108 protein-coding genes (1 of these 108 only partly in view) are annotated in these 111,390 nt (G+C 70.7%); 52 read left to right on the top strand and 56 right to left on the bottom strand.

All coding sequences use genetic code 11. From position 1 onward, the window contains the following. From IE246_RS14185 to IE246_RS14170, 4 genes are all read right to left on the bottom strand, one after another. Window positions 1-1,182, bottom strand: the start of a protein-coding gene (locus IE246_RS14185; RefSeq protein WP_189990717.1) for a sensor histidine kinase. The gene continues 1,554 nt to the left of window position 1, outside the view; the window shows 1,182 of its 2,736 coding nt (coding positions 1-1,182); the start codon lies at window positions 1,180-1,182; the stop codon falls past the left edge of the window. Then, entirely contained in the window at window positions 1,182-1,460 is a 279-nt protein-coding gene (locus IE246_RS14180; protein ID WP_189990715.1) for a hypothetical protein, read from the bottom strand. The genes IE246_RS14185 and IE246_RS14180 overlap by 1 nt, the downstream gene beginning before the upstream one ends. Before the next feature lie 18 nt (window positions 1,461-1,478). After that, complete coding sequence (locus tag IE246_RS14175) at window positions 1,479-1,847, bottom strand: response regulator transcription factor (RefSeq protein WP_229837129.1); 369 nt, start codon at window positions 1,845-1,847, stop codon at window positions 1,479-1,481. A 124-nt stretch (window positions 1,848-1,971) separates the two neighbouring features. Beyond that, a complete protein-coding gene (locus IE246_RS14170) occupies window positions 1,972-3,024 on the bottom strand; it encodes a helix-turn-helix domain-containing protein (protein ID WP_189990713.1) in 1,053 nt (350 codons plus the stop codon). 267 nt (window positions 3,025-3,291) lie between these two features. Here IE246_RS14170 and IE246_RS14165 point away from each other — a divergent pair, with 267 nt between their 5' ends. Beyond that, window positions 3,292-6,381, top strand: a complete 3,090-nt coding sequence (locus IE246_RS14165) for a DUF4347 domain-containing protein (RefSeq protein ID WP_189990710.1) — start codon at window positions 3,292-3,294, stop codon at window positions 6,379-6,381. A 131-nt stretch (window positions 6,382-6,512) separates the two neighbouring features. After that, entirely contained in the window at window positions 6,513-7,316 is an 804-nt protein-coding gene (locus IE246_RS14160; RefSeq protein WP_189990708.1) for a putative hydro-lyase, read from the top strand. A 21-nt stretch (window positions 7,317-7,337) separates the two neighbouring features. Here the strand turns inward: IE246_RS14160 and IE246_RS14155 are convergent, their stop codons facing one another. The 4 genes from IE246_RS14155 to eutB all read right to left on the bottom strand — a co-directional run bounded on the left by IE246_RS14155 (window position 7,338) and on the right by eutB (window position 11,360). Then, the gene (locus tag IE246_RS14155; protein WP_189990706.1) at window positions 7,338-8,723 is read right to left on the bottom strand and encodes an aminotransferase; all 1,386 of its coding nucleotides are present in this window, start codon (window positions 8,721-8,723) and stop codon (window positions 7,338-7,340) included. 139 nt (window positions 8,724-8,862) lie between these two features. Further along, window positions 8,863-9,390, bottom strand: a complete 528-nt coding sequence (locus IE246_RS14150) for an Lrp/AsnC family transcriptional regulator (protein ID WP_189990704.1) — start codon at window positions 9,388-9,390, stop codon at window positions 8,863-8,865. Further along, entirely contained in the window at window positions 9,374-10,366 is a 993-nt protein-coding gene (locus tag IE246_RS14145) for a cyclodeaminase (RefSeq protein ID WP_189990702.1), read from the bottom strand. The genes IE246_RS14150 and IE246_RS14145 overlap by 17 nt, the downstream gene beginning before the upstream one ends. Next, window positions 10,359-11,360, bottom strand: a complete 1,002-nt coding sequence (gene eutB, locus IE246_RS14140; protein WP_189990700.1) for a hydroxyectoine utilization dehydratase EutB — start codon at window positions 11,358-11,360, stop codon at window positions 10,359-10,361. Before eutB ends, IE246_RS14145 begins: the two co-directional genes overlap by 8 nt. 355 nt (window positions 11,361-11,715) lie before the next feature. On the opposite strand from eutB, the gene IE246_RS14135 reads away from it, so the two are divergent. After that, window positions 11,716-12,777, top strand: coding sequence for an NnrS family protein (locus IE246_RS14135; protein ID WP_189990698.1), 1,062 nt, complete (start codon window positions 11,716-11,718; stop codon window positions 12,775-12,777). A 7-nt stretch (window positions 12,778-12,784) separates the two neighbouring features. On the opposite strand, the gene IE246_RS14130 is transcribed toward IE246_RS14135, so the two are convergent. Together IE246_RS14130 and IE246_RS14125 are read right to left on the bottom strand one after the other, a co-directional pair. After that, entirely contained in the window at window positions 12,785-13,375 is a 591-nt protein-coding gene (locus tag IE246_RS14130) for a UbiX family flavin prenyltransferase (protein WP_189990696.1), read from the bottom strand. Further along, a complete protein-coding gene (locus IE246_RS14125) occupies window positions 13,372-14,886 on the bottom strand; it encodes a UbiD family decarboxylase (protein ID WP_189990694.1) in 1,515 nt (504 codons plus the stop codon). Before IE246_RS14125 ends, IE246_RS14130 begins: the two co-directional genes overlap by 4 nt. 121 nt (window positions 14,887-15,007) lie before the next feature. Here IE246_RS14125 and ubiT point away from each other — a divergent pair, with 121 nt between their 5' ends. Genes ubiT through ubiV form a run of 3 tightly spaced genes read left to right on the top strand, consistent with a single transcriptional unit; the run spans window position 15,008 to window position 17,450 of the window. Beyond that, on the top strand, window positions 15,008-15,556 hold the full coding sequence (ubiT, locus tag IE246_RS14120) for a ubiquinone anaerobic biosynthesis accessory factor UbiT (RefSeq protein ID WP_189990692.1): 549 nt from the start codon (window positions 15,008-15,010) through the stop codon (window positions 15,554-15,556). After that, window positions 15,547-16,524 (top strand): ubiquinone anaerobic biosynthesis protein UbiU, encoded by a 978-nt coding sequence (gene ubiU / locus IE246_RS14115; protein ID WP_189990690.1) that lies wholly within the window; start codon window positions 15,547-15,549, stop codon window positions 16,522-16,524. The genes ubiT and ubiU overlap by 10 nt, the downstream gene beginning before the upstream one ends. Before the next feature lie 38 nt (window positions 16,525-16,562). Next, window positions 16,563-17,450, top strand: a complete 888-nt coding sequence (gene ubiV, locus IE246_RS14110; protein ID WP_189990688.1) for a ubiquinone anaerobic biosynthesis protein UbiV — start codon at window positions 16,563-16,565, stop codon at window positions 17,448-17,450. Window positions 17,451-17,472: 22 nt separating this feature from the next. On the opposite strand, the gene IE246_RS14105 is transcribed toward ubiV, so the two are convergent. From IE246_RS14105 to IE246_RS14090, 4 genes are all read right to left on the bottom strand, one after another. Then, the gene (locus IE246_RS14105) at window positions 17,473-17,988 is read right to left on the bottom strand and encodes a DUF2249 domain-containing protein (RefSeq protein WP_189990686.1); all 516 of its coding nucleotides are present in this window, start codon (window positions 17,986-17,988) and stop codon (window positions 17,473-17,475) included. Beyond that, window positions 17,985-18,596, bottom strand: a complete 612-nt coding sequence (gene mog / locus IE246_RS14100; protein WP_189990684.1) for a molybdopterin adenylyltransferase — start codon at window positions 18,594-18,596, stop codon at window positions 17,985-17,987. The genes IE246_RS14105 and mog overlap by 4 nt, the downstream gene beginning before the upstream one ends. A 95-nt stretch (window positions 18,597-18,691) precedes the next feature. Next, on the bottom strand, window positions 18,692-19,156 hold the full coding sequence (locus IE246_RS14095; protein ID WP_189990682.1) for a pseudoazurin: 465 nt from the start codon (window positions 19,154-19,156) through the stop codon (window positions 18,692-18,694). 118 nt (window positions 19,157-19,274) lie between these two features. After that, window positions 19,275-20,201, bottom strand: a complete 927-nt coding sequence (locus tag IE246_RS14090; RefSeq protein WP_189990680.1) for a ferritin family protein — start codon at window positions 20,199-20,201, stop codon at window positions 19,275-19,277. A 150-nt stretch (window positions 20,202-20,351) separates the two neighbouring features. Here IE246_RS14090 and IE246_RS14085 point away from each other — a divergent pair, with 150 nt between their 5' ends. The 10 genes from IE246_RS14085 (at window position 20,352) to IE246_RS14040 (ending at window position 32,414) form a co-directional block, all read left to right on the top strand. Then, the gene (locus tag IE246_RS14085; protein WP_189990678.1) at window positions 20,352-22,619 is read left to right on the top strand and encodes a NosR/NirI family protein; all 2,268 of its coding nucleotides are present in this window, start codon (window positions 20,352-20,354) and stop codon (window positions 22,617-22,619) included. 33 nt (window positions 22,620-22,652) lie between these two features. After that, window positions 22,653-24,569, top strand: a complete 1,917-nt coding sequence (nosZ, locus tag IE246_RS14080) for a TAT-dependent nitrous-oxide reductase (RefSeq protein ID WP_189990677.1) — start codon at window positions 22,653-22,655, stop codon at window positions 24,567-24,569. A 25-nt stretch (window positions 24,570-24,594) separates the two neighbouring features. After that, complete coding sequence (locus IE246_RS14075) at window positions 24,595-25,854, top strand: nitrous oxide reductase family maturation protein NosD (RefSeq protein ID WP_229837128.1); 1,260 nt, start codon at window positions 24,595-24,597, stop codon at window positions 25,852-25,854. Further along, the gene (locus IE246_RS14070; protein WP_189990674.1) at window positions 25,851-26,768 is read left to right on the top strand and encodes an ABC transporter ATP-binding protein; all 918 of its coding nucleotides are present in this window, start codon (window positions 25,851-25,853) and stop codon (window positions 26,766-26,768) included. Before IE246_RS14075 ends, IE246_RS14070 begins: the two co-directional genes overlap by 4 nt. Next, window positions 26,765-27,592 carry an ABC transporter permease subunit gene (locus IE246_RS14065; RefSeq protein WP_189990672.1) on the top strand — a complete coding sequence of 276 codons (828 nt, stop codon included), beginning with the start codon at window positions 26,765-26,767 and terminating at the stop codon, window positions 27,590-27,592. Before IE246_RS14070 ends, IE246_RS14065 begins: the two co-directional genes overlap by 4 nt. Continuing rightward, window positions 27,589-28,125 carry a nitrous oxide reductase accessory protein NosL gene (locus tag IE246_RS14060; RefSeq protein ID WP_189990670.1) on the top strand — a complete coding sequence of 179 codons (537 nt, stop codon included), beginning with the start codon at window positions 27,589-27,591 and terminating at the stop codon, window positions 28,123-28,125. The genes IE246_RS14065 and IE246_RS14060 overlap by 4 nt, the downstream gene beginning before the upstream one ends. 10 nt (window positions 28,126-28,135) lie before the next feature. Further along, window positions 28,136-29,146, top strand: a complete 1,011-nt coding sequence (locus tag IE246_RS14055) for an FAD:protein FMN transferase (protein ID WP_189990668.1) — start codon at window positions 28,136-28,138, stop codon at window positions 29,144-29,146. Window positions 29,147-29,246: 100 nt separating this feature from the next. Continuing rightward, the gene (locus IE246_RS14050) at window positions 29,247-30,320 is read left to right on the top strand and encodes a quinone-dependent dihydroorotate dehydrogenase (RefSeq protein ID WP_189990666.1); all 1,074 of its coding nucleotides are present in this window, start codon (window positions 29,247-29,249) and stop codon (window positions 30,318-30,320) included. After that, entirely contained in the window at window positions 30,265-31,521 is a 1,257-nt protein-coding gene (locus tag IE246_RS14045; RefSeq protein WP_189990664.1) for an EAL domain-containing protein, read from the top strand. Before IE246_RS14050 ends, IE246_RS14045 begins: the two co-directional genes overlap by 56 nt. 32 nt (window positions 31,522-31,553) lie before the next feature. Further along, window positions 31,554-32,414, top strand: a complete 861-nt coding sequence (locus tag IE246_RS14040) for a TIGR01459 family HAD-type hydrolase (RefSeq protein WP_189990663.1) — start codon at window positions 31,554-31,556, stop codon at window positions 32,412-32,414. 29 nt (window positions 32,415-32,443) lie between these two features. Here the strand turns inward: IE246_RS14040 and IE246_RS14035 are convergent, their stop codons facing one another. Next, window positions 32,444-32,797, bottom strand: coding sequence for a ribbon-helix-helix domain-containing protein (locus IE246_RS14035; protein ID WP_189990661.1), 354 nt, complete (start codon window positions 32,795-32,797; stop codon window positions 32,444-32,446). A gap of 200 nt (window positions 32,798-32,997) precedes the next feature. On the opposite strand from IE246_RS14035, the gene IE246_RS14030 reads away from it, so the two are divergent. Beyond that, entirely contained in the window at window positions 32,998-33,510 is a 513-nt protein-coding gene (locus IE246_RS14030; protein WP_189990659.1) for an Lrp/AsnC family transcriptional regulator, read from the top strand. 808 nt (window positions 33,511-34,318) lie between these two features. Here IE246_RS14030 and IE246_RS14025 read toward each other — a convergent pair. The 4 genes from IE246_RS14025 to IE246_RS14010 all read right to left on the bottom strand — a co-directional run bounded on the left by IE246_RS14025 (window position 34,319) and on the right by IE246_RS14010 (window position 38,935). Further along, window positions 34,319-36,502 (bottom strand): ATP-binding protein, encoded by a 2,184-nt coding sequence (locus tag IE246_RS14025; protein ID WP_189990657.1) that lies wholly within the window; start codon window positions 36,500-36,502, stop codon window positions 34,319-34,321. Continuing rightward, window positions 36,499-37,782 carry an SIR2 family protein gene (locus tag IE246_RS14020; protein ID WP_189990656.1) on the bottom strand — a complete coding sequence of 428 codons (1,284 nt, stop codon included), beginning with the start codon at window positions 37,780-37,782 and terminating at the stop codon, window positions 36,499-36,501. Before IE246_RS14020 ends, IE246_RS14025 begins: the two co-directional genes overlap by 4 nt. Before the next feature lie 220 nt (window positions 37,783-38,002). Continuing rightward, window positions 38,003-38,482, bottom strand: a complete 480-nt coding sequence (locus tag IE246_RS14015; protein ID WP_189990654.1) for a YbaK/EbsC family protein — start codon at window positions 38,480-38,482, stop codon at window positions 38,003-38,005. An 87-nt stretch (window positions 38,483-38,569) separates the two neighbouring features. Continuing rightward, window positions 38,570-38,935, bottom strand: coding sequence for a SpoIIAA family protein (locus IE246_RS14010; protein WP_189990652.1), 366 nt, complete (start codon window positions 38,933-38,935; stop codon window positions 38,570-38,572). Between the two features lie 158 nt (window positions 38,936-39,093). Between IE246_RS14010 and acsA the strand changes: the two genes are divergently transcribed. The 6 genes from acsA (at window position 39,094) to IE246_RS13980 (ending at window position 45,169) form a co-directional block, all read left to right on the top strand. Further along, on the top strand, window positions 39,094-40,851 hold the full coding sequence (gene acsA / locus IE246_RS14005) for an acetate--CoA ligase (RefSeq protein WP_189990649.1): 1,758 nt from the start codon (window positions 39,094-39,096) through the stop codon (window positions 40,849-40,851). Continuing rightward, on the top strand, window positions 40,848-41,858 hold the full coding sequence (gene pdhA, locus IE246_RS14000) for a pyruvate dehydrogenase (acetyl-transferring) E1 component subunit alpha (RefSeq protein WP_189990647.1): 1,011 nt from the start codon (window positions 40,848-40,850) through the stop codon (window positions 41,856-41,858). Before acsA ends, pdhA begins: the two co-directional genes overlap by 4 nt. Beyond that, window positions 41,855-42,865: an alpha-ketoacid dehydrogenase subunit beta gene (locus IE246_RS13995; RefSeq protein ID WP_229837124.1), complete on the top strand. Its 1,011-nt coding sequence runs from the start codon at window positions 41,855-41,857 to the stop codon at window positions 42,863-42,865. Before pdhA ends, IE246_RS13995 begins: the two co-directional genes overlap by 4 nt. Beyond that, entirely contained in the window at window positions 42,858-44,045 is a 1,188-nt protein-coding gene (locus tag IE246_RS13990) for a dihydrolipoamide acetyltransferase family protein (protein WP_189990645.1), read from the top strand. Before IE246_RS13995 ends, IE246_RS13990 begins: the two co-directional genes overlap by 8 nt. After that, window positions 44,042-44,293 (top strand): acyl carrier protein, encoded by a 252-nt coding sequence (locus IE246_RS13985; protein WP_189990644.1) that lies wholly within the window; start codon window positions 44,042-44,044, stop codon window positions 44,291-44,293. Before IE246_RS13990 ends, IE246_RS13985 begins: the two co-directional genes overlap by 4 nt. 156 nt (window positions 44,294-44,449) lie before the next feature. Then, window positions 44,450-45,169, top strand: a complete 720-nt coding sequence (locus tag IE246_RS13980; RefSeq protein ID WP_189990643.1) for a helix-turn-helix domain-containing protein — start codon at window positions 44,450-44,452, stop codon at window positions 45,167-45,169. Window positions 45,170-45,181: 12 nt separating this feature from the next. On the opposite strand, the gene IE246_RS13975 is transcribed toward IE246_RS13980, so the two are convergent. Both IE246_RS13975 and IE246_RS13970 read right to left on the bottom strand, forming a co-directional pair. After that, the gene (locus tag IE246_RS13975; RefSeq protein ID WP_189990641.1) at window positions 45,182-45,469 is read right to left on the bottom strand and encodes a flavin reductase family protein; all 288 of its coding nucleotides are present in this window, start codon (window positions 45,467-45,469) and stop codon (window positions 45,182-45,184) included. A 32-nt stretch (window positions 45,470-45,501) separates the two neighbouring features. Then, on the bottom strand, window positions 45,502-46,053 hold the full coding sequence (locus tag IE246_RS13970) for a hypothetical protein (protein ID WP_189990638.1): 552 nt from the start codon (window positions 46,051-46,053) through the stop codon (window positions 45,502-45,504). 182 nt (window positions 46,054-46,235) lie between these two features. Here IE246_RS13970 and IE246_RS13965 point away from each other — a divergent pair, with 182 nt between their 5' ends. Next, window positions 46,236-47,465, top strand: a complete 1,230-nt coding sequence (locus IE246_RS13965; protein ID WP_189990636.1) for an aminotransferase class V-fold PLP-dependent enzyme — start codon at window positions 46,236-46,238, stop codon at window positions 47,463-47,465. Next, on the top strand, window positions 47,462-48,238 hold the full coding sequence (locus tag IE246_RS13960; protein ID WP_189990634.1) for a bifunctional DNA primase/polymerase: 777 nt from the start codon (window positions 47,462-47,464) through the stop codon (window positions 48,236-48,238). Before IE246_RS13965 ends, IE246_RS13960 begins: the two co-directional genes overlap by 4 nt. 16 nt (window positions 48,239-48,254) lie before the next feature. Here the strand turns inward: IE246_RS13960 and IE246_RS13955 are convergent, their stop codons facing one another. The 5 genes from IE246_RS13955 to IE246_RS13940 all read right to left on the bottom strand — a co-directional run bounded on the left by IE246_RS13955 (window position 48,255) and on the right by IE246_RS13940 (window position 51,458). Beyond that, window positions 48,255-48,692: a DUF3775 domain-containing protein gene (locus IE246_RS13955; protein WP_229837121.1), complete on the bottom strand. Its 438-nt coding sequence runs from the start codon at window positions 48,690-48,692 to the stop codon at window positions 48,255-48,257. After that, a complete protein-coding gene (locus IE246_RS27905; RefSeq protein ID WP_229837119.1) occupies window positions 48,689-48,889 on the bottom strand; it encodes a hypothetical protein in 201 nt (66 codons plus the stop codon). Before IE246_RS27905 ends, IE246_RS13955 begins: the two co-directional genes overlap by 4 nt. A gap of 124 nt (window positions 48,890-49,013) precedes the next feature. Beyond that, window positions 49,014-49,634 (bottom strand): DUF2238 domain-containing protein, encoded by a 621-nt coding sequence (locus tag IE246_RS13950; protein WP_189990631.1) that lies wholly within the window; start codon window positions 49,632-49,634, stop codon window positions 49,014-49,016. Window positions 49,635-49,684: 50 nt separating this feature from the next. Continuing rightward, complete coding sequence (locus tag IE246_RS13945; RefSeq protein WP_189990630.1) at window positions 49,685-49,969, bottom strand: alanine-zipper protein; 285 nt, start codon at window positions 49,967-49,969, stop codon at window positions 49,685-49,687. A gap of 103 nt (window positions 49,970-50,072) precedes the next feature. After that, window positions 50,073-51,458, bottom strand: a complete 1,386-nt coding sequence (locus IE246_RS13940) for a nicotinate phosphoribosyltransferase (protein ID WP_189990628.1) — start codon at window positions 51,456-51,458, stop codon at window positions 50,073-50,075. A 201-nt stretch (window positions 51,459-51,659) separates the two neighbouring features. Here IE246_RS13940 and IE246_RS13935 point away from each other — a divergent pair, with 201 nt between their 5' ends. The 3 genes from IE246_RS13935 to IE246_RS13925 are packed head-to-tail and all read left to right on the top strand — an operon-like array spanning window position 51,660 to window position 55,482. Next, entirely contained in the window at window positions 51,660-52,235 is a 576-nt protein-coding gene (locus tag IE246_RS13935) for an HPF/RaiA family ribosome-associated protein (RefSeq protein WP_189990626.1), read from the top strand. Window positions 52,236-52,246: 11 nt separating this feature from the next. Next, window positions 52,247-54,667 (top strand): Lon protease family protein, encoded by a 2,421-nt coding sequence (locus IE246_RS13930; RefSeq protein WP_189990623.1) that lies wholly within the window; start codon window positions 52,247-52,249, stop codon window positions 54,665-54,667. Continuing rightward, window positions 54,664-55,482 carry a hypothetical protein gene (locus IE246_RS13925; protein WP_189990621.1) on the top strand — a complete coding sequence of 273 codons (819 nt, stop codon included), beginning with the start codon at window positions 54,664-54,666 and terminating at the stop codon, window positions 55,480-55,482. The genes IE246_RS13930 and IE246_RS13925 overlap by 4 nt, the downstream gene beginning before the upstream one ends. On the opposite strand, the gene IE246_RS13920 is transcribed toward IE246_RS13925, so the two are convergent. The 4 genes from IE246_RS13920 to IE246_RS13905 form a co-directional block, all read right to left on the bottom strand. Next, window positions 55,483-56,907, bottom strand: coding sequence for an alpha,alpha-trehalose-phosphate synthase (UDP-forming) (locus IE246_RS13920; RefSeq protein ID WP_189990618.1), 1,425 nt, complete (start codon window positions 56,905-56,907; stop codon window positions 55,483-55,485). Window positions 56,908-57,019: 112 nt separating this feature from the next. After that, window positions 57,020-58,051 carry a galactose-1-phosphate uridylyltransferase gene (locus IE246_RS13915; protein WP_189990616.1) on the bottom strand — a complete coding sequence of 344 codons (1,032 nt, stop codon included), beginning with the start codon at window positions 58,049-58,051 and terminating at the stop codon, window positions 57,020-57,022. Next, window positions 58,048-60,444: a phosphoenolpyruvate synthase gene (gene ppsA / locus IE246_RS13910; protein WP_189990614.1), complete on the bottom strand. Its 2,397-nt coding sequence runs from the start codon at window positions 60,442-60,444 to the stop codon at window positions 58,048-58,050. Before ppsA ends, IE246_RS13915 begins: the two co-directional genes overlap by 4 nt. A gap of 16 nt (window positions 60,445-60,460) precedes the next feature. Next, window positions 60,461-61,705, bottom strand: coding sequence for a glycosyltransferase (locus IE246_RS13905; RefSeq protein ID WP_189990597.1), 1,245 nt, complete (start codon window positions 61,703-61,705; stop codon window positions 60,461-60,463). A gap of 190 nt (window positions 61,706-61,895) precedes the next feature. On the opposite strand from IE246_RS13905, the gene IE246_RS13900 reads away from it, so the two are divergent. Together IE246_RS13900 and rpmB are read left to right on the top strand one after the other, a co-directional pair. Beyond that, window positions 61,896-62,546 (top strand): SagB/ThcOx family dehydrogenase, encoded by a 651-nt coding sequence (locus tag IE246_RS13900; protein ID WP_189990594.1) that lies wholly within the window; start codon window positions 61,896-61,898, stop codon window positions 62,544-62,546. Window positions 62,547-62,706: 160 nt separating this feature from the next. Next, window positions 62,707-63,000, top strand: coding sequence for a 50S ribosomal protein L28 (rpmB, locus tag IE246_RS13895; RefSeq protein WP_189990591.1), 294 nt, complete (start codon window positions 62,707-62,709; stop codon window positions 62,998-63,000). A gap of 86 nt (window positions 63,001-63,086) precedes the next feature. Here the strand turns inward: rpmB and IE246_RS13890 are convergent, their stop codons facing one another. Next, entirely contained in the window at window positions 63,087-64,169 is a 1,083-nt protein-coding gene (locus tag IE246_RS13890; protein WP_189990589.1) for a phytanoyl-CoA dioxygenase family protein, read from the bottom strand. Between the two features lie 89 nt (window positions 64,170-64,258). Continuing rightward, the gene (locus tag IE246_RS13885) at window positions 64,259-64,906 is read right to left on the bottom strand and encodes an RraA family protein (protein WP_189990587.1); all 648 of its coding nucleotides are present in this window, start codon (window positions 64,904-64,906) and stop codon (window positions 64,259-64,261) included. A 105-nt stretch (window positions 64,907-65,011) separates the two neighbouring features. On the opposite strand from IE246_RS13885, the gene IE246_RS13880 reads away from it, so the two are divergent. Then, window positions 65,012-66,379 (top strand): glutamine synthetase family protein, encoded by a 1,368-nt coding sequence (locus IE246_RS13880; protein ID WP_189990585.1) that lies wholly within the window; start codon window positions 65,012-65,014, stop codon window positions 66,377-66,379. A 24-nt stretch (window positions 66,380-66,403) separates the two neighbouring features. Here the strand turns inward: IE246_RS13880 and IE246_RS13875 are convergent, their stop codons facing one another. Next, window positions 66,404-68,932: an ABC transporter substrate-binding protein gene (locus IE246_RS13875; RefSeq protein WP_189990582.1), complete on the bottom strand. Its 2,529-nt coding sequence runs from the start codon at window positions 68,930-68,932 to the stop codon at window positions 66,404-66,406. Window positions 68,933-69,220: 288 nt separating this feature from the next. Between IE246_RS13875 and IE246_RS13870 the strand changes: the two genes are divergently transcribed. Then, window positions 69,221-69,796: a peroxidase-related enzyme gene (locus IE246_RS13870; RefSeq protein WP_189990580.1), complete on the top strand. Its 576-nt coding sequence runs from the start codon at window positions 69,221-69,223 to the stop codon at window positions 69,794-69,796. Between the two features lie 41 nt (window positions 69,797-69,837). Next, window positions 69,838-70,473 carry a flavin reductase family protein gene (locus tag IE246_RS13865; RefSeq protein WP_189990578.1) on the top strand — a complete coding sequence of 212 codons (636 nt, stop codon included), beginning with the start codon at window positions 69,838-69,840 and terminating at the stop codon, window positions 70,471-70,473. Between the two features lie 15 nt (window positions 70,474-70,488). Here the strand turns inward: IE246_RS13865 and IE246_RS13860 are convergent, their stop codons facing one another. The 5 genes from IE246_RS13860 to IE246_RS13840 all read right to left on the bottom strand — a co-directional run bounded on the left by IE246_RS13860 (window position 70,489) and on the right by IE246_RS13840 (window position 74,192). Then, entirely contained in the window at window positions 70,489-70,974 is a 486-nt protein-coding gene (locus tag IE246_RS13860; RefSeq protein ID WP_189990576.1) for a MaoC family dehydratase, read from the bottom strand. Window positions 70,975-70,996: 22 nt separating this feature from the next. Continuing rightward, complete coding sequence (locus tag IE246_RS13855) at window positions 70,997-71,758, bottom strand: aspartate/glutamate racemase family protein (RefSeq protein ID WP_189990574.1); 762 nt, start codon at window positions 71,756-71,758, stop codon at window positions 70,997-70,999. A gap of 11 nt (window positions 71,759-71,769) precedes the next feature. Next, on the bottom strand, window positions 71,770-72,528 hold the full coding sequence (locus IE246_RS13850; RefSeq protein ID WP_189990572.1) for an aspartate/glutamate racemase family protein: 759 nt from the start codon (window positions 72,526-72,528) through the stop codon (window positions 71,770-71,772). A gap of 259 nt (window positions 72,529-72,787) precedes the next feature. Next, on the bottom strand, window positions 72,788-73,417 hold the full coding sequence (locus IE246_RS13845) for a pseudaminic acid biosynthesis-associated methylase (RefSeq protein ID WP_189990569.1): 630 nt from the start codon (window positions 73,415-73,417) through the stop codon (window positions 72,788-72,790). Next, window positions 73,410-74,192, bottom strand: a complete 783-nt coding sequence (locus IE246_RS13840; protein ID WP_189990567.1) for a cytidylyltransferase domain-containing protein — start codon at window positions 74,190-74,192, stop codon at window positions 73,410-73,412. Before IE246_RS13840 ends, IE246_RS13845 begins: the two co-directional genes overlap by 8 nt. A gap of 73 nt (window positions 74,193-74,265) precedes the next feature. On the opposite strand from IE246_RS13840, the gene IE246_RS13835 reads away from it, so the two are divergent. Further along, the gene (locus IE246_RS13835) at window positions 74,266-74,730 is read left to right on the top strand and encodes a GNAT family N-acetyltransferase (RefSeq protein WP_189990565.1); all 465 of its coding nucleotides are present in this window, start codon (window positions 74,266-74,268) and stop codon (window positions 74,728-74,730) included. Here IE246_RS13835 and IE246_RS13830 read toward each other — a convergent pair. Next, window positions 74,712-75,836, bottom strand: a complete 1,125-nt coding sequence (locus IE246_RS13830; RefSeq protein WP_189990563.1) for a PseG/SpsG family protein — start codon at window positions 75,834-75,836, stop codon at window positions 74,712-74,714. The two genes, IE246_RS13835 and IE246_RS13830, sit on opposite strands and share 19 nt — an antisense overlap. A gap of 26 nt (window positions 75,837-75,862) precedes the next feature. Between IE246_RS13830 and pseI the strand changes: the two genes are divergently transcribed. After that, complete coding sequence (gene pseI / locus IE246_RS13825; protein WP_189990561.1) at window positions 75,863-76,936, top strand: pseudaminic acid synthase; 1,074 nt, start codon at window positions 75,863-75,865, stop codon at window positions 76,934-76,936. Further along, window positions 76,929-78,746, top strand: a complete 1,818-nt coding sequence (locus IE246_RS13820) for a tetratricopeptide repeat protein (RefSeq protein WP_189990559.1) — start codon at window positions 76,929-76,931, stop codon at window positions 78,744-78,746. Before pseI ends, IE246_RS13820 begins: the two co-directional genes overlap by 8 nt. 166 nt (window positions 78,747-78,912) lie before the next feature. Here IE246_RS13820 and IE246_RS13815 read toward each other — a convergent pair whose 3' ends face one another. From IE246_RS13815 to IE246_RS13790, 6 genes are all read right to left on the bottom strand, one after another. Beyond that, complete coding sequence (locus IE246_RS13815) at window positions 78,913-79,794, bottom strand: DMT family transporter (protein ID WP_189990557.1); 882 nt, start codon at window positions 79,792-79,794, stop codon at window positions 78,913-78,915. Window positions 79,795-79,935: 141 nt separating this feature from the next. After that, window positions 79,936-80,841 carry a polysaccharide deacetylase family protein gene (locus IE246_RS13810; RefSeq protein ID WP_189990555.1) on the bottom strand — a complete coding sequence of 302 codons (906 nt, stop codon included), beginning with the start codon at window positions 80,839-80,841 and terminating at the stop codon, window positions 79,936-79,938. Between the two features lie 83 nt (window positions 80,842-80,924). Beyond that, window positions 80,925-82,097: an NAD(P)/FAD-dependent oxidoreductase gene (locus IE246_RS13805; protein ID WP_189990553.1), complete on the bottom strand. Its 1,173-nt coding sequence runs from the start codon at window positions 82,095-82,097 to the stop codon at window positions 80,925-80,927. Window positions 82,098-82,112: 15 nt separating this feature from the next. Continuing rightward, on the bottom strand, window positions 82,113-82,991 hold the full coding sequence (locus tag IE246_RS13800) for a GNAT family N-acetyltransferase (protein WP_189990551.1): 879 nt from the start codon (window positions 82,989-82,991) through the stop codon (window positions 82,113-82,115). A gap of 6 nt (window positions 82,992-82,997) precedes the next feature. Continuing rightward, on the bottom strand, window positions 82,998-83,687 hold the full coding sequence (locus tag IE246_RS13795; protein ID WP_229837117.1) for a GntR family transcriptional regulator: 690 nt from the start codon (window positions 83,685-83,687) through the stop codon (window positions 82,998-83,000). A gap of 5 nt (window positions 83,688-83,692) precedes the next feature. Next, complete coding sequence (locus IE246_RS13790; protein ID WP_189990549.1) at window positions 83,693-84,361, bottom strand: haloacid dehalogenase type II; 669 nt, start codon at window positions 84,359-84,361, stop codon at window positions 83,693-83,695. Window positions 84,362-84,519: 158 nt separating this feature from the next. On the opposite strand from IE246_RS13790, the gene IE246_RS13785 reads away from it, so the two are divergent. From IE246_RS13785 to IE246_RS13775, 3 genes are all read left to right on the top strand, one after another. Beyond that, the gene (locus IE246_RS13785; protein ID WP_189990546.1) at window positions 84,520-85,188 is read left to right on the top strand and encodes a DUF2848 domain-containing protein; all 669 of its coding nucleotides are present in this window, start codon (window positions 84,520-84,522) and stop codon (window positions 85,186-85,188) included. Further along, a complete protein-coding gene (locus tag IE246_RS13780) occupies window positions 85,188-86,543 on the top strand; it encodes an amidase (protein ID WP_189990544.1) in 1,356 nt (451 codons plus the stop codon). Before IE246_RS13785 ends, IE246_RS13780 begins: the two co-directional genes overlap by 1 nt. A 146-nt stretch (window positions 86,544-86,689) precedes the next feature. Further along, window positions 86,690-86,857 carry a YdcH family protein gene (locus IE246_RS13775; RefSeq protein ID WP_189990542.1) on the top strand — a complete coding sequence of 56 codons (168 nt, stop codon included), beginning with the start codon at window positions 86,690-86,692 and terminating at the stop codon, window positions 86,855-86,857. Between the two features lie 274 nt (window positions 86,858-87,131). Here IE246_RS13775 and IE246_RS13770 read toward each other — a convergent pair whose 3' ends face one another. After that, window positions 87,132-88,751 carry an acyl-CoA synthetase gene (locus IE246_RS13770; protein ID WP_189990540.1) on the bottom strand — a complete coding sequence of 540 codons (1,620 nt, stop codon included), beginning with the start codon at window positions 88,749-88,751 and terminating at the stop codon, window positions 87,132-87,134. A 173-nt stretch (window positions 88,752-88,924) separates the two neighbouring features. On the opposite strand from IE246_RS13770, the gene IE246_RS13765 reads away from it, so the two are divergent. The 5 genes from IE246_RS13765 (at window position 88,925) to IE246_RS13745 (ending at window position 96,878) form a co-directional block, all read left to right on the top strand. Continuing rightward, entirely contained in the window at window positions 88,925-91,648 is a 2,724-nt protein-coding gene (locus IE246_RS13765; RefSeq protein ID WP_189990538.1) for an HAD-IC family P-type ATPase, read from the top strand. A 109-nt stretch (window positions 91,649-91,757) separates the two neighbouring features. Beyond that, entirely contained in the window at window positions 91,758-92,588 is an 831-nt protein-coding gene (locus IE246_RS13760; protein WP_189990536.1) for a cyclase family protein, read from the top strand. Window positions 92,589-92,710: 122 nt separating this feature from the next. Further along, the gene (locus tag IE246_RS13755) at window positions 92,711-93,883 is read left to right on the top strand and encodes an iron-containing alcohol dehydrogenase (RefSeq protein ID WP_229837114.1); all 1,173 of its coding nucleotides are present in this window, start codon (window positions 92,711-92,713) and stop codon (window positions 93,881-93,883) included. 302 nt (window positions 93,884-94,185) lie between these two features. After that, window positions 94,186-96,084 (top strand): propionyl-CoA synthetase, encoded by a 1,899-nt coding sequence (locus IE246_RS13750; protein ID WP_189990533.1) that lies wholly within the window; start codon window positions 94,186-94,188, stop codon window positions 96,082-96,084. Between the two features lie 5 nt (window positions 96,085-96,089). Further along, window positions 96,090-96,878: an SDR family NAD(P)-dependent oxidoreductase gene (locus IE246_RS13745; RefSeq protein ID WP_189990532.1), complete on the top strand. Its 789-nt coding sequence runs from the start codon at window positions 96,090-96,092 to the stop codon at window positions 96,876-96,878. Between the two features lie 8 nt (window positions 96,879-96,886). Here IE246_RS13745 and IE246_RS13740 read toward each other — a convergent pair whose 3' ends face one another. Both IE246_RS13740 and IE246_RS27900 read right to left on the bottom strand, forming a co-directional pair. Beyond that, the gene (locus tag IE246_RS13740; RefSeq protein ID WP_189990530.1) at window positions 96,887-97,951 is read right to left on the bottom strand and encodes an aspartate-semialdehyde dehydrogenase; all 1,065 of its coding nucleotides are present in this window, start codon (window positions 97,949-97,951) and stop codon (window positions 96,887-96,889) included. Between the two features lie 240 nt (window positions 97,952-98,191). Next, the gene (locus tag IE246_RS27900; RefSeq protein ID WP_268245277.1) at window positions 98,192-98,374 is read right to left on the bottom strand and encodes a GNAT family N-acetyltransferase; all 183 of its coding nucleotides are present in this window, start codon (window positions 98,372-98,374) and stop codon (window positions 98,192-98,194) included. A gap of 289 nt (window positions 98,375-98,663) precedes the next feature. Here IE246_RS27900 and IE246_RS13730 point away from each other — a divergent pair, with 289 nt between their 5' ends. Then, entirely contained in the window at window positions 98,664-99,257 is a 594-nt protein-coding gene (locus IE246_RS13730; protein ID WP_189990528.1) for a protoglobin domain-containing protein, read from the top strand. Between the two features lie 19 nt (window positions 99,258-99,276). Here the strand turns inward: IE246_RS13730 and IE246_RS13725 are convergent, their stop codons facing one another. Continuing rightward, window positions 99,277-100,152, bottom strand: coding sequence for a fumarylacetoacetate hydrolase family protein (locus IE246_RS13725; protein WP_189990527.1), 876 nt, complete (start codon window positions 100,150-100,152; stop codon window positions 99,277-99,279). 82 nt (window positions 100,153-100,234) lie between these two features. After that, window positions 100,235-100,600: a hypothetical protein gene (locus IE246_RS13720; RefSeq protein ID WP_189990524.1), complete on the bottom strand. Its 366-nt coding sequence runs from the start codon at window positions 100,598-100,600 to the stop codon at window positions 100,235-100,237. Window positions 100,601-100,813: 213 nt separating this feature from the next. Between IE246_RS13720 and IE246_RS13715 the strand changes: the two genes are divergently transcribed. After that, complete coding sequence (locus tag IE246_RS13715; protein WP_189990522.1) at window positions 100,814-101,059, top strand: hypothetical protein; 246 nt, start codon at window positions 100,814-100,816, stop codon at window positions 101,057-101,059. Between the two features lie 90 nt (window positions 101,060-101,149). Then, window positions 101,150-101,884 (top strand): GNAT family N-acetyltransferase, encoded by a 735-nt coding sequence (locus tag IE246_RS13710; protein WP_189990520.1) that lies wholly within the window; start codon window positions 101,150-101,152, stop codon window positions 101,882-101,884. Window positions 101,885-101,997: 113 nt separating this feature from the next. Here the strand turns inward: IE246_RS13710 and IE246_RS13705 are convergent, their stop codons facing one another. Beyond that, window positions 101,998-102,564, bottom strand: coding sequence for a DUF1013 domain-containing protein (locus tag IE246_RS13705; protein WP_189990518.1), 567 nt, complete (start codon window positions 102,562-102,564; stop codon window positions 101,998-102,000). A gap of 256 nt (window positions 102,565-102,820) precedes the next feature. On the opposite strand from IE246_RS13705, the gene IE246_RS13700 reads away from it, so the two are divergent. The 4 genes from IE246_RS13700 to IE246_RS13685 all read left to right on the top strand — a co-directional run bounded on the left by IE246_RS13700 (window position 102,821) and on the right by IE246_RS13685 (window position 105,860). Beyond that, window positions 102,821-103,003, top strand: a complete 183-nt coding sequence (locus tag IE246_RS13700; RefSeq protein ID WP_189990516.1) for a DUF1192 domain-containing protein — start codon at window positions 102,821-102,823, stop codon at window positions 103,001-103,003. Between the two features lie 296 nt (window positions 103,004-103,299). Further along, window positions 103,300-104,610: an O-acetylhomoserine aminocarboxypropyltransferase gene (locus IE246_RS13695; protein ID WP_189990515.1), complete on the top strand. Its 1,311-nt coding sequence runs from the start codon at window positions 103,300-103,302 to the stop codon at window positions 104,608-104,610. Window positions 104,611-104,613: 3 nt separating this feature from the next. Next, entirely contained in the window at window positions 104,614-105,417 is an 804-nt protein-coding gene (locus IE246_RS13690) for an alpha/beta fold hydrolase (RefSeq protein ID WP_189990513.1), read from the top strand. Next, a complete protein-coding gene (locus IE246_RS13685) occupies window positions 105,414-105,860 on the top strand; it encodes an acyl-CoA thioesterase (RefSeq protein WP_189990511.1) in 447 nt (148 codons plus the stop codon). Before IE246_RS13690 ends, IE246_RS13685 begins: the two co-directional genes overlap by 4 nt. A 198-nt stretch (window positions 105,861-106,058) precedes the next feature. On the opposite strand, the gene IE246_RS13680 is transcribed toward IE246_RS13685, so the two are convergent. Continuing rightward, a complete protein-coding gene (locus tag IE246_RS13680; protein WP_189990509.1) occupies window positions 106,059-106,529 on the bottom strand; it encodes an Hsp20 family protein in 471 nt (156 codons plus the stop codon). Between the two features lie 223 nt (window positions 106,530-106,752). Between IE246_RS13680 and IE246_RS13675 the strand changes: the two genes are divergently transcribed. Continuing rightward, window positions 106,753-107,202 carry a DUF1465 family protein gene (locus IE246_RS13675; protein WP_189990508.1) on the top strand — a complete coding sequence of 150 codons (450 nt, stop codon included), beginning with the start codon at window positions 106,753-106,755 and terminating at the stop codon, window positions 107,200-107,202. A gap of 73 nt (window positions 107,203-107,275) precedes the next feature. Here IE246_RS13675 and rpmE read toward each other — a convergent pair whose 3' ends face one another. The 4 genes from rpmE to IE246_RS13655 all read right to left on the bottom strand — a co-directional run. Continuing rightward, entirely contained in the window at window positions 107,276-107,494 is a 219-nt protein-coding gene (gene rpmE / locus IE246_RS13670; RefSeq protein WP_189990506.1) for a 50S ribosomal protein L31, read from the bottom strand. 125 nt (window positions 107,495-107,619) lie between these two features. Then, on the bottom strand, window positions 107,620-109,515 hold the full coding sequence (locus tag IE246_RS13665) for a peptidoglycan -binding protein (RefSeq protein WP_189990504.1): 1,896 nt from the start codon (window positions 109,513-109,515) through the stop codon (window positions 107,620-107,622). A 9-nt stretch (window positions 109,516-109,524) separates the two neighbouring features. Then, window positions 109,525-110,664: a flagellar motor protein MotA gene (locus IE246_RS13660; RefSeq protein WP_189990502.1), complete on the bottom strand. Its 1,140-nt coding sequence runs from the start codon at window positions 110,662-110,664 to the stop codon at window positions 109,525-109,527. Window positions 110,665-110,716: 52 nt separating this feature from the next. After that, window positions 110,717-111,390, bottom strand: a 674-nt coding sequence (locus tag IE246_RS13655; RefSeq protein ID WP_229837109.1) for an OmpA family protein, incomplete at its 5' end; no start/stop codon positions are given.

The raw sequence follows: 111,390 nt of genomic DNA, 5'->3' as shown, positions 1-111,390 counted from the left end.
GCCGATGCTGATGCGGCGGCTGACCAGCAGCAGGGTCTTGACGTCGCCGCTGACCCCGGCCGAGCGGCGCGGCAGGCGCAGCGCGATCGGCATCACGATGTGGTTCGAGACCATGATCGACAGCGCGATGCTGGCGACGATGACCATCGAGGTCGCCGACGAGAACCCGCCGATGAACACCAGCAGGGCCAGCGCGCTCTGGTCGTGCAGCATCGGCAGGGTCAAGACGAACATGTCCGGGTTCGATCCGGGCGGCAGGGTGGCCAGCCCGACGATCGCGATCGGCAGGGTGAACAGGCTGATCAGGAACAGGTAGAGCGGGAACAGCCAGCCGGCGGTGCGCAGGTGGTTCTCGTCGGCGTTCTCGACCACGGTGATCTGGAACTGCCGGGGCAGGCAGACGATCGCCGTGGCCGACAGGAAGGTCAGGGCCACCCAGCGGGCACCGAAGGTCTCCGAGCCCTGGAGCACGGTCGCCGCGGCCGGCAGCCGGAACACCTCGGGCACGCCGCCGGCGATCCAGAACACCACGTACAGCCCGACCGCCAGCAGGGCGACCAGCTTGACCAGGGCTTCCAGCGCGATCGCCGCGACCACCCCGTGATGGTGCTCGTTCGCGTCGATGTTGCGGGTCCCGAACAGGATCGTGAACACCGCCATGCCGGCGGCCACCCAGAAGCCGGTGCGGATGTCGATGTCGCGGGTCGGGATGCCGAGCAGCGAGGTGCCGGTCGCCTCGGCCACCACCTGGAAGCTGGCGGTCACCGCCTTCAGCTGCAGGGCGATGTACGGGGTGGTGCCGATGACCGCGATCAGCGTGACCAGGACGGCGAGCGACGTGCTCTTGCCGTAGCGCGAGGATATCAGGTCGCCGATCGACGAGGTGCGGTGGATACGGCCGATCCGGACCAGCTTGCGCAGCAGGAACCACCAGCCGACGAACACCAGAGTCGGCCCCAGATAGATGGTCGCGAACTCCAGCCCGCTGCGGGCCGCCGAGCCGACCGCGCCGTAGAACGTCCAGGACGTGCAGTACACCGAGATCGACAGGGTGTAGACCAGCGGCGAGTGGACCAGGCCGAGCCAGCCCTTGCGCGACCGCACGTCGCTGACGAACGCCACCAGGAACAGCAGCGCGACATAGGCGAGCGCGGTGAACAGGACGATGTTGGCCGAGAGCATCAGCCGGGCTCCCCGCCCGGTGGCCGGTCGCCCGACACGGCGTCCTCGTCGGCCGGGCCCAGCGTGGTCTCGCGGGCGACGTGCCGCGGCAGCCGGTTCGACAGCCAGCGCGCCAGCACGATCAGGGCCAGCCATGCCCCGAACACGTAGACCACGATCAGCGGCATGCCGAAGACGGTGACCGGACGATCGAAGAACGGCAGGACCGGCGGCAGCAGGCCGAGCGCCCCGACCACCGTCAGGACCAGGGTGGCGTCGCGTGCCTTCTTCCAGGTCATGGCTGCCGGAACCTCCGGTCAGCCGCCCGCCAATCGCTTGATACGATCGACGACGTCCTGGTTCGAGAACGGCTTGGTGACGAACGCGTCGGCCCCGAGGTCCTCGGCGGTGCGGCGGTCGCGCTCCTGGCCCTTGGCGGTCAGCACCATCACCGGGATGGCGCTGAGGCCGGGATCGGTCTTGATAAGCTTGAGGACCTCGAAGCCGGTGCGGCGCGGCAGCATGACGTCGAGCACGAGCACGTCCGGCCGCTCGGTCCGCAGCCGTTCCAGCACCGACTCGCCGTCGAACACCGCCGACACCTCGCACCCTTCCCGGCTGAGAATGAAACTCAGCGACTCCACGAGATTCGGCTCGTCTTCGGCGATCAGGACTCGTGCCGACACGCCAATCCTCCCCCTCGGGTACCCGGCCGCGGCTTGTTCCGCCGCTTGTCGCCCTCCGCGAGTGTACCCGGCCGGCCGGCCATGCGGAACGGGATTGTGGGCGGATCGCGCTGCGGGGCGGCCGCTAGACTGCCAGATGCTGCAGCCAGTCCTCGTAGCGCCGGTCGAGCGTGTGATCGGCCGGTCTGACGCGGGGGGTCACGCTGCGGGCCCGGACGTCGCGCGGGGTCACGCCGTAGCGCTGCCGGAAGGCGCGGCCGAACGCCGTCTCGCTGGAGAACCCCGCGGCCAGGGCGATGTCGTAGATCGGGCGGCTTCGGGCCTCGTCGTCGGCGAGCTCGAGCAGGGCGCGCCGCAGCCGGCGCTCGCGGATGTAGTGGGCGATCCCGCCGATCGGCTCGAACAACCGGTACAGCTTCGCACGCGACATGCCGAGCTGGCGGGTGAGCCAGGCCGGCGTCAGGTGCTCCTCGCCGAGATTGGCCTCGACCAACCGGCGGGCCAGGGTCAGGGTCGCGAACGCGACTCCGGCGTCGCCGCGCGGGGTGTCCGGGGCCGAGGCGTTCAGGCAGGTCGCCGCCAGCGCGACGGTCGCCGGCACGACGGCCTTGGCCTGGGCGTCGGTCATCCGCGGACCGAGCTTCTTGAGCGAGATCATGTGGTCGCGCAGCAGCGCCACCGTCGGGTCCGCCGCCGAGAGCGTCCGGATGTGCTGGTCGTCGGGCATCTTGAGGGACTCGGCCAGCAGGCCGCGCGGGATGATCAGCGACAGGTTCGTGAAGACGTCGGTCCGGGCGGTCACCGGACGCGCGAGGTCGTAGACCGCCAGATCGCCTGCCACTTGCTCGGCCTCGGCCCGGCCGTCCGACAGCTTCTGGCTGCCGCTCTCGTACAGCTGGATCATGTAGTGGTCCATGCCGTCGCGGGCGATGGTCGAGGCCGCGCGGCTCCAGCGTTGCCTCGGGGTCGAAGTGCGCGCCAGCATCACCGAGCCGAACATGCTGGCGTCGACCGAGGCGAAGAACCCGTCCTTGCGGGTCTCCCGATCGGCATCGACGTCGAAGATGCACGAAATGCTGTCGCTCCAGACCTCGTAGCGCTGCCGCTCCGGCAGGTCCCGCACCGTGAACACCGCTCGGGGGACCGGGACGGTTCCCGGGCCTGTCTCCTCCACCATCGGCTGCCCCTCTTGCGTATCAGGGTGTGAGACACGATAGCACGCCGCCCTGCCGCCCTTAACGCCGTGCGGCCTGACGTTTGAGACAGTCCGTCGCGAATCTGAGACGTCCGGAAGAGTGGGTGGCGGCCGGTCGCGGTATCCGGGACGGGTGATCTCGAAGCGCCGACTGCGTGGGGAAGGCCGGCCCGTGGATCGACCATCGCGATCCCGCCGGTCCGAGCTCCGGCTCTCCCCGCCGGCCGGCCCGGGCGGAAGGCCGACACGGTGACGCGTATCGACTGGCAGAGCATGGTCGCCGCCAATACGGAACGCGGCGACGAGGTCCTGATCCTGGACCCCGGCGTCGAGCATGCCGAGGTGCTGCTCGACGGCCTGCGCCCGGGGACCGAGGTGGTCCGGCTGGTGGCCGGCGGGCGCGGCATCGAGCAGGTCGCGGAAGCGCTGGCCGGGCGGTCCGGCGTCGTCCGCCTGCACATCGTCTGTCATGGCGAACCGGGTGTCCTGCATCTCGCGGGCGAGCGGGTCGACTTGCCGGCCCTGGCGGTCCGGCCGGGCGTGCTGGCCGACGTCGCCGCCGCCCTCGCCGGCCGGGCGAGGGTCCTGCTGTATGGCTGCTCGGTCGCGGCCGGTACCGACGGCCGGTCGTTCATCGACTACCTGGAAACATGGTTGCGGGTCCCGGTAGCGGCATCGTCCGGCCCGGTCGGGGCCGCCGCCCGCGGCGGTGGCTGGTTCCTGCAGGCGCGCGACGGCCGGTTGGTCGAGCCGGCATTCTCGGCGGGCGCCCGCGCGCGCTGGCCGGGCCTGCTCGCGACCCTGACCGGGACCGCCGGCGACGATACGCTCTCCGGCACCGCGAACGCCGACACCATCAGCGGCGCCGGCGGCGACGACACCCTGACCGGCGCCGGCGGTGGCGACCTGCTGTCCGGCGGCGCCGGCAACGACGTGTTCGTGTTCGGTTGCGCCTGCGACGCGTCCGGCGACACCATCGTCGGTGGCGCCGGCACCGATACGATCTCCCTGCCGGCCAACGCCAGCGTTGATTTCAGCGCGGTCGGGTCGATCACCGGCATCGAGGCGGTGTCCGTCGGCTCCGGGGCGACGGCGGTGCTGGTCGACGCGTTCAGCGGGTCGGCGGTCACCGTCACGGGCGCCGGCCAAGTCTACTTCGCGGCCTCCTCGCTGACCTTGCTGGACCTGAGCGGCGTCGTGGCATCCGGCCTGACCGGCTCGGTGACCGTCTACGGCGACCAGCTCAACGACGATGCCGAGACCATCGTCGGGCCGTCCGCTCTGGCGGTGACCGTCAGCGCCGGCGGCGGCGACGACACGGTCACCGGCGGGGCGGCCGGCGACACGCTCAGCGGCAGCGACGGCGACGACGACCTGAGTGGCGCCGGCGGCGACGACGTCCTCGAGGGCAATGTCGGCAGCGACTTCCTGACCGGCGGCAGCGGCGACGACGTGCTGCGTGGCGGATGGGACGGCGACGGGCTGTACGGCGGCGACGGCCGGGACACCCTCAGCGGCGGCGAAGGCGGCGACGTTCTGTGCGGCGAGAACGGCGACGACGTGCTGCGCGGTGGCGACGGCGCCGACGGCCTGTGTGGCGCCGCCGGGGCCGACGCCCTGTCCGGCGGTGCCGGCAACGACACGCTCTCCGGGGCCGACGGCAGCGACACCCTGTCGGGCGGGGCCGGTGTCGACCTCCTGGTAGGGGGCATGGGCAACGACGTGCTGGCTGGCGGCAGTGGCGCGGACACGCTGTCGGGCGGCGCCGGTGCCGACCTGTTCGTCGGCTCGGACGGGGTGACCCTGGCCGACTGGGCGGCCGGCGACGTTCTGCAGGTCGCCTCCACCTCGCTGACGACCGCCGACATCGTGCGGACCCGCGACGACCTGGCGATCGACACCGACGGCGACGGCACCGCCGATCTGACGGTGAAGGCCGCCGGCCTGACCTTCTGGGCGAGTTTCGCGGTGACCCTCGACGGCGGTGTCGCGCGGATCACCTACAGCGATTCCTCGGCCGGGGGCGGGGGAGACGGGGGAGGCGGTAGCTCGTCCTCCGCCACCGGTTCCGGCGGCATCGTGATCACCGACGTTCCGGCGGCGGCCGGATCGTCGGGTGCGTCCCGCACCATCAGCAACACCGGGCCGGTGTCGGGCTTCGCCGCGCTGGTGGAGAACACCGGAAACAACGGCAACGTGGTCACCGCTACCCTGCCGGCCGGCACGACGCTCACATCCGAGGGTCCGGCCGTGGCGGAATCCGGCGACCAGGCGATGGCCACGCTGATCGCGGCGATCGACGCCCGCGACACCGCCGGCGAGTCCGCTCTGATCGCCAATGCGCAGAGCTACCTCGGCGATCTGGCGTCGACCACGACCCTCGACATCCGGACAATCGTTCCGACGGCCCCGTCGGCGTCGGGCGAGCCGATCGCGATCACCGGCACCACGCCGGCCGACGGCAGTACCCAGTCCGAGGCCTTCGTGATCGACGTCGGCGGGCTCCCGGCCGGCTCGGCGATCCGGCTCGACAACATCGAGTTCGCCTCCATCCTCGGCAGTGCGACCGTCAGCGGCGGCGCCGGAAACAACTACGCGGTCGGCGACGCCGGCGCCCAGTACATCTCCCTCGGCGACGGCGACGACACCCTCTACGGCGGCGCCGGCGACGACACCGTCGGATCGGGAAGCGGCGCCGACCGGCTGTTCGGCGAGGCCGGGAGCGACAGCGTGTTCGGCGGGGCCGACGCCGACACGGTCTATGGCGGCGCCGACCAGGATGCGGTCTACGGCAACCAGTCGGGCGACGTGCTGTACGGCAACACCGGCCTCGACAGCCTGTACGGCGGCCAGGATTCCGACATCGCCTATGGCGGCCAGCACGAGGACGCCGTGTACGGCAATCTCGGCGACGACGTGCTGTACGGCAACCGGGGCGGCGACACGCTGTTCGGGGGTCAGGGAAACGACGTCCTGTACGGCGGCAGCAACCAGGGCAGTGCGCTCGACCCGTCGGCGCCCGACGTGCTGTACGGCAACCTGGGCGACGACACGCTGGTCGGCGGACAGGGGGACGACGTCCTGTCCGGCGGCGACGGCGCCGACCTGTTCGTCTTCGGCGCCGCGGCCGGCGACGACACGGTCGCCGACTTCGACGGAGCGGGGGGCGACCGGGTCGAGATCGCGTCGGATTCCGGGGTCGGCAACCTGCCGGAGCTGATCGCCACCCTCGGGACCGGCGACGACGGCAGCGTCCGCTTCGACCTCTCCGGCAACGTCCTGCTGCTGTCCGGGGTGACCGCCGACGACCTGCAGAGCGGCTGGTTCGTCTTCGCCTGACGGAGAGGGGCGGCGCCTGGCTGGTCGATTCCGATCGGCAAGGGTGAACTGGACGGCCGGAGCCGGTAGATTGGACACAGCCCCCGGCCGACTGGAGTGCTGCCGGGACGGATCGGAGGATCGACCGGACCATGAACGCACCCGCTCGCGTCCCGTCCCTCGCCACCGGAAAGGATGTCCGTCATGCCGCCCGGGCCGGGCTGCACCGTGGCCAGACCGCCGGGCTGGCCCCGGGCTACGTGCAGGGCAACCTGGTCGTCGTGCCGGCCCGCTGGGCGGACGACTTCCGCGCGTTCTGTGTCCGCAATCCCAAGCCGTGCCCGGTGATCGGCATCGCCGCGCCGGGCGACCCGGCGATCCGGTCGCTGGCCGACGACCTCGATATCCGCACCGACCTGCCGCGCTACCGGGTCTGGCGCGATGGCGAGCTGGCCGACGAGCGGTGCGACATTTCCGAGCTCTGGCGCGACGATCTGGTGGCGTTCGTCCTCGGCTGCTCGTTCTCGTTCGAGGAGGCGCTTCTGGCGGCCGGCCTGCGACTGCGCCACGTGGCACAGGGCCGCAACGTCGCGATGTACCGGACCTCGCTGCCGACCGAGCCGTCCGGCCCGTTCAGCGGTCCGACCGTGGTCAGCATGCGGCCGTTCGGAGCGGCTGACGCGGCGCGGGCGGCCGAGATCACCGCCCGGTATCCGCGGGTCCACGGCGCGCCGATCCACATCGGCGACCCGGCGGCGATCGGCATCGCCGACCTCGCGACCCCCGATTACGGCGACCCGGTCGAGATCGAGCCGGGCGAGGTGCCGGTGTTCTGGGCCTGCGGGGTGACGCCGCAGGCCGCGCTGCAGGCCGCCCGCCTCGACTTCTGCATCACCCACGCGCCCGGCTGCATGCTGGTCACCGACCGGCTGAATGCGGAGTTCGCGGACGGCTGACCGGACGGCGCGCTCCGGCGCCTACAGCGTGGCCTGCACCCGGTCGACCGCCCGTTTCGTCAGCTCGACCACCTGGTCGACCTCGGCCCGGGTGATCACCAGCGGCGGCGCGAAGCCGAGGATGTCGCCCTGCGGCATGGCGCGGGCGATCAGGCCTTCCTCCAGGCAGGCGGCGGCGACCTTCGGGCCGACCTTGAGGTCCGCCTCGAAGCGCGAGCCGCCGTGCTTCTCCGGCGCGAACTCGATGGCCGCCAGCAGGCCGACGCCGCGCACCTCGCCGACCATCGGGTGGTCGTCGAACGTCTCGTGGAGCCGGCGCTGGAAGTACGCCCCGGTGTCGCGGGCGTTGCCGGTCAGGTCCTCGCGGTCGACGATGTCCAGGTTGGCGTTGGCGGCCGCCGCGCACACCGGGTGGGCCGAGTAGGTCCAGCCGTGGCCGAACACGCCGAGCTGGTCGGCGCCCTGCTCCAGCGCCTGCCACACCCGCTCGCCGACGATCACGCCGGACAGCGGCAGGTAGGCCGAGGACAGGCCCTTGGCGATGGTGATCAGGTCCGGCTTCATGCCGTAGGTGTGCGAGCCGAAATACTGGCCGGTGCGGCCGAACCCGGTGACCACCTCGTCGGCGATCAGCAGGATGTCGTGGCGGTCGAGCACCGCCTGGATCTCCTGCCAGTAGCCTTCCGGCGGGGTGATGATGCCGCCGGTGCCCATGACCGGCTCGCCGATGAAGGCGGCGACGGTCTCCGGCCCCTCGGCCTGGATCGTCGCCTCCAGCTCGGCGGCCATCCGCTTCGAGAACTCGCGCTCGCTCTCGCCGGGCTCGGTGCCCCGCCAGTAGTGCGGGCAGGCGGTGTGCAGGATCGGTGCCCGCGGCAGGTCGAAGGCGTCGTGGAACAGCGCCAGGCCGGTCAGGCTGCCGGTCATGATCCCGGAGCCGTGGTAGCCGCGCCAGCGCGAGATGATCTTCTTCTTCTCCGGCCGGCCGAGCACGTTGTTCATGTACCAGACCAGCTTGATGTTGGTCTCGTTGGCGTCGGACCCGGACAGGCCGTAGTACACCCGGCTCATGCCCATGCCGGCGGACCGCACGATGCGGTCGGACAGCCGGATGACCTGCTCGTTCGAGTGCCCGGCATAGGCGTGGTAGTAGGCCAGCTGCGAGGCCTGGGCGTGGATCGCGTCGGCGATCTCCTGGCGGCCGTAGCCGACGTTGACGCAGTACAGCCCGCCGAAGCCGTCGATGCTCTCGCGGCCGTCGCGGTCGACGATCCTGATGCCCGAGCCGCCGGTGACGATCCGGCTCGGCGCCTCGCCGCGGGTGAACTGCGACACGTGGGTCGACGGGTGGAACACCCGGGCCCGGTCGATGGTCTCGAGATCGTTGGTGGTGAGGATGTCGTCCATGGTGCAGCCCCCGTGCCGGTCGCGGTTCGTCGGAAGCCGCAAGGCTAGGGGATCGGCCGCAGAGGGTGCCGCTGAAGTACGCGCGAGTCGCCGACGGTTCGTCTGCCGGACGGTAGCGGAGCAGACGATTCTTCTGCGGTTATGGCGTCGGTTCGGCCGCGTCGAGCAGCCGGTCGAGCGGCAGCTCGGCGGTCTCCTTCACCGACTTGGTGACGATGTAGCTGTAGTAGCGCTCGATCTCGAGGTCGCGGCCCAGCAGGTCGTCCATCAGCCGCTGATAGGCGTCGACGTCGGGGGCGACCACCTTCATGACGTAGTCGACGCCGCCGCCGGTGGCCTGGCATTCGACGATCTCCGGGATCTCGCGGACCGCCCGCTCGAAGCGCTCGAAGTCGACCGCCCGGTGCTGGCGCAGGGACAGCTCGACCATCACCACGGTCGCCGGCGCCAGCTTCTTGACGTCGACCCGGGCGGCATAGCCGGTGATGATCCGCGCGTCTTCCAGCCGCTTCAGCCGCTCCCAGCATGGGCTGGCGGTCAGGTTGACGGTCTCGGCCAGCCGCGCCTTGGTCATCCGGCCGTCGCGCATCAGCGCCTTCAGGATGCCGACGTCGTGCCGGTCCAGCCGCGGTTGCCTCGGTCCGCCGCGCTCAGTTTTCGACGACATGGCCGGCTCCGCTCGCCCGGGCGACCCGCAGGGCATGGGTGGCGATCGCGGTGTCCTGCACGCCGGTGCCGGTCAGATCGCAGACCGTGATCTCGTCGGCCGACCGCCGCCCCGGCTTGGTCCCGGCGACGATCTCGCCGAGTTCGTCGACCGGCCAGTCCTCGGGCACCGCCCCGGTGGCGATCGCCGACCGCAGCTCGCCCAGCACCGCCGACTGGCTGCGGCGGTCGCACACGAACCGGTCGGCGCGCGCCAGGACCGCCGGCGCCAGCTCGTTCTTGTCGGGCGCGTCCGAGCCCATGGCGGTGACGTGCAGCCCGGGATGCAGCCACCCGGCCTCGATCAGCGGCGTGCGCGACGGCGTGGTGGTTACCACCACGTCGCACCCGCGCACCACCGCCTCGGGGCTGTCGGCGACCCGGACCGGAATGCTGAGCGAGGCCGCCATCCTTTCGGTATAGGCCCGGGCCTTCGCCGGGTCGCGCGCCCAGACCAGTACCTCCGGCACCGTCCGCACCAGCGCCAGGGCGCGGATCTGCAGCTCGGCCTGCAGGCCGGCGCCCAGCACCCCGGCCCGGCGGACCGTCGCCGGCGCCAGGTGGCGGGCCGCGACCGCGCCGGCGGCGGCGGTCCGCACGTCGGTCAGGTAGCCGTTGTCGAGCAGGGCGGCCTGGACGATGCCGGTCTCGGCGCTGAGCACGATCATCATGCCGTTCAGGCTGGGCAGGCCGCGCTTCGGGTTGTCGAAGAAACCCGGGCTGACCTTGATCGCGAAGCCGTCGAGGCCGGGCACGTAGGCGGTCTTCACGTCGACTTCGGCATGGCGCTCCTCGATCGCCATGGACAGGATCGGCGGCATCACCACCCCGCCGGCGCCGAGCCCGGCGAAGGCGCGCTCGACGACGTCGACCGCGTCAAGGTCGAGGGACACGGCGGCGCGCAGCTCGCGCTCGGTCAGGACCAGGACATCAGTCATAGCTCGCCCCGATGGCAGTGCCGAACGGCACCTCGCCGTCGACCACGCGGCGGAACATCGCCATGTCGATGCCGCGCCCCGAGATCACCATGGCGACCCGGCGGCCGAGCCGGGCGCGATGCCGGTCCTGCAGCAGGGCCACGCCGACCGCGCCGCCGCCCTCGGCGACCCAGCTCTCCTCCAGGAACAGCCGGCGCATGGCGGCGGCGATCTCGGCCTCGGACACCAGCACGGTGTCGTCGACCAGGTCGCGGACCATCGCGAAGGTCCAGCGGTTCGCCAGCCCGATGCCGCCGCCCAGCGAGTCGGCCAGGGTCGGTTCCTCGCGCACCTCGACCGGCCTGCCGGCCTCCAGGCTGGCGTGCATGGCGGCGCCGCGCTGCGTGCTGACGCCGATCACCCTGATCGCCGGCGACGCGCTCTTCACCGCCCGGGCGATGCCGGCGATCAGCCCGCCGCCGGACAGCGGCACCACCACGGTGTCCAGGTCCGGGAAGTCCTCCAGCAGCTCCAGGCCGATGGTGCCCTGGCCGGCGATCACGTCGGGGTGGTCGAACGGCGGGATCTCGCTCAGCCCGTCCTCGGCGACCAGCCGCTCGACCTCGACCTGGGCCTCGTCCTGGCTCTCGCCGACGATCCGGGTCTCGGCGCCGAGCGCCCGGATGGCGTCGAGCTTGTTCTGCGGCACTAGGCTGGACATGCAGACCACCGCCCGCCCGCCCAGCCGCCGGGCGGCGTAGGCGACGGCCCGGCCGTGATTGCCGGTCGAGGCGCAGACCACGCCGCGCCGCAGGGCCTCGGCCGACAGCCGGGCGGCGGCGTTGGCGGCCCCGCGCAGCTTGAACGCCCCGGTCGGCTGCGCGGTCTCGAGCTTCAGCCGCAGGTCGAGCTCGTCGCCGCCGAGCCGGTGGGCCGGGACCAAAGGAGTCCGGCAGGCCACGCCCTGGATCGCCCGGCGCGCCTCGTAGATCGACTGCAGGGTGACGTCGGTCATCGGGTCCGGCCTCGACATGCACAGCGGTGGGGCGTCGGGGGAGACTACCGAACACCGGCGGGCGATTCAGCCCCGGAGTCCGCTTCGCGGCACCGGAATCACGAGAGAGGGTCGATCTTGCTCCGTCGACCGCAAAGGGGCCGAGTGGCCTGACGGGCGGGAGTGATCGGTCCTGCAGCCGTGCTCCGATCTCCAGGGCGGCATTCCGCATGCCGAAAGCCCCGACGATCCGGAAACCCGGCCGTCAACGCGGGCTGAGTTCCCCGGTCCCATTGGAAACCCGATCGAACCTTCTCCGTCCGACCTGCCCGCGCGGGTCGGCTACGATGCCGCGACCAGCGAGAGCGGAGCCTCGATGACCAGACTGTCTTCGGAGAACCTGTTCTTCCCGATGGCCGCCGTCGACGGGGCGGCAATCATCGGGATCTGGACCGTCCTGTCGCCGGGCGGCGTCACCGTGGCATGGCATGTCCACGAGCTCGCCTACGGCTATGCCGCCGCCGTGATCGCGGGATTTCTCCTGACCCGTGCCAGCCGGGTGGAACTCGCGGTCGCGGCCGTGACCTGGCTTGCGGCACGGTGCGTGTGGTTTCTGCCGGATGCGTCGGAGGCGGTGCGTGCGGCCGCCGGCCTGGCGTCCACCGGCGTGATCGTCCTGTTGGCGTCCCGCGGCTTCCTGCGTGCCGTGAAGCGCGGCCAGAATGCGGTGTTTCCGATCGTGCTGGCCGCCTTCTGGATCGGCGACGCCGCCCTGCAGGCGGCGATCCTGCTGGCGGAGCCGGCAGCCGAGCGGGCCGCCGGTCGGGCGGCGGTCATGCTGGTCGTCCTGCTCATCGTGGTGATGGGCGGGCGGATCGCCGGCGCCGCCCTGTCCGGCCTGGCGCAGCGGGCGGGCCGGTCCCGGATTGCGCCGCAGCCGCGGCTCGAGCGGGTGCTGGTCGCTGCCCTGGCCGCTGCGGGCGTCGGTCTGGCCATGGACCTGCCGTCGCTGCTGGCGCCGGCGGCGTGGATCGCGGCCGGCGCGATCGCTATTCGGCTGGCCGGCTGGGCGCCCGGCCTCGGCCTGGCCGGCTCCGATCTGCTGTCGCTGGTGGCGTCGCAGGGGTTCGTCGCCCTCGGCCTGGCCGGGATCGGCGCCGCCGCGCTCTGGGGTCCGTGGCCGGAGAGCGCGCCGCTGCATCTCCTCACCATCGGCGGCATCGGGATCGCCACGGTCGCGATGATGCTGAAGACCCGGGCGCAGCGTGCGCGGCTGCCGCTGCCGGCAAGGACCGTCGGCCTGGCGACGGTCTTGCTGGGGGTGTCCGCCGCGGTCCGGGTGCTCGGCCAGGGGGAACCGGCGGTCGCCTACCCGGTCGCCGGGATCGCCTGGATCGCCGCGATGATCCTCTGTCTCGTCGCGTTGCTGCGACGGTGATCGCACCTCACGGCCGGTCGCCGTCGCCGGCCCATTCCGGCCCGGCGAGGCCGTCGACCTGCAGGTCCAGCAGGTCGATCGCCCGGCGCGCGGTGTGCTCGACGATGTCCTCGACCGTTCGCGGCCTGCGGTAGAACGCCGGCACCGGGGGCGCGATCACGGCGCCGATCTCGCAGGCCTGGGCCATGGCCCGGATGTGCCCGAGATGGAGCGGGGTCTCGCGCACCATCAGCACCAGCCGGCGGCGCTCCTTGAGGTGCACGTCGGCGGCCCGGACCAGCAGGTTGTCCGCGGCGCTGGACGCGATCGCCGACAGGGTCCGGATCGAGCACGGCGCCACGATCATGCCCCCGGTACGGAACGATCCGGAGGCGATCGTCGCCCCGATGTCCGCCACCGGATGTACCACGGCCGCGAGGCCGGCGATCCGCGGCAGCGCGTCCGGCCCGACCTCGTGGCGCAGGGTCCGCTCGGCCGCCGTCGACACCACCAGGTGCACCGCGATGCCGGCACCGGCCAGCAGCTCGACGACCCGCACGCCGATCGCGGCGCCCGATGCGCCGCTGAGTCCCACCACGACCGGTCGCCGCGCCGTCATCCCGTCCTCCTGCCGGCCAGGCCGAGGGTCGGCCACAACGCGTCGATCCGCGTCACGACTTCGGGCGGCATCTCCACCGGCCGCCCCCATTCCCGCTCGGTCTCGGCGCCGATCTTGTTGGTCGCGTCGATCCCGAGCTTGCCGCCGAGACCGGGCTTCGGCGACGCGAAGTCCAGGTAGTCGATCGGCGTGTCCGCGAGGGTCACGAGGTCGCGCATGGCGTCGGAACGGGTCGAGACCGCCCACATGACGTCGGCCCAGTCGCGGACGTCGACGTCCGGGTCCACGACGATCAGCAGCTTGGTGTAGACGAGCTGGGGCAGCGCGGACCACAGCCCGAGCATCAGCCGCCGCGCGTGGCCGGGGTAGCGCTTGGCGATCGAGCAGACCGCGATGCGGTACGAGCAGGCCTCGGGCGGCAGCCAGAGGTCGACGATCTCGGGGAACTGGCGGCGGACCAGCGGCAGGAACAGCGGGTTCAGCGCCTCGCCGATGCGCGACGGCTCGTCCGGCGGCCGGCCGGTGTAGGTCGAGAGGTAGATCGGGTCCTGGCGCGTGGTGACCGCGGTGACCCGGACGACCGGGAACGGCTCCACCGAGTTGTAGTAGCCGGTGTGGTCGCCGTACGGGCCCTCCGGCGCGGTCTCGTCGACCGGCACGATCCCCTCGATGACGATCTCGGCATCCGCCGGCACCATCAGCGGCACCGTCGCGCACGGGGTCAGCCGCGGCCGCTCGCCCCGCAGCAGGCCTGAGAACCGAAGCTCCGACAGGTTCTCCGGCAGCGGCAGCACGGCCGCGAGGACGGTCGCCGGATCGGCGCCGACGACGATCGCCACCGGCATGTCGCGACCCTCGGCCCGCCACTGGTGGTGATGGCGGGCGCCGCCGCGATGCGGCAGCCAGCGGACCAGCGCCCGGTCCCGGCCCAGCACCTGCATCCGGTACACCCCGACATTGCCCTCGTCGACCGACGACGGGCCGGGCGGCCGGGTGACCACCAGCGGCCAGGTGATCAGCGGCGCCGGCTCGCCGGCCCAGTGGGTGGCGACCGGCAGGCGCGTGAGGTCGACCGAGGCGCCGGTCGCGGTCCGGCGCTGCACCGGTGCCGATCCGGTGCCGCGCGGCCGCATCGACAGCGCCGCGCGGGCCAGCGGCAGCTTGCGCCAGACGTCGTCCAGCCCCCGCGGCGGATGCGGCTCGCGCAGTTCCGCCAGAGCCTCGCCCAGGTCGGGCAGCGACCCGGGCGCTATCCCGAGTCCCCAGGCCACCCGCTCGACCGTGCCGAACAGGTTGACGAGCATCGGCATATCGAACGGCGAGCCGTCGGCCCGCACCGGGCGCTCGAAGACGATCGCCGGCCCGCCCTCGGCCAGGACGCGGCGGTGGATTTCGGTAGCCTCGTGCACCACCGAGACCGGCTCGCGGATGCGCGCCAGCTGGCCGCGGGCGTCGAGATGGGCGACGAAGTCGCGCAGGTCGCGGAACGGCGGCAACTCGCGACGCAGCACGGGGGTCTCCTTCGGGGCGTTCGGAGCCCGATGAGTGGCGCGGACTATCGGGGCGCTCTTTGCGCCAGCGCAAATACGAGAGACGCCGGGACCGGGTATCCGATTGCCGGGAGGTCACCGTATGCAACCCGCTGGATCGGTCGTGCCGCAGGTCCCGGCGCCAATCGCCGCCGCCCTGCGCCCCTTGCCCCTGTTGCTGCTGAGGCCGCCGCTGGCCATGCTGGCGGTCCGGATCCGGGACCGGCATCCGGAATTGTTCGAGCGCCTCGGCCCACATGCCGCCAAGCGCTTCGGCCTCGATCCGACCGACCTGCCGTTCGCCTTCGTGCTCGAGCCGCGACCGGCGGCGCCGAGCGTGACCCCGGTGCGCCAGCTGCCGCGCGACCTCGACGTGCGCATCGCCGGGCCGCTTGGGGCGCTGCTCGGCATGGTCGACGGGGCATTCGACGGCGACGCCCTGTTCTTTTCCCGAAGCCTGCAGGTGGAGGGCGACATGGAGGCGCTGCTCGCTTTGCGCAACGCCGTCGACGATGCCTGCATCGACCTGCGGCGGATCGCCCTGTCGCCGTTGGGCCCGGCCGCCGATCCGCTGGACCGGGCGTTCCGCCGGGTCCGCGCGGCGGCGGGCCGGGTCGCCGCTCACCGGACGGAGAGCCGCTCATGGAACTGATCTGCCCGGCCGGGACGCCGGCCGCCCTGAAGGCCGCGGTCGCGGCCGGCGCCGACGCGGTCTATTGCGGGTTCCGCGACGAGACCAACGCCCGGAACTTCCCCGGTCTGAACTTCAGCCGCGACGAGCTGCGCGCCGGTATCGAGCACGCCCATCGCGGCGGCGTCCGGGTGCTGGTCGCCGTCAACACCTTCCCCCGTGCCGGCGCCATCGAGGTCTGGCACCGTGCCGTCGACGACGCGGTCGCCGCCGGGGCGGACGCGCTGATCCTGGCCGATCTCGGCCTGCTGGCCTACGCGGCCAACCGGCACCCCGGTCAGCGACTGCACGTCTCGGTGCAGGCGGCGGCCGCCAACCCGGACGCCATCGGCTTCTACGTCGAGGCGTTCGGAGTCCGGCGGGTGGTGCTGCCGCGGGTGCTGAGCGTGCCCGAGATCGCCGCGATTGTCCGCGAGATCGACTGCGAGACCGAGGTGTTCGTGTTCGGCGGGCTGTGCGTGATGGCCGAGGGCCGATGCTCGCTGTCGTCCTACGCCACCGGCCAGTCGCCCAACATGCAGGGGGTGTGCTCGCCGGCCGGCCATGTGCGCTACGAGGAGCGCGACGGCCGGATGCTGTCGCGGCTCGGCCGCTTCACCATCAACGCCTTCGGTCCCGGCGAAGCCGCCGGCTACCCGACGTTGTGCAAGGGCCGGTTCGCCACCGATCTCGGGACCGGCTACCTGTTCGAGGATCCGGTCAGCCTCGACGCCGCGAGCCTGCTGCCGGCTTTGCGCGACGCCGGGGTCACCGCCCTGAAGATCGAGGGCCGGCAGCGCAGCCGCGCCTACACCGAGCGCGTCGTCGGCGGCTTTCGCGACGCCCTGGCGGCGCTGGCCGCCGGCCGCGAGATCGACACCGCGGCGCTCGCCGACCTGACCGAGGGCCAGGCGACCACCGCCGGCGCCTACCGCAAGACCTGGCGTTGACATCCCGATCCGCGATCCCGACCGGGGAGGAGACCGCAATGCAGCTCACGCTCGGACCCGTGCTGTACAACTGGCAGCCCGATGACTGGCGCGACTTCCACTTCCGGATCGCCGACGAGGCCGAGGTCGACACCGTGGTGCTCGGCGAGACCGTCTGCTCCAAGCGTGCGCCGTTCTTCGCGGAGCATCTGCCGGCGGTCGCGGAGCGGCTGAGCGCGGCCGGCAAGCGGGTGCTGCTCGGCTCGGCGATCCTGATCTCACTGCCGCGCGAGCGCCGGCAGGCGGCGGAGCTGGCCGAAAGCGGGGCGTTCATGGTCGAGGCCAACGACCTGACCTGCCTGCGATACCTGCAGGGAAAGCCGCATGCCGTCGGGCCGTTCGTCAACGTCTACAACGAGGCGACCGCGGCCTGGCTCGCCGAGCGCGGCGCCCGCCGCCTGTCGCTGCCGCCGGAGCTGCCGATGGCGTCGATCCGGACGATCGCCGGCACGCTGCCGGCCGTCACCGTCGAGGTCTTCGCCTTCGGTCGCGTGCCGCTGGCGATCTCGGCCCGCTGCTATCATGCCCGCCTGCACGGCCTGGCCAAGGACAACTGCCGGTTCGTCTGCGAGAACGATCCCGACGGGTTGCCGGTGCGCACGCTCGACGGCGACGGGTTCCTCGCGGTCAACGGCGTGCAGACGCTATCCCACACTTGCGCGGACCTGCTCGGCGAGGCGGTCGCGCTCGCCGGGGCCGGGGTCGCAGCGCTGCGCCTGTCGCCGCAGCGCTGCGACATGGTCGCGGTCGCCCGGGTGTTCCGGGACGTGCTCGATGGCCGTTGCGACGCGGCGGAGGGTCACCGGGCATTGGCTCGCCTGTATCCGGACGTGCCGTTCGCCAACGGCTTCGTTCACGGCACGGCCGGTGCCGGCATGGTGGCCTGAGCGCCGGTCGGCGGCCCGGAGGTTAGGCCGCCGGCGCCGGGCGGCGGAAGGCGACGCGCCAGTGATCCGCCGCGACCTGCCGGGCGGCGCTGTCGTAGCCGCGTCCCCCGAGCAGCCGGCGCAGCGGCACCGGGTGGAACGGTGCCTCGATCACCAGGGCGGCGCCGTCCGGCAACCTGTCGATCTCGTCCAGGATCAGGCCCAGCGGTTCGTGGCCGTCGGCGAACACCGGCCGCAGGTCGAGCCGCACCCGCTGCATCACCGCGCCGGTACTCACGGCGTCTTCCGCAGGGGACGGCGGCGCCTGGATCGGCGGTTCGACTACGGCGGCGCCGGCGGCGACCGCCAGCAAGGTGGGGGCCGGCAGGTTCAGCATATGCGCGACGTCCTGGACGGTGAGCCGGTCGGCCACCCGCTCGTCGCCCAGGACGCGGCCGAACTTCGCGATCTTCGGGTCGTGGGCCACCAGGCGCTCGAACGTCGTCTCGTGGGTCGAGACCAGCTCGAGCCAGGTCGCCTCGGGGGAAAGCGCGGTCATCGCGGAACCTCCGTCGTTCGGGTGTTCGAATTCGGCTCGCCGGGACGGAACGCCCGTACGACCGTCGGGTCGGTATCGAGCCTGGGCCCGCCGATCAGGTCGATCCCGTAGGGGATCGCGCCGAACACCGCGAGCAGGCACTCGCGGACCGCCGCCGGGCGGCCCGGAAGGTTGACGATCAGGGACGCCCCCCGGATGCCCGCCGTCTGACGCGAGAGGATCGCGGTCGGGACGTGCCGCAGGCTGATCGAGCGCATGAGTTCGCCGAAGCCGGGCAGCAGCTTGTCGCAGACCGCCTCGGTCGCCTCCGGCGTGACGTCGCGCGGGGCCGGGCCGGTGCCGCCGGTGGTGACGATCAACGGGCACCGCTCCCGGTCCGCGAGGTCGACGAGGGCCCGCTCGATGACCGGACGGTCGTCCGGCACCAGCTGGACGCAGGCCCGCCAGGGGGTGACGAGGATCTCGTCCAAGGCTTCGGCGACCGCGGCCCCGCCGGCATCGGCATAGACGCCGGCGCTGGCCCGGTCGGACACGGTCAGGATGCCGACCGGGATCGCCTTCGAGGGCGAGTCCACGGTGGCGATCGGGTCGGCATCGGCGAGCGACATCGATTGGTTCTCCCTGGCTGGCCGCCCATATCGACCGTCGGACCGGCCGGCCGGATGGTGGGGGGCCTCCGGCCGGCCGGCCGCGACCGACGGCGCTACTTGGCCGCGGTCTCGGTCGAGGCGAGCTTCTCGAACAGGCCGGCGAACACCTTCTTGGCCTTGCCGGACTGCCGGACGGCCTTGGCAGTGTCGGCGTTCACTGGGTCGCCGACCGCGACCAGCCCGACCATCCCCATGCCGTAGTGCGGCTTGCACTTGTAGCCGTAGACGCCGGGCTTCTCGAAGGTGACCGCCAGGTCGGCGTTGAACTTGCCGGCGAACGGCTGTGCGCCCTCGGGCAGCATGCCGTCGATCGACTCGGCGTTGTGACCCTTGTCGACCGCGACGAAGCGGACGGTGTCGCCGGGGGCGATCTTCACGAAGGCCGGCTCGAACACCATCATGCCGGCCGCACCTCGGTTCAGCATCTTGACCTCGACTTCGGCGGCCGATGCGGCGCCGGTGGTCGCGGCGGCTCCCACGACAGCGGCGAGAGCGCCGATCATGACGAGCTTGCGCATTGTCGAATTCCCTTCCTGAGTTTCGGATCCCGGTGAACCCGTCACACGGGCGTTGAGGCGGTCGTACCGGCAAGCGGCGACCGGCGGATTGTTCCAGGACAAACAACCGGCCGGTTCCTCATTTCCCCGGCGGTGCCGGCCGGTCGATCGCCTCGAGGCGCCGGCCGATCCTGGCAATCCGTGCGACGGTGTCGTCGAGCGCCCGCTCGGCGGCCGCCAGCATGGCCGGGTCCGGAGTGGCCAGGAGGGTCGCTTCCAGCACGTCGCACAGCCGCTCGAGCGGCCGCTGTGCCGCGTGCAGCAGGCCGACCGGCTGCCGGGTCCGGCATTCCTCGGCCTCGCAGCCGGCCGGCGGCGGCGCGGCCGTACGGGCGACCGCCTGCTCCGCGAGCTCGTCGAGCAGGGCCGCGCTCTCCGGATCGCCGGCGGCCCGCAGCCGCTCCGCCAGCAGGCGGTGACAGCCCGCGGTTTCGGCTTCGGTGGCATCGATCAGGCGGTTCAGGCCCGCGAGCGATTCGACCGGGTCGGCGTCGCCGCCGCCCTCCTGTCGCTCCTTGCGCCACGCCGCACGGCGCCAGGTCCGCAGGACTGCCGCATGCCGCAATTCCTCACGGGCGAGCGCCTCGGCCTCGCGGGCGATCGACGGATCCTCCGCCGCGGCGACGAGGTAGGCATAGAAGGCGAAAGCGCGCTGCTCGTTGTCGACCGCGATCGCGTAGGCGCGATAGGGCGTCAGGAGCGCGCTGCCGGCGATCTCGTCCCAGCTCGCGGCGAGTTCGGGCGGCAGCCCCCAGCGGAACCGGTCGTCCGCCGGCACCGATTCCCCGAGGCCCCGGGCCCAGCCCTCGACCGCGGCGATGTGGGCATCCTCCTCGCGGCCCATCGCCTCGAAGGCCGCGGCGGTTTCGGACTCGCCGCGCCGGTGCATCTCGCGGGCGAGGCGGTCGTAGCAGCGCACCGCCTCGGTCTCGATCGCGTGGGCGATGCCGACCAGTTCCGCCATGGTCGCGACGCGGGTCGGTGGCTGGACGCTGAGACGTGTCATCGGTTTCCGGAGCCTCGCATTTCCTCACCCTGCGAAGGATCGCACGACCAACGGGCCGGGAAGTTGTTCCGGCACAACATGCCGGCGGATCCGGCTCGCTAGGTTCACGCCGCCTCGGGCTTCCCCGATGCGCATGGACCTGGAGCCGTCATGCCGACCTTCCGTCCCTTCCACCTGCGGGCAGATTGCCGCCGCGTCCCGTGGCTGCGGGTTGTGCTCGCTGCGCTGGCGGTCGCGACGATCTTCCTGCCGGCCGCACCGGTACGGGCGGAGCCGCTGCTCGGCCGGTTCCTGCCGCAGGTCGACGCCGGGACGCTGGTGCCGGGCGCCGAGCGCTTCGGCGAACCGGAGGGCGCGCCGCCGCTGGCGCCGGCGCTGAGCGGCGGCAAGGTCGTCGGCTACGCCTACCTGACCTCCGACGTGGTCGGGACCGCCGGCTATTCCGGTAAGCCGATCCACACGCTGGTCGGCCTCGATCCGTCCGGCACCGTGGTGGGTGCGAAGCTGATGGAGCACCACGAGCCGATCGTGCTGATCGGCATCCCCGAGGACCGGATCGAGGACTACATCGCCGGGCTGATCGGCTTCAACCCGCTGCAGGCGGCGGCCCGCGGCGAGTCGGCGCCCGACGTCGACATCGTGTCGGGGGCGACGGTCACCGTGCTGGTGATCGGCGACACCGTCATCCGCTCGGCCGGCCGGATGGCCCAGCGGGTGCTCGGCGATCCCGGACCCGGTGCCGACGTCGGCCCGCGTCGCGTGGTCGACCCGGAAGGCGGCCAGGCCGCGGACTGGGACACCCTGCTCGGCAACGGCGCGGTGCGGCGGCTGCGCGTCTCGGTCGGCGACGTCAACGCCGCCTTCGAGCGTTCGGGCAACCGCAAGGCCGCCGACCGGCCCGAGAAGGGCGAGCCGTCCGACCGGTTCATCGACCTGTACGTCGCCCTGGTCTCGCAGCCGGCGATCGGTCGCAGCCTGCTCGGCGACGGCGGCTACGAGCGGTTGCGCAAGCGGCTGGGGCCGGACGGGGCCGCGATCCTGGTGATGGGCGAGGGCCGGTATTCCTTCAAGGGATCGGGCTACGTGCGGGGCGGCGTGTTCGACCGGATCGAGGTGACGCAGGGCACCGAGACGATCCGGTTCCGCGACAAGCAGCACGAGCGGATCGCCGACCTCGCGGCCGAGGGCGCCCCGAACTTCAAGGAGATCGCGCTGTTCCGGGTGCCGGCCGGCGTGCAGTTCGAGCCGGCCGAGACCTGGAGCCTGCAGCTGCTGGTGCAGCGCGCCACCGGGGCGCTCGACAAGGCGTTCACCAGCTTCGCGCTCGACTACCGCCTGCCCGAACCTTACGCCAGGACCGTGCAGCCGAAGGCTCCGGCCGCCGCGACGGCGGCCCCGTCGTCCCCGGCAGCGCCGGCCGCCGCAGCCGGACAGACCGCGGCGACGGAGAGCGAGCCGGCGGTTCCGCTCTGGCAGCGGATCTGGCGCAGCAAGGTCGTCTCGATCGTCGTGCTAGGCGCCATGCTGGCGGCGCTGACCGGGATCTTCTTCTTCCAGGATGTGCTGGTGAAGCACGAGAAGCTGTTCGACCGGATCCGGCTCGGCTACCTGGCGATGACGCTGTTCTGGCTGGGCTGGGTGGCGCAGGCGCAGCTCTCGATCGTCAACGTGCTGGCGTTCCTGAACTCGCTGCGCACCGACTTCCAGTGGTCGCATTTCCTGGTCGACCCGCTGATTTTCATCCTGTGGTTCTCGGTCGCGGCGGCCCTGCTGTTCTGGGGGCGGGGACCGTTCTGCGGCTGGCTGTGCCCGTTCGGCGCCCTGCAGGAGCTCGCCAACCGCGGTGCCAAGCTGCTGAAGGTGCCGCAGCTCAAGGTACCGTGGGCGGTGCACGAGCGGCTGTGGCCGATCAAGTACGTGATCTTCCTGGTGCTGTTCGGGGTGTCGCTGAGCTCGCTGGCGACGGCCGAGCAGCTGGCCGAGATCGAGCCGTTCAAGACCGCGATCGTCCTGCGGTTCATGCGCGAGTGGTGGTTCGTCGCCTTCGCCCTGGCGCTGCTCGGCGCCGGCCTGTTCGTCGAGCGGTTCTTCTGCCGCTACCTGTGTCCGCTGGGGGCCGCCCTGGCGATCCCGGGCCGGATGCGGATGTTCGACTGGCTGAAGCGCTACCGCGAGTGCGGCAACCCCTGCATGCGCTGCTTCAACGAGTGCCCGGTCGAGGCGATCCACCCGGAAGGGCACATCAACCCCAACGAATGCATCTCCTGCCTGCACTGCCAGGTCCTGTACCGACACGACCGCAAGTGCCCGGTCGTGATCCAGAAGCGACTGAAGCGGGAGAAGCGGGCGGCGATGGCATCGCCGAGCCTCGGCGCACGGCCGGCAGAACGGCCGCGCATCGCCGCGGACAAGCTCTAGTTCACGACAACGGCCACTGAAAGGGGATCCGACATGGCCAAGACGATCGATCAAGCCGCGGGCGTCAGCCGGCGCGACCTGCTGGGGACCACCGCGAAGGCGGCGACACTGGCCGGGCTCACCGGCGCCTCGGGCTTCGCGGGAGGCGCGTTGCTGGCGCCGGGTGCGGCCCACGCCGCCGCCCAGAAGGCCGAGGTCGGGCCGGGCGAACTCGACGAGTACTATGTGTTCTTCTCGAGCGGCCAGTCCGGCGAGCTCCGGATCGTCGGCCTGCCGTCGATGCGCGAGCTGATGCGGGTGCCGGTGTTCAACCGGTGCAGCGCGACCGGCTGGGGCGACACCAACGAGAGCCGGAAGATCCTGACCGAGGGCCTGCTGCCGGAAACCAGGGAGTACCTGGCCAAGCGCGGCGGCGTGTACCTGAACGGCGACCTGCACCACCCGCACATGTCGTTCACCGACGGCACCTACGACGGTCGCTACGTCTTCGTGAACGACAAGGCGAACTCGCGGGTCGCGCGGGTGCGCTGCGACGTCATGAAGTGCGACAAGATCATCGAGATCCCGAACATGGAAGCGGTGCACGGCCTGCGCGTGCAGAAGTACCCGCGCACCGGCTACGTGTTCGCCAACGGCGAGGACCGGCTGCCGCTGCCGAACGACGGCTCGGTCCTGGACGAGCCGGGCAAGTACCACGGCATCTTCACCGCCATCGACGGCGACACCATGAAGATCGCCTGGCAGGTCATGGTCGACGGCAACCTCGACAACGTCGATGCCGACTACCAGGGCAAGTACTGCTTCTCGACCAGCTACAACTCCGAGGGCGGCGTCACGCTCGCGGAGATGACCGCGGCGGAGCAGGACTGGGTGGTGGTCTTCAACATCGCCCGCATCGAGGAGGCGGTGAAGAAGGGCGACTACAAGGAGTACAACGGCGTGCCGGTGATCGACGGCCGCAAGGGCTCGCGCTACACCCGCTACGTCCCGATCCCGAACAGCCCGCACGGCATCAACACGGCGCCGGACGGCATCCACGTGGTCGCCAACGGCAAGCTGTCGCCGACCGTCAGCGTCATGGACGTGCGCCGGTTCGACGACCTGTTCGAGGACAAGATCGAGCCGCGCGGCGTCATCGTCGCCGAGCCGGAACTGGGCCTCGGCCCGCTCCACACCGCCTTCGACGGCCGCGGCAACTGCTACACGACGCTGTTCATCGACAGCCAGATCTGCAAGTGGAACCTCGAGAAGGCGATCCAGAAGTTCGCCGGCAAGGACGTCGACCCGATCGTCCAGAAGCTCGACGTCCACTACCAGCCCGGCCACAACCACACCTCCATGGGGCAGACCAAGGAGGCGGACGGCAAGTGGCTGATCTCGTTGAACAAGTTTTCCAAGGACCGGTTCCTGAACGTCGGCCCGCTGAAGCCCGAGTGCGACCAGCTGATCGACATCTCCGGCGACGAGATGAAGCTGGTGCATGACGGGCCGAGCTTCGCCGAGCCGCATGACGCCACCATCGTCCACCGCTCCAAGGTCAGCCCGGTCCACGTCTGGGACCGCAACGACCCGCTGTTCGACGACGCCAAGAAGCAGGCGGCGGCCGACGGCGTGGTGCTGGAGGAGGCGGCCGACGTGATCCGCGACGGCAACAAGGTGCGGGTCTACATGTACTCGGTGGCGCCGGCGTTCAGCCTGGAGAAGTTCACGGTCAGGCAGGGCGACGAGGTGACGGTCTACGTCACCAACATCGACGAGGTCGAGGACCTGACCCACGGCTTCACCCTGACCAACCACGGCGTCGCCATGGAGGTGCCGCCGCAGGCGACCGCGTCCATAACCTTCACCGCCGACCGGCCGGGTGTGCACTGGTTCTACTGCCAGTGGTTCTGCCACGCCCTGCACATGGAGATGAAGGGCCGCATGCTCGTCGAGCCGCGGGCGGCGTAGCCGGAGGCGTCGGTCGATGACGAGGATGCGCCAGCTACTCGTCGGCATGGCCCTGGCGGCCGTCGCGGCTTCGGCCGAGGCGGCGCCGGGGACCGCCGCCGAGCATCGGGTGCCGGCGGGCGGCGACCTGCCGGCTGCGGTCGCGGCGGCGGCACCGGGCGACGTCGTGCGCCTGGCGCCCGGCCGGCACGCCGGGCCGGTCACCGTCGACAGGCCGCTGACCCTGGTCGGCGAGCCGGGGGCGGTGCTGGAAGGCACCGGCGCCGGCAGCGTGGTCACGCTCACCGCGCCCGGCGTTCGGGTCGAAGGGCTGACCATCCGGGGCTCCGGCACCGACGTCCCGGCGATGGACTCGGCGGTCCTGGTCACCCGGACCGCGGGACGCGCCACGATCGTCGGCAACCGGCTCGACGGCAACCTGTTCGGGGTCTACCTGCACGGCGCCGCCGGCTCGCGGGTCGAGGACAACGTCATCCGCGGCCGCCGCGACCTGAGGATCTCGGAGGCCGGGAACGGGGTGTCGATCTGGAACGCGCCGGGAGCCGCCGTGGTCGGCAACGACATCCGCTACGGGCGCGACGGCATCTTCGTGAACACCAGCCGCGACAACACCTTCGAAGGCAACCGCTTCGCCGACCTGCGGTTCGCCATCCACTACATGTACACCCACGACAGCCGGATCGTCGGCAACCGCTCGACCGGCAACCATGTCGGCTGGGCGCTGATGTTCTCGGACAATCTCGAGGTCCGCGGCAACGTCAGCACCGGCGACCGCGAGCACGGGCTGCTGATGAACTACGTCAACGGCTCGCGGATCACCGGCAACGTCGTGCGCGACAGCGCCGGCAAGTGCCTGTTCATCTACAACGCGCACCGCAACCGGATCGAAGGCAACCGGTTCGAGGGCTGCCCCATCGGCATCCACTTCACCGCCGGGGCGGAGCGCAACCGGATCACCGGGAACGCCTTCGTCGGCAACCGGACGCAGGTGAAATACGTCGGAACCCGCCGGGTGGTCTGGGCGTACGAGGGGCGCGGCAACTACTGGAGCGACAACCCGGCCTTCGACCTCGACGGCGACGGCATCGCCGACCGCGAGTACCGCCCGAACGACATCGTCGACGAGCTGCTGTGGCGGCACCCACAGGCCAAGCTGCTGATCAACAGCCCGGCGGTCACCGTGCTGCGCTTCGCCCAGGCCCGCCTGCCGGCGCTGTACCCCGGCGGCGTGGTCGACACGGCGCCGCTGATGACACCGCCGGACATCGGAAGGTCCGAACCATGACACCGACGATCACCCTGGAGCACGTCTCCCGGCGCTACGGGCGCCTGTCGGCCCTCGACGACGTCAGTCTGCGGGCGGACGCCGGCGAGACCGTGGCCCTGGTCGGGCACAACGGCGCCGGCAAGACGACGCTGATGAAGCTGATCCTCGGGCTGATCCGGCCGACCGCCGGAACGGTCCGGGTGCTCGGCGAGGACCCGGCGGGCCGGCACGGCGCGCGGGTTCGCGCCCGGCTCGGCTTCCTGCCGGAAAGCGTGGCGTTTCACGCGGCGATGACCGGCACCGAGCTGTTGGCCTTCTACGCGCGGCTGAAGAACGCGCCGGTGAAGGCCAATCCGGGGATCCTGCACCGGGTCGGGCTCTCCGAGGCGGCCGATCGCCGGGTCGGCACCTACTCGAAGGGCATGCGGCAACGCCTGGGCCTGGCCCAGGCGCTGATCGGCGAGCCCGGCATCCTGCTGCTCGACGAGCCGACCTCCGGGCTCGACCCGGACTCCCGCCGGCAGGTCTACGACACCATCGCCGAGCTGCGCGACCGGGGGGCATTGGTCCTGCTCTCGACCCATGCGCTCGCGGAGGTCGAGTCCCGGGTCGACCGGGTGGCGATGCTGCATCGCGGCCGGCTGATCGCGGCCGGCGACGTGGCCGCCCTGCGGCGCCGGGCACCGATGCCCGTCCGGGTCCGCCTCACGGTGCGGCACTGCACGACGCAACGCGTGCTCGACGCCGTCGCGGCTTGGGCGACGGTGCTGGCGCGCGACCCCGAGCACCTCGACCTGGCCGTCGACCCGGCGCACCGGGCCGACGTGATCCACGCCCTCGACGGCCTGCGCGAGGTGATCGAGGACGTCGAGATCGAAAGCCCGGGCCTGGAGGCCCTGTACCGCCATCTGACCGGAGGAGACCGCCCGTGAACGCCCTCATGGTGATCGCCGGACAGGAGATCCGGGCCGGCCTGCGCAACCGCTGGGCCGCCGCGACCACGCTGATCCTGGCGGCCCTCGCGCTCAGCCTGGTGCTGCTCGGCAGTGCACCGACCGGAACCGTCGGCGCCTCGCCGGTCGCGGTGGTGGTGGTCAGCCTCGCCAGCCTGACCATCTTCCTGGTGCCGCTGCTGGCCCTGCTGCTGTCTTTCGACGCGATCGTCGGCGAGGCCGAGCGCGGCACCCTGCTGCTGCTGCTGGCGCATCCGGTGGCGCGCTGGCAGGTGGTGCTCGGGAAGTTCCTCGGTCACGGCGCGACCCTGGCGCTGGCGACGGTCGCCGGGTACGGCGCCGCCGGCGTGCTGCTGGCCGCGACGGTGCCGGCCGACGCCGAGGACTGGCGGGCCTATGCCGGGCTGATCGGGACGTCGGTCATGCTGGGTGTCGCGTTCGTCGCGCTCGGCAGCCTGGCCAGCATCGCGGTGCGCGAGCGGCCGACGGCCGCCGGCCTCGCGGTCGGGCTCTGGCTGTTCTTCGTGCTGCTCTACGATTCCGCGCTGCTCGGCGTCCTGGTGGTCGACCAGGGAACGGTGCTGAGCGGCAGCGCGCTCGACGTCCTGCTGCTCTTCAACCCGGCCGACGTGTACCGGCTGATCAACCTGACCGGCGACGGTGCGGCGGCTCTGCTCGCCGGCATGAGCGCGCCCGGCGACGCCGGCAGCATGCCGGTCGCCGTGCTGTACGGCGCGCTCGCCGGCTGGATCGTGCTGCCGCTGGCGGCCGCGGTGGCGGTCTTCAACAGGAGGCATCCATGAAGTTCATGCGGACGGCGTTGCTGGCGCTGACGGCCGTGCTGGGACTGGCAGCCTGCGGAGAGGGTGGCCAGGTCGCGACCCTGCCGACGCCGCGCGAGCCGGGACCGGACTCGGTCGGCTATTTCTGCGGCATGGCGGTGGCCGAGCACCCCGGCCCGAAGGGGCAGGTGTTCCTGCGCGGGCAGTCGGAACCGTTGTGGTTCACCTCGGTGCGCGATGCCCTGGCGTTCACCATCCTGCCGGGCGAGCCGCGGACCGTGGTGGCGCTCTACGTCAGCGACATGGGGCGCTCGACCGACGGCCGCGAGCCGTCGCCGGGCGCCTGGGTCCAGGCCCGTGACGCGGTGTTCGTCGCCGGCGGCACCGCGGTCGGCGGCATGGGTGCCCGGGAGGTGGTTCCGTTCGCCGACCGGGCCGCCGCGGAACGCTTCCGACAGGTCAACGGCGGTACGATCTACCGATTCGGCGAGGTGCCGGCGAACCTCGTCCTCGGCGCCGACGGCGGACTGGCGTCCGCCCCCACCCGTCACTAGGAACCCGACCATGACGACAGCTCAACCGACTGATACCGCCGCTGCGGCGTGCGGACGCCGACGCTTCCTGGCGATCGCCGGGGCGGCGACCGGTGTCGCGTTGTTGCCTGGTGGCCCGCAGGCACAGGCTGGGAGTGTCGAACCGTGTGTCTGGCGGGGTGTCGCCCTGGGTGCCCGGGCCTCGATCCGAGTGCTGCACCCGGACCCGGCGGAGGCACGGCGGCTGGTCGGGCTCGCGGTGCGGGAAATCGAGCGGCTGGAAGCGATCTTCAGCCTGTACCGGCCGGATTCCGCCGTCGTCGCCCTGAACAGGGCCGGCCGGCTGCCGGACCCGCCGATCGAACTGGTCGAGTTGCTGGCACGGGCAGGCGAGATCAGCCGGGCGAGCGGCGGCGCCTTCGACGTGACGGTACAGCCGCTCTGGCAGCGCTACCGCGATCACTTCGCGGAACCGGGCGCCGACCGGCTGCCCGTGGTGTCCGACCTGCTGCCGCTGGTCGACTGGCGGGGCGTCGGGGTCGAGCCGCGGGAGATCGCCTTCGCGCGCCCGGGCATGGCCGTCACTCTCAACGGCATCGCCCAGGGTTACGTGACCGACCGCGTGGCGGCGGTGCTTCGGCGCAACGGGGTGGAGCGGATGCTGCTCGATCTCGGCGAAACGCGCACGGTGGGCGACCGTGGCGCCGGCCGGCCCTGGCGGGTCGGCGTCGCCGACCCGACCGACCCGGCACGTTCGTTGGCGACCCTGGAGTGCTTCGAACGCGCGGTCGCGTCCTCCGGCGGATACGGGACGGTCTTCGATCCGGCCGGCCGGTACGGCCACCTGATCGACCCGCGTACCGGCCGGACGGCGCCGGTACTCCGGGGAACCACGGTCGCGGCGCCGGACGCGACGCTCGCCGACGCCTTGTCGACGGCGTTCTCGCTGATGGACCGGAACGAGATCCGCGCAGTGGTGCGGCAGATCGGCGGGGTCGACGTCTATCGTCTGTCGTCTGGGCAAGTCGCACGGATCGTGTAGACGCCGCGGCCGTGCACGTCGGCGCGTGCCGAGCGACAGCCCGCGCACCGCCGCCACTCCCGCTTGCCGACGGCCGCGGCCGCGACTACCGTCCGCCGCCATGACGCTGTTCGATCTCGCCATGCCGGCGATGCGCTGCCTCGACCCGGAGACCGCGCATCGCCTCACGGTCCGCACCCTCGCCGCCGGCTTCGGCCCGGTCGACCGCTCGCCGGTCCCGGCCGGTCTCGGCCAGCGGGTGTTCGGCCTGGATTTCCCGCACCCGGTCTGCCTGGCCGCCGGCTTCGACAAGTCGGCCGAGTGCTGGCGGGCACTGCTGCGGCTCGGCGTCGGGGCGGTCGAGGTCGGCACCGTCACGCCGCGCCCGCAGGCCGGCAACCCGCGTCCCCGGCTGTTCCGGCTGCCGCAGGACCGGGCGGTGATCAACCGCAACGGCTTCAACAACGACGGGCTGGAGGCGGCGGCCGCGCGGCTCGCCCGGCGCGACCCGCGGTCCGGCATCGTCGGCATCAACATCGGCGCCAACAAGGACACCGCCGACCCGGTGGACGACTACGCCTACGGCATGCGGATGCTGGCGCCGCTGGCCGACTACGTGACCATCAACGTGTCCTCGCCCAACACCCCCGGCCTGCGCGACCTGCAGGGCGAGGGCCAGCTCGGCCGGCTGCTGACCGCGGCCCTGCAGGCCCGCGGCGAGGCGTGCGGCGAGACCGCCCCGCCGGTGCTGCTGAAGATCGCCCCCGACCTCGCCGACGGCCAGCTCGAGGCGATCGTCGGCACCGCGGTGGAGCGCGGCGTCGACGGGCTGATCGTCTCGAACACCACGATCGCCCGGCCCGAGTCGCTGCAAAGCGCCGCCCGCGGCGAGGCCGGCGGCCTGAGCGGCCGGCCGCTGTTCGCGCCGTCGACCCGGGTGTTGGCCCGCGCCTACCGGGCCGCCGCCGGCCGGCTGCCGCTGGTCGGGGTCGGCGGGATCGAGGACGGGGCGACCGCCTATGCCAAGATCCGGGCCGGCGCCCGACTGGTGCAGCTGTACACGGCGCTGGTGTATAAGGGACCGGGGCTGTTCCACCGGATCCGCGACGAGCTCGCGGGGCTGATGGCGGCGGACGGCCTTGCGCGGATCGAGGACGCGGTCGGCCTGGACGCCGAGCGGCTCGCCCACGACTAGGAGCATCGCCATTCTCGGCCACGTCCTGATCGCCGTCGTCTATCTGGCCCTGGCCGCCGCCGGCGGTGCCGGTGCTGCGTGGCTGGAACTGGCGCCGGCGGCCGAGACCGGGATCGGCCTCGCCGCGGTCGCGGTCGTGCTGCACGCCGTCGTCGCCCAGCGCCTGCGGATGCGGGCGCTGGAGGCGCGGATCCGCACGCTGGTCCGCGACGTCGACACCCTGCACGACGAGGCCGAGGCGACCCGGGCCGAGCTCGACACGCTGCGGGTCCGGCTCGACGACATGCCGGACGCCGAGCGGCTGTCGTCGGAGCTCAAGGTCCTGGGCGGCCTGCTGCGCCAGCTGTCGGAGAAGAAGCAGGCGGCGGTCGCCGGCAAGGTGATCGCCGGCCCCGAGGGCAGGCCGGCCGGCGGGGCCGAGATCAGGCACGCGACCGCCCCGACCGTGGTGCTTGGCGAGGCCCAGCTGCTGGAGGCGGTCGAGCGCGGGCTGCGCGAGGAGAAGGTCGAGCTGTACCTGCAGCCGGTGGTCAGCCTGCCGCAGCGCAAGCGCCGGTTCTACGAGTGCTATTCGCGGATCGTCACCGAGGACGGCAAGCTGATCACGCCGGAGCAGTACATCCCGGTGGCCGAGCGCGCCGGCCTGGTGGCGGCGATCGACAACCTGCTGCTGGTGCGCTGCGTACAGCTGGTGCGCCGGGCGCGCCGCGACCAGCCGGACGTCGGTTTCTTCTGCAACATCTCCAGCCACTCCCTGGCCGACGCCGACTTCTTCCAGGACTTCATCGCGTTCATGGCCGAGAACCGGCAGCTCGCGGAGACCCTGATCTTCGAGTTCGACCAGGCCAGCATCGCCGCCGGCGACTACGTCACCCGCATGAACCTGGAGCGGCTGCGCGGCTGCGGCTACCGGTTCTCGATGGACCAGGTCACCGACATGGACCTCGACCTGGAGGACCTGGCCGGCCAGGGCTTCCGCTACATCAAGGTCGGCGCCCACATGCTGCACGAGCTGGCGCGCGGCGACGATCCGGTGCTGGACATGCGGGCGCTGAAGGGCGCGCTCGACCGCAACGCCATGGACCTGATCGTCGAGAAGATCGAGAGCGAGGACATGCTGCTCGACATGCTGGAGCTGCGCGTCGACTTCGGTCAGGGATACCTGTTCGGGGAGCCGCGACCGCTGGCCGGTGCGCGTTGACCCGCTGTCCGCCGATACACCGAGAGGGTTGAATGTTCGACAGGATCGACGGTCTGGCGGCGATCGCCGACCGCTATGACGGCTATGTCTTCGACGTCTGGGGCACGCTGTACGACGGCGGTGCGGCCTACCCGCAGGCGGTCGAGGTGCTGGAGCGTCTGGCCGCCGCCGGCAAGCCGGTGGTCGTGCTGTCGAACTCGCCGCGTCCGGCCGCGACGGTCGCCGAGCGTCTCCGGGGCATCGGCATTCCGGCCTCGATGTATCGCGAGGTCATCACCTCCGGCGGCGAGAGCCACCGCTATCTGCGCGACCGCCCGGACGCCTTCCACGCCGGCCTCGGCCCGCTCGCCTACGGCTTCGACCCCGGCCGCTTCCCGCACATCCTGCCCGGCACCGGCTTCGAGTCGACCGCCGACCTGGAGGCCGCCGACTGGATCCTGAACGCCGGCCCGGCCAGCGGCCTGCACGCGGTCGCCGACTACGAGGCGGCCTTGCGGCGCGGGGTCGAGCGCGGGCTGGCGATGATCTGCGCCAACCCGGACAAGGTGGTGATCGAGCAGGGCGTGCGGCTGATCCATGCCGGCGCGCTGGCCGAGCGCTACGAGGAACTGGGCGGGTTCGTGCACTATCACGGCAAGCCGCACGCGCCGGTGTTCGAGCGCTCGGTCGCGGTGCTCGGCGTGGCGCCCGAGCGGGTGCTGGTGGTCGGCGACAACCGGGCGACCGACGTCGCCGGAGCGGTGGCGGCCGGCATCGATTCGCTGCTGCTGGCGGACGGCGTGCACGGCGACGTCCTGCTGGTCGACGGACAGCTCGCCGACGACCGCCTGCGGGGCTTCCTGGCGACGCCGGGTCCGCTGCCGCGCTGGGTCGCCGATCGCCTCGCCTGGTAGGCCGGGTGCCGCAGGGCGGGCGACCGCGATCAGGCGGCCTCGCGCAGCTGCTCGCCGGCGCTGAACACGTCGAGGGCCATTGCCAGGTGCCCGGCCCCGTCCGGCCGGCCGGCGGCGTGGTGGTTGCCGATCGCCTCCGCGAGGCCGCGGAAGTAGAGCAGCAGGAACACGCGAAGCGCGGACGACATCGACGATCGCACCCGCCGCCGGTCGACCTCGGTGCACAGCGCATCGATGTCGATCGCCTCGCGCTGGCAGACATCCGACAGGCCGAGCCAGACATGCCCCTCGAGGCTGACGCTGGTCCGGCGCTCGCCGATGGTCACGTTCCGGCGCAGCCGGTGGCGGTTCTTGCCGTCGCTGTTCAGGTCCGCCTCCTGCATGGAACACAGTCGTGGAATCCGGGCCGCCGCTGCCGTGGCTCGGGCGCCGGGTCATGTTAGCCATGTTTCGCCCGGATCGGGAGTCCGGTGGAGAAGGTCGACGGCCGGTGCGAACACTGTCGCCGTCCGGCGTTCTGCTTGTGCCGGCCCGAGTAATGCCATAGAATAATTACTACGTTGAAATCCAAGGGATTTGGGTCATGGCGGGAGAGCTTGAGGGCCAGCTCGACAAGGTCGGCTGGCAGCTGCTTCGGGTTCTGCAGGAGGACGCCCGCCTGTCGTTCAGCGAACTCGGCCGCCGGGTCGGCCTGTCCTCGCCGGCGGTCGCCGAGCGGGTGCGCCGCATGGAGGATTCCGGGATCATCACCGGCTACCGCGCGCTGGTGGAGCCGTCCAAGCTCGGCTACCCGACCACCGCCTTCATCCACCTCAAGGTGACCGGCGAGCACCACAACCGCATCGCCACCATGGCGCACACCCTGGCCGAGGTGCAGGAGTGCCATCACGTCACCGGCCAGGACAGCTACATGATCAAGGTGATCGTGTCGTCGATGGTCCACCTGGAGCACGTGATCGCCCAGCTCCGGACCTACGGCGAGACCACGACCTCGATCGTGCTGTCGTCGCCGGTCAAGGCCAAGATGGTGATGGCCGGGCCGAGCGTCCGGGTCGGGCCGCAGCTGCCGCCGATCGCGTTCGAGAACGCCGGCTGAGCCCTTCGGGGTTTTCTCCCAGACACCTGTCGCCCTGAGGTGCCCGACGAAGTCGGGCCGCGAAGGGCCGGCCTACGCTGCCGAGGCGTCGGAGGCGTGTGACGGGCTGTGTCGGCTGGCGGAGTCTCCGACACCCGGGCGGCCGGCGTCGACCCGAAGCGGACGCTTCGTGGCGACGCCGATTGTCATCCGAACCAGCCCCACTCAGAACTGTTTCAGATGACGAGCCTTTCAGGCCGGAAGCACCGCGACGATCAGTCCGGTCGACGTCAGTGGGGGCATTCGCCGACACGGCCATGAGACGGAAATTGGTAGTGTTTCACTGTCATGGTCATCGACCGCCTCAAATTAGCAATGCCAATCGATGAGGGGTTGCAGCCTCAGTCTGCCCTTCTTACATACAACTCCACGCACGATATCTGTGCGCACGGCAATGTGGAGACCATGGAATGAGCTAACTCCGATCAGTCCGGACTTTTGGAAATCTGTCTCGCGCAGGCGAGGTGTGTCCAAAATCCGGCGAAGGAGAAAGCCATGGTCGACTTTCAGCACTACATTGAGATTGCCGCGCAGCTCGCAAAGCTCGTCGCTTATTGTTTGGTGATTTGGCGTCTTTCTTCGAAGTCGGGGGCGAGAAGGCGCCCCTGATTTAGTATTTTAACTCATGGCTGGCGACCAATGCGTCATCCGCACGACGCGTACCATCCTTCACTGCTTTCCGTTCGTTTCTAGCCGAGAGTATTAGACTCGAAGTGGTCATGGTGGGGTAGCTATCAAGTGTGGGTCCCGCCTCCAGACACTCTCCGAATTAGAGTGGAATATCTGGTTCGGGATCGGAATCTCTGTAAGCAACATCTTCGGTTCTGTCCGTTCCGTGAGATTCGTCTTCCCGCATTTCCCAGGATTCCGCAATTCCTGTCCAATTCGGCGGCGCCCCTTCCTGACCGAGCCACGTCTTCCAGAAGTGGGGGTCATCGGAACGCGGGCGCTGCGTCTTTTGAAGGTCGCGAACACGAACGAGAACGGGTGTGGGGACGGCCCATCCGAGAAGGATTGCTTGCTGTGAAGGCAGTGTTGGAAGTTCGCCGAGAAGCCCACCCAGGGCGTCGGGGACAAGACGGCGTACAAGATTCTGATCAACGTCGTTGACGATGCGGTGTAGCAAGAATGAATTGCACTGCGCCAAAACGGTCGGCGAGAGTTCGGACGGGCGCTGCGAAGCCAGCACCAATCCAAGACCAAATTTTCGGCCCTCTCTGGCTATCCGCTCAAAAGTCTGTCGGCACAAATCGGCGGCCTGCGCGCTCGCGCCAACGTCCGCGTCCTTACGCACGAAGCTGTGCGCTTCCTCAAGCACCAGCACGGTCGGAAGGGCCTTGTTCGTCTCTTTGATGTGACGCTGTAGGGCCTCGAATATCAGCCGGGAGATAACAGCTACGGCAATATGAACAACATCCGAAGGCACGAGTGAGAGATCAAGTATCGCGAGCGGCTCGGGAGAGCCTTTGCTGGGGCCAAGCAGGGCTGCGAGCCATTCGCCGAGGGATGTCGCACCGGCGGTATCGATGACCGGCCGGAGCCCGGCATCGCCAAGCATAACCTGTACACGGTTGATCAGTGGCTCGACATTATTCAGAGCCTGCCCGCCAGTCGCCATCGCAACATCGTGTATACGGTCGGGAAGCGCCGAAACGTCAAACCGGACCGGCGCGTCTTCACTGATCTCACCGTGAGTGACAGTGATCGGAAATACATCGGTGATCGTTCGTAGTGCCGTGAGAACGGTTTGAAGGTCACCGGGCTGGAAGTCGTTGTACCCGGATGAGTTCGCAGAGGTCCAATGGCGCGATGCGCGTACAGTTTCGATAGGAGCACGAATTACTATGACGGCGGCGGCAAGATCAGCAGCGTCCTTGCCGTACGTAGCAAGTGTTGTTTCATCCGATTGGATGAGGCCAAGCAGTCCTTCTAGTAGGGACCCGAAGTCACGGTTGCGCGGAAAGCCGGCAACGCTCTGAGGTAGGTCCGCGTAGAGTTGTTCGACCTGCCTGACATACCCTGTGTAACGCCTAATCACCTGCGCACGCGCGGTCATGGCTGACGAACCGGCATTGCGCAATTGGCGCAGCGCCCTCAGCAATATCGGGCGCTGAACGCCGGGCTGTGCGGATGTGAATGCCGCCCACTCCTGTCCGTTCCACAACCAGCCCGGCACGGTCAGCGGATTCGCGCCGTCTTTGCCGCCGACAGAGAACCGCCTGACAGGTAGGGTGCGATCACTAAACGCCTGAGAGTACTCGCCATTGGGGTCGAGAACTATGAACCGGGCGTTGGCTGGCTGTACTTGTGCGCCCTCCTGAAATACTGCTTGTGCCGCAGCGGCTGCACTTTCAAGAGACCAGCGGACAATGCCGGCGACGGAGCAGGACTTTCCACTGCCGGTATTACCGAGCACAGCAAGATGACGGCCAAAAAGCTTGTCGGGATGCACCCACACACGGGCATTACCGGCAAATGGCGCGGTGCCGATCTGGATCAGCCGGTCGTCGGTCTTGGCTTCAACAATAGAGCGTAGCTGTGTTGCAGTTGGAAGAAGTACCGGGTCTCCAACGGACGGCAATACCGGAACGCCCCGTTCCAGGGCATAGAGCGGCTGGCTGTCGCCGTCATTTCCTTCGCGCAAAAGAGTGCCGAACGGAATGGCGATGACGGTTCGGTCGGGATATGGAAGGTCCACAAGGGTGTCGTCGTGCCTTACTGAAGCTGGCTTCGCGCGCACGATGGAAATTTCCTTGATCACCGCAACGACCGCGCCGGTCTCATTCGGTATCAACATATAGGCGTTGACGCGCGGAAAGCCGGTAGGCGTCCCGGTATTGAGCGCTGTTGCCTGCGGCGTCTCGTTGAAAAGAGCTATGCGCAGCGCTTCGGCGGTGACGGTTTCAACGCGGCCTATCGAGAGCGTGCCGATGCGTTCGACAATTGTGGTCATGGTGAGCCACCGTCTTCACTCGGCTCTTTGGTCGTGATCTTGCCGCGCCGCTCCACAAGTTCGCTCATGCGGATCGTGAGCGGATCGATAGCCGGTTTCGGCAGATAGTGTTCAACCAGCGTCCGGATATCGCCGAAATGTTTGCCAATCAGCAGTGTGAGCTGCTGCGGCCTGCCGATACGAGAAACGAACGATGCGATCCGTTCATGCGGTTTCTGACCCCAGGCCAGAATTACGAGATGCGTGGACGGAATCGTGAGCATGTCCGCGATGACCCTGTTGATATGGTCATCCCCAAAACCGTATCCATAGGTAACGAGCACGTTGTTGGGCCGGCATATTGACGACGAGAAATCGCGGAATAGGTCGGCATAGGGATAGGCCGCAGTCTCAACGTCCTTGACTGCGTTGGGATAGATCATCACCGAACTCCGCGGGCTACTCGGCACCGCTGGATGCCCGGCATCGGCCCCGAAAGGTAGACCGATCCGATACAATCGCGGCTTGTCATATCGCCAGTCGAGCGAGCCGTGAAGCTTGGTCAGATGTATGACGCCTTCCAGGTGGCGCGGCTCGCCTCGTATTCCCGGCGGCGTGTAGTGCATGTCCACATGCAGTCGCGAAGACCTAAATTCCGGCTCAAGCGCGCCGGTGAAGCGGTCGATGATACGCAGCCCGGCATAATCACAGCCGCGTTCAATAAGGCGATCGTAGTTGGTCGTGAAAATGTGCAGCCGTTCCCTCGAAGCGGCCCTGCTGGCAAAGCTCATTAAGAACGAAACAAGGATTTCCCTGGCTAGCGGTCCGCCGCCGGTAGGCTCGTCATCGATACCGTCGCTGATGCTTTTTTCTGTAGCCAGAACATCCTTGATAAATCCACCGAGTACGTTGTCGATCGCCGCCTCCCACGCAGCGACATCCGTATGTTCGAGAATCTGCAAACCTGCAAGAAGGGCAAGTGCCGCCGAAAGTTGGTCCTCAATGTTGGCACTGCCTCTTCCCATGGCATCTGCCAGCTTTTTAGCACGAGCTGCCACCTTGTCTTCATTCGGGCATCCGCCAAAACCGGAACCGGCCATGCTTGTTGGGGCGCCGCCTGCGTGATTGGCTATGCCAGTCGTGAAGCCATTTCCGAGCAGAAGCGAGAGGTGCTCCGCCTGAAATACTGCGGACAGCCAAGGCTCAATCCGCTTCCGCCAAGCGCCGACTTCACTGGCTGGATCGTCGGGCGCTTCTGTCTCACCCCCAATATGAACGATGTGGTCATGGGCCCATTGCATCAGACAGACCTCAAATGTCGGAAACACACTCTGCTACCGAGGGTAGACTAGGTGCTATCGACTGCAGTGGATAGGTCTGCCCATTTAGCGAAACGAAGCTCTAGGCACGAAGCAGCGAACGGCCGCTCCCCACCCTGAAGAGCCGGATGCTCTATTCGCTCGGCGGTGGCCCTTCGGGCACCTCAGGACGACAGGGAACGGGGCCGGGCGCCGCCGCCCGTCAATCCTTGCGGACGTCGAGCACCGTGCCGCCGGTCATCGCCTGGAGGTCGGCCGGGGTCAGCTCGAACACCGCGTTCGGCGTGCCGGCCGCGCACCAGATCCGCTCCAGCGCCATCAGGTCGGCATCCAGGTAGACCGCCGGCTGCACGGCGTGTCCGATCGGCGCCACCCCGCCGATCGCGAAGCCGGTCGAGGCGCGCACGAACTCGGGGTCGGCGCGGCCGATCTTCTCGCCGAGTGCCGCGGCGATCTTCTTCTCGTCGACCCGGTTCACGCCGCTGGCCACCACCAGCACCGGCCGGCCGCTCTGCTTGGCCTGGAACACCAGCGACTTGCCGATCTGCGCCACCGTGCAGCCGCAGGCCGCGGCCGCGTCGGCGGAGGTCCGCGTGGAATCCGGCATCTCGACGACCGTCAGGTCGAACCCGCCTTCGGCGAGCAGGTCCTGCACGCGCTGGGCACTCGGCTTCAGGGGCATGGGTGGGGCTCCGGTTGCGTTGCGCCGCTCTAGCCCAGTCTCGGCCCGCTGGCAATCGGTGCGGCCGCCGCCGCCGATGCACCCCCGTCAGTCGGCGGTCACCCAGTCCCGGGCGGCGTCGCTTTCGGCCAGGGAGAAGATCCTGATGTCGATCGGAATCAGGAAGCCGATCGCGCTCATGGTGTGCCGGATCCACTCGGTGTCGGTGACGACGGCGACCCGGTTCCAGCGGGTCAGATGCTCGACGCCGACCCGGAAGTCCTCCCACATCGCGCCGGGCTCGAACCCGGTGCAGTCGGGGCCGATGCGGTACAGCAGCCGGACCTTCCGGTGTCGCTCCAGCGCCTTCTCGACCGCCGGGATCAGCACCGAACGGTAGTCCTCCGCACTGATGACGCCCTTGCCGGCGATCGCCACGACGTCGTCCGGATAGCCTTGCAGGATCTCGATCACGTCTGTCTCCTCAGCGCTACGGCCCCCGTCGGACAGGTGGGTCGCACGCTACGGAGCGCCACCCGTCGGCGCGTTGATCGACATCAACGCGCGAGCGGGGCCGGTCCCCGACACTCGTCGACGTTGCGAGCCACGACCGAGGGAGGCGTGAGCGTCCGATGCAGTGGGAACCGATCCACAAGAAGAACGGGACCGGCCCGGTTGCCCCCAATCTCGGCGACTACGATCGCGTCCGGAGCGAGTTCAGCTGGGTGAGCGCTCGCGCCGCGCTCGACGGGTTGCCGGGCGGCGATGGGCTGAACATCGCGCACGAGGCGGTCGACCGGCATGCCGCGGGACCGCGGGCCGGCCACACCGCCATCCGCTGGATCGCCAGGTCGGGGGCCGTCCGCGACATCAGCTACGCGGAGCTGCGTACCCTCACCAGCCGGTTCGCGAACGCGCTGAAGGGCCTCGGCGTCGCGAAGGGCGAGCGGGTGTTCGCGCTCGCCGGGCGGGTGCCGGAACTGTACGTCGCCGCCCTCGGCACCTTGAAGGCCGGCAGCGTGTTCTGCCCGCTGTTCTCGGCGTTCGGGCCGGAGCCGATCAAGTCGCGGATGACCCTCGGCTCGGCCCGGGTGCTGGTGACCACCACGGCGCTGTACCGCCGCAAGGTCGAGCCGATGCGGGCCGAGCTGCCGGAGCTGCGGCACGTGATCCTGATCGACGGCGACGGCAGCGTTCCGGGCACCCTCGGCTTCGCGGCGCTGACCGCCGATGCCGGCGACGCCTTCGCGATCGCGCCGACCGACCCCGAGGACATGGCGCTGCTGCACTTCACCAGCGGCACCACCGGCCGCCCGAAGGGCGCGATCCACGTCCACGGCGCCATCGTCGCCCACCACGCGACCGCCCGGCTGGCGCTCGACCTGCATCCCGAGGACGTGTTCTGGTGCACCGCCGATCCCGGCTGGGTCACCGGCACCTCCTACGGGATCATCGGTCCGCTGTCGGTCGGCGTCACCCTGCTGGTCGACGAGGAGGAGTTCGACGCCGAGCGCTGGTACCGCACCCTGCAGGACCAGAAGGTGACGGTCTGGTACACCGCGCCGACCGCGATCCGCATGATGATGAAGCTCGGGATCGAGCCGATCCGCGGCTTCGACACCTCCAGCCTGCGGTTCCTGGCCAGCGTCGGCGAGCCGCTGAACCCGGAAGGCGTGGTCTGGGGCGTGGAGGCGTTCGGCCTGCCGTTCCACGACAACTGGTGGCAGACCGAGACCGGCGGAATCATGATCGCCAACTACGCCGCCATGGACATCCGGCCCGGCTCGATGGGCAAGCCGCTGCCAGGCATCGAAGCGGCGGTCGTCGAACGCCTGGACGACGGCGGCGTGCGGGTGATCGACGAGCCCGACCGCGAGGGCGAACTGGCCCTGCGGCCCGGCTGGCCGTCGATGTTCCGCGGCTATCTGAACGAGGAGGAGCGCTACGCCAAGTGCTTCGCCGGCGGCTGGTACCTGTCGGGCGACCTGGCCCGCCGCGACGCCGACGGCTACTTCTGGTTCGTCGGCCGGGCCGACGACGTGATCAAGTCGGCCGGCCACCTGATCGGCCCGTTCGAGGTCGAGAGCGCGCTGATGGAGCACCCGGCGGTCGCCGAGGCCGGCGTGATCGGCAAGCCCGACCCGGTCGCGATGGAGGTGGTCAAGGCGTTCGTCGCGCTGAAGCCCGGCTTCGAGGCCGGCGAGCCGCTGCGCCGGGAGCTGCTGGGGCACTGTCGCAAGCGGCTCGGCGCCGCCGTCGCCCCGCGCGAGATCGACTTCCTGAAGGACCTGCCCCGGACCCGCAGCGGCAAGATCATGCGCCGGCTGCTGAAGGCGCGCGAGCTCGGCCTGCCCGAGGGCGACACCTCGACCCTGGAGAGCGGCACATGACCCCGACCGAGGCCACGAACGACGACCGGCCGGCGCTGCCGGAGCGGGCGCAGGCCCTCGACCTGCTGCGCGGCATGATCCGCATCCGCCGGTTCGAGGAGAAGTGCGCCGAGCTGTACAGCGCCATGAAGATCCGCGGCTTCCTGCACCTGTGCATCGGCGAGGAGGCGATCCCGGTCGGCGTGATGCCGACGCTGGTGCCGGAGGACGCGATCGTCGCGACCTACCGCGAGCACGGCCACGCGCTCGCCCGCGGCATGCCGATGGGCGCGGTGATGGCCGAGATGTACGGCAAGGCGGGCGGCTGCAGCCGCGGCCGCGGCGGCTCCATGCACCTGTTCGACGCGGCCACGCGGTTCTACGGCGGCAACGCCATCGTCGGCGGCGGCCTGCCGCTGGCGGTCGGGCTGGCGCTGGCCGAGAGAATGCAGGGCCGGCCCAACGTCGCCGCCTGCTTCTTCGGCGAAGGCGCGGTCGCCGAGGGCGAGTTCCACGAATCCATGAACCTGGCGGCGCTGTGGAACCTGCCGGTGCTGTTCCTGTGCGAGAACAACCTCTACGCCATGGGAACGGCGTTGCAGCTCTCCGAGTCGAACACCGACATCCATGCGAAGGCGGCCAGCTACGGCATGACGTCGGAGGCGGTCGACGCCATGGACGTGCTGGCGGTCGGGGCGGCGGCGCGGCGCGCGACCGAGGCGATCCGGGCCGGCGAGGGGCCGTACTTCCTGGAACTGCGGACCTACCGGTTCCGGCCGCACTCGATGTTCGACCCGGAGCTGTACCGGAACAAGGAGGAGGTCGAGGCCTGGAAGCAGCGCGGGCCGATCGTGACGTTCTCGCAGCGGCTGCGGGAGGCGGGGCTGCTCGACGACGCCGCGCTCGCCGGGATCGAGGCCGAGGTCGCCCGCGAGGTCGACGCGGCGGTGGCGTTCGCCGAGGCGAGCGAATGGGAGCCGGTCGGCGACTTGGCCCGCGACGTCTACACCGAGGAGGACGCGGCATGACGGCCCAGACCGCGAACGGCGGGACGATCGCCCTGACCTATCGCGAGGCGGTGCGGGCGGCGCTGCGCGAGGCCCTGGAAGCCGATCCCCGGGTGTTCCTGATGGGCGAGGACGTCGGCCGCTACGGCGGCTGCTACGCCGTCAGCACCGGGCTACTGGCGGAGTTCGGGCCGGAGCGGATCCGCGACACGCCGCTGTCGGAATCCTCGTTCGTCGGCGCCGGCATCGGGGCGGCACTCGGCGGCATGCGGCCGATCGTCGAGATCATGACGGTCAACTTCAGCCTGCTGGCGATCGACCAGATCGTGAACAACGCCGCCACCATCCGGCACATGTCGGGCGGCCAGTTCAGCATCCCGCTGGTCATCCGCATGGCGACCGGCGGCGGCCGGCAGTTGGCCGCCCAGCATTCGCACAGCCTGGAGGGCTGGTACGCCCACATCCCCGGCATCCGGGTGGTGACCCCGGCGACCCTCGAGGACGCCCGCGGCATGCTGGCGTCGGCGCTGGCCTGCCCGGACCCGGTGCTGATCTTCGAGAACGCCCTGCTGTACAACGACAAGGGCGAGATCCCGGCCGATGCCGGGGCGGTCGACATCGACCGGGCGGCGATCCGGCGGCCCGGTCGCGACGTCAGCCTGATCACCTATGGCGGCAGCCTCGGCAAGACCCTGGCGGCGGCGGAAAGCCTCGCCGGACAGGGGGTCGACGCCGAGGTCGTCGACCTGCGGACACTCCGGCCGCTCGACGACGCGACCATCCTCGGCTCGGTGCGCCGGACCCGGCGGGCGGTGATCGTCGACGAGGGCTGGCGCAGCGTCGGCATCGCCGCCGAGATCATGGCGCGGATCATGGAGCAGGCATTCTACGACCTCGACGCCCCGGTCGCCCGGGTGTGCAGCGAGGAGGTGCCGATCCCGTACGCCAAGCACCTGGAGGACGCGGCGCTGCCGCAGACCGACAAGATCATCCGGGCGGTCGAGCATCTGATGGGGAACCATGGCTGAGTTCCGAATGCCGTCGCTCGGCTCCGACATGGAGGCCGGGACCCTGGTCGAGTGGCTGGTGAAGCCGGGCGACACGGTGGCGCGCGGCGACATCGTCGCCGTGGTCGAGACCCAGAAGGGCGCGATCGAGATCGAGACCTTCCAGGCCGGCGTCGTCGACCGGCTGGTGGTCGAGCCCGGCACGGAGGTGCCGGTCGGCACGGTGATCGCGCATATCCGCGGGGAGGGCGAGCCGGCGGCGCCGGCGCCCGAGACACCGACACCCGCGTCCGAGCCGGTGGCACCGAAGGCCGCCAAGCCCCGGAAGCCGGCCGAGCCGACGGCGCCCGCCGCGGCCTCCCGTGCCCGGGTGTCGCCGGCGGCCCGACAGCGGGCGCGGGACCTGGGCGTCGATCTGGAGACGCTGACCGGCACCGGAGCCGACGGCGCGGTCACCCTGGTGGACGTCGAGCGCGCCGGCGCGGCCGCTCCGGCCCCGGTTCCCGCTCCGGCGGCCAAGCCGACCGGTGATGCGGCGGCCGCCATGCGGCGGGCGATCGCCGCGGCGATGGCGCGTTCCAAGCGCGAGATCCCGCATTACTACCTCGCCACCACCATCGACCTGACCCGGGCGCTCGACTGGCTGGAGACCGAGAACCGGCGGCGGCCGGTCGCCGAGCGGCTCCTGTACGGCGCTCTGCTGATCAAGGCCGCGGCCCTGGCGCTGAAGGAGGTGCCCGAGCTCAACGGCTTCTGGCGCGACGACGCGTTCGTGCCGGGAACGGGGATCCACGTCGGCGCGGCGATCGCCCTGCGGCGCGGCGGCCTGGTGGCGCCGGCGATCCGCGACACGGACACCAGGGAACTCGGCGACGTCATGGCGGCGTTCCGGGACCTCGTGCAGCGCGCCCGGACCGGCCGGCTGCGCGCCTCGGAACTGTCGGACCCGACGGTCACGGTGACCAGCCTCGGCGAGAACGGCGTCGAGACCGTGTTCCCGGTGATCTACCCGCCGCAGGTCGCCATCGTCGGCTTCGGCAGCGTCGTGGAACGGCCGTGGTCGGTCGACGGGACGATCGAATCCCGACGGGTGATCAGCGCCAGCCTGGCCGCCGACCATCGGGCCAGCGACGGCCACCGGGGCGCCCTGTACCTGCGCGCGCTCGACCGGCTCCTTCAAACTCCGGAGACACTCGCATGACCGAGGACGAGATCAGGGCGGCGGTGCTGGCGGCGCTGACCGGCGTGGCACCGGACATTGAGGACGAGACGGTCGACCCGGCCACGCCGTTCCGCGACCAGTTCGACTTCGACTCCATGGACCTCCTGAACTTCGCCATCGCCCTTCACCGGAGCCTCGGCGTCGAGATCCCGGAGATCGACTATCCCAAAGTGGCGAGCCTGGAGGGTTGTCTCGGCTACCTTTCGGGGAAGTTGCAGGACGCCTGACGCTCCTGTCGCCAGCAGGGACTGTCACACAACGTCACACTTCGTCTCGAAGGGTTCACACAACAGGCGGTTGTCGTCATCGGCGTGTTACCGGGCTCGACCATGCTTGTCGCATCGGATCAATCAAGACCGATGCGACAGGGATCGGGGTCAGTCATGGGTGCGCACTTCGCTTCGCAGCTTTCCGGCAACGACGGTTTCTCGCCCCTGGCGGTGCGGCCGGGTGCGGCGCGACCGGCCGGCACCCCGGTCCAGCGAGTGGCCGCGGGGACCATCGTGTTCGCCGAGGGCGACGTCGCCGACAGCGTGTTCGAGGTCGTCAGCGGCACCTTGCGTCTTCACAAGGTCATGGTGGACGGCCGGCGGCAGGTGACCGGTTTCGTGTCGGGCGGCCGGCTGCTCGGCGTCGCCCAGAGCGGCGAATGCCTGTGCACCGCCGAAGCGGTGACGCCGGCGGTCCTGCGCCGCCACCCGCGTGCCGCCTTCGAGCGTCGCATCGACGCGGAGCCGGGGCTGGCCCGGCGCATCCTGGCGGAGATGTGCAACGACCTGCGGCGGGCCCAGGACCAGATGCTGCTCCTCGGCCGCAAGTCGGCGGTCGAGAAGGTGGCGAGCTTCCTGCTGAGCCTCGCCGCCGACGAGGACGGGGACTATGCGGACAGCATCGACCTTCCGATGTCGCGTACCGACATCGCGGACTATCTCGGGCTGACCACAGAAACGGTTTCGCGGACCTTCACCAAGCTCCGGAACGACGGCCTGATCGCCCTGCCGTGCCCGGTGAGCGTCGAGTTCCTGGATCTCGACCAGCTGGAGGACCTCGCCACCGGCGGGGCCGACGGCGACGGCTGGGCGCGCCGGCCGGGGATCTGCTGACCCGGCCGCGGCCTACGGCTTGGCCGAGTCGAGTTGGATGATCTCGCCATCGACCGCGACCACCTTCGCCGCCCGATCGACTTCGGGGATCGCGGTGACGCATTCGCCGGTCGCGGACAGGGCGGTCGCGCTGTGGTCGGCGTCGCTCACCACGCAGGCGACCAGCGGTGGCTCGAAGTCCACCATCATGTGCCACGACATGGTCATGACGTTGGGGCGGCCGTCCCGCGCGGTGGTCAGCGGGACCACCGGCCCCGGTTCCAGGAGCCGGTAGACCTCCGAGAGAGGTAGGTCCTTCATCGCATCCCTCCGTGCCGATGCGTCCCGGCAGTTCAGGCCGTCAGCCGGTCCACCCAGGCCTCGCCGCCGCAGCTCGTCTCGTAGGCGATGGCGGTCTCGACGGCCCGGCGCACGACGTCGTCGGCGGCAAGGTGGAATCCCGAGTTCACCAGGGCGTGGCCGGCGCCCACCGCCAGCTCGCGTCCGCTGCCCTCGGCCCACAGGCGATCGGGCGCCAGGGACATGACCGAAAAGTCGGCGGCGATGGCCCAGACCGCGCCGGGGCGCGCCAGTATCAGCATCTGGCCGTAGACGATCGGCCCGCCGTTGCCGTTGGTTTCGGTCGTGAAGCCGTCCGCCTTCAGCAGCTCCCGCGCCCGGCCGGCGAACTCGAACGGTCCGTCGAGGTTGCCGAGGAGCTCGGCGGCGTTGTGCTGGAACAGGTTGAGTGCCCGCAGGTGGCCCGCGACCCCGAGGGCCCAGGGGCTGTGCCGGATCCACTTCGGTCCGACGATCTGCCGCAACGTGGCCGAGCACATCAGCGTGTCGCTGCCGATCCAGGTCGCCCCTGTCGCGCTGCATGTCATGGCGGCGATGACGCTCATGTCCCTGACCTCCGAACGGCCTGCGAGGCAGCGGCGCCAGGGCCGCCTCGTCGACTTTGGCGGGCCTGAGCGGTGCCGCATTAACATGGATCAATGGCCGGGCGGGCCCGACTGACCCAGGTCAAGGCGTGCGGTGGGCGGGCTGCCATGCTTCCCACAGACGGTGCGGTGGAGCGATCGACATGGCGGCCGACGGAGAAACCGGTTTCGACCCCGCGGTCATCAAGCGCCAGTTCCCGGGGCTGGCAGCTCCCGACCTGATCTACCTGGACAATGCCGCGACCGCGCAGGTTCCCGAGGTCGTCCTGGCGGCGCAGCGCGCCTTCGAGATCGAGGCGCGCGGCAACGTCCACGGCACGCCGCACCGCCGCTCGCGGGCGGCCCAGGCGGCCTACGACCATGCCCGCGCGGCGGTCGCCCGCTATCTCGGTGTCGTGCCGCGGGAGGTCGTGTTCACTTACGGCGCCACCTCGGCCATCAACATCGCGGCCGGCGCGCTGACCGAGCTGGTCGGGCCGCGCGACCGGATCGTGGTGACCCAGCTCGAACACCACAGCAACCTGCTGCCCTGGCAGCGCCTGGCCCATCATCGCGACGTCCGGCTGGAGGTGATCCCGGTCCGCCCGGACGGCCGGCTCGACCTCGACCGGCTCGAGCAGATCCTGCATCCCGATACCCGCCTGGTCGCGATCACCCAGTGCTCGAACGTGACCGGGGCGGAAACCGACGTCGCCCGGGTGGTGGCGGCGGCGCGGGCGGTCGGCGCCCAGGTGCTGCTCGACGGCGCCCAGGGCGCACCGCACGGGCCCGTCGACCTGCCGGCGCTCGGTGTCGACTACTACGCGTTCTCGGGCCACAAGGTGTACGGGCCGACCGGCATCGGCGTGCTGTGGGGCCGGCAGGAGGCGCTGGCGGCGCTGCCGCCGTTCCTGGTCGGCGGCCAGATGATCCGCGAGGTGACGCTGCAGACCGCGACCTTCGCCGACCCGCCGCGGCGGTTCGAGGCGGGCACGCCGCCGCTCGGCGGTGCCGTCGGCCTCGGCGCCGTGCTCGACTGGCTGGGCGGGCTCGACTGGACGGCGGTCCGGGCGCACGAGCGGAACCTGACGCGGCGGGCCATCGAAGGGCTGCAGGGCCTGCCCGGGGTTCGGATCGTCGGACCGACCGATCTCGACCGACGCGGCCCGGTGGTCAGCTTCGTGGCCGAGGGGATCGACAGCCTTGAGCTCTGCCGGCGGCTCGACCGCGACGGCCTGGCCTTGCGCTCGGGACATCACTGCGCGCAGCCGCTGCACGACGCCCTGGGGGTGCCGGGGACGGCGCGGGCCAGCTTCGCGCTGTACAACCTGGAGAGCGACGTCGACGCCCTGGTCGCCGGCGTCGACCGGGCGCTCCGGGACCTGCGGCGATGAGCGGGGGAGGCGCCGAGGGCTGCGGCCCGGCGGCCCTGGACTATGCCGCCCGCGGCTGGTCGGTGGTCCCGCTGCGCCCGGGCGACAAGCGCCCGCTGATCGCCTGGGAGGCGTTGCAGGAGCACGCGGCGAGCGCCGAAACGGTCGGGAAATGGTACGACCGGTGGCCGGACGCCAATGTCGGCATCGTGACCGGCGCGATCTCGCATCTGGTGGTGCTGGACGTCGACCCGAAGCACGGCGGTGCGGAGTCGCTGGAACGGCTGGAACGCGAGCACGGGCCGCTTGCCGATACCGTGGAATCGATCTCCGGCGGCGGCGGGCGGCACCTGTACTTCCGGCATCCCGGCAGCGAGGTGTCGAACCGCGCCGGGCTTCGCCCCGGCCTGGATCTGCGGGGCGACGGCGGCTACATCGTCGCGCCGCCGTCGGTGCACCCGAACGGCCGGCGCTATGCCTGGCGCGACGGCTGTTCGCCGGCGGAGCGGGAGCCGGCGGCGATGCCGTTCTGGCTGCTCGACCCACATGGTGTCCGGGCCGGTCGAAGACTGGCCGACTGGCGGTCGCTGGTGCGCGAGGGCGTGCCCGAGGGCGAGCGGAACAGCACCGTCGCCTCGCTCACCGGGCACCTGCTGTGGCACGAGGTCGATCCGGAGATCGCGCTCGAACTGATGCTGGGCTGGAACCGGCTGCGCTGCCGGCCGCCGCTCGACGACGACGAGGTTGCCCAGGTCGTGCGCAACATCGCGCACCTGCACGAGAAGCGGGACTGAGGCGGTTCCCGCCGGCCTAGAGGTGCTCGCCCTCGAGCTCCATGCAGCTCAGCCCGAAGGCCGCCAGGCCTTCCTCGATATAGTCGCCGAGCAACGGCATGCTGGTCAGGTACTGCGCGGTATGATCGGTGTGGCCGTCCCGGGCCGCCTCCAGCGCTTCGTCCCAGTCGCCCCGCTCGTAGGTCCCGCGGCCGATCCAGGCCAGCGCCACCAGCCGGCACTGCTCCTCCTCGCTCAGGTCGTCGATCGCCTGGCAGAGCTCCTGATAGGTCGGGTCGTCGCCGTAGGCTTCCAGGACCTGGCGCGCCTGGTCGTCGACCGCGTCCGACCCGTAGTCGGGCTCGACGACCTCCTCCTGCGCGTCGAAGGCGCGTGCCTTGACGACGATGAAGCAGATCCTCGCGAGGTCGAGTTCCAGGGCATCGCCGTCCTCCTCCGAGGGCGCTGGGTTCACGATGGTATCTCCTTGCGCTCCCGGCGGACCTCGGCGGGATCGACCCCGAAGTACCGCCCGATGGTCTCGTCCGTCATTCCCATGTCGACGAGGGCGGCCAGGGCCAGGGGAGACACCGGCCACGTCGCGCCGAGCGGCCCGTGCCGGTCCCGCGTCAGTGGTGCGGCGCGGCTGTCGGGTGACTGAAAAGCGGTCATTGGACATCCTCCCTGTGAGCGGATGTGCCGATCCCCACGCCTTCCCCCGGCACGGCCGGTTGATATCGACGGAATGCGTCATTGATATGAAGCGCCGGTGCCACCGGCGTGACATTGACGCAGATCAAGCCCGCAGCCGCTCGGAGACGATGGCGAGCGCGCTGGTGAGCAGCGCACCGGCGGTCGCCAGGGCCATGTCCTTCTCGGCGTCCCAGACGTCGCCCTGGGCACCGACATAGGCGATGCCGATCTCGCCGCCCAGGGTGGCCGCGGCCGCCCATTCCAGGATCTCGTAGGCGGCCGAGAGGCTCAGCACCACCGCCACCGGCAGGAACAGGCGCCAGGCCGTCCCTATGCGGTCCGTCGGCGGCAGGATCTCCCGGATCGGTGCGGTCAGCAGCAGGCCGTAGGCGAGGTGGACCAGCCGGTCGTAGTGGTTGCGCTCGAAGCCCAGCATCCCGTTGAGGGTCGAGCCCGTCAGCGCCTCGGCCCAGCGGTCGTACGGCACCAGGGAGTAGGTATAGTGCGCGCCGACCGCGTGCAGGCACAGGAACGCCAGGATACACAGGAACGACGCGCGGCTGAGCGACAGCCACGCGCCGGTACGCCACAGGATCGCGACGAACGCCACGACCAGCAGGTTCTCCAGCGCCCAGTCGCCCCGGTCGAGTGGCGCCACCGCGAGCGCCAGCCACAGCCCCCCGTAGCCGACCGCGAGACCTTCCCGGAGCCGCTGGTCGGTCATCCGGGAGGGCCCCGGCCGATGGCTGTCAGCGCCGCGCGACGTTCAGCGGACTACTTGCGGAGCGACTTCCGGAACGCCTCCTCGACCTTGGCGCTGCTCGCCGCCGCGGCCTCGGCCGCCCGCTTGGCGTCGGCGGCGTCCTTGGCGGCCTTCTCGGCGGCCATCTTGTTGTGGTCCATCATCGAGTCGAGCCGCTGGTTGATCGCCTGAACGCTCTTCTCGAGGTCGCCGAGCCGGCTGTTCACGCTGCCCATCTCGCCCTGGCTGGCGCATCCGCCGAGGGCGGCGGTGGCGACGAGAACGCTGGCGACGGCAAGACTCCGCAATACGGGCATCACACTTCTCCTCACAGGACGATGCCGGCCCTCCACCCGTGACCGTGGCGGCGCGGCGATGGCGACACGCTGGCACATGCATGGCCGGCGGCATTGATCTCGATCATGCGTCCGGCGGTCCCGCCGCCCGGTTGGCGGATGCGATCCGGGCGTGCACCGCGCGCTCGTCGGCGGCGAGCGCGTCGCTGACGACCACCGGGTAGGCCGACGCGGACAACGCGCGTACCGGATCGGGCAGCGCCGTCACCTGCTCGGCGGCGTGCCAGCGGACGGCCGCGAGCGGCCGTGGCGGGGCGGTCCGTCGTCCCCCCGCCATGACCGGTTGCAGCAGCGGGGTTCCGGGCAGGGCCTCGTCGTGCCGGGCGATCGTGTCGCCGTCGGCGGTACCGTCGCGGAACCGTCGGAACACCTGCTTGCGCCCGGGCAGGGTGCGCTTGCCGGTCGACAGCTTCATGCGGCCCTCGCCGCCGTAGGCGGTGAGCTTGTAGGCGATGTCCAGGGCCGGTGCGTCGGCGGACACGCTCATGTCGGTGCCGACGCCGAAAGCGTCGATCGGCGCCCCGTCGGCCAGCAGCCGGGCGATCGCATGCTCGTCCAGGCCGCCGCTGGCGACGATCCCGACCCGCTCGAGGCCGGCGGCGTCGAGGCGTTGCCGGGTTGCGGTCGCCAGGGCGCCCAGGTCGCCGGAGTCGAGGCGGACGCCCTGCACCCGGAAGCGGTTGCCGAGCTCGCGGGCGAGCGCCACGACCCGGTCGACCCCGTGCAGGGTATCGTAGGTGTCGACCAGCAGGACGGTCTCCGGGTGCACGCCGGCGAACCCGCGGAAAGACTGCATCTCGTCGTCGCAGGCCTGCACGAAACTGTGCGCCATGGTCCCGGCGACCGGGATGCCGAACCGCCGGCCCGCCAGCACGTTCGAGGTCGAGGCCACGCCGGCGAGGTAGAACGCCCTGGCCCCGTACAGCGCGGCGTCGATCCCCTGGGCCCGGCGGCTGCCGAAATCGATCACCGGCCGGCCGGCTGCCGCCGCGACGATACGCGCGGCCTTCGATGCCATTACGGTCTCCAGGCCGACCACGTTCATCAGCACCGTCTCGACGAGCTGGGCCTCCGCGATCGGCGCCACGACCTCCAGGATCGGTTCGTTCGCGAACACCGGCGTACCTTCCGCGACGGCGTGGACGTCGCCGGTGAAGCGCAGGCTCGACAGACTGTCCAGGAAGGCTTGGTCGAACCCGGGCTGGGTGCCGAGGTAGGCACGGTCGCCGGCGTCGAAGCGCAGCCGTTCGAGGATGTCGACGGCGCGCTCGATCCCGCACGCCAGCAGGAAGTTGCGGCTTGCCGGCAGCTTGCGGACGAACAGGCTGAACACCGCCTCGCCGGCCATGCCGAGCGCCTGGTAGGCGCGCGCCATCGTCAGCTCGTAGAGGTCGGTGAACAGCCCGAGACCGTTGTCCCCGGCACCTGTGCTCCGGTCGTCCTGATCCACGTCGGTGGTCTCCCGGGATCGTCCCGCTCGGCCGTCCCTGCGGGTGTGCGCGCCGCAGCAGGGTGACCGCAACAGGGTGACCGCGGCCGGCCCGGGCGTCGTTGAGATGGGTCAACGGCGGGTGGCGCGGAATTGACTCCGGTCAATGCGTGCCCCGCCGAGACGGCGCCACCCTTCACCCAAAAGCATCAGGAGGAACCCGTGTCGACCCCGATCGAGATCGTCTTCAAGAACATGGATCATTCGGAGTTCGTCGAGCAGCGCGTCCACAAGGAGGCGGAGAAGCTGGACCGGTTCTTCGACCGCACCGGTTCGATCCGGGTGGTGATCGAGGCCGCCAACAAGACCCATCGCAAGGGCGATCTGTACCAGGTCGGCATCCACATGAAGGTGCCGCCGTCCGGGTCGCTCGACGTCAACCGCGCCAAGCCGCAGAGCCATGCCCACGAGGACGTCTACGTGGCGATCCGCGACGCGTTCGCGGCCGCCCGCAGGCTTCTGCAGGACCACTCGCGCAAGCTCGGCGGGCATGTGAAGACCCACGAGGCGCCGCTGCACGGCCGGGTGATCCGACTGTTTCCCGAGCAGGGCTACGGCTTCGTCGATGCCAGCGACGGCCGCGAGATCTACTTCCATCAGAACGCCGTCGCCGGGGACGCCTTCAACCAGCTCGAACAGGGCAGCGAGGTCCGCATCGTGGTCGCGGAGGGCGAAGGCGAGCACGGCCCGCAGGCTTCCACCATCGTCCCCGTCGGCAAGCATCACATCGTCGAGTGACCGGGCCGGTGATGGAGGCTCCGCAACCGCTCGAGCGCGAGCGCCTGGCCCTTCGGTGCGACCTGTCGGGACTGGCTTTCGGAACCACTGCCGACCTGTCGGACGTCGACCTGATGGTCGCGCAGGACCGGGCGAGCGCGGCCATCGACTTCGGCGCCGAGGTCTCGGCGCCGGGGTTCAACCTGTTCGTCGTCGGGGCGTCGCCCGACAGCCTCGACGAGGCGGTCAAGGCGCTGCTGGAGGACCGGGCGCGCTCGGCCCCGCCGCCGAGCGACTGGGTCTACCTCAACAACTTCGCCGAGCCGCACAAGCCGATCGCCATGGAGCTGCCGCCGGGGCGCGGCCCGGGTTTCCGGGACGCCATGCGCGCGCTGGTCCAGGACCTCAAGGTGGCGTTGCCGGCGGCGTTCGAGAGCGACGACTACCAGGCTCGCCGGACCGTCATCGAGCAGGCCTTCAGCCAGAAGCAGGAAGCCGCCTTCAAGGCGCTGCAGGAGGAGGCGACCGCGGCCGACATCGCGGTGATCCGCACGCCGTTCGGCTTCACGCTGGCACCGATGAAGGACGGGCAGGTGCTGCGGCCCGAGGCGTTCAACGAGCTTCCCGAGGCGACGCGCAACCGGGTCCACGAGACCATCCAGGGTCTGGAGAAGAAGCTCGAGGCGATCCTGCGGTCGGTGCCGGTGTGGGACAAGCAGCGCCGCATGGACCTCCGCAAGCTCGGCCAGGAGACCACCGAGAACGCGGTCGGTCACCTGATCGACGAGCTCAAGGCGCCGTTCGCCGACCTGCCGAAGGTGCTCGGGCACCTCGAGCACGTGCGGACCGACCTCGTCGACAATGTCGGCCTGTTCATTCCCCAGCAGGGTGGCGAGGAAAACCAGGAGGGCGACGCCGTCGTGGTGGCGCCGTTCGACCGCTACGAGGTGAACCTGCTGGTCACGCGCCCGGAAGGGGAGGGCGCACCGGTCGTCCAGGAACTGCACCCGTCCCTGTCCAACCTGGTCGGCCGGATCGAGCACGTGTCGCGGCAGGGCGTGCTGATCACCGACTTCCGGCTGATCAAGCCGGGCGCCCTGCACCGGGCGAACGGCGGCTATCTTCTGCTGGACGCCCGTTCCGTCCTTACCGAACCGTTTGCCTGGACCGCATTGAAGCGCGGGCTGAAGGCCCAGCAGATCCGCATCGAGAGCGCGGTCGACCTGCTCAGCCTGACCAGCACGATCTCGCTCGAGCCCGACCCGATCCCGCTCGGTCTCAAGATCGTGCTGTTCGGCGAACGGCGACTGTACTACCTGCTGGCGGCCCTCGATCCGGAGTTCCGCGAGCATTTCAAGGTGCTGGCCGACTTCGACGACGCCGTCGATCGCAAGGACGATGCCGAGGTCACCTATGCCAGGCTGGTGGCGACCCTGGCGCGCGCCAAGCAGCTCGCGCCGCTGGACCGCGACGCCGTCGCCCGCGTCGTCGACCGGGCCGCCCGGCTGGCCGGCGACGCCGCCAAGCTCACCCTGGCGGTCGAGAAGATCGGCGACCTGCTGGTCGAGGCCGAGTACTGGGCGAAGAAGGACGGCGCGCCGATCATCCGGGCGGCCGACGTGGACCGGGCGATCGCCGAGCAGATCAGGCGGGCCAGCCGGATCCGCGAGCGCAGCCAGGAGGCGATCCTGCGCGACATCGCGCTGGTGGACACCAGCGGCTCGGCGGTCGGGCAGATCAACGGGCTGAGCGTCCTGGAGCTCGGCGGCTTCATGTTCGGCCGGCCGACCCGGATCACCGCCCGCGTCAGCCCGGGGGCCGGCAAGGTGGTCGACATCGAGCGCGAGGTCGAGCTCGGCGGGCCGATCCATTCCAAGGGCGTGCTGATCCTGTCGGGGTTCCTGAGCGGCCGCTATGCGCTGGAGGCGCCGATCTCGCTGCAGGCGAGCCTGGTGTTCGAGCAGTCCTACGGCGGCGTCGACGGCGACAGCGCGTCGTCGGCCGAGCTGTACGCCCTGCTGTCGGCCCTCGCGGAGGTGCCGTTGCGGCAGGACCTTGCGGTCACCGGCTCGGTCAACCAGCACGGCACCGTGCAGGCGATCGGCGGCGTGAACGAGAAGATCGAGGGCTTCTTCGACATCTGCCGGGCGCGCGGGCTCACCGGCAGCCAGGGCGTGCTGATCCCGGAGGCCAACGTCCAGCACCTGATGCTGCGCGAGGACGTGATCGAGGCCTGTGCGGAGGGGCGCTTCGCCGTCTACCCGGTCGCCACGGTCGACCAGGGGCTGGCGCTGATGACCGGGTCGCCGGTCGGGGAGCGCGGGCCGGACGGAACCTTCGCCGAGGGCACGGTCAACCGTCTGGTCGAGGACCGTCTGGCGACGTTCGCGAAGGCCCGCCGCTCGGTCGTCGGCGAGGCCGGCGCGCGGGAACTCGGAGGACGCGTGACATGACCGACCCTCAGTCGGCTCCGCGGGTGATCCGGCGACTGGTCGTCGGCTTCCACGATGCGGCCGGGTCGTCGTCGGCGCTCGAGGCCACGGTGCGCCTCGCGCGCACCATGGAGTCCCAGCTGCTGGGCATCTTCGTGGAGGACGCCCCGCTGCTCGAGTGGTCGTCGTCGCCGCTGACCCGGCAGGTCGGCCGGGGCGTCCGTCCCGGCGGGACGTTCACGCCCGACACGCTGGCGGCCGACTTCGCGACCGCGGCGGCGATGATGCGGGAGCGCCTGGCCCGGTTGGCCGGCGGTGTCGGACTGACCGCCGGGTTCCGGGTCGCGCGGACCAGCGCCAGCTCGCTCGATTTCGACGGCAGGGAACCGGGTGACCTGCTGGTGGTCGTCGAGCCGACCGACCCGATGGCCCGTCTGAGCTACCCGTTCGCGGGTCTGCTGCAGACCATCGCCAGGACGTCGGTGCCGGTGCTGTACATGCCGCACCGGGTTCTGCAGCGGCGCGGCCCGGTGGTGTCGATCGCCCCCCGGCCCGACGACCCCGGCCAGCGGCTGGCGGCCGAGGTGGCGGCGACCATCGGCGAGGACCTGCTGAACCTGCCGCCGCCTGCCCACGGAAGCTCCCCCGGCGTCGGTGGCCCGCTCAGCCTGCAGGACCTGAGCCGCGCCTTGAGCGGCGTCCGGGAGCGTCTGCTGGTCCTGAGCCGGCCGACCCTGCCGGCCGACGACCCGTGCCTGTTCGCCTCGATCGCCACGCAGCGCATGGTCCCGACGCTGGTCGCCGGCACCGGCAAGAACGGCGACCCGACGGCCTGATCACGCCATGCAGGCCTCCCGGCCGGTCGGCGCCGGCCGGTTGGCGGGCGCGCCCGACCGGCTGTTGCTCAGGGTCTCGAGGAAGGTGCGGCCCCAACGGTGCACGTCGTGGACCGCGAGGTGCTCCATCATCGTGCGCCACCGCTCGCGGCGCTCGTCGAGCGGCATCTGCAACGCCGTCCGCAGTTCCCGGGCCGTGGCTTCGACGTCATGCGGATTGACCTGCAGGGCCGTCGGCAGTTCCTCGGCGGCGCTGGCGAAGCGGGACAGCACCAGAACGCCCGGGTCGTCGGGGTCCTGGGCGGCCACGAATTCCTTGGCCACCAGGTTCATGCCGTCGCGCAACGGCGTCACCATGCCGACCCGGCTGGCCCGCAACAGGGCTGCGACCTGGGCATGGTCGACGGTGCGGTGCATGAGGCGGATGGGGGTCCAGTCGACCATGCCGAAGCGGGCGTTGATGCGCCCCGACAGCGCCTCGAGCTCACCCTGGATCGCGCGGTATTCCGGAACCAGCAGCCGGGACGGTGCGGCGATCTGGAACAGTGTCGCCTGCCCGGCCCATTCCGGGTGCCTTTCCAGCAACGTCTCGACGGTCCGGAACCGCTCGGCCAGCCCCTTGCTGTAGTCCAGCCGGTCGACGCTCGCGATGGTCAGCGGCGATCCGGCGGTCGCGCGAAGCCGGGCCGCGCGGGCGGCCACCGCCGGCGAGGCCGCCAGGGCCGCGAAGCCGTGCGTGTCGGCGCCGACCGGGAAGGCGCCGACCCGGACCGTCGTCCAGCCGATGGTCACCAGGTCCTCGCCGACCCGACGGCCGAGCCGGTGCCGCTCCACGAAATCGAGGAAGTTCTGCACGCAGGCCCGGGTCTGGAAGCCGACCAGGTCGTAGGCCGCGAGGTCGTCGACCAGTTCCAGCGCCCAGGGCATCGCGGCGAAGGTTTCCGCCGGCGGGAACGGGACGTGCAGGAAGAAGCCGATCGGCCCGCGCACGCAGCGGTTCCGCAGCATCCGGCCGAGCGGCATCAGGTGATAGTCGTGCACCCAGACGCTCGTGGTCGGGCCGACTTCGGCCAGCAGGGCGTCGGCGAACCGCCGGTTGACCGTCCGGTAGGCGGTGTAGTCGGCGTAGTCGAAGCGGGCGAGATCGAGCCGGCCGTGCAGGACCGGCCAGAGCGCGCAGTTCGCCATGCCGTCATAGTACCGCGAGCGCTCCTGCTCGGTCAGGTCCAGCGTCGCCACCGCGAAACTGCCGGCGTCCGCCAACCTGGCCCGACCGGCCGGCGAGGCGCTGGTCCGGCCGCTCCAGCCGAGCCACAGCCCGCCACGCTCCGCCAGAACGGGCCGCAGGGCGATCGCCAGCCCGCCCGCTCTGGAATCCCCGTCGAGGGGCGGGACCCGGTTCGATGCGATCAAGACACGTCGCATGCAGCCCCCTGCGCCGATGCGCATTGTCCTGGGCCGCTGTCGCCCCCTCACCGATCCACGGCGCCGTTGTCGACAGTCCCGCATTGCATGAATGCGGCGAGCCGGCGTTGACCTAGCTCAACCGACCCGCAGCTTCGCTCCCGTCGGCGATGTCCGTCGCCCGCAGGGCGGCGGCGTCGTCTTCCGGGCTGGACGGGTTGATCGGCAGACCGGAGCCCAGCTCGAAGCCGCCGGGCCGGGCAAGGTCGGGAACGATCCGGACGGACCAGTGGTCGCTCGCGGGGACACGGTCCCGCAGGCCGGCCGACTCGATCATCAGGTTGTAGGCCGGCTCCCCGGTCGCCCGTTCCAGACGCGACACCGCCCGGCGGAGCACCGGACCGAGCTCGGCGAGTTCCTCCGGACCCGCCTCGGCGAAGGTGGCGGCGTGGCGGAACGGCGTGATCCGCAGCTCGAACGGACTGCCGGCGGCGAACGGCACGGTGACCAGGAAGCGTCGGGTCGCCTCCACCGTACGGCGACCGTCGGTCGCCTCGCGCTCGAGCTCGTCGCAGACCGGGCAGCAGCCGGTCTGGGCATACCGGTCGCGCGTCCACTGCGCCCGAGCCGTCACCTTCGGGGTCGCGATGGCGGTCGCGATCACCTGCGAATGGGGATGGACCAGCGAAGCGCCGGCGCGGCGACCGCGGTTGCGGAACACGAAGACGGCCTCCACGCCGGGCCGTTTCGCGAGGTCGACGAACCGGCGGTGGCAGGTGTGGACGACGGCGTGCAACTCGGCCTCGTCGAACGTCGCGAGGTCGGCGTCGTGGCGCGGGGATTCGATGATCACCTCGTGGTAGCCGAAGCCGGCCAGCCGGGTCTGCACGGTGGCCGGCATCGGCGCCGGATCGCCCTGCGGCCGCAGTGCGGGGTGCTTGTTCGCGATCACCCGGGTGTACCAGCCCGGCGACCGGTCGGCGGGGGTCTCATCGAGAACCGGCGGGATCAGCCGCTCGTTTCCCGGGCAGAACGGGCACGCACGATCGGTGTCGCCCGCCGGCTCGCGGTTCCCGTCGACCAGCCAGTCCGAAGGGCGCCGGCCGCGCTCCGGGGCGACGATGACCCAGGCGCCGGTGGTCGCGTCCTGACGGTACTCGCTCATGGTCCGGCGGCCGTCTCGGCGGCGGCGACCCGCTGCTTGACCGCGGCGAAGCTGTCCGGGCTGACCGAGATCGAGTCGATGCCGCATTCCACCAGGAACTCGGCGAACGCCGGGTGATCGCTGGGGGCCTGGCCGCACAGCCCGACCTTGGCGCCGGCCTTGTGCGCCTCGACGATGACGTTGCGGATCATCCATTTCACCGCTTCGTCCTGCTCGTCGAACAGTTCGGCCAGCTCCGCCGAGTCGCGGTCGACGCCGAGCGTCAGCTGGGTGAGGTCGTTGCTGCCGATCGAGAAGCCGTCGAAGCGCCGGGCGAAGGCTTCGGCCAGGATCACGTTCGACGGAATCTCGCACATGACGTAGACCTCGAGCCCGTTCTGGCCGCGCCGCAGGCCGTTCTCGGCCATTACCTCCAGCACCCGGTCGGCCTCCTTGGCCGAGCGGCAGAACGGGATCATCACCACGACGTTCGTGAACCCCATGGCCTCGCGCAGCCGCCTGATGGCCCGGCACTCCAGCGCGAAGCCTTCACGGTAGCGCGGCGAGTAGTAGCGCGAGGCGCCGCGGAACCCGATCATCGGGTTCTCCTCCTTCGGCTCGAACTCGGCACCGCCCAGCAGGTTGGCGTATTCGTTGGTCTTGAAGTCGCTCATCCGGACGATCACCGGGTCCGGGAAGCGGGCGGCGGCGATCCGGGCCAGCCCGCGGGCCAGCCGGTCGACGAAGTACTCGGTCTTGTCGTCGTAGCCGGCGGTGAGGTCGGCGATCGCCTGCCTGGCCGTCTCGTCGCGCAACCCGTCGAAGCGGACCAGCGCCATCGGGTGGACCTTCACCAGGTTGGCGACCACGAACTCCATGCGGGCCAGCCCGACGCCGTCGGCCGGCAGTCGCCACCAGCGATACGCCGCCGCCGGGTTGGCGAGGTTGAGCATCACCTTGGTCCGGGTCGCCGGGATGTCGCCGAGGTCGAGCGGTACCCGCTCGTAGTCGGCGCGGCCGTCGTAGACGAAGCCCTGGTCGCCCTCGGCGCAGGACACTGTCACCTCCTGCTCGCCGTGCAGGACCCGGGTGGCGTCGCCGGTGCCGACGATCGCCGGCAGGCCGAGCTCGCGGCTGACGATCGCGGCGTGCGAGGTGCGGCCGCCATGGTCGGTCACGATCGCGGCCGCCCGCTTCATGATCGGCACCCAGTCCGGGTCGGTGGTGCGGGTGACCAGGACGGCGCCGTCGACGAAGCGGCCGATGTCGCCGGCGTCCTCGATCACGCAGACCCGGCCGGCCACAACGGCGTCGCCGATGCTGAGGCCGGTCGCGAGGGTCCGGCCCTTGGACCGGATGCGGTAGGTCGCGAACCCCTCGGACCCGCGGCGCGACTGCACGGTCTCGGGCCGGGCCTGGACGACGAACAGCTCGCCGGTGGCGCCGTCCTTCGCCCACTCCACGTCCATCGGCAGGCCGTAGTGCTGCTCGATCGTGCCGGCCCAGCGCGCCAGGGCCAGGATCTCGTCGTCGCCCAGGACATAGTCCTCCCGCTCGGCCCTGGAGGTCGGGACGTTGCGCGTGGTTCGCCCGTCACCCTCGGCCGCGTAGATCATCTTCTGGGCCTTCGCCCCGATCCGCTTCTCGACGATCGGGACGAGTGCGGGATCGGCCAGCAGCGGCTTGAATACCTGGTACTCGTCCGGGTCGACGGTCCCCTGCACCACGTTCTCGCCGAGTCCCCAGGCGGCGTTGATCAGCACCACCTTGTCGAACCCGGTCTCGGTGTCGATCGTGAACATCACGCCGGAACCGCCGAGATCCGAGCGGACCATGCGCTGCACGCCGATCGACAGCGCCACCTTGAGGCTGTCGAAGCCCTTGGCCCGGCGGTAGCTGATGGCGCGGTCGGTGAACAGCGAGGCGTAGCAGCGCCGGCAGGCGTCGATCAGGGCGTCGGCGCCGCGGATGTTCAGGAAGCTCTCCTGCTGGCCGGCGAAGCTGGCGTCGGGCAGGTCCTCGGCCGTCGCGCTGGAGCGGACCGCGACGTCGACCTCGCCGGCACCGGCCCGGCGGCTCAGTTCGGCGTAGGCGGCCCGGATCGCGGAGGCGAGGTCGTCGGGCCAGTCGCCGGCGAGGAAGGCGCGCCGGATGTGCCGCCCGGCCTCGGCGAGCGACAGCCGGCCGGCTTCGTGTTTCGCCAGGGCGCCGGATACGACGTCGCGCAGGCCGTTGTGCTCGACGAAGCGCCAGTAGGCGTCGGCGGTGGTCGCGAATCCGGGCGGCACCTGCACGCCGCGTGGCGCCAGGGCGCCGATCAGCTCGCCGAGCGAGGCGTTCTTGCCGCCGACCCGCGGGACGTCGCCGCGGCGAAGATCCTCGAACCATTCGACCAGTACCGTAGCCTCGGCCAACCCACTCTCCCGTTTGCTAGGCGGCGCCGCGGAGCCGGAAGTGCGGCTCGAACGCGCCGATCAGGTCGATCCAGTCCTCCATCAGGCGGGTCATCAGGAACCGCTCGCGGACCGATTCCCGTCCGGCCTCGCCGAGCCGCCGGCCGAGATCCGGGTCCTTGAGCACCTGCACGATCCGCTCGGCCGCCTGCTCGACGGTTTCGACCAGGAAGCCGCTGACGCCGTCCTCGATCTGATGGCGGATCCCGCCGACCCGGCCGCCGATTACCGGCGTGCCCTTCCACATCGCCTCGGTCACGGTCAGCCCGAAGCCCTCGCGCGTCGACTTCTGCAGGACCACGGCGGCGCGGCGCTGCAGGGCGTTCACCAGGGCCGAGTCCTGGACCGACAGGATCCGGATCCGGTCCTCCCGGCAGCTGCACAGGGAGGCGAAGATCTCCTGCCCCTCCGGATCGTCGGTCGCGACGTTGCCGACCAGCACCAGGGTCGCGTCGACCTGCCTGCGGGCGATCCGGAAGGCCTCGATCACGCCGCGGGGATCCTTCCACTTGTCGAACCGCGACACCTGCACGACCAGCGGCAGGTCCGTGGGGATCCCGTAGTGCTCCAGCCGGTCGTCGATCTCGGCCTCGGACAGATCCTTGTTGGTGGTGGTGAACGGGTTGATGGCCGGCATGATGAAGCGCTGCGGCGGCCCGATCGGCTGCGCGTACTCCGGCAGCGACAGCACCACCGCGTCGTAGCGCTCGACGAACCGGGCGAGATAGGCCCAGGCGTCCGGATTCGGGTTGCTGAGGTCGACGTGGCAGCGCCAGACCCAGGGCGCCTTCTTGCGGTAGTGGCAGATCAGCGGCAGCGGCTGCGGGTCGTGCACGATCACCAGATCGTGGTCGAAGTGGTTCCGGCAGGCGTTCTCGTAGACCACCTGCTCGTAGATATCGCGCTTCAGGTCGCTGAGGTTGATGTCGCCGCCCTGCAGGGCGTTGTGCATCTTCTTGGTGACGCTGAAGAAGTCCGGCCGGCCCTGGATCACCCGCCAGCCGGTGCGGATGCCGGCGCGGTTCATCAGCAGCGTCAGCGACGACAGGATCTCGGCGACCCCGCCGCCGTAGTAGGTCGAGTTCACGTTGACGACGTGCAGGTCGTGCAGGCGGGCGGCCTTGGCCATGATCCGCTCGACCGCTTCGGCGCCGACGAGCGGCTCGTAGTCTTCCACCGACTTGAGAGCCGGATCGGACGCTACCGTGTCGCTCCGTTCCATGCGGCAAGGCTGGGCTCGGCGGCTCCGGCTCACCATGATCTGGGTCAATCGACCGGGGACTGCCCCGGTCCCGGGTGTACCGGGTGGCGGTAGCCGCGCTTGAGTTGAGTCAATGCGCCCGATCCGGCGGCCGGATATCCAAGGCAATGCCGTGCCCGCAGCAAGCGGCGAAGCCGGGGAGCAGCGGACCATGCCAGCCAATGACCCGCGGGAGACCGTCGAACTGCCGCCGTGCCCGGCGGCCGCGACCATGCCGGTTCGGGAGGCGATCGCCGGGCGTCGTTCGGTCCGGTCCTATGCCGACCGGGCGATGCCGCTGGAGGCGCTGGCCGGGATCGTATGGGCGGCGCAGGGCGTGACTTCGCCCGACGGCCGGCGCGCCGCACCGTCGGCGGGCGCGCTGTATCCGTTGTCGCTCCATGTGGTGGCCCGCCGGGTCGACGGGTTGCCGGCGGGGGTGTGGCGCTACAGCCCCGAGCACCACGCGCTCGAGCGCAGGGGCGAGGGTGACCGGCGAACCGAGCTGGCGCATGCGGCCTTGCGCCAGCATTGGCTGGACGACTGCGCCGCGGTCCTGGTTCTTGCCGCCTGCTGCGAGCGTACGGTCCACAAGTACGGCCGGCGGGGCGAGCGCTACGTCGACCAGGAGGCGGGGTTCGCCGCCGGCAACGCCTGGCTGATGGCCCGGGCGCTGGGGTTGGACGCGGCCGTCGTCGGGGCGTTCGTGGACGCCGACGTCGGGGGGGTGGTCGGGCTCGCCGAGAACCAGCGGCCCCTGTTGTTGCTGGCGGTGGGAGCCGGCGGCGACGCGATTCCGGACGATCGGCCGCCGGTGGCCTGATCCGTCGTCGGATCCAGCGGTCCGGGGGCTCCGCACGCGCTTGACGCCCGCCGAAGCCTCGCGTATACCGCCCGCTCTTCGCCGCCCGCCGTCGGGCGGCGTCCCAGTTTGTGTGGTCCGTGGCGGCATCGGCCCCCGGTCCGAGACGAAGGAGCGACCCATGGCGCGACGCTGCCAGGTGACCGGCAAGGGCGTGATGTCCGGCAACAACGTCAGCCACGCCAACAACAGGACCCGTCGGCGTTTCCTGCCGAACATCCAGGAAACCTCGCTGCTGTCCGACGCGCTCGGCCGGATGATCCGGCTGAAGCTGTCGACCAGCGCGATCCGTACGATCGAGCACAATGGCGGCCTCGACGCCTATCTCGTCAAGGCGAAGCCGGCCGACCTGTCGCTGGAGGCCCGCCGCCTGAAGAAGCAGATCGAGAAGGCGCAGGCTCGCGCCGCCGCCTGATCCGGTCGCTTCGATCGAGAGTTCCGACGCCCGCCGCCAGGCGGGCGTCGTCGTTTCGGGGCCGCCGCTTGTAGCGTCGTGGCCGCTCAGCCGTCCGGCCGCAGTCGACGGCCCTCGGCGACCCCGTGACTGACGTAGTGCCGGTAGGCATCGACTCCGGCCGCGGCGACGTCCGGGTTGGCCGTCAGGTAGGCCGCGGCATCGAACTCCTCGCGCGGAACCTGCTTCGACAGGTGGAGGTGGCTGAGATTGCCGCTGTAGTCGTGGTAGCAGATGCAGCCTTCCGCGAAGTAGTGGCAGACCAGCGCCTTGCGGCTCCAGCGGCGGTCGCGGCGCGGCGAGCCGCCGTGCAACAGGTTGGCGTGCCACACCAGCACGTCTCCGGCTTCCGCCTCGAAGTAGGCCGGCTGCAGGCCGTTGTCGCGGATCGCCGCCTCGATGAACGGCTCGTACTTGGCGTGGTAGGCGTCGTATCCGGCGCGCCCTTCCTCGAGGGCGATGCCGACCTCGCGCGAGTAGGCGTAGGGCAACCGGTGCGACCCCGGGTAGTAGACCAGCGGCCCGGAATCCGCGTGGATGTCCTCGAAGGCGATCCAGTTGGCCGCCAGGTAGCCCTGCGGGTACGTGGTCATGTGGATCGAGTCGGAGTGGGGCTTCTGCTCCGAGCCCTTGTGGCCGATGATGGTCTGGAACGGCAGGGTCCGGACCCCGAACAGCAGGTCGGTGATCGCGACCATGGCCGGGTCGGCCAGCATCTCGCGCACCGGGTCGACCCGGAAATGCGGGTTCAGCACCCGTCCCGGCATGCCCTCCTCGTACTCCTCGGGCGGCGGCACGACCCGGCCGTCGGCGATCGCGGCCTCGTAGGCCGACCACACCGATGCCAGGCGCTCGGCCGGGAAGAACCGCTTCAGCACGATATACCCGTCGTCGTGCCACTTGCGGCAAAGGGCGGCCTGTTCCTCGGTCAGGCTGCCGTCGGCGAGCCGGGCGGCGATCCGCTCCGGCGCGTCCGGCCGGTCCAGCCACGGGAGCGGTCCGGCCGCCGGGAAGTTCTCGGCGCGTGCCACGCCGATCGAGGCGGCGTTGACCGGAACCTCGGGCTCGATCGGCTTCGGGCGGTCGTCGCGTCCGGTGCGGGACCACAACCGATTCAAGATTGCGCGCATGCTCGCCGATCCTCCCGGCTGACGATCCCTTCCCGTGTTCGTCCTGGTCTATACGCCGCGGTGCGTCGCGGGCAACCCCTGCGTGCGCCTCAGAACTTGCCGAACTTCAGATAGGCCCGTTCCGGGTCCATGCCTTCCATGATGGCGCGGCGCATCTCGCCCTCGGTGCCCATGACCGCCTCGGTCTCGGCAACCACTTCCTCGGCCACCTCGTGCGGGATGATCACCACGCCGTCGCGGTCGCCCAGCAGCCAGTCGCCGGAGCGGATGGTGACGGTGCCGATGGTGATCGGGTCGCCCAGCGCGTCGTAGGTCCAGCGCTCGACGATGTCGGCCGGCGTGTTGGCCTCGCAGAACACCGGGAAGCCCATCTCCAGGATGAAGTCGGTGTCGCGGCAGTGGCCGTCGACCACGTAGCCGCGGGTGTGCTTGACCCGCAGCGCCTGCGCCGACAGCTCGCCCATCAGCGCGATCGCCTTGGTGTTGGGCTGGCACACCAGCACCTTGCCGCCGGGTACGCGCGACAGCACCTGGGCCCAGCGCAGCAGGGTCTCGTGGCGCGACAGGGTCTGATCGACGTGGCCGGAGATCGTGTAGACCTCGCCGGCGACCCGGCGGGTCGGGTCGAGGGCCCGGATCGAGGGCGGGAGCACCTGGTTGCCGTAGCCCCTGGCGCGCAGCACGTCGTGCACGGCGCTGGCGTAGCAGGCGGCCAGCCGGTCGGCGAGATCGGTCATCGGGTCCTCCCTTCGGGTTCGGCGCTTCCGGTGGCGCCGTGCTTCTGGCTAGAGTGCGGGCGGGCGGCGCGGGGGCGCCGGTATGCGACCGGGAGACTGTGACCCATGGAGCCGAGCGAGGTCAAAACCGCCGAGGAGGCGCTGGCGCTGGTGGAGGAGCGGCGCCTGAACCACGTCAAGGTCGGGGTGTTCGACATCGACGGCATCCTGCGCGGCAAGTGGATGGGCCGCGACAAGTTCGCGAGCGCGCTGAGCAAGGGCTTCGGGTTCTGCGACGTGGTGCTGGGCTGGGACAGCAACGACCAGCTCTACGACAACGTCCAGGTCACCGGCTGGCACACCGGTTATCCCGACGCCGAGGTCCGGCTGCTGCCCGGGACCTGCCGGGAGGTGCCGTTCGAGGGCGACATGCTGTTCATGCTCGCCGAGTTCGCCGGCAAGTGGGAGGCGGTCTGCCCGCGCGCGGCGCTGCGCCGGATGATCGACAAGGCCGGGTCCATGGGCTTCGGCGTCAAGGCGGCCTGCGAGTACGAGTTCTTCCTGTTCGACGAGACGCCGGAATCGGTGCGGGCCAAGAACTACAAGAACCTGAAGCCGCTGACCCCCGGCTTCTTCGGCTACTCGGCGTTGCGCTCGTCGGTGCACGCCGACCTGCACCTGAGCTTCATCGAGGCGATGGAGCAGATGGGCATCCCGATCGAGGGGCTGCACACCGAGACCGGCCCGGGCGTGATGGAGGCGGCGATCCAGGTCTGCGACGCCCTGGAGGCGGCCGACCGGGGCGCGCTGTTCAAGACCTTCGCTAAGGTGTTCTTCCAGCGCCACGAGATCATGGCGACCTTCATGTCGAAGTGGTCGATGGACTATCCGGGCCAGTCCGGCCACGTCCACCTGTCGCTGACCGACGCCAAGGGCAAGCCGGTGTTCCACGACGCCAAGGCGGCCGACACCATGTCCGACACCATGCGCTGGTTCGTCGGCGGCCAGCAGGCGCTGATGCCGGAGCTGCTGGCGATGACCGCCTCGACGGTTAACGCCTATACGCGGCTGATCCCGGGCTTTTGGGCGCCGACCGACTCGACCTGGGGGGTCGAGAACCGGACCACGGCGCTGCGCGTCATCACCGGCTCGCCGGCGGCCCAGCGGGTCGAGTACCGGGTGGCGAGCGCGGATTCCAACCCGTACCTGGCGATGGCGGCGGCCCTCGGCTCCGGCCTGTGGGGCATCGAGAACCGGATCGAGCCGACGCCGGGCGTGGTCGGCAACGCCTACGACATGAAGCACGCCGCCCGGCTGGCGCTGCCGCGCACCCTGTGGGATGCCGCCCAGCGCCTGAAGAGGTCGAAGGCCGGCCGGGCACTGTTCGGCGACGCCTTCGTCGAGCACTTCGCCGCGACCCGCGAGTGGGAGGAGCGCGAGTTCCGCCGCCACGTCACCGACTGGGAGATGCAGCGCTACTTCGAGATCATCTGAGCGGCGAGGCCACTGGGCGGAGTGTCAGGCGGCGACGGTCCGCTCGGGCGGGAAGACCAGCGAGACCCGGGTGCCGCGGCCGACGTCGCTCTCGATGTCGAGCCGGCCGGACAGCAGCTTCATGAACCGGTGGCAGAGATACAGCCCGAGGCCGGTGCCCTGGGTCCGGCGGACCGTGTTCCGGTCGGTCTGCTCGAACGGCCGCACCGCCCGCTGCAGGTCGGTTCTCGACATGCCGTCGCCGTTGTCCTCGACCTGAAGGATGACGGCCCCGCGGTCGTCGAGCCGGGCCGATACCCCGACCCGGCCGCCGTCCCGGGAGAACTTCACCGCGTTCGAGATGATGTTGTTGAGGATCTGGGTCAGCACCCGCCGGTCGCCGCGGAGCAGGGGAAAGTCCCCGGGCGTCCGGTTCTCGATCGTGACGTTCGACTTGTAGCCGAGCACCGCGCACTGCGCGATGGCGGCGGACGTCAGCTCGCGGAGGTCCAGAACCTCCTCGTTCAGGTCGTACTTGCCGGCTTCGACCTTGGACAGGTCGAGGATGTCGTTGATCAGGCTGACCAGCAGGGTGCCGCTGTGGTGGATGTCGTCCGCGTACTCGGCGTACCGGGGATGCCCGAGCGGGCCGAAGACCTGGTTGCGCATCATGTCGGTGAAGCCGATCACCGCGTTCAGCGGGGTGCGCAGATCGTGGCTCATCAGGGCCAGGAACTCGGACTTCGCGCGGTTGGCACGGTCCGCCTGGCGTTTCGCCAGGAACAGCCACAGGAAGATGATCGTCAGGCCGGTGCCGAGGACGGCGAACTGGGGCCAGTACTCCGAGAAGCCCGGGCCGTTCTGGTACTCGACATTGATCCACCGGTCGATGATGTCTTGCCTTTCTGACGGGGAGATCAAGGCGATGGTCTTGTTGGCGATCGAGAGAAGCGCCGGGTAATCCTTGCGGATCATCACCCGGAGATCGTAGGTCAGGCCCGTGTCCCCGGAGATCTTCAGGTTGGTGTAGCCGAACGCGTTGATCGAATGCGCGACCACCGGCATGACGTCGACGAAGGCGTAGGCGTCGCCCTTCGAGACCGCCTGCAGCCCGCTGACGACATCGTCCACCAGCAGGTAGTGGAGTTTCGGGTAGGCCGCGGCCATCATCTTGTGGGCGGTGAAGTTGCGTCCGACGGCCACGGTCCTGCCGGTCAAGGCGGCCGGGCTGGATATGTAGTTCTCGTCCTTGGATGTCGCGAAGACCAGCGGGAACGACGCATAGGGTTCCGAGAACAGCGCGAACTCCTGGCGTTCCTCGGTCAGGCCGGCGCTGTAGATGACGTCGTGGGCGCGGTTTCTCAGGCTGTCGACTTCCTCGGCGAAGCTGTCGAAAGCCGTGACCGTCTGACTGAGGCCGGCGGTGTCGACGATCTTCTGCCAGAACTCCTGGCTGATGCCGGTGGCGGCGCCGGTCGCGCCGTCGACGAACGAGAACGGCTTCCAGTTCGTCGTGGTCGCGGTCCTGATTACGGTGGTCTCGATGAACCGGCGCTCGCCGTCGGTGAAGACCGGGCGGCGCTTCTGCCATGTCCGGGCTCCCTCCCAGACGAAGTCCTCGAGGCTCCGGGTCGAGATCCCGTGGCCCATCAGGCGATAGGCGTCGGCGATCTTCTCCAGCTTCAGCAGGTTGAACTCGCCGATGCGCGTGTCCGGCCGGATCGCGAGCGGCTGCAGCGCCGTCGCCTCGAACTGCAGGCTGGCGAGAGATTTCCTCTGCACGTTGTAGTCGCGCATGATCACGCCAATGGTCTCGTCGACATGCGCGAAGGCGTACTCCCAGCCCTTCAGCGTCGCCTCCACGAACGCCCTGGTGCGGTCGGGATGGTCCTGCACCTCGTCCCGGCTCGCGAACAGGATGTCGCCGTAGAACGAGAAGCCGGCTTCCCGCGGGTCGAACAGACGGTAGCCGACGCCCCGCTCCTGCATGTGGAACGGCTCGTTGCTGAGATAGGCGGTGATCGCGTCGGTGCGGCCGGAGATCAGGTCCTCGATGTCGAAGCTGTGCTCCTGCCGGACGAAGTCGTTCTTGCCGAGCCCGTCGGCGAACAGCAGCGCCATGATCGAGGCGGAGTTCAGCGCGTCGCCGCCGATCATCACCTTTCGGCCCCGCAGGTCCTTCGGCCGCCGCAGGTCCGGCTCGTCGCGGGTCATCAGGACCAGGGGCGACCTCTGGAGCAGCGCCGCGAGCGCGACCACCGGCCGGTCGTTGAAGTAGTCGTAGAGCACCGACGAATAGCCGACACCGTACTGGGCCTTGCCGGAGGTCACGGCGCCGACCACGTCGGTGCTGTCGGGCCGGAACGGCAGGAACTCGACGTCCAGCCCGGCCGACCGGTAGAAGCCTTTTTCCTTCGCCATGTAGAAGGCGGCGAACTCGAACTGGTGCAGCCAGTGGAACTGGACGGCCACGCGCTCCGGCGGCGCGGCTGCGGCCGGCGACCCGCTCAGAACGACCAGCAACGCCGCCAGCCGGAAGAGCAGTGCCAGGACCGGACGCCCGCGGCAGGTCACCGGATCCTCCCCGTCCGCGATCCCGGCGAGGATCGCGCGGCGCTGGTCTGGAGGGCGATGGACAAGCACTCCGCTCCGTCGCTCAGTTTCGTGGCCGAGCCCGGCGGAGACTCGTGCACTGCGTTTATGTCGATCTTCTTGTTAACAAGCCGTGAATGAGCGCCTTTCGCGCGGCGATGGTGTGCGCGCCGGTGTTCACGCTGCCCCGGGGAGCGCTATACCTCTGCCGGTAGCGGGCGCCGGCGAGCGGCCGAGCCTGCCGCATCCGAAGGCCATGGAGATACCTGCATGACGACCGAACCCCGCATCAGCCGGTTTCCCGTGCCCGAACTCGCGGACATGCCCGGGGACATCCGCGAGCGCATCCTGGCGGTGCAGGAGAAGGCCGGCTTCATCCCGAACGTGTTCCTGGTGCTGGCCCATCGGCCCGAGGAGTTCCGGGCGTTCTTCGCCTATCACGACGCGCTGATGGACAAGCCCGGCAATCTGACCAAGGCCGAGCGCGAGATGATCGTGGTCGCCACCTCGAACCTGAACCAGTGCCAGTACTGCGTGATCGCGCACGGTGCGATCCTGCGGATCCGGGCGAAGAACCCGCTGATCGCCGACCAGGTCGCGGTGAACTACCGCAAGGCCGACATCACCGACCGGCAGAAGGCGATGCTCGACTTCGCGGTGAAGGTCTCGCAGGCCGCCCACGGTGTCGGCGACGACGATCTGGCGGCGCTGGCCGCCCACGGCTTCACCGAGGAGGACGCCTGGGACATCGCCGCAATCGCCGCGTTCTTCGGCCTGTCGAACCGGCTGGCGAACGTCACCAGCATGCGCCCGAACGACGAGTTCTACACCATGGGCCGCGGCTGACCCGGACGCCGCCGCCCCCGCAGCCAGACGGAGACTCACCCGTGGAATTCGATTTCGCCAAGCTCACCGGCCCGCAGCGCTACAAGCTGCTGAGCTCGACCGTGGTGCCGCGGCCGATCGCCCTGGTAAGCACCCGTGGCACCAACGGCATCGACAACGCCGCCCCGTACAGCTTCTTCAACGTGTTCGCCGAGAACCCGCCGACCGTGGTGCTCGGGCTGCAGCTCCGCCCGGACGGCGTCGTGAAGGACACCACGCGCAACATCCGCGACACCGGGGAGTTCGTGGTCAACCTGGTCGACCGGCCGATCGCCGAGGCGATGAACGTCTGCGCCATCGACTTCGAGGAGGAGGTCAGCGAGTTCGACCTGACCGGCCTGACCCGGCTGCCGTGCCGGAGCATCGCGGCGTTGCGGATCGCCGAGGCGCCGGTGGCGTTCGAGTGCAAGCGGGTGGTCACCCTCAGCGTCGGCCGCGACCGCGACCTGGTGGTCGGCGAGGTGCTGCACATGCACGTCCGCGACGGCCTGATCGACCCGGACACCCTGCGCATCGACCTCTCGAAGTACCAGATCGTCGGCCGCATGTTCGGCGACCTGTACACTCCGGTCGAGGGCACCTTCGCGCTGGAGCGGATGTCGCCGGAGGAATGGCGCCGGCGTAACCCGGGGCGCTGAGGCGACGGTCAGCGCCTACGGCCGCTTCTTCACCAGATAGCGGTGCTCGCCGGTCATCACCAGCTCGCGGCGCTGGTTGTGGATGGTGGCGGTCATGACGATGACGCCGGTGGTCCGCTGCGGCGTCAGCTCGGCGATCTCCAGGGCCGGGTACAGGGTGTCGCCGGCCACCACCGGCCCCAGGAACTTCGAGGACTGCTCCAGGAACGCGACCAGCGAGTCCGAGGTCTCGTGCGGGAACCGGCCGGCCCCGGCCGCCGCGAAGCACACCACCTGCAGGCCGTGCGCCAGCAAGCCGGGCAGGCCGCGGGCCCGGCAGTACTCGGCGTCGTAGTGGATCGGGTGGTTGTCGCCCGACACGGTTCGGAACGCCGCGAAGTCGGCGTCGGTCACCGTGCGGCTCGGCAGCAGGTAGCGCTCGCCGACCGCGAAGTCCTCGAACCAGCGCTGCCGGGCGCACAGGTGGGCTGCCGGGTCGAAGCCCTCGTCGATCTTCGTCATGCCGGTTCTCCTGCGATCGGGCTCACGCGCTCCGGGCGGCGGCGCCGACGATGCCGTGCACCAGCTCGTCCTTGCGCACCAGCGGGGCCGGATAGGCCTTGCGGCTGTGGGCGAGGCCGGTGGCCAGCAGCGTCTCCGCCAGCTTGTAGCTGAGCGGGCCGGGGTTCACCAACGGCACCGGCAGCCGCTCGGCCAGGTACTCGGCGGCCTGGTGCATGGTGGTGGAGCCGAGGCAGATCACGTCGGCGCCGTCCTCCTCGACGCATCGCATGGCGACGTCCAGCATGATCGGGAAGGTCTTGTCCTCCTTGCCCTCGGTCAGGTTCACGAAGTCCGGCTCGACGTCGAACGAGCGCACCGAGGCGCACTGCCGGTCGAAGCCGTAGTCGCGGATCACCTTGCGGTAGCGCGGCAGCGCCGGCTTCCACTGCGCCAGCACCGAGAACTTCGCTCCGAGCGTCAGGGCGTACAGCATCGACGCCTTGCCGGGGCCGATCACCGGGATCGACAGCACCGAGCGCAGGGCCGCCATGCCGCTGTCGCTCATGGTGTCGATGACGACCGCGTCGAAGCCCTCCCGCTCGGCGGTCAGGCCGGCCTCGTACACCCCGAGGTCCATCATCAGCCAGTCGTGCGGGCTCATGAACGACACCGCACTGAACTTGACCGGCCGGTAGACCAGCTCGGTATCGGGGTCGAGGGCGACGTGGCCGCTCTGGGCGGCGCGCCGGGCGACGCCGGCCTCGTCGAGCGGGAACGGGTTGATCACCAGGATCCTGGGCATCGGACGGGTCCTTACTGGGCGCGCGCCGCCGCACCCATGGCGGCGATCGCTTGCGCGCGCGGGGTCAGCGGGGTCGGGTAGGTGGTCTTGGAGTGGCTCAGCCGCAGGCGGATGGCCGCGTCGGCCAGCCGGTAGCTGAGCGGGCCCGGGTTGATGACCGGCACCGGCAGCCGCTCGGCCAGGTAGGCATGGGCCTCGTGCATGGTGGTGGAGCCGAGCACGATGACGTCGGCCCGGTCCTCCTCGACGCAGCGCAGCGCGACCTGGTGCAGCACCGGGAACACCTCGTCCTCGCGGCCGCCGAGCAGTTCCTGGTTGTTCGGCTGCAGGTCGGCCGAGCGGATCGAGGCGCATTTGCCCTCGAGCCCGAGCTCGGCCAGGGTCTTGGTGTAGAGCGGCCGCCAGCGGTCCCACATGCACACCACCGAGAATTTGTCGCCGAGCATCAGGGCGGTCAGCATGGCGTGCCGGCCGGGGCCGATCACCGGGATGTCGAGCATCGAGCGCAGGGCGTTCATGCCGGAATCGCTGACCGTGTCGATGCAGACCGCGTCGTAGCCGTCCGCCTGGGCGGTCAGGCCGGCCTCCAGGATGCCGACGTCGGCGAGCAGCGCGTCCTGCTGGCTGACGTAGTTGGCGGGCGCGATGGCGACCGGCTTGAAGTCGAACGCGATGTCCGGGCCGAGCCGGACCGCCTTCATCTGCGCCTGGCGCTTCGCCAGGTTGTCCGCGTCCATCGGGAACGGAACGATGACCAGAACCTTCGGCATGAGGCCGCTGCCTTCTCGTCGCTGGGGGCCGGCGGGGGACGCCGGCGGGGGGAGGCCGGGATGGTCGCAAGCCGGGGCGAAGGCGTCCAGACCCGAGTGCGGCGGGTGGGTCCCGGATCGATCGCGCCGGGGCGGCGCGTCCGTCCGGGATGACGGCAAGAAAAGGAAGAGCTGCGGTGCCCCTCCCTTGCCGTCATCCCGGACCGGGCGGCCCGCCACAGCGGGACGAACGGAGCCGGGACCTACGAAGCGACGGGCGCTACCGCCCGGTCTTCTCCAGCAGGAACCAGTTCAGGTCGTCGGCCGGGAAGTTCGGGTCGCGGTGGTACTGGAAACCGTAGTCGACCAGCCGCAGGTCCGGGAACCGGTCGAGCATCTCGCCGGCGAAGTCGCGCTTGAACAGCCGCTCGGCGTGGCCGCGGTACGGGATCGCGACCGGCGCCGGGTTGTAGTACTCGGCCAGCAGGATCAGCCGGTGCGAGGCGGCGTGCAGGTTGTCGTAGACCGTCGGCAGAGCGTCCGGGTTGATGTGGATGAGCACGCCCGAGCAGAACGCCAGTTCGAAGGTCCGGGTGACGTGGCGGTCCAGGATCGAGCCGTGGTGGACCTCGACGCCGTCCATCCGCTTCAGCGATTCCACCGCCTTGGCGTTGATCTCGACGGCCGCCAGGTCGATCGCCGGCAGCAGCCGGCGCAGCGCCACCAGGTTGAGGCCGATGTTCGGGCCGAACTCGACCGCCGAGCCGATCGTGCCGGCCCGCCGCAGCGCGTTCGAGAACATGTGGGTGCGGCCGGCGGCCAGGACCTCGCCGCGGTTGCGGTCGACGTAGTCGTCGCCGAACGCGCCGCTCCAGAACGCTTCTTGTTCGGTCTTGAAGCCTTCAGTCATCGGCCACCCCGCTGCCCTGCCGCCCGCTGCCCTGCTGTTCGTAGCGCCGCTGCTTCTGGGCGACGCCGGCGTTCACGATACGCCACTGCGGGTGCGCCTCCAGCAGCGCGATCACGTCGCGCCAGCCGAACTCGGGGTTCACCGGCAGCAGCGCCTCCAGGATCCGCTTGATCAGCTCGTAGTCGGAGGCCTCGTCGAGGGTCCAGCGGTGGCCGGTCAGGTCCTCCGGCGCCGGGTAGCCGGCCGTGCGGAACCGCTGCGGCTGCCGGTAGAGGAACGGCATGACGTGCTCGCGGTCGTACGGGTCGTCGGCCTCGGCAGCGGCGGTGCGCAGGGCCGCCATCGACGCAACCTCGACGTCCAGTCCGATCGGCCAGGTGCGCGGAAAGCTGTTGGAGGCGTAGTCGACCGGCGGCTCGGCCGACCGGAACACGCCGACCACCGCGTCGACCAGCTCGGGATCGGTCAGCGGGCAGTCGCCGGTCAGCCGCACCGCGATGTCGGCGCCGACAAGCCCGGCCGCGCCGACGAATCGGCCGAGCACGTCGTGCTCGGAGCCGCGGAACACCGCCACCCCCTCGCGGCCGGCCAGGGCCGCCACCGGGTCGTCGTCGGCGTTGGTGGTGGTGGCGATGCAGATCGCCTCGACCGAGCGGGCCCGCCGCACCCGGTCGATCTGATGCGCCAGCATCTCGCGGCCGGCGGCACGCAGCAACACCTTGCCCGGCAGGCGGGTCGAGGTCATCCGGGCCTGGATCACGGCGGCGACGGTCACGCGGCCTCCTGTCGTCGGTGCCCGACCCTAGCACGCCGTCGCCGGTGGCGTCGCAAGGCGCTAGAGTCGGGCCATGAGTGCGATGTCGCCGCCGGTCCTGCGCGTTGCCGGGCCTCGGGATTCCGGGGACCTGCTGGCGTGGCGCAACGACCCGGAGACCCGGGCCAACTCCCGCAACACCGACACGATCGCCCGCGACTCGCACGAGGCATGGCTGGAGCGGGCGCTGGCCGATCCGGACCGGCGGATCTGGGTCGCCGAGGCCGACGGCCGCAAGCTCGGCACCGTGTCGGCGGCGCGAACCGGCCCCGACACCGTCGAGGTGTCGATCACGGTCGCGCCCGGCCTGCGCGGAAGCGGGGTCGGCGGTGCCATGCTGCGGGCCTGCGTGGCCGAGACGGCGCGGACCTGGCCGGACCGCGGGATCGTCGCCACCGTGCGCGTCGAGAACGCCGCCAGCCGCCGCCTGTTCGAGCGTTGCGGCTTCGTGGCGGCGGGTGAGCGCGACGGGTTCGTGACCTACCGCCGGGCCGGCTGACGCCCGTCCATTTGATGCTCGGCCATCAGCCGGGCGACCAGGGCGAGCAGGCGGTCGACGCCGCGGCCGTCGGCGAGCTGCCGGCCGGCCCGGTGCATGGCGCGCCGGCGGGCCGGGTCGCCGGCCAGTTCGGTGACGGCCGCCGCCAAAGTCTCGGGACGAAGTGCCTCGAACGCGCCGAGGTAGACGGCGGCGCCGGCGGCCTGCAGTCCGGTGCCGGGCCCGGTCTCGCTGGCGTTCTGGGCGGCCAGGATCATCGGCACGCCGAGCGTCGCCAGCTCCCAGACGGTCGACCCGCCGGCCGACACGGCGATGTCCGATCCGGCCATCAGGGCCGGCATGTCGCGGACGTCGTGACGGACCGTGACCCGCCCGGGCAGCGCGGCGGCGTGGCGCTGCAGCTCGCCCAGGGCGGGATTGGCGGCGCCGACCACCAGCACGACCTCGGGAGCCGGCGCGAGCGTCGCCGCCGCCCGCGCGACCGCGTCGAGGGTCGGCGCGCTGAAGCGCTTCGGGTCGGCGCCGCCCAGCAGCACCACGATGCGGCCGACCGCGTCGGGCACCGGCCGCGGCGTCGCCCGGTGGCGGGCGAACTCCTCGCGCAGCAGGCTCCAGGGCGCGCCGAGGCAGAGCTGGGCCCGGGTCTTGCCGCGGTACAGCGCCGGCGTGGCGTGGGCGTTCTGGTTCAGCACGACGTCGCCGGGATAGGCGGCCCGGGACCCCATGTCGTCGATGGTGATCAGCACCGGGGTGGCGCCGGCCAGTGCCGCCAGTTCGGCGTCGGCCATGCGCGGCTGGTCGGCGATCACCGCGTCGGCGCCGGACAGCACGTCTTCGACCGGCCAGGCCGGCCGCTGCGCGACCTCGGCGCCCGCGGCCCGGTAGCGCTCGGCCAGGGTCGCGGGCACCGCCGTGCAGGCGAGGCGCACGGTGCCGCCGGCCGAAATCCAGCGGCTGGCGATCGCCAGGCAGCGCATCAGGTGGCCGGTCCCGATCTCCGGATCGCCGTCGGCCCGGATCGTCAGCCGCCGGCCGGCGAGGTCGGGAACCCGCGGCTCGGCTTCAACTGCTGCCGTTTGGGCAGTATCGTCTCCGGCACAGGTCACACGGAACTCCCGACGGAGGATAGTGCGTGGCAGCCGAGTTCAGCATCGCCGGACGCCGGATCGGGCCGGGCGAGCCTCCGTACATCGTCGCGGAGATGTCGGGCAACCACAACGGCGAGATCGACCGCGCGTTCCGGATCCTGGCGGCCGCGAAGGCGGCGGGTGCCGACGCGGTCAAGCTGCAGACCTACCGGGCCGACACCATCACCATCGACTGCGACCGGCCGGAGTTCGTGGTGCAGGGCGGGCTGTGGGACGGACGCCGGCTGTACGAGCTGTACGACGAGGCGCACACGCCGTGGGAATGGCACGCCCCGATCTTCGCGAAGGCGCGGGAGCTCGGCATCACGGTGTTCTCCGCCCCCTTCGACCCGACGGCCGTCGACCTGCTCGAATCGCTCGACGCGCCGGCCTACAAGATCGCCTCGCCGGAGATCGTCGACCTGCCGCTGATCCGGCGGGTGGCGCGGACCGGCAAGCCGATGATCATCTCGACCGGCATGGCGACCTTCGAGGAGACCGAGGAGGCGGTCGCCGCCGCCCGCGGGGCCGGGGCGACCGCGCTGTGTGTCCTGCACTGCGTCAGCGCCTATCCGACCCCCCCGGAAGAAGCCAACCTCGCGACCATCCGCGACCTGGAGCGCCGTCTCGGCACCGTGGTCGGGCTGTCCGACCACACCATGGACACCGCGATCGCCACCCTGGCGGTCGCCATGGGCGCCTGCCTGATCGAAAAGCACGTCACCCTGGCGCGCGCCGACGGCGGGGTCGACAGCGCGTTCTCGCTGGAGCCGGAAGAGCTGGCCCGCCTGGTCCGTGACTCGCGGATCGCGCACTCGGCGATCGGCGCGCCGGCCTACGGGCCGACCGAGTCCGAGCGCAAGACCCTGAAGTTCCGGCGTTCGCTCTACGTGGTGGCCGACGTCCGGGCCGGCGAGGAACTGACCGAGGCATCGGTGCGCTCGATCCGGCCGGCGCTGGGCATGGCTCCGAAATGGCTGGACACCGTGCTGGGGTGCCGCGCCGCCCGGGACCTGAAGCGCGGCGAGCCGCTGACCGCCGACATGGTCGCCGGGGGAGTGCCGGGCCTCGATGACTGACGGAACACCGACGGGTCGGCCGTCGCTGGAGGCGGGGCTGGCGCTGCATCGCGCGGGCAGGCTGCGGGAAGCGGCCGTGGTCTACGGCCAAGTGCTCAAGGCCGACGCCCGCAACCCGGACGCGCTGCACCTGCTGGGGCTGGTGATGCACCAGATCGGCGACAACCGGCAGGCGGAGTCGCTGATCGGCGTGGCCGTCGCCCTCAGGCCGGGGGCGCCGCACTTCCGCAACAACTTCGGCATGGTGCTGCGGGCGCTCGGCCAGAGCGAGCGGGCGGTGGTGTTCTTCCGCGAGGCGGCCCGCCTCAATCCCGGCTACGCCGACGCCTACGCCAATCTCGGCGGCCTGCTGCCGTGGCCGAAGCAGGAGAGCGAGGCACGCCGGGCGCTGTGGAGGGCCCTGGTTCTGGAACCGGCGCACGACGACGCCTGGGGCAACCTCGGTGCGCTCGAGCGGATCGCCGCGAATCTCGACCGCGGGCTCACGGCGCACCGCCGCGCGCTGGCCGTCCGGCCGATGCTGGCGACCCGCCGCCTCAACCTCGGTTCCACCCTGGTGGAGGCCGAGCGCTACGACGAGGCCCATGGGCATCTGGTCCGGGCGGCGCTGCTCGACCCGTCGCTCGCGGAGCCGTGGAACGACCTCGGATACCGGTCGCTGGTTCGGCTCAAGGTCGATGCGGCCGATCGCAGTTTCCGGCATGCGGTCGAGATCCGGCCGGGCTACGGCAGCGCCTGGGCCGGCCGGGCCGAGACGGCGTTCGCCAGCGGCGATGCCGGCTCGGCTGCTCGCTACTCGGCGCGCGCCGTCGAGGCCGACCCGGGCAATCCCCAGCTGCGCTTCCGTTCCGGCATCCACCGGCTCGCCGCCGGGGATCTCGCGGGCGGCTGGGTCGACTACGACGCGCAGTGGAAGAAGGCGAGCGCGGTCAGGCGGGTGGATGCGCCGCCGCGCTGGACCGGCGACAACCTGGCCGGGCGGACCCTGTTGATCACTGCCGACCAGGGGATCGGCGACGAGCTGCTGTTCTCGAGCTGCGTCCCGGACGCGGTGCGGGCGGCCGGCAAGGTCGTCCTGGAGTGCGACCAGCGGCTGGTGAGCCTGTTCCGCCGTTCGTTCCCCGAGGCCCTCGTGCACCCGTACGACCGCGGCGGCACCCGTGTCCGGCCGGTCCAGCGCTACGGCTGGATTCCGCCGGACTGGAAGCCCGACGTCATGATCGAGGCGGGGGCCATGATGCGCTGGTTCCGCCCGTCGGTCGCGGCCCTCGACGCGGCCGGCGGTCCCTGGCTGACCCCGGACCCGGAGCGGGTGACGGCGATGCGCGACGAGCTTGACCGGCTCGGCCCGGGGCGGAAGGTCGGCGTTTCGTGGCGCAGCATGCGGCTGACCGAGATGCGCAACATCCACTATCCCGGGCTGGCCGCGTTCGCGCCGGTCCTGCGGGTGCCGGGTGTCACCTTCGTGTGCCTGCAATACGGCACCGGCTGGCAGGACGAGCTGCGGGCCGCCGGCGTCTCGATGGCGGTCGTCCCCGGCCTCGACACCACCGCCGACATCGAGGGCGTCGTGGCGCTGGCGTCGCAGCTCGACGCCGTGGTCTGCCCGTCCAGCACGCTGGGCTGGATCGCGGCCGCGGTCGGGGTGCCGAACTGGCTGCTGTACAACACCCCGGTGTTCCTGGAGTTCGGGACCGACCGCTACCCCGGTTTCCCGACCGTGCGCCCGTACCGCAAGGCCCAGGTCGAGCCCTGGGAGCCGCTGATGCAGCGGCTGGCCGGGGATCTGGCCAACTGGGCGAGGGAGTGAGCGGGTTGGAGGATGGATCCCGGAGTCGCCTGCTTCGCAGGCGCACCGGGATGACGACAGGGTAGGAAAACCTGGACTTCTGTCCTTTCGTCATCCCGGTGGCGCGAAGCGAACGCCGGGATCCACGCCAGGACCGGGAGAGACCCTTGCCGATCTCGCTCCGTCCTCAGGTCCCGGACGACGGCTGATCGCGGGTGACCGTGACCTTCCTGTGGGTCTCGCGGTAGGTGATGTACAGGCCGCTCGCCACGATCACGCCGGCTCCGACGAAGGTCCACAGGTCCGGAAACGTGCCGAACACCAGCCAGCTCAGGATCGTCGCCATGATCAGCTGGCCGTAGGCGAACGGCGACAGCAGCGAGGCCTCGCCGAGCTGGAAGGCCCGGATGATGAAGTAGTGCCCGATGCCGCCGATCACGCCGAGCGAACAGAACAGGCCGACGTCGATCGCCGAATGCGGCGTCACCCACTCGAAAGGCACGACCAAGGACGACAGCACCGCGCCCACCACCGCGATGTAGGTGATCGAGGTCTCCGGCGTGTCGGCGGTCGAGGTCTTGCGGGTGACGATCTGGTAGAGCGCGTACGAGAACGCGGTTCCCAGCACCAGCAGCATCGCCCAGTGGGTATCCGCCCCGCCGGGCCGGATGATGATCATGGCGCCGGCGAACCCGACCGCCACCGCCGCCCAGCGCCGGGGACCGACCGTCTCGCCGAGCATCGGCGCCGCCAGGGCGGTCACGATCAGCGGCCCGGTGAAGTTGATGGCGCTGGCGGTCGGCACGTCGATCCAGCGCAGTGCCGTGAAGAAGCAGACCGTCGACACGAAGATCAGCAGCGAGCGGACGATGTGCACCCCCGGCCGGCTGGCACGCAGCAGCCCGAGGCCGCGCCGCGGCATGAACATCGCCATCATGAACACCAGGTGCCCGGTGTAGCGGGCCCACAGCACCATGGTGGTCGGGTAGTCGACGGACAGGAACTTGGCCGCCACGTTCATGAACGGCAGCACGGTGATCGACACCCCCATGAACAGGAAGGCGATCATCGTGTCTCGGTTTCCGGCGCGAGCCGGTGCGGGGGGAGCGGCGGTGCCGGACGGCATGACGGCAGCCTATGTGTGCGCTGCAGCACGTGGCAAGGGCCTGGCGCGCAGATCACTGTTTCCGGACGCGCGCGACCGCATCGTTCAGGCTGCGTCGAGGCAGTGGCGGGCGACCTCGGCGTGGGTCGCGAACCAGACCCCGTCATGCGCGCGGATGTGGCGGATCAGGTCCTCCAGCATCCGCACCCGCGAGCGGTGGCCGATGATGTGCGGGTGCATGGTCAGCAGGAACAGGCCGCCTTCCTCGTAGGCGCCGTCGAACTCGGCCTTGAAGACCTCGAGCACGGACGACGGCGGCGTGTACGGGCGGAGCGCCGAGAACCGGTCCATGTTGAAGTAGACCGCGTCGTCGCGGATCCACTCCACCGGCAGCTCGACCACGCCGGTCTGTTCGCCGTTCTCCAGCAGCTCGTAGGGCTCGTCGTCGGCCATCAGCGAGGAGTCGTACAGCAGCCCCATCTCGCGGGTGATCGCCAGGGTGTGCTGGCTGAAGTCCCAGGACGGCGTGCGGATGCCGACCGGTCGGACCCCGGTGATCTTTTCGAGCGTGTCGGCGGCCCGGAACTGCAGATCGCGTTCGTCTTCCGGCGGCAGCTTGCTGTTCAGCTCATGGATCCAGCTGTGGATGCCGATCTCGTGGCCGTCGCCGACCAGCGCCCGCTGCTCGTCCGGGTGAAGCATGGCGACCACGGCGGGCACGAAGAACGTCGCCGGCACGCCATGCCGGCTGAGGATCTGCCGGATGCGCGGGATGCCGACGCGCGAGCCGTACTGCCCCTGCGACAGCCGGCCGGGCGAGGTGTCGCCCCAGCGCAGGGTGCTGGTCTCGTGGTCGGAGTCGAACGAGATCGCCACCGCGACCCGCGCGCCGTCCTTCCAGGCGGCCGGCTTCAGCGAGCGGCCGGCCCGCACCTTGTCGACCACGGCCCGCCAGCGCGCCTCCGGCCATTGCCAGGGGTGGTCCTGCGGCTCGGGCTGCTGGGGCGACATCCGGTGTCCCTCGGACGATTGCGACGACGGGTATTCTGGCCCCCGGTCGCCGCTCTGGTCCAGGCGGGACGATCGGCTGCGCGCTACCGCAGGGTCGAAGGCAGCCGCAGCTTCTCCCGCTCCACCGGGTGGTCCCAGTCCATTCCCGCGACCATCCGGGCCGCCAGCCAGCCCCAGTCGTCCGAGGACTTCGCACCCTTGCCGTTGCCGCCGACCGCGACGGCGATGCGGTCGTCCAGCACGTGGTCGATATAGGGCAGGCCGGTGGCGGTCCAGGCGACCACGCAGGTGGCGGTGTGCCAGTGCCGACAGCGCGCCAGCGGCGGGATCAGGTCGGCCAGGAACGCCTGGAAGTCGCGGCGGTTGGCCTCCGAGCCGGCACCCTTGAACCAGCCCTGCAGGTCAGCCAGCGAGCGCAGGTCGGCGTCAGACGTCGTGCCGATGCCGATCTTCAGATAGCTGTTGCCGTCGGGATAGGTGATCGGCGGCAGGATGTAGGCGCCGGTGGCGGCGTGGCCCATGGTCGGCATCCCGGCGAAGTCGGCCGCCATGTCGTCGTCGATGCGCGCCAGCACCACCGTGCGGCCGAACACCCGCAGCTTCAGGTCGACCGGCGACAGGCCGCAGGCATCGGTAAAGCCGCCGGCGGCGACCAGCACCCGTTCGGCCTTCAGGACACGGCCGCCGGCGGTCTCCACCTCGACGCCGCCCGACACCGGGCGGACGGCCGCGGCCTCTTCGGCGACGATGTCGGCGCCCTGGCGGCGGGCCGCCTCGGTCTGGGCGCGGACCATGGCGCGCGGGCTGATGTGGCCGGCGTTGCGCCCCTCGCGCAGGCCGTCGGCGTCGTCCGGCAGGTTCAGGAACGGGTAGCGGGCGCGCATCGCGGCGATGTCGAGCCGCTCGATGTCGGCGCCGAGTTCGCGGCCGCGGGCCTCCGACCGGTCGAGGTAGTCGGAGCCCGGGTCGCCGATACCGAGATAGCCGGACTCGGTGAAGAACCGGATGCCGCTTCGAGCTTCCAGTTCGGCGTAGCGGTCGATCGAGCGCTTGGCGGTGATCGCCCAGGACGGGTCGGGGTCGACCACGCGGGTCATCCGGCCCTCGTCGTAGTGGCTGGCGAACACGCCGGTGTGGCCGGCGTAGTCGGCCGGCTCGTCGGGGCCCAGGACGGCGACGCCGTCGACCAGCTCCGACAGGTGCCGTCCGGCGGCGCTACCGATCAGGCCGCGCCCGACGACGATGGTCCGGTACATTCCTGTGCTCCTTTGTCACCCCAGCGCATGGCTGGCCAGTCCGAAGATCCGCTGCGGCCCGGACGGTTCGGGGGCATTCCCGAGCACCATGACCGGCGAGGCGCTGTCGAAGGCCAGGCCGGCATCGCTCACGTGCCGGGCGAACCGGGTCGCGTCGGTCGTCAGGTCGACCCGCAGAAACCCCGGATGCGCCAGCGCGTCGAACAGCGCGATGGCGTCGTCCTCGGACGTCGCGACCACTGGGCCGATCACCGATCCCCGGCCGAACGGTCGCTCGACCGCATAGCCGGCGACGGTGCCGTTCTCGACCAGCACGGCGGCCCGGCCGACGGCCAGCAGGTGGTCCAGGACTTCCGGCCGCGCCGTGCCGAAGGCGGCGCGGTCCAGCGCGGCGATCGCCGTGCGGTCGGCCGGCCCGGCCGGCCGGATGCGCGGGTCCCGGTGCGGGGTGCCGCGGTATTCGCCCTGGTGCTGCGAGACGCTGCCGGTCTCGACGAAGCCGAGCTTGTCGTACAGCGGCTTGCCGGCCCGGGTCGCCAGCAGCATGACCGGACGCGGGGCGGCATCGGCCAGCAGCGCCTCGACCAGCCGGCGGCCGAGGCCGCGGCCCTGGGCCTCCGGCGAGACGATGATGAGGCCGAGCCGGGCCAGCGCGTCGTCGAACGACCACCACAGCCCGACCCCGAGGGCCGGCCCGTCTTCGCCCTCTCTGACCAGCCGGCCGTGGCCGAGCTCGATCAGCGCGCCGATGTCGACCCGGCGGTGCGGCCAGCGGACTTCGGCGACGAGACCGTCGACCGCGTCCAGGTCGGCCAGCGAGACGGCCGGCAAGGGGATGGGCGGCAAGGGGATGGGCGGCAAGGCGACGGGCGGCAGGGAGATGGTGTCGGACATGCAGTGTTACCCGGAAGGTTCGGTGCCGGTACCGGCCAGGCCGGCCTTGCGGAGATGCGTCGTCGGGTCGCCGAAATGCCGCTGCAGCTCCTCGACCACGGCGTCCACCGGAGCCTCGGCGATCAGGCGGGCGAGGCGGTGATGCTCGTCGGCGAGGTCGCGGCTGCTGCGATAGCCGCCCATCAGCCGGTGCAGGCACAGCCGGGTCTCGGCCTGCACGGTCGCGTAGGTGCGCGACAGCCGCTCGCTGCCGGCGGCGTCGACCAGGGTGCGGTGGAACTCGAAGTCGAACTCGCCGCCGGTCGCCCGGTCGCCGGCCTTCAGCACCCGGTCCATGCGGTCGGCGATGCCGGCGATGGTCCGGGCGATGTCCTGCCGCCGGTCGCTCGCGACCACCCGGCGGACCGCCGCGACCTCGAGGGTCGCCCGGACGAAGAACACGTCGCGGATGTCGTCCTCGGACAGCTCCGGGACGAACACGCCGCGGTGCGGGGCGCTGCGCAGCAGGCCCTCCTGGACCAGGCGCTGCATCGCCTCGCGCAGCGGGCCGCGGCTGACGCCGAAGCTCAGCGCGAGTTCGACCTCGTGCAGCTGCGCGCCCGGCGGGTAGGCGCCCGACAGGATGTCGTCGCGGATGCGCCCGGCGATCTGCACCGAGAGCGTCGCGCGCTGCAGGGGCCCTTGAGTGGCCGGCACGGCGGTCAGAGCCCCACGATTCCGGGGAGGCCGCCGAGATCCGGGATCGCCCGGTAGCCATAAGCCGGATTGCCGGGGCCGTGGCCGCGCTCGACGAACACGCGCAGGCCGATCCGCAGGTCGTGGGCCGACATCAGGTCGTAGCGCAGGCTGGACGACACGTGCAGGAAGTGCTCCGGCCCGCAGCCCAGCGTGTCGAACATGTACTCGAAGGCCTGGAACCGGGGCTTGTAGGCCTGCGCCTGCTCCGCCGTCAGCACGGCGTGGAACGGCGCGCCCAGCAGGTCGACGTTCGCCTGGATCTGGCTGTCGGCGGCGTTCGACAGGATCACCAGCGGCAGCTTCTCGGCGACCCGGGCGAGCGGTGCCGGGACGTCGGCGTGCGGGCCCCAGCTCGGGATCGCCTCGACGATCGCCTGGGCATCGGCCGGGTCGAAGGCGATGCTCCAGCGCCGGCAGGTGCGCTCGAGCGCGCGGTGCAGCACCTCCGGGTACGGCTTCCAGGCGCCCAGCACCTCGTCGAACCGGTAGGCGGTGAAGTCCTCCAGGAACGCCGGCATGCGCTCGGCCGGAACCCGACCGGCCAGCTGCCCGCGGGTGACGTCGCCGACCCGGAAGTTCGTGAGCGTACCGTAGCAGTCGAACGACACGTAGCGGATCTGGGAGAGCGGCATCGGGCTTCCTGGCGTGCGGGACGGGATGCCGGACCATGGAGGAGTGATGTAGGATTGTCAACAATCCAACAACGAAACATGCACGATGGGTGCCGCACGCCGCGCTTCCCCTTCCCCGGACCGCGGCGCTATCGTCCGGCGACTCTCGGAGGAGCGACATGAGCGGTCGGGTTCTGAACTTCACGACGCCGGCGGGAACCGTCACGGTCCAGGTCCGGGATTGCGTGGTCGCCGGCTGGACCGGGCGCGACAAGGCGGCGCTGGACCACCACATCGAGGAGCTGGCGGCGATCGGCGTGCCGGGGCCGAGCACGGTGCCGCTGTACTACCGGGTGGCGGCCGAGCAGGTGCAGCAGGGCGACACCGTCCAGGTGCTCGGGCGCGACAGCTCCGGCGAGGTCGAGCCGGTGCTGATCGCCACCGAGGACGGGCTGCTGCTGACCGTCGGCTCCGACCACACCGACCGCAAGGTCGAGAGCTATTCGATCGCGGTGTCCAAGCAGATGTGCCCGAAGGTGCTGGCGACCGCCGCGTGGCCGGTCGAGCCGGGGCCGTGGATGGACCGCCTGACCCTGGAGAGCCGGGCGACCATCGACGGCCGCGAGGTCGTCTACCAGACCGGCACCTTCGCCATGATCCGGCCGCTGGCCGAGCTGGTCGAGGGCTATGGCGGGCTGCAGCCCGGGACCGTGATGCTGTGCGGGACCGTGCCGGTCTCGGGCGGCATCCGCCACGCCGACCGATTCGCCATGCGGCTGACCGATCCCGAGAGCGGGGCCGCCGTCGAACACGCCTATTCCATCGAAACCCTTCCGGAAATCCGCTGATGAGCTTCGCGCCCCTGACCCCGATCGCCTCCCTGCTGACCGACCTGGCGGCCGGCCGCACCAGCGCCGAGGCGCTGCTGGACACCGCCCTGGCCCGCGCCGCCGATCCGGCCGGCGAGGGCTCCCGGGCGTTCGTGCGGATGATGGACGACACCGCCCGGGCCGAGGCCGAGGCCAGCGACCGGCTGCGCCGCGCCGGGGTTCCGGCGCGGCCCCTGGAAGGCCTGCCGATCTCGGTCAAGGACCTGCTGGACGTCCAGGGGCAGGTCACCATGGCCGGGTCCCGCGTGCTGGCCGACGAGCCGCCGGCTGCGGCCGACGCCCCGGTGGTGGCGCGGCTGCGGGCGGCCGGCGCGGTGCTGGTCGGGCGCACCAACATGACCGAGTTCGCCTATTCCGGCATCGGCCTGAACCCGCACTACGGCACCCCGGCCAACCCCTGGGACCGCGAGACCCGGCGGATTCCCGGCGGCTCCTCGTCCGGTGCGGCGGTCAGCGTGACCGACGGCATGGCGACGGTCGGCATCGGGTCCGACACCGGCGGCTCGGTGCGGATCCCGAGCGGGCTGTGCGGCCTCGCCGGCTTCAAGCCGACCCAGCGCCGGGTGCCGATCGACGGCGCGTTCCCGTTGTCGACCTCGCTCGATTCGCTCGGGCCGCTGGCGCCGACCGTCGCCTGCGCGGCGCGCGTCCACCAGGTGATGGCCGGCGAGCCGGTGCGGCCGATCGCGCGCCGACCGGTCGCCGGGCTGCGGCTGGCGGTGCCGCAGAGCGTGGTCCTGGAGGACCTGGACGGCACCACCGCGCGGGCCTTCGAGGTCGCCCTGTCGAAGCTGTCGGCGGCCGGTGCGGTCGTCACCGAGGTACCGTTCCGCGAACTGCTGGAGATCGGCGAGGCCAACGCCAAGGGCGGGTTCGCCGCGGTCGAGTGCTACGCGGCGCACGGCCGCCACGTTGTGCGGGCGCCGGACCTGTTCGACCCGCGGGTGCTGGTGCGGATCCATCGCGCCAACGAGCAGAGCGCCGTCGACTACATCTCGCTGATCCGCCGGCGGGCCGAGATCCAGGCCGCCTGCAACGCCGTCTCCGCCCCGTTCGACGCGGTGGTGATGCCGACCACGGCGCGGGTGGCGCCGCCGATCGCCGAGCTCGAGGCCAGCAACGAAGTGTTCGCCAAGACCAACGCGCTGATGCTGCGCAACTGCTCGGTCGGCAACTTCCTCGACCGCTGTGCGGCGACCGTGCCGGTGCACGAGCCGGGATCGGCGCCGGTCGGGCTGATGCTGATGGGCGAAACCATGGCCGACGACGATCTGCTGTCGGTCGCGGCCGCCGTCGAGGGGCTGTTCCGATAGGATTCCAGGCCGGCGCGAGAGCGCCGGCCTGCGACGTTTTTTTGCATCTCCAACATCTTGCCGCGGCGGCTTTACGGCCTCACGTGCAGAGGCGTAGCCTACTGAGTCCGGGCTACCCTGCCCGGAGCGGAAGAAAGGAGGTGCGTATGACCACCATCGATCGGATCGACACCCTTCGGTCCCGTCATGCGTCTCTGGAGACGAAGCTCGAGGATGAAGAGCGGCGCCCCCATCCGGACGACGCGGTCATTCACGACCTGAAACGCCAGAAGCTCGCGATCAAGGATGAGATAGCGCGCCTGGAGCGGGTCTAGCCGACACTCCACCCGGACATTCGAGCCGGCCTTGAGTTTGCAAGGCCGGCTGCCGAAGCCCGCCTTTCGTCCGGAAGGCGGGCTTTGCTATGTCCGGGCTTCCGCTTTCCCGAAGCGTGACACCCGTCGCTCGGTGGGTCCCGGAGCCGGCCGCTGGCGCGGCCCCTCCGGGATGACGACAGGGAGAGAACTCCAGAGGATCGAATACCCACCTTTCGTCATCCCGGAGACGCGCAGCGTGCTCCGGGATCCACGGGGCGACCGGCTCCGACCCTCAGATCTCCCGCGCCCGGTCGCGCAGGACGAACTTCTGGACCTTGCCGGTCGAGGTCTTCGGCAGCTCGCCGAACACCACGGTCCGCGGGCACTTGAAGTGCGCCAGGTTCTGCCGGCAGAAGGCGATGATGTCCTCGGCGGTCGCGGTCTTGCCGGGGCGCAGGGTGACGAAGGCGCACGGCGTCTCGCCCCACTTCTCGTCCGGCCGGGCCACCACCGCCGCTTCCAGCACCGCCGGGTGCCGGTACAGCACGCCCTCGACCTCGATGGTCGAGATGTTCTCGCCGCCGGAGATGATGATGTCCTTGGACCGGTCCTTCAGCTCGACGTAGCCGTCCGGGTGCATGACGCCGAGGTCGCCGGTGTGGAACCAGCCGCCCTTGAACGCCTTCCCGGTCGCCGACGGGTTCTTCAGGTACCCCTTCATGACCACGTTGCCGCGCATGAACACCTCGCCGATGGTGGCGGCGTCCGCCGGCACCGGCTCCAGGGTCTCCGGGTCGGCGACCATCAGGCCCTCCAGCACCGGGTAGCGCACGCCCTGGCGGGCCTTCAGGTCGGCCTGCTGCTCGATCGGCCTGCCGTTCCATTCCTCGTGCCAGGCGCACACGACGGCCGGCCCGTACACCTCGGTCAGCCCGTAGACGTGGGTGACCTTGATGCCGAGTCGCTCCATGCCCTCCAGCACCGCCGCCGGCGGCGCCGAGGCGGCGGTCATCATCTGGACCGCCTGCGGGAATTCCCGGCGCGCCTCGTCCGGGGCGTTCAGCAGCATCGACATCACGATCGGGGCGCCGCAAAGATGGGTCACGCCCTCGTCCGCGAACGCGTCGTAGATCGCCTTGGCCTCGACCCGGCGCAGGCAGACATGGGTGCCGGCCTGGGCGGTGACGGTCCACGGGAAGCACCAGCCGTTGCAGTGGAACATCGGCAGGGTCCAGAGGTAGACCGGGTGCATCTTCATGCCCCAGACCAGCACGTTGCCGAGCGCGTTCAGGTAGGCGCCGCGGTGGTGGTAGACCACGCCCTTGGGGTCGCCGGTGGTGCCGCTCGTATAGTTCAGGGCGATCGCGTCCCATTCGTCGTCCGGGCGCACCCCGCGGTACGCCGGATCGCCGGTGCCGAGGAACGCCTCGTAGTCGGTCTCGCCCAGCCGGTCGCCGCCGGGGCCCTCGCTGTCGTCGACGTCGATGACGATCAGTTCGCGCTGGGTCCGGGCCAGCGCCGCCTTGATGGTCGGGGCGAACTCGGTGTCGGTCAGCAGCACCCGGGCCTCGCCGTGGTCGAGCATGAAGGCGATCGCCTCGGCGTCGAGCCGGGTGTTGAGCATGTTCAGCACGGCGCCGGTCATCGGCACGCCGTGCGCCGCCTCGAACGCCTCGGGCGTGTTGGTCAGCATGGCGGCGACGGTGTCGCCCTTGCCGATCCCGCGCCGGCTCAGCGCCGAGCCCAGCTGCCGGCAGCGCGCCGCCGCCTCGGCCCAGGTGTAGCGCCGCTTGCCGTGCGCCACCGCCAGCCGGGTCGGGAACACCGCGGCGGTGCGGTCGAGGAACGACAGCGGGGTCAGCGGGACGTGGTTGGCGGGCGTCTTGTCGAGGTCGGTGTCGTAAGCGTTCATGGCCGTTCGCGCGGGCTTGCCTGGGGTCCGGAACCGTACCGCCGGGGCCGGGGGAGGGCAATGCGGGTGCCTTGACCTGGGACAACGCCGTCCTTGATTGGTCGATGGTATCGACGACCGGGCGATGGCGCACTCCACCCGGGATGCGGTCCGGGTCCCAGGGAGCACCAGATATGGCCGAAGCGGACCGTCGACGGGGCGGCGATCGTCGCGATGCACACGACTGGCACGCCCTCGAGCCGGCGCAGGCGCTGGCCATCCTCGATGCGTCGGCCGGCGGACTCGCGGGAGACGAGCCCGCACGCCGGCTGGCCCGGTACGGGCCGAACCGGCTGCCGCGCGGCCGCCACCGGTCGGCGCTGCGCCGGTTCATCGGGCAGTTCGACAACCTGCTGATCTACGTCCTGCTGGCGGCCGCCGTACTTGCCGGGGCGATCGGCCACTTCACGGATGCCGCGGTGATCGCCGCGGTGGTGCTGGTCAACGCCGTCATCGGCTTCGTCCAGGAAGGCCGGGCGGAGCGTGCGCTCGACGCCATCCGCGGCATGATCGACCCGACCGCGTCGGCGATCCGCGACGGCCGCCGTACCACGCTGAGGGCCGAGGCCATCGTGCCCGGCGACGTCGTGCTGCTGGAGGCCGGCGACCGGGTGCCGGCCGACCTGCGGCTGCTGCGGGCCCGGAACCTGCGGGTCGACGAGGCGGTCCTGACCGGCGAGTCGGTACCGGTCGACAAGGGCGTCGCGCCGGTCGACCCGGCCGCCGCCCTGGGCGACCGGACGTCGATGGCGTTCTCGGGCACCTTCGTCACCGCCGGCCAGGCCACCGGCGTCGCGGTCGAGACCGGCGGGGCGACCGAACTCGGCCGGATCAGCGCCATGATCGGCGCGGTCGAACGGCTGGCGACCCCGCTGGTCCGGCAGATGGACCGCTTCGCCCGGCAGGTGACGGTGCTGGTCCTCGGGCTCTCCGTCCTGGTGTTCGGCTATGCGGTCTGGTTCCGGTCGTACCCGCTCGACGAGGCGTTCATGGCGGTGGTCGGCCTGGCCGTCGCGGCGATCCCCGAGGGCCTGCCGGCGGTCATGACGATCGCGCTCGCCGTCGGGGTGCAGCGGATGGCCGCGCGCAACGCCATCGTCCGACGCCTGCCGGCGGTCGAGACGCTCGGATCGGTCTCGGTCATCTGCTCGGACAAGACCGGCACCCTGACCCGCAACGAGATGACGGTCAGCGCGGTGGAGACCGCCTTGACCGATTTTCGGGTCGAGAGCGACGGGTACCGGCCCTCGGGCCGGTTCCTGGTCGCCGGCGAGCCGGTCGACCCCCCGGCCTATCCGGTGCTGGAGGAGCTCGCGCTGGCGGCGCTGCTGTGCAACGACGCGCATCTCCGCGGCACCGACGGCGGCTGGGCGGTCGACGGCGATCCGATGGAAGGCGCGCTGGTCGCGTTCGCGGGCAAGGCCGGCCACGATCTGACGGCGGCCCGCGCCGGGCTCGCTCGGCTCGACGAGATCCCGTTCGATTCCCGGCACCGCTACATGGCGACGCTGCATGCGCGCCCCGGCCGTGCTCCGGTGGTCTACGTCAAGGGGGCACCGGAGCGCATCGTCGAGATGTGCACGGCCGAGGCCACGCCCGACGGCGACCGGCCGATCGACCTCGAGCGCTGGCACCGGCGCACCGAGGCGCTCGCGGCGGACGGCCAGCGGGTGCTGGCGGTCGCGCGCCGGGCCATGCCGCCCGGAACCGAGGACATCCGGCCGGAGGACGTCGAGGCCGGCCTGACCCTGCTGGGCCTGGTCGGGCTGATCGACCCGCCGCGGCCGGAGGCGATCGCCGCGGTCGCCGAGTGCCGGTCGGCCGGCATCCGGGTGAAGATGATCACCGGCGACCACGGCGCGACCGCCCAGGCGATCGCCCGGCAGCTCGGTCTCGACGACGACCCGCGGGCGGTTACCGGCCACGACCTGGACCGGATGGCGGACGACGACTTCCACCGCCATGCCCAGGAGGCGACGGTGTTCGCCCGAACCAGTCCGGAGCACAAGCTGCGGCTGGTGGAGTCGCTGCAGGCCGACGGCTCGATCATCGCGATGACCGGGGACGGGGTGAACGACGCGCCGGCCCTGAAGCGCGCCGACGTCGGGGTGGCCATGGGCGGCAAGGGCACCGAGGCCGCGAAGGAGGCGAGCGAGATGGTGCTCGCCGACGACAACTTCGCGTCGATCGTGGCGGCCGTGCGCGAGGGACGGACCGTCTACGACAACCTGACCAAGGTGATCGCCTGGACCCTGCCGACCAACGGCGGCGAGGCCTTCACCATCGTGCTCGCCATCCTGTTCGGGCTCACCGTGCCGGTGACGCCGGTCCAGATTCTGTGGATCAACATGATCACCGCGGTGGCGCTGGGTCTGGCGCTCGCCTTCGAGCCGACCGAGCCGGGCACCATGCGGCGGTCCGCCCGGCCGGCCGGGCAGGGGCTGCTGACCCGGCGCCTGCTGTGGCGCATCGCCTTCGTGTCGGGGCTGATGGTCGCCGGCACGTTCGGGATCTACGCCTGGGCGACGGCCCGCGGGCTCGACATCGAGACCGCCCGGACGATGGTCGTGAACGTGCTGGTGGTGATGGAGATCTTCTACCTGTTCAGCGTCCGCTACGTGCACGGCACGGCCCTGACATGGCGGGGCGTCCTCGGCACGCCGGCTGTGCTGATGGGCGTCGGGGCGGTCGTCGTCGCGCAGTTCGCCTTCACCTACCTGCCGGTCATGCAGGCGGTGTTCGCCAGCCGCCCGGTGGCGCTGCCGGACGGGCTCGTGATCGTCGCCGTAGGCGCGGCCCTGCTGGCGGTGGTCGAGATCGAGAAGCGCGTCGCGGAGCGGATCGGTCGCCGCGGCTGACGCCGGGCGGGTCCGCGGACGGGCTGGAAATCGCGCCCCCGTGGCTGCACCCTATCCGCTAGAAGCCGGGCCGCACCGGGACCGGCCGAGCGAACAGGGGGATCGGGCCATGTGCCATCACTGCGTCGTCGAATCCGTCAAGCGCCGGATGCTGAGCCGCCGCGACGTCTTCCGGACCGGGGCGGCAGGCGTCGCCGCCGCCGCGGTCGGGGCCGCCGCCACCGCCGCCTCGGCACCGCCGGCGCTGGCCGCCGGGGTCGCCAAGCTCCAGGACATGACTCACGAGCTGCACCACGATTTCCCGACCTATTTCGGCGAGCCGCAGTTCGACTACGAGCAGAAGTTCAGCTTCGACAAGAACGGCTTCAACCTCGGGATCATGACCGTCAACGAGCACACCGGCACCCATCTGGACGCGCCGCTGCATTTCTCGAAGGACGGCCAGGCGGTCAACGAGGTGCCGATCGAGAACCTGGTGGTTCCGCTGGCGATCATCGACATCCGCGAGAAGGCGGCCGGCGACGCCGACGCCCAGGTGACGCCGGACGACGTCAAGGCCTGGATCGCCAAGAACGGCCCGCTGCCCGAGAAGTGCTGCGTCGCCATGAACTCCGGCTGGGACAGGCACGCCGCCTCCGACAAGTTCCGCAACGTCGGCGCCGACCAGAAGATGCACTTCCCGGGCTTCCACGTCGAAGCCACCAAGATGCTGATGGAGGAGAGTTCGGCGGTCGGCATGGCGGTCGACACGCTGTCGCTCGACTTCGGGCCGTCCGGCGACTTCGCGACCCACTACGCCTGGCTGCCGACCAACCGCTGGGGGCTGGAGTGCATCGCCAACCTCGACCGACTGCCGGCGAAGGGTGCCACCCTGGTGGTCGGCGCGCCCAAGCACCGCGGCGGTTCGGGCGGGCCGTGCCGGGTCATCGCGATGATGTGAGGCGGCCGGACTCCTGGCCTGGCGGAAGCGGCCGCCGCGTGCGGCCGCTTCCTTTTGCCGGCGCCGGGGGCCTGATCTAGGCTTCCCGCAAGACACAAGAACGCCCGCGGGAGGTTGGACCGATGACGCAGCAGGGACGGGTCGCGTTCGGACGCATGGAGGCGGTCAGCTTCGGCCGGCCGGCGGCCGAGGCGGTGGCGCAGGAGGTCGCGGCCCTCGGCGCCGAGCGGGTGTTCCTGATGGTCAGCGGCACCCTGAACCGCGAGACCGACGAGATCGCCAAGCTGCGCCGGGCGCTCGGCAACAAGTGCGTCGGTACCTTCGACCGAATGAAACCGCACACCCCGCGGGCCGACGTGATCGCCGCGGCCCGGGCGGTCCGGGACGTCGGCGCCGACGTCATCGTCACGCTGGGCGGCGGCTCGATCACCGACGCCGCCAAGGCGGTGCGGCTGTGCCTGGCGAACGGCGTCGACACGCCCGCGGCGATGGACATGTTCCGCCCGGTCAAGGGGCCGGACGGCACCCTCGGGCCGCCGCCGTGCGCGGCGCCGACGGTCCGCCAGATCGCCGTGCCGACGACATTGTCGGCCGGCGATTTCAGCGGCCTCGCCGGCGTCACCGACGAGCGGGTGCAGGCCAAGGAGATCTTCCGGCATCCGGGGATGATGCCGTCGGCCGTGGTGCTCGACCCGGCCGTCACCGTGCACACGCCCGAGTGGCTGTGGCTGTCGACCGGCATCCGGGCGCTCGACCACTGCGTCGAGGGCGTGTGCGCGAAGGAGGCGCACGCCTATGGCGACGCCCAGGCGCTGCAGGGCCTGTCCTTGCTGGCGCGCGGCCTGCCGGGGGTGAAGCGCGACCCGGGCGACCTGGACGCCCGGCTCGACTGCCAGATGGGCATGTGGCTGTCGATGGGACCGCTGGCCAGCGGCGTGCCGATGGGGGCGAGCCACGGCATCGGCTACGTGCTGGGGGCCATGTTCGACGTGCCGCACGGCCACACGTCCTGCATCATGCTGCCGGCGGTCATGCGGTGGAACAAGCGGGTGAACGCCGACCGCCAGGCGCTGGTCGCGACCGCCATGGGGCATCCGGGCGAGGATGCCGGCGACGTGCTCGACGCCTTCATCGGCGGCCTCGGCATGCCGCGCAGCCTGTCCGCCGTCGGCATCGGGCCGGACAGGTTCCAGCGCATCGCCGAGGGCGCACTGAGCACCCCGTGGGTACCGCGCAACCCGCGGCCGATCCCGTCCCCGGCCGAGGTGCTGGAGATCCTGCAGCTGGCGGCGTGAGAGGGGCGGTGGACGTCCCGCAGCGGCGGGTGGGTTCCGGCTCGACCCGGTCCGCTCACGCGGCCCGCCTCGTCCGGAATGACGATATTGGGGGGCGTGACGCTGCGGCTCTCCTGTCGTCATTCCGGACGGACGCGCCGCGCCGGCGCGGCCGAGCCGGAACCCACCCGCCGCCGCCCTTTTGATCCAGCGCACGGGTGCGACGGTTCTCCGTTGTTAACATCCGCCGCCGTCTGACGCAGGATCACCGGCAAGCACGAGCCCGGCGATGCCCGGGCCACGACCGGCACAGGGGAGGAGACATGGGCCGTTTCCACGAGATCTACCGGCGCTCGCTCGAGGATCCCGAGGGATTCTGGGCCGAGGCGGCCGAGGACGTGGCCTGGACGAAGCGCTGGGACCGGGTCCTCGACGACTCCCGGTCGCCGTTCACCCGCTGGTTCGTCGGCGGCGAGACCAACACCTGCTACAACGCGATCGACCGGCACGTCGAGGCCGGGCGCGGCGGGCAGACGGCGCTGATCTACGACAGCCCGGTCACCGGGACGGTCACGAAGTTCACCTACGCCGAGCTGCAGGACCGGGTCGCCCGGTTCGCCGGTGCGCTGCGCGGGCTCGGCGTCGGCTACGGCGACCGGGTGATCCTGTACATGCCGATGATCCCCGAGGCGGTGATCGCCATGCTGGCGACCGTCCGGATCGGCGCCGTCCACTCGGTGGTGTTCGGCGGTTTCGCGGCCAAGGAGCTGGCGACCCGCATCGACGACGCCAAGCCGAAGGTCATCGTCTCCGCGTCCTGCGGCATCGAGGGCCAGCGGGTGCTGCCCTACAAGCCGCTGCTGGACCGGGCGATCGAACTGTCGGCGCACAAGCCGGAACGCTGCGTGATCAAGCAGCGCCCCCAGGCCGAAGCCCCGCTGGTCGACGGCCGCGACCTGACCTGGGAGGACGCCGAGGCCGGGGCGCCGGCCGCCGAATGCGTGCCGGTCAAGGCGACCGACCCGGCCTACGTGCTCTACACCTCCGGCACCACCGGGCAGCCGAAGGGCGTGGTGCGCCCGACCGGCGGCCACCTGGTGGCGCTGAAGTGGTCGATGAAGAACATCTACGACGTCGAGCCCGGCGACGTGTACTGGGCGGCGTCGGACGTCGGCTGGGTGGTCGGCCACTCCTACATCGTCTACGCGCCGCTGTTCCACGGCTGCACCACCGTGCTGTTCGAGGGCAAGCCGGTCGGTACGCCGGACGCCGGGGTGTTCTGGCGGGTGATCGCCGACCACAAGGTCAAGGTGATGTTCACAGCACCGACCGCGATCCGGGCGATCAAGAAGGAGGACCCGGACGGCAAGCTGCTGGCGAACTACGACATGTCGCACTTCCGGGCGCAGTTCCTGGCCGGCGAGCGTTGCGACCCGGACACCCTGAAGTGGTGCCAGGACAAGCTGAAGGTTCCGGCGGTCGATCACTGGTGGCAGACCGAGACCGGCTGGCCGATCGCCTCCAACTGCCTCGGCATCGAGGAGCTGCCGTACAAGCCCGGCTCGCCGACCCATCCGGTGCCGGGCTGGGACGTGCAGGTGCTGGCGCCGGAGGGCACCCCGGTGAAGCCGAACGAGATCGGCGCGATCTCGATCAAGCTGCCGCTGCCGCCGGGGGCGCTGTCGACGCTCTGGAACAACGACGAGCGGTTCGTCCAGAGCTACATGACCGAGTACCCGGGCTTCTACCAGACCGGCGACGCCGGGCTGATCGACGACGACGGCTACATCCACGTGATGACCCGGACCGACGACATCATCAACGTCGCCGGACACCGTCTCTCGACCGGCGGCATGGAGGAGGTGCTGGCCAGCCATCCGGACGTCGCGGAGTGCGCGGTGATCGGCGTGGCCGACGACCTCAAGGGGCAGGTCCCGCTCGGCTTCCTGGTGCTCAAGGACGGCGTGAACAAGCCGCACGACCAGGTGGTCAAGGAGGTGGTGGCGATGGTGCGCGAGCGCATCGGCCCGGTCGCCGCCTTCAAGGTCGCGACCGTGGTGCACCGGCTGCCGAAGACCCGTTCCGGCAAGATCCTGCGCGGCACCATGCAGAAGATCGCCGACGGTCAGGATCCCGGCGTGCCGGCGACCATCGACGACCCGGCGATCCTCGGCGAGATCACCGAGTCGCTGCAGGGCGTCGGCTACGCGAAGAAGGGGTAACGGGCATGCCAGGGACAGGGCGGTTGCAGGGCAAGGTCGCGGTCGTCACCGGGGCGGCGCGCGGCATCGGCGCGGCGATCGCCGAGCGGTTCGCCGCCGAGGGCGCCAGGGTGGTGGCCGCCGACATGGACCCGATGGCGGGCGACGCCGTGGTCGGCCGCATCAAGCAGGCCGGCGGCGAGGGGCGGTTCGTCGCCTGCGACGTCACCCGGCGCGACCAGGTGGCGGCCCTGATGGACCACGCGATCGCCGCCTACGGCTCGCTCGACGTGGTCTGCGCCAACGCCGGCATCATCCACAACACGCCGTTCCTGGAGCTCGACGACGAGACCTTCGACCGGGTCGTGGCGGTCAACCTCAAGGGTGTGTTCTACACCGGCCAGGAGGCGGCCCGGCGGATGGTCGAGCGCGGCATCGCCGGCAAGATCGTCAACACCGCGTCGGTCAACGCGGTGATCGTCCCGCAGGGCCTGGCCGCCTACAACGCCTCGAAGGGGGCGGTGAACCAGCTAACCAAGACCATGGCGGTCGAGCTGGCGCCGCACGGCATCCGGGTCAACGCCATCGGCCCCGGCAGCGTGGCGACCGACCTGTTCCGCTCGGCCATGCTGACCGACCCGGAGGCGATGGACCGCCTGCGCGCGCGCACTCCGCTCGGCCGCCCGGCCGACCCGGCGGAGATCGCCGGCGCCGCCCTGTTCCTGGCGACCGACGACAGCGCCTACTTCACCGGCCAGACCATCTACCCCGACGGCGGAAGGCTGGCGCTCAGCCACGTGATGCCGAAGGGGTAGGGGGCGCATCACCTCCGCAGCAGCAGTTCGGCGATCTGCACCGCGTTCAGGGCGGCGCCCTTCAGCAGCTGGTCGCCGGCCACGAACAGGCAGAGGCTGCGGCCGGAGGGGTCGCCGAGGTCGGTTCGGATGCGGCCGACCAGCACCTCGTCGCGGCCGGACGCTTCCGAGGGCATCGGGAAGTGGTTGGCGGCGCGGTCGTCGACCACCCGGAGACCCGGGGCGGCGGTCAGCAGGCGGCGGGCCTCGTCCGGCGACAGCGGCTCGTCGAAGGTCATGGTCAGGGCCATGGCGTGGGCGCGCAGCACCGGCACCCGGACGCAGGTGATGCCGACCGGCAGGTCGGCGGCGTCCAGCAGGCGCCGGGTCTCGGCGATCACCTTCAGTTCCTCGCCGTTGTAGCCGGTCTCCGGATCGACCGCGGCGTTGTGGCTGAACAGGTTGAAGGCATACGGGTGCGGCAGGACCGTCGGCTCGAACGGCTCGCCGTGCAGCCAGGCCGCGGTCGAGGCGCGCAGCTCCTCCATGGCGGCGGTGCCGGCGCCCGAGGCGGCCTGGTAGGTGGCGGCGGCCAGCCGGCGGATCGGACGCGCCCGGTGCAGCGGTGCCAGCGCCACCGTGGCGATGGCGGCGACGCAGTTCGGGTTGGCGACGATCCCGCGGTGCCCGGCGAGCGCCGCGGCGTTGACCTCCGGCACCACCAGCGGCACGTCCGGGTCCACCCGGAATGCCGAGGAGTTGTCGATCACGATGGCGCCGGCCTTCACGGCGGCCGCGGCGTAGCGCCTGGAGATGTCGCTGCCGGCCGAGAACAGGGCGATATCCACGCCCCGGAAGCTCTCCTCGGTCAGTTCGTCGACGGCGACGGCGCGCCCGGCGAAGTCGAGGGTGCGGCCGGCGGACCGGGCCGAGGCCAGCAGGCGCAGCCCGCCGAGCGGGAAGCCGCGGGCGGCGAGGCAGGCCAGCAGTTCGACCCCGACCGCGCCGGTGGCACCGACGATGGCGACAACGGGCGCCGGGGCCTCGACCTGGCGGAACGGGGCGGGTGCGGACAGTTCGACGGCGTTCGGCATGGCAGTCTCTCTTCCGGTAGGCCGGTAGAGACGGGGCCGCTCGCTGCAGGGGCCCCGTCCGTCTCCGGCGGGGCCATCTGGCGGTCTATGCGGCGGCGATCGCCACGCAAGCACCAGACGACGCCCCGCCGGCGGCGGTCGTCTTGGTCGGGCGCTTGATAGTGAGCATCGCGTTCATGGCGCCAAGTGGCCACGTCCGGCCACCGAGGTCAATATCAATCGTGACGGGAGCGCCGGCCGTCAGGGCGGCAGGATCTTGCGGTACACGACGAAGCCGGAGAACCCGGCGACGGCGTCGTACAGCCGTGGTGCTGCCGCGTTGTCCGCGTGATTCTGCCAGTAGACCCGTTCCGCCCCGTTCGCGACCGCGGCTGCGTACACCGCCTCGATCGGCGCCCGGCCGGCACCCCTGCCGCGGCGAATCTGTAAGATTGAAATAATTTCATGAAATGCAATTATTCATGACGACAGCCGCGGTGACGGGGCACCGGCGGATCAGTGGTGTCAGCGCTGCGGTGCCGGCCCTGCATCGCCGATCGAACGGGCCCCCGGTAGGACTCGGCCCCGGGCGGACGGCGACGGGAACAAGGCCGGGGTTTGGAAACGGGTGCCCGATCAGATAGAATACTAATTGAATTAAATATTAGCTTATGCGGTTAAGCGAAAATAACTATCAAGAGCCTGGCTGCCGCGCCTAACCGGAGAATGGACGATGTCGCCGCCTCCTGGTGTCGGAAACGAGAAGACCTATGTCGAACTGACGGCATTGGCTACAGAGGGTATAATTAAAAGAATAGATCGTCGATTGGCGTTCTACCAGATCAATGATGATGCGCGATCGATGATCGTGGAAACCGGCCGCATCATCGACGAAAACATGCCGCAAATAATTGCAGCTTTCTATCGTCATGTCGGGACGTTCCCGGAGGCGGCGCGGTTCTTGAGCAGCTTCGACGTGGCCGAAATCAAGCTAAGGCAGAAAGAACACTGGAACCGGCTGATGTTCTCCGGGTTCAGCGAAGACTATGTGCACAGCGCGGTAAGGGTCGGCGTTGCCCACTATCGAATCAATCTGCCGCTCTATCTCTACATCAGCGGCTACAACAATTTCATGGGAAACGTCGTCGACCTCATCGTGAATCACTATCTGGGGGCGCTGGTTTCGGCTCAGCACCTGCGCTCGATGATCAAGGCGATCTCGTTCGACATGGATATCGCGATCTCCGTCTACACGGTGGCGGACCGTCTGAAGCTCAAGCCGGGAGGATCGCACGACGGGGCCGACGGCAACCTCCCGTGGCATTGACTCCGCCGGTTCTGAGCGGTCACGTTGCGCCCCCTTGTCCTCCGGCGCGCTCGACCACCGTGTTCCCGAGCACGCCGATCGCCGGGCACGCCACCTCCACCCGGTCGCCGGGCTGCAGGAACACCGGCGGCTTTCGGAAGACGCCGACGCCGTCGGGCGTGCCGGTGGCGATGACATCGCCCGGCTCCAGCGCGAGATAGCGGCTGACGTAGGACAGGATCAGCGGGATCGGGAAGATCATGTCGCGGGTGTTGCCGTCCTGCATGAGCGCGCCGTTGACCCGGCAGGTCAGCCGCAGGTGGCCGGGGTCGGGAATTTCGTCGGCGGTCACCAGCCACGGTCCCATCGGGCAGAATCCGTCCATCGACTTGGCGAAGCTGGTCTGGGGCGGCTTGACGTCGAACTGGAACTCGCGGGCCGAGACGTCGTTCAGGAGGGTGTAGCCGGCCACGTAGTCGAGCGCCCGGTCCTCGGGAACGTCGCGCATGGTGCGACCGACCACCACGGCGATCTCCGCCTCCCAGTCCAGCTTGGTGACGATCGCCGGCTTCTCGACCGGGCCGTCCGGGCCGGTGACCGAGGACGGCACCTTGGTGAACAGACGCGGCTTCTCCTGCGTCTCCAGCCCGCCCTCCGCGGCATGCGCCCGGTAGTTCCGGCCGACCCCGATGATCTTGCCGGGCCGCGGGACCGGCGCCAGCAGGCGGACCTCGTCGAGCGGACGCCCGGCCGGCAGGCCGCGGCGGGCGGCGGCAGCCAGCCGGTCGAGGCCGGACCGCAGGAGCTGCAGCATGTCCGCGGCGTCGATGCCCAGTTCGGCGAGGTCGGCGACCCGGCCGTCGTGGACCAGGCCGACCCGGGCTCGGTCGGCGGCCTCATAGGTGACGAGCTTCATGGCAGGCGCTCCCTTCGACCGGTCGAGGCGGTTCAGGAGGGGGCAGCCTAGGGAGGTGGAGCGGCCTTGGGAACGCCGGCGTCTACTCGACCCTGGGGGCGTGGCTGCGCATCTGGAAGTCGATCGAGTCGATGTGGCCAATGCGGAGCGCGAAGCGGCCGTGCAGCTTCTCCAGGGTCTTTTCGGACGACATGGGCAGCGGAATCCGGCGGTTCAGGCAGAAGTCGATGAGCGCCTCCAGCACCTCCTCGGCGCTGAACGCCACCGCCTCGGCCGGTCCGCTCGCGGTCTCGATCATGAGCTGGCCGCCGATGACCCTGGCGCCCGACGGTTCCGCACCGGTCAGGCGGCCGGTAGGCAGCGGCTTGCCGGACTTGCGGGCGAACGCTGCCAGCGCCGTTGCGGCCTCGCCGGGAGTGAAGACCAGGAAACGATACTCGGACGGCATTCCCGGCGCCTGTCGATGGTGATCCGCCGCGGCCGGCCGCAACCGCCGCATCCGCCATATGAGCTCAAATTGCTCAGCGATCCGTCAATGTCCAGGGCTGTCGCACCGTTGCCCCGAGAAACCAAGCGGCCGACGGACCGGTCGCGCGTAGAATGGGGCCCTGGCAGACCGAAGGATGCCGAAATCTCGGCCGTACCGGCCGGAGGAGGTGACATGATGTATGGAGGATGGGACGGGCACGGTTTCATGCCGTTCCTGCCGATGCTGCTGATCGCGCTACCGTTTGCGATCGGCAACTACTTCCTGGCAGAGCGGTTGAAACAGCCGTCGTGGCTGTGGGCACTGCTGACGCTGATCCCGATCGTGAACTACTTCTTCATGCTCTACGCCGCCTACATGGTGGTGTACGCGGTACTCGACCGGCTGGCGCCCAGGGAGGCGTCGCCCGAAGGCGGCTGATGGCCCGGTGGCCGGAGCGGGCTTGGCTCTAAGCCTGCTCCGGCGGTCGTGGCATCCGAAGGCACCAACCCGTTCGCCATGGAGCCCGCCATGACCGCCCGAACCAACGACCTCGGCCAGCCGATCGGCGATCCCGTGCCCGGCTGGATGCCGCGGCCGCGGCCGCCCCGGTCGGCGATGGTCGGGCGAACGGTCAGGCTGGAGCCGCTGACGGTCGCCGATCATGCCCGGTCGCTGTTCGAAGCGGTCTCGGAGGACGACGGCCGGATGTGGACCTATCTCGCGGTCGGGCCGTTCGGGACGGACCGCGCCGGCTTCGACAAATGGATCGCCCAGTGCGAGGCGAGCGAGGACCCGCTGTTCTTCGCGGTCGTCGAGCAGGCGAGCGGCCGGTGCCTCGGCTATGCCAGCTACCTGCGGATAGACCCGGCGGTCGGGGTGATCGAGGTCGGCCACATCACCATGTCGCCCGCGCTGCAGCGCACGGTGATGGCGACCGAGACCATGTACCTGATGATGGCGCGGGTGTTCGACGAGCTCGGCTACCGGCGCTACGAGTGGAAGTGCGACAGCCTGAACGCGCCGTCGCGGACCGCCGCCAACCGGCTCGGCTTCCAGTACGAGGGATTGTTCCGGCAGGCCACCCTGTACAAGGGCCGCAACCGGGACACCGCCTGGTTCTCGATCCTGGATCTCGAGTGGCCGGCGCTCAAGGCGGCGTTCCAGCGCTGGCTGGACCCGGCCAACTTCGACGCCGACGGCCGCCAGCGCGAGAGCCTGTCGGACCTGACCGGGCGCGCTCACGCGTCCCAGCCGCACGCCTGAGCCTGAGGCGCGTTCCGGAACGAGAACGCCCCCGTCCGGTTCGGGCGGGGGCGTCGCGGGTCCGGGTGTCCGGAGGGCTGCGGTCGGGACAGCTCGGGTCGGGACAGCTCGGGTCAGGGCAACTCGCTGATCGACTCCAGCTGCTCCTCCGGTGGAACCTGGGTGCCGCCGGCCGTCTCGATCGCCGAGTCCAGGTCGCGCTGGGTGCACAGGCCCAGGAACACCGGGTGGCGCGGCTGGATGTTCGGGCTGTTCCAGTGGGTGCGCTCGCGGATCTTGTTGATCGTGTCCTTGGTGGTCCCGATCAGCCGGGCGATCTGCGCGTCCTTCAGTTCCGGATGGTGCTTGACCAGCCAGGCGATGGCGTCCGGCTTGTCGCCGCGCTTGGCGATCGGGATGTACTTCGGCCCCTTGGTCTTCTGCACCGGCTTCGGCAGGTCGCTGGTCGCCATCTGCAGACGCGCCTTCGGGTCGGCTTCGCAGCGCGCGATCTCCGCCTTGGTCAGCTGGCTCGCCAGCACCGGGTCGAAGCCCTGGATGCCGGTCGACACCTCGCCGTCGGCGATCGCCTGCACCTCGAGGGGGTGCAGCCCGACGAACGCCGCGATCTGGTCGAAGGTGAGCGCGGTGTTGTCGATCAGCCACACGGCGGTGGCCTTCGGCATGAGCGGTTGCGCCATGATGTCCTCTCCTCGCCCCGGCGTCACCGACGTCGACGCCCGGCTGCAGTCAAAGTCCACGTGTCGGGATTCGTGTCTCTATATAGGGATTTCCGCTTCGAGCGGCAAAGGTTTATGTCGGGCGGCGTCGCGGCCGCCGGCGCGCGGCCGGGCTGCTCGCCGGTGGTTATCGCGGGCCCGGAGTCGCTTTAGCATGACGGTCAGGCCGCCGGTACGCTCGGGCGGCGGCGCTCGCGACCGCATCGGGAGAAACGTCATGGACCTCGAGGATCTGGAACCGCGCAACCAGTCGAAGAAGCCCAAGGACCTCTCGAACTGGAGCTTCGAGGATCTGGAAGCTTACATCGCCGCGATGGAGGCGGAGATCGCCCGGGCTCGCGCCGAGATCGCCCGCAAGAAGGGGATCGCCTCGGCCGCCGACTCGCTGTTCAAGCGCTGACGGTATCGGGCAACCGTGGGTCTCGGCGCTTCGGGCTGGACAACGCGGGAGCGCACGGAGTATTCCGCGCGCCGGGATGCGACGCGATGTCACCGCTTGACCGTCGCCAGGGCGCTCGCTAGCGTCCTCCCCAAGCAAGTTGAGCAGGGAGCTCACGGCGAAAGCCCGGACGGGGCCGCGGACCACGCGGCCCCGTAACCGTGTCGGCGATCCGCGCGGCTCCTCCGAGGGGCGGGACGCGGCGCCGACGGCTCCGCTAGACTGCGGCGATCGCGACGCCCCGAGGAGCATCGACCATGGGCACGGACGGCAACGTCTTCGGCTTCGACACCCTGAGCCTGCACGCCGGCCAGCAGCCGGACCCCGCCACCGGCGCCCGGGCGGTGCCGATCTACCAGACCACCTCCTACGTGTTCCGCGACGTCGACCACGCGGCGTCGCTGTTCAACCTGGAGCGCGCCGGCCACATCTACTCGCGGATCTCCAACCCGACGGTCGCCGTGCTCGAGGAACGCGTCGCGGCGCTCGAGGGCGGGGTCGGCGCGATCGCGACCGCCAGCGGCCACGCCGCACTGTTCCTGGCGGTCGCCACGCTGATGGGGCAGGGCGGCCACATCGTCGCCTCGTCGGCGCTGTACGGCGGCAGCCACAACCTGTTCAGCCATACCCTGCCGCGCTTCGGGATCGAGACCACCAAGGTCCACCCGCGCGACCACGACGGCTTCCGCAAGGCGATCCGGCCGGAGACCCGGCTGGTGTTCGGCGAGACCATCGGCAACCCGGGCCTGGAGGTCATGGACATCCCGGCCCTGGCGGCGATCGCCCACGAGGCCGGGGTGCCGCTGCTGGTTGACAGCACCTTCGCGACCCCGCATCTGTGCCGGCCGATCGACCACGGCGCGGACCTGGTGCTGCACTCCGCCACCAAGTGGCTGGGCGGCCATGGTGTCGCGATCGGCGGCGTGCTGGTCGACGGCGGCACCTTCGACTGGGAGGCGTCGGGCAAGTTCCCGACCCTGACCGAGCCCTATGCCGGCTATCACGGCCTCGACTTCGCCGAGGAGTTCGGGCCGCAGGCCTTCCTGATGCGGGCGCGGGCCGAGGGGCTGCGCGACTTCGGGGCCTGCATCAGTCCGGCCAACGCGTTCCACATCCTGCAGGGGATCGAGACCCTGCCGTTGCGGATGGACCGCCACGTCGCCAATGCCCGGGCGGTGGTGGCGTTCCTGCAGGCGGCTGACGAGGTGGCCTGGGTCGCCTACCCGGAGCTCGACAGCCACCCGGACAAGGCGCTGGCGGCCAAGCTGCTGCCGAACGGCACCGGCTCGATGGTGGCGTTCGGGATCAAGGGCGGGCGCGAGGCCGGCCGGACCTTCATCGAGCGGCTGCAGCTCTGGTCGCACCTCGCCAATGTCGGCGACGCCAAGTCGCTGGTCATCCACCCGGCCAGCACCACGCACCAGCAGATGGACGCGGAGACCATGAAGGCGGCGGGACTGTCGGAGGACCTGGTGCGGCTATCGGTCGGCCTGGAGGACCCCAGGGACCTGATCGACGACCTGAAGCAGGCGCTGCGGGCGGCCGCCCGCGCCGCCAAGGCGGCCTGAGCGATGAAGTTTCAGGTCGACGGCAAGGGCGCCTTCGCCGCCACCGGCGGGCGCCCGTTCGATCCGGCGAAGCCGGCCCTGGTCTGCCTGCACGGTGCCGGCATGGACCACACGGTCTGGACCATGCAGACCCGCTACTTCGCGCATCACGGCTGGTCGGTGCTGGCGCTCGACCTGCCGGGGCACGGCGGCAGCGAGGGGCCGCCCCTGGCGAGCGTCGAGGCGATGGGCGAATGGGCGCGCGCGGCCCTGGCGGCGGTCGGCGGTCGGCGGGCCGCGTTCGCCGGCCACTCGCTCGGTGCGCTGGCGGCCCTGGAGGCGGCGGCCGGTGCCGGCGGCGATGCGCTGGCCCTGCTGCTGCTCGGCGTGGTGCCGGCCATGGGGGTGCATCCGGACCTGCAGGCGGCGGCCGATGCCGGGGATCACCGGGCGGTCGAGCAGATGGTCGGCTGGGGCTTCGGCCGGCCGATGCAGATCGGCGGCAACCGGGCGCCCGGAAGCTGGGTGTCGGGGGCCGGGCTGCGGGTGCTGGAGCGCGGCCTCGCCGGCCCGCTCGGCAACGACCTGCGGGCAGCGAACGCCTATGCCGGCGCGCTCGACGCGGCGGCGCGGGTGCGCTGCCCGGCGCTGATCCTGGCCGGCGACGACGACCGCATGACCCCGCCCCGCCAGGTCAGGCCGCTGGCCGAGGCGCTGCCGGACCCGCGGGTGGTGGTGCTGCCGAAGACCGGCCACATGATGTCGATCGAGCGGCCGGACGAGACCCTCGACGCGATGCGGGACTTCCTGGCGGAGGCGGCCCGATGAGCGCGGCGGAGCGGGCGCCGGACCCGACGCGCGCCGACTATCCGCTGTTCCGGACCATCACCACCCGCTGGATGGACAACGACGTGTACGGTCACGTCAACAACGTCCAGTACTACTCGTTCTTCGACACCGCGGTGAACCAGTACATGGTCGAGGCCGGCGGCCTCGACTTCCGGGATGGCGAGGTGGTCGGGCTGGTGGTCGAGACCGGTTGCTCCTACCGTCGCTCGCTGGCGTTCCCGGACGTGGTCGAGGCCGGCATCCGGGTGGCGCGCATCGGCACGTCCTCGGTGACCTACGAGGTCGGCATATTCCGGCAGGGCGAGGAGGCGGTGTGCGCGTTCGGCCGGTTCGTGCACGTCTATGTCGACCGGGCCAGCAACCGGCCGGTGCCGATCCCCGAGCGGGCGCGGGCGGCGATGGAGGCGATCCGGGTCGGGTAGCGGCGGTCTTGGATCCCGGCTCGCCGCTTGCGCGGCGTCCGGGATGAGGAAGTAAGGGGGCTTCGAAAAGCCCTCATCCCGGCCGGACCCCGGACTTGATCCGGGGCAAGAGCCGGGACCCACCGACGGTATCTCCCGGAAAAGCGAAGGGCCGGCCCCCCTGGGACCGGCCCGGTTTCGTTCGGAGTTCCGCCGGCGTCAGGCGGCGTGCTTGTCCTCGATCGCCTTGGTCGCCGTGGCGCCGGTGATCGCGATCTTGCGCGGCTTCATGGCCTCGGGAACCTCGCGGACCAGCGAGACGTGCAGCAGGCCGTTCTCGAGCGACGCGCCCTTGACGCGGATGTGATCGGCGAGGTCGAAGCGGCGCTCGAAGTTCCGGGTCGCGATGCCGCGATGCAGGTAGTTGCGCTGCTCCTCGTCGGACTTCTCGATCCGCCCGGAGATCACCAGCTGGCCGTTCTCGGCGGTGATGTCGAGGTCGCCCTCACCGAAGCCGGCGACCGCCATGGTGATGCGGTAGTCGTCCTCGCCGAGCTTCTCGATGTTGTAGGGCGGGAAGGTCGGCGCGTTGGCGGCCTCGGTCGCACGCATCGCGTGGTCCAGCAGGCGGGCCATCCGGTCGAAGCCGACGGTGGAACGGAAAACGGGGGTGAAATCGACGGTACGCATGCCACATCCTCCTCAGAAGCGATATGGAGTCTCTGTCTCTCAGGCCCGCCGATGCTCGGCCGGACCGGTTACCGCCGGAGCCCGAAAGTCCGGCGCCCCGACGCCTTTCGAGGTGGGAAGCGCCGGTCCCCGAGTCAAGAGGGTGAGATCCCTCGGCGGCGAGGGGTTGGCAGAGCGGATGGGGCGCTCCATACTCGTTTTGATGACGGAACAAATTAACCATATGGGTTCCGCTACCCGGGTCGCGCCCTTCGACGGTACCTACCGTGAGGTCCTGGATCTCCTCCAGGAGGCCCGTGACCTGGCCGCCTCGCCGCAGGCCCTGAGCGGCGGGAACGTCCATGCCAACGACCACCGCGCGGCGCCGCGGTTTCCGGTGTCGGTCGTCCGGCTGGAGGCCAGTTGCGAGGCCCTGCGGGTCACGTCGCGGCTCACCCATTGCCTGGCCTGGGTCATGGTCCACAAGGCGATCCAGGCCGGCGAACTGTCGCCCGACGCCGCCTACGACCCGGAGAACCGTCTGAGCGGCGGGTCGGTCTGCCTTGCGATGGGAGGCGAGGGCAATCCGAGGCTGCCGAGGCGCCTGCGGCACCTGCTCGGCGCCAGCAGGGCGCTCTACGTGCGGCTGGCCCGGCTGGATGCGCGCATGTCCTCGGTGGCGGCGGGCGCCTGAGCCGGGCGCCCGTCCGGCGCAAACGAAAACGGCGGCCCGAGGGCCGCCGCCGCAGTCCCGACCGCCGGGGCGATCAGAGCTTCAGACCGCCGAAGCGCTTGTTGAAGCGCGAGATCTGGCCGCCGCTGTCGACGATGCGGTGCTGGCCGGTCCACGCCGGATGCGACTTCGGGTCGATCTCCAGGCGGATGACCGCGCCCTGCTCGCCATAGGTCGAGCGGGTCGTGTACTCGGTCCCGTCGGTCATGACGACCTTGATCTCGTGATAGTCGGGATGGATGTCGGCCTTCATCGCGTCTCTCCTCCGCCGTCGCGCCGGTGCGCGCCCGACGGATCCATGATCGTTCGGAAGGCGGGTAGATACCCGAACCCGCCGCGGTGCGCAACCCCGGAACGCCACCGTCGTCCGGAGCCCGGTCAGCGCTGCGTCAGCTTCATCTCGATGCGCCGGTTGCGCTCCAGATCGCCGGGGTCGATCGGCTGGTGTTCGCCGTAGCCGGTCGCCGACAGGCGCTCGGCGGGAATGCCCTGTTCGACCAGGTACTTCACGACCGAGATCGCGCGGGCGGCGGACAGCTCCCAGTTGCTGCGGAACTGCTCGTTGTGGATCGGAACCGTGTCGGTGTGGCCCTCGACCTGCAGGACCCAGTTGATCTCCCGGGGGATCCGGGGCGCGATCTCGCGCAGGGTCGACGCGAACCGGGCCAGCTTCTCCTTGCCGGGGTCGCCGATCTGGGCCGAGCCGGAGGTGAACAGGACCTCGGACTGGAAGACGAAGCGGTCGCCGACGATCTTGACGTCCTCGCGGTCGGACAGCACCTCGCGCAGCCTCCCGAAGAATTCGCTGCGGAACCTCGCCAGTTCCTGGACCTTGGTCGCGAGCGCCGCGTTGAGCCGCTTGCCGAGATCGAGGATCTGTACCTTCTGTTCGCGGTTCCGGGCCTCGGTGGCCTCCAGCACGGCCTCGATGCGCGCCAGCTGCTGGCGCAGGGCGGCGATCTGGGCGTTCAGGATCGCGACCTGCTCCTGCGCCTCGGTCGAGATCTTCTGCTCCTCCGACAACGCCTTCTGGGTGCGCTGGTGCTCGCTGAACAGCTCCTCCAGGCGGATGTCGCGCTGCTCCAGTTCGGTCTGCGCGAGCTGCGTGCGCTCCCGCTGGTCGGCCAGCCGCGCCTCCAGCTTCTTCGTGGTGTCGCGAAGCTCGCCGATCTGGTCGCGCTGGGTCTCGGCGCTGCTGCGCTCGGCCGCAAGGTCGGCGCGGAGCCGGTCGGCCGTCCGGCGGCTCTCGTCGAGCTCGGCCTGCAGGGCCTGTGAGGTCGCCTGCTGGCGGTCCAACTCGGACTGCAGCCGCTGCGAGGTCGCCTGTTCGGTGTCCAGGTCGGTCTGCAACTGCTGCGAGGTCGCCCGCTGCTGCTGCAGCTGGTCCTGCAGGGTCACCACATGCTTGTCGGACTGCGTCAGCTTCTCCAGCAGCTCGGCGATCCGGGCCTTGCTCTGGGCGTTGGTCTCGTCCAGCGAGCGAATCCGGGCCTCGGCCTCGTCGATCTCGCCGACCAGAAGGATCACCTTGTTCTCGGCCTCCTGGCGGGCCTGTTCGCTGGCGTCGAACTGTTCCTGCAGCTTGTTGCGGACCTGGACCAGGCCGCCGATGTCGTCTTCGAGGTTCTGCCGGACCTCCCTGAGCGCGGCGATGTCGCGACGCAGCCGCTCGAGGTCCTGGAGCTGGAGCTCGATGGTCCTGCGGTTCGCCTCGATGACCTTGATCGCCTGTTCGAGCTCGGCGGCGGTCTGCGCCCGCTCGGCCTCGGACACGCCGGCATCCTCCTCGACCGACCGCAGCTTGCCCAGCAGCGCGTCGCGCTCGTTCAGCACCTCGAGCAGCCGCGCGTCGACTCCCTTGCGGGCCTGCTCGCTCTCGTCGAGCTTCTGCTGCAGCACCGCCCGGCTGGCCATCAGTTCCGCCAGCCGTCCCTCCAGCGCGTCGCGCGCCGAGGTCAGCTGGCCGACCTGCTGGCTCAGTTCCTCGCGTGCCGCGATCGAGCTCTGCAGCTCGGCCGACAGCTGGGCCACGGTGATCTTGAGCTCGGCGCTGGTCTCCCGTTCCAGGGACAGCAGCTCGCTCAGCTCGGCGACCTGCCGGGTCAGGCGCGCCAGCGACTCGTCCTTACCCGACAGCACCTGGGTCAGGTAGAACTGCGCCACCACGAAGATCATCAGGATGAAGATGACGACCATCAGCAACGTGGCCAGGGCGTCGACGAAGCCGGGCCAGATGTTGCTGTCGCGTTGCCGTCGCCGGGCCAGGGTCGACATGGTCCCGCCCTACCGGTGCTCTTCTTCGGCCAGCGCCGCGATGGTGCGGGCCACCAGCCTGATTTCCCCCCGAAGCTCCTCGGTCATCTGCGCCCGCCCGGAGGCCCCGTCCTCCAGCAGCCGGGCCATGTAGGCCTCGATGTTGCGGAGATGGGTCCGCACGATCTCGTCCCGGCTGCCGCCGGTCATGTCGGCGAGCCGGGACAGCACCGGCCGCAGTTCGCCCTGGGTGGTCACCAGCCGCTCCAGCAGGTCGCGGTCGCCGTCGAGCCGGTCGGAGAGCGCGCCCAGCCGTTCGACCAGCGCCAGCAGGGTGCTGTTGGCGCTGCGCCGGTCCTCCTCGCCGCGCGCCATGATGCGTTGCAGCTTGTCCAGCGACTCCGCGGTCTGCTCCATCAGCGCCTGCTGGAAGGCGGTGGCCGAGTGCTCGCCCTCGAACGAGAAGCTGCCGGAGGTCAGCCGGGTCAGGCTCGCCAGCCATTCCTCCAGCTCGTTGTAGAACCGGTTCTGGGCCTGGCCGAGCTGGAGGTCCAGGAAGCCGAGCACCAACGATCCGGCGAGGCCGAACAGCGACGAGCTGAAAGCGGTGCCCATGCCGGACAGCGGCGACTGCAGTCCGGCCTTGAGATCGGCGAACACCTGGGCGAGATCGCCGCCGTCGATGTTCAGCCCGCCGATCACGCCGCCGACCGCGCCGACCGTTCCCAGCAACCCCCAGAACGTGCCGAGCAGCCCCAGGAAGATCAGCAGCCCGGCGAAGTAGCGGGCGATGTCGCGGGATTCCTCGAGCCGGACCGAGATGCTGTCCAGCAGCGACCGCAGCGACATGGCCGACAGGCTCTGCCGCTTGTCCTGCTGGCGGGCGCCCAGCAGGGTCGCGACCGGGACCAGCAGGCTCGGCGGCTCCTGGATCGACGAGCCGGGGGAGTGGGTCCGGTAGGTCTCGATCCAGTTGACCTCCGGCACCAGCCGGAAGACCTGGCGGAGGATGAAGATCACCCCGATCAGCAGGACGCCGAGGATGACGCCGTTCAAGGCCGGGTTGGCCGTGAACGCCGCGGTCAGGGGCCCGCCGAGCACGCCGCACACGACCGCCACGGCGACCATGAATGCGACCATTCGGATCAGGTATCGGCGCGGATCGGTCACCGGCCTCGCTCCAGGGATTGGGCGGTTCCCGCGTCGACCGGCCTGCCGCCGATCAGCGGCTCACCAGCACGACGTCCACGCGGTCCTTGGGGGATTCCTTCGTGCGATTGCCCAGGGCGCGGACATCCATCCGGGTGCTCTGGATCTGTTTGTCGATCAGGTAGGCGCGGACCGCCAGGGCCCGCGACAGCGACAGCCGCCGCGCCTTGTTGGCATTGTCCTCGTCGCCGTCGGCGTAGGCCAGCAACTGCACCCGCAGGCTGTCGTCCTTGCGCAGCCGGGCGATCAGCGCGTCCAGGCCGGCGGTCGAGGCCGTCGGCAGCGCCGACTGGTTCGGCTCGAACGGCACCCGCACGACCTCGCCTCCGGCTCCCTGGGCGGACGGCGCCGGGGGCGATGCCGACGGCACCGGCCCGGCGGTCGCCGCGGCGACCTGGGTATCCTTCTCGGCCGGGACGGTCTTGGCCGGGTCCGGGGCGGCGGCGCTCGGCAGGGCCGGCGGCGGCGGCGCGCTCGGCGGCGCGGGCGCCTTGACGACCGGTGCCGGCGGTTTGGCTTCGGCGGTCACCGCCGGGGTGGCCGGCTTCGGCGGCGGCGGGGCGGCCTCGGCGGCCGGCGGCTTCTCGGCCATCGCCTCGGGCTTCCTGGGCGGCGGCGGCGGGCTCGGCGCCTCGGTCCGGGTCGCCGGGGCGGGCGGACGCAGGGTCGGCGCGGTGGCCGCCGGCC

The sequence above is a fragment of the Thalassobaculum fulvum genome, assembly GCF_014652915.1.
GTDB lineage: Bacteria > Pseudomonadota > Alphaproteobacteria > Thalassobaculales > Thalassobaculaceae > Thalassobaculum_A > Thalassobaculum_A fulvum.
The sequence above is the reverse complement of the archived record's forward strand: the minus strand, read 5'-3'. Positions and strand labels throughout refer to the sequence as shown.

What these genes read in the sequence shown, in the direction of transcription:
- IE246_RS14180 (WP_189990715.1), bottom strand. Translation starts at nt 1,460, where the DNA reads ATGACCTGGAAGAAGGCACGCGACGCCACCCTGGTCCTGACGGTGGTC.
- IE246_RS14170 (WP_189990713.1), bottom strand. Translation starts at nt 3,024, where the DNA reads ATGGTGGAGGAGACAGGCCCGGGAACCGTCCCGGTCCCCCGAGCGGTG.
- IE246_RS14160 (WP_189990708.1), top strand. Translation starts at nt 6,513, where the DNA reads ATGAACGCACCCGCTCGCGTCCCGTCCCTCGCCACCGGAAAGGATGTC.
- IE246_RS14155 (WP_189990706.1), bottom strand. Translation starts at nt 8,723, where the DNA reads ATGGACGACATCCTCACCACCAACGATCTCGAGACCATCGACCGGGCC.
- IE246_RS14150 (WP_189990704.1), bottom strand. Translation starts at nt 9,390, where the DNA reads ATGTCGTCGAAAACTGAGCGCGGCGGACCGAGGCAACCGCGGCTGGAC.
- IE246_RS14145 (WP_189990702.1), bottom strand. Translation starts at nt 10,366, where the DNA reads ATGACTGATGTCCTGGTCCTGACCGAGCGCGAGCTGCGCGCCGCCGTG.
- eutB (WP_189990700.1), bottom strand. Translation starts at nt 11,360, where the DNA reads ATGACCGACGTCACCCTGCAGTCGATCTACGAGGCGCGCCGGGCGATC.
- IE246_RS14135 (WP_189990698.1), top strand. Translation starts at nt 11,716, where the DNA reads ATGACCAGACTGTCTTCGGAGAACCTGTTCTTCCCGATGGCCGCCGTC.
- IE246_RS14130 (WP_189990696.1), bottom strand. Translation starts at nt 13,375, where the DNA reads ATGACGGCGCGGCGACCGGTCGTGGTGGGACTCAGCGGCGCATCGGGC.
- ubiT (WP_189990692.1), top strand. Translation starts at nt 15,008, where the DNA reads ATGCAACCCGCTGGATCGGTCGTGCCGCAGGTCCCGGCGCCAATCGCC.
- ubiU (WP_189990690.1), top strand. Translation starts at nt 15,547, where the DNA reads ATGGAACTGATCTGCCCGGCCGGGACGCCGGCCGCCCTGAAGGCCGCG.
- ubiV (WP_189990688.1), top strand. Translation starts at nt 16,563, where the DNA reads ATGCAGCTCACGCTCGGACCCGTGCTGTACAACTGGCAGCCCGATGAC.
- IE246_RS14105 (WP_189990686.1), bottom strand. Translation starts at nt 17,988, where the DNA reads ATGACCGCGCTTTCCCCCGAGGCGACCTGGCTCGAGCTGGTCTCGACC.
- mog (WP_189990684.1), bottom strand. Translation starts at nt 18,596, where the DNA reads ATGTCGCTCGCCGATGCCGACCCGATCGCCACCGTGGACTCGCCCTCG.
- IE246_RS14095 (WP_189990682.1), bottom strand. Translation starts at nt 19,156, where the DNA reads ATGCGCAAGCTCGTCATGATCGGCGCTCTCGCCGCTGTCGTGGGAGCC.
- IE246_RS14090 (WP_189990680.1), bottom strand. Translation starts at nt 20,201, where the DNA reads ATGACACGTCTCAGCGTCCAGCCACCGACCCGCGTCGCGACCATGGCG.
- IE246_RS14085 (WP_189990678.1), top strand. Translation starts at nt 20,352, where the DNA reads ATGCCGACCTTCCGTCCCTTCCACCTGCGGGCAGATTGCCGCCGCGTC.
- nosZ (WP_189990677.1), top strand. Translation starts at nt 22,653, where the DNA reads ATGGCCAAGACGATCGATCAAGCCGCGGGCGTCAGCCGGCGCGACCTG.
- IE246_RS14075 (WP_229837128.1), top strand. Translation starts at nt 24,595, where the DNA reads ATGCGCCAGCTACTCGTCGGCATGGCCCTGGCGGCCGTCGCGGCTTCG.
- IE246_RS14070 (WP_189990674.1), top strand. Translation starts at nt 25,851, where the DNA reads ATGACACCGACGATCACCCTGGAGCACGTCTCCCGGCGCTACGGGCGC.
- IE246_RS14060 (WP_189990670.1), top strand. Translation starts at nt 27,589, where the DNA reads ATGAAGTTCATGCGGACGGCGTTGCTGGCGCTGACGGCCGTGCTGGGA.
- IE246_RS14055 (WP_189990668.1), top strand. Translation starts at nt 28,136, where the DNA reads ATGACGACAGCTCAACCGACTGATACCGCCGCTGCGGCGTGCGGACGC.
- IE246_RS14050 (WP_189990666.1), top strand. Translation starts at nt 29,247, where the DNA reads ATGACGCTGTTCGATCTCGCCATGCCGGCGATGCGCTGCCTCGACCCG.
- IE246_RS14040 (WP_189990663.1), top strand. Translation starts at nt 31,554, where the DNA reads ATGTTCGACAGGATCGACGGTCTGGCGGCGATCGCCGACCGCTATGAC.
- IE246_RS14035 (WP_189990661.1), bottom strand. Translation starts at nt 32,797, where the DNA reads ATGCAGGAGGCGGACCTGAACAGCGACGGCAAGAACCGCCACCGGCTG.
- IE246_RS14030 (WP_189990659.1), top strand. Translation starts at nt 32,998, where the DNA reads ATGGCGGGAGAGCTTGAGGGCCAGCTCGACAAGGTCGGCTGGCAGCTG.
- IE246_RS14025 (WP_189990657.1), bottom strand. Translation starts at nt 36,502, where the DNA reads ATGACCACAATTGTCGAACGCATCGGCACGCTCTCGATAGGCCGCGTT.
- IE246_RS14020 (WP_189990656.1), bottom strand. Translation starts at nt 37,782, where the DNA reads ATGCAATGGGCCCATGACCACATCGTTCATATTGGGGGTGAGACAGAA.
- IE246_RS14015 (WP_189990654.1), bottom strand. Translation starts at nt 38,482, where the DNA reads ATGCCCCTGAAGCCGAGTGCCCAGCGCGTGCAGGACCTGCTCGCCGAA.
- acsA (WP_189990649.1), top strand. Translation starts at nt 39,094, where the DNA reads ATGCAGTGGGAACCGATCCACAAGAAGAACGGGACCGGCCCGGTTGCC.
- pdhA (WP_189990647.1), top strand. Translation starts at nt 40,848, where the DNA reads ATGACCCCGACCGAGGCCACGAACGACGACCGGCCGGCGCTGCCGGAG.
- IE246_RS13995 (WP_229837124.1), top strand. Translation starts at nt 41,855, where the DNA reads ATGACGGCCCAGACCGCGAACGGCGGGACGATCGCCCTGACCTATCGC.
- IE246_RS13990 (WP_189990645.1), top strand. Translation starts at nt 42,858, where the DNA reads ATGGCTGAGTTCCGAATGCCGTCGCTCGGCTCCGACATGGAGGCCGGG.
- IE246_RS13985 (WP_189990644.1), top strand. Translation starts at nt 44,042, where the DNA reads ATGACCGAGGACGAGATCAGGGCGGCGGTGCTGGCGGCGCTGACCGGC.
- IE246_RS13980 (WP_189990643.1), top strand. Translation starts at nt 44,450, where the DNA reads ATGGGTGCGCACTTCGCTTCGCAGCTTTCCGGCAACGACGGTTTCTCG.
- IE246_RS13975 (WP_189990641.1), bottom strand. Translation starts at nt 45,469, where the DNA reads ATGAAGGACCTACCTCTCTCGGAGGTCTACCGGCTCCTGGAACCGGGG.
- IE246_RS13970 (WP_189990638.1), bottom strand. Translation starts at nt 46,053, where the DNA reads ATGAGCGTCATCGCCGCCATGACATGCAGCGCGACAGGGGCGACCTGG.
- IE246_RS13965 (WP_189990636.1), top strand. Translation starts at nt 46,236, where the DNA reads ATGGCGGCCGACGGAGAAACCGGTTTCGACCCCGCGGTCATCAAGCGC.
- IE246_RS13960 (WP_189990634.1), top strand. Translation starts at nt 47,462, where the DNA reads ATGAGCGGGGGAGGCGCCGAGGGCTGCGGCCCGGCGGCCCTGGACTAT.
- IE246_RS27905 (WP_229837119.1), bottom strand. Translation starts at nt 48,889, where the DNA reads ATGACCGCTTTTCAGTCACCCGACAGCCGCGCCGCACCACTGACGCGG.
- IE246_RS13950 (WP_189990631.1), bottom strand. Translation starts at nt 49,634, where the DNA reads ATGACCGACCAGCGGCTCCGGGAAGGTCTCGCGGTCGGCTACGGGGGG.
- IE246_RS13945 (WP_189990630.1), bottom strand. Translation starts at nt 49,969, where the DNA reads ATGCCCGTATTGCGGAGTCTTGCCGTCGCCAGCGTTCTCGTCGCCACC.
- IE246_RS13930 (WP_189990623.1), top strand. Translation starts at nt 52,247, where the DNA reads ATGGAGGCTCCGCAACCGCTCGAGCGCGAGCGCCTGGCCCTTCGGTGC.
- IE246_RS13925 (WP_189990621.1), top strand. Translation starts at nt 54,664, where the DNA reads ATGACCGACCCTCAGTCGGCTCCGCGGGTGATCCGGCGACTGGTCGTC.
- IE246_RS13920 (WP_189990618.1), bottom strand. Translation starts at nt 56,907, where the DNA reads ATGCGACGTGTCTTGATCGCATCGAACCGGGTCCCGCCCCTCGACGGG.
- IE246_RS13915 (WP_189990616.1), bottom strand. Translation starts at nt 58,051, where the DNA reads ATGAGCGAGTACCGTCAGGACGCGACCACCGGCGCCTGGGTCATCGTC.
- IE246_RS13905 (WP_189990597.1), bottom strand. Translation starts at nt 61,705, where the DNA reads ATGGAACGGAGCGACACGGTAGCGTCCGATCCGGCTCTCAAGTCGGTG.
- IE246_RS13900 (WP_189990594.1), top strand. Translation starts at nt 61,896, where the DNA reads ATGCCAGCCAATGACCCGCGGGAGACCGTCGAACTGCCGCCGTGCCCG.
- rpmB (WP_189990591.1), top strand. Translation starts at nt 62,707, where the DNA reads ATGGCGCGACGCTGCCAGGTGACCGGCAAGGGCGTGATGTCCGGCAAC.
- IE246_RS13890 (WP_189990589.1), bottom strand. Translation starts at nt 64,169, where the DNA reads ATGCGCGCAATCTTGAATCGGTTGTGGTCCCGCACCGGACGCGACGAC.
- IE246_RS13885 (WP_189990587.1), bottom strand. Translation starts at nt 64,906, where the DNA reads ATGACCGATCTCGCCGACCGGCTGGCCGCCTGCTACGCCAGCGCCGTG.
- IE246_RS13880 (WP_189990585.1), top strand. Translation starts at nt 65,012, where the DNA reads ATGGAGCCGAGCGAGGTCAAAACCGCCGAGGAGGCGCTGGCGCTGGTG.
- IE246_RS13870 (WP_189990580.1), top strand. Translation starts at nt 69,221, where the DNA reads ATGACGACCGAACCCCGCATCAGCCGGTTTCCCGTGCCCGAACTCGCG.
- IE246_RS13860 (WP_189990576.1), bottom strand. Translation starts at nt 70,974, where the DNA reads ATGACGAAGATCGACGAGGGCTTCGACCCGGCAGCCCACCTGTGCGCC.
- IE246_RS13855 (WP_189990574.1), bottom strand. Translation starts at nt 71,758, where the DNA reads ATGCCCAGGATCCTGGTGATCAACCCGTTCCCGCTCGACGAGGCCGGC.
- IE246_RS13850 (WP_189990572.1), bottom strand. Translation starts at nt 72,528, where the DNA reads ATGCCGAAGGTTCTGGTCATCGTTCCGTTCCCGATGGACGCGGACAAC.
- IE246_RS13845 (WP_189990569.1), bottom strand. Translation starts at nt 73,417, where the DNA reads ATGACTGAAGGCTTCAAGACCGAACAAGAAGCGTTCTGGAGCGGCGCG.
- IE246_RS13835 (WP_189990565.1), top strand. Translation starts at nt 74,266, where the DNA reads ATGAGTGCGATGTCGCCGCCGGTCCTGCGCGTTGCCGGGCCTCGGGAT.
- IE246_RS13820 (WP_189990559.1), top strand. Translation starts at nt 76,929, where the DNA reads ATGACTGACGGAACACCGACGGGTCGGCCGTCGCTGGAGGCGGGGCTG.
- IE246_RS13815 (WP_189990557.1), bottom strand. Translation starts at nt 79,794, where the DNA reads ATGATCGCCTTCCTGTTCATGGGGGTGTCGATCACCGTGCTGCCGTTC.
- IE246_RS13810 (WP_189990555.1), bottom strand. Translation starts at nt 80,841, where the DNA reads ATGTCGCCCCAGCAGCCCGAGCCGCAGGACCACCCCTGGCAATGGCCG.
- IE246_RS13805 (WP_189990553.1), bottom strand. Translation starts at nt 82,097, where the DNA reads ATGTACCGGACCATCGTCGTCGGGCGCGGCCTGATCGGTAGCGCCGCC.
- IE246_RS13800 (WP_189990551.1), bottom strand. Translation starts at nt 82,991, where the DNA reads ATGTCCGACACCATCTCCCTGCCGCCCGTCGCCTTGCCGCCCATCCCC.
- IE246_RS13790 (WP_189990549.1), bottom strand. Translation starts at nt 84,361, where the DNA reads ATGCCGCTCTCCCAGATCCGCTACGTGTCGTTCGACTGCTACGGTACG.
- IE246_RS13785 (WP_189990546.1), top strand. Translation starts at nt 84,520, where the DNA reads ATGAGCGGTCGGGTTCTGAACTTCACGACGCCGGCGGGAACCGTCACG.
- IE246_RS13780 (WP_189990544.1), top strand. Translation starts at nt 85,188, where the DNA reads ATGAGCTTCGCGCCCCTGACCCCGATCGCCTCCCTGCTGACCGACCTG.
- IE246_RS13775 (WP_189990542.1), top strand. Translation starts at nt 86,690, where the DNA reads ATGACCACCATCGATCGGATCGACACCCTTCGGTCCCGTCATGCGTCT.
- IE246_RS13770 (WP_189990540.1), bottom strand. Translation starts at nt 88,751, where the DNA reads ATGAACGCTTACGACACCGACCTCGACAAGACGCCCGCCAACCACGTC.
- IE246_RS13765 (WP_189990538.1), top strand. Translation starts at nt 88,925, where the DNA reads ATGGCCGAAGCGGACCGTCGACGGGGCGGCGATCGTCGCGATGCACAC.
- IE246_RS13760 (WP_189990536.1), top strand. Translation starts at nt 91,758, where the DNA reads ATGTGCCATCACTGCGTCGTCGAATCCGTCAAGCGCCGGATGCTGAGC.
- IE246_RS13755 (WP_229837114.1), top strand. Translation starts at nt 92,711, where the DNA reads ATGACGCAGCAGGGACGGGTCGCGTTCGGACGCATGGAGGCGGTCAGC.
- IE246_RS13750 (WP_189990533.1), top strand. Translation starts at nt 94,186, where the DNA reads ATGGGCCGTTTCCACGAGATCTACCGGCGCTCGCTCGAGGATCCCGAG.
- IE246_RS13745 (WP_189990532.1), top strand. Translation starts at nt 96,090, where the DNA reads ATGCCAGGGACAGGGCGGTTGCAGGGCAAGGTCGCGGTCGTCACCGGG.
- IE246_RS13740 (WP_189990530.1), bottom strand. Translation starts at nt 97,951, where the DNA reads ATGCCGAACGCCGTCGAACTGTCCGCACCCGCCCCGTTCCGCCAGGTC.
- IE246_RS13730 (WP_189990528.1), top strand. Translation starts at nt 98,664, where the DNA reads ATGTCGCCGCCTCCTGGTGTCGGAAACGAGAAGACCTATGTCGAACTG.
- IE246_RS13725 (WP_189990527.1), bottom strand. Translation starts at nt 100,152, where the DNA reads ATGAAGCTCGTCACCTATGAGGCCGCCGACCGAGCCCGGGTCGGCCTG.
- IE246_RS13720 (WP_189990524.1), bottom strand. Translation starts at nt 100,600, where the DNA reads ATGCCGTCCGAGTATCGTTTCCTGGTCTTCACTCCCGGCGAGGCCGCA.
- IE246_RS13715 (WP_189990522.1), top strand. Translation starts at nt 100,814, where the DNA reads ATGATGTATGGAGGATGGGACGGGCACGGTTTCATGCCGTTCCTGCCG.
- IE246_RS13710 (WP_189990520.1), top strand. Translation starts at nt 101,150, where the DNA reads ATGACCGCCCGAACCAACGACCTCGGCCAGCCGATCGGCGATCCCGTG.
- IE246_RS13705 (WP_189990518.1), bottom strand. Translation starts at nt 102,564, where the DNA reads ATGGCGCAACCGCTCATGCCGAAGGCCACCGCCGTGTGGCTGATCGAC.
- IE246_RS13700 (WP_189990516.1), top strand. Translation starts at nt 102,821, where the DNA reads ATGGACCTCGAGGATCTGGAACCGCGCAACCAGTCGAAGAAGCCCAAG.
- IE246_RS13695 (WP_189990515.1), top strand. Translation starts at nt 103,300, where the DNA reads ATGGGCACGGACGGCAACGTCTTCGGCTTCGACACCCTGAGCCTGCAC.
- IE246_RS13690 (WP_189990513.1), top strand. Translation starts at nt 104,614, where the DNA reads ATGAAGTTTCAGGTCGACGGCAAGGGCGCCTTCGCCGCCACCGGCGGG.
- IE246_RS13685 (WP_189990511.1), top strand. Translation starts at nt 105,414, where the DNA reads ATGAGCGCGGCGGAGCGGGCGCCGGACCCGACGCGCGCCGACTATCCG.
- IE246_RS13680 (WP_189990509.1), bottom strand. Translation starts at nt 106,529, where the DNA reads ATGCGTACCGTCGATTTCACCCCCGTTTTCCGTTCCACCGTCGGCTTC.
- IE246_RS13675 (WP_189990508.1), top strand. Translation starts at nt 106,753, where the DNA reads ATGGGTTCCGCTACCCGGGTCGCGCCCTTCGACGGTACCTACCGTGAG.
- rpmE (WP_189990506.1), bottom strand. Translation starts at nt 107,494, where the DNA reads ATGAAGGCCGACATCCATCCCGACTATCACGAGATCAAGGTCGTCATG.
- IE246_RS13665 (WP_189990504.1), bottom strand. Translation starts at nt 109,515, where the DNA reads ATGTCGACCCTGGCCCGGCGACGGCAACGCGACAGCAACATCTGGCCC.